At 65.7% G+C, this 106,371-nt stretch carries 97 protein-coding genes, 2 tRNA genes and 1 other RNA gene (1 of these 100 cut by a window edge); 31 read left to right on the forward strand and 69 right to left on the reverse strand.

The window, feature by feature from the left end; translation table 11 throughout:
- The 15 genes from nuoH to rlmE form a co-directional block, all read right to left on the reverse strand.
- Positions 1 to 828, reverse strand: partial view of an NADH-quinone oxidoreductase subunit NuoH gene (nuoH, locus tag C935_RS0110320; RefSeq protein ID WP_018862420.1) — the 5' portion only. The gene continues 237 nt to the left of window position 1, outside the view; the window shows 828 of its 1,065 coding nt (coding positions 1–828); its start codon is at positions 826 to 828; the stop codon falls past the left edge of the window.
- 13 nt (positions 829 to 841) lie between these two features.
- Positions 842 to 3,238, reverse strand: a complete 2,397-nt coding sequence (gene nuoG / locus C935_RS0110325) for an NADH-quinone oxidoreductase subunit NuoG (RefSeq protein WP_018862421.1) — start codon at positions 3,236 to 3,238, stop codon at positions 842 to 844.
- Positions 3,239 to 3,270: 32 nt separating this feature from the next.
- Complete coding sequence (gene nuoF / locus C935_RS0110330; protein ID WP_018862422.1) at positions 3,271 to 4,551, reverse strand: NADH-quinone oxidoreductase subunit NuoF; 1,281 nt, start codon at positions 4,549 to 4,551, stop codon at positions 3,271 to 3,273.
- 1 nt (position 4,552) lies between these two features.
- Entirely contained in the window at positions 4,553 to 5,083 is a 531-nt protein-coding gene (nuoE, locus tag C935_RS0110335; protein WP_018862423.1) for an NAD(P)H-dependent oxidoreductase subunit E, read from the reverse strand.
- Positions 5,083 to 6,336: an NADH-quinone oxidoreductase subunit D gene (locus tag C935_RS0110340; RefSeq protein WP_018862424.1), complete on the reverse strand. Its 1,254-nt coding sequence runs from the start codon at positions 6,334 to 6,336 to the stop codon at positions 5,083 to 5,085. The genes nuoE and C935_RS0110340 overlap by 1 nt, the downstream gene beginning before the upstream one ends.
- On the reverse strand, positions 6,329 to 7,048 hold the full coding sequence (locus C935_RS0110345) for an NADH-quinone oxidoreductase subunit C (RefSeq protein WP_018862425.1): 720 nt from the start codon (positions 7,046 to 7,048) through the stop codon (positions 6,329 to 6,331). Before C935_RS0110345 ends, C935_RS0110340 begins: the two co-directional genes overlap by 8 nt.
- 17 nt (positions 7,049 to 7,065) lie before the next feature.
- The gene (locus C935_RS0110350; RefSeq protein ID WP_012982122.1) at positions 7,066 to 7,542 is read right to left on the reverse strand and encodes an NADH-quinone oxidoreductase subunit B family protein; all 477 of its coding nucleotides are present in this window, start codon (positions 7,540 to 7,542) and stop codon (positions 7,066 to 7,068) included.
- The gene (locus C935_RS0110355) at positions 7,533 to 7,889 is read right to left on the reverse strand and encodes an NADH-quinone oxidoreductase subunit A (protein ID WP_018862426.1); all 357 of its coding nucleotides are present in this window, start codon (positions 7,887 to 7,889) and stop codon (positions 7,533 to 7,535) included. The genes C935_RS0110350 and C935_RS0110355 overlap by 10 nt, the downstream gene beginning before the upstream one ends.
- A gap of 263 nt (positions 7,890 to 8,152) precedes the next feature.
- A tRNA-Leu gene (locus C935_RS0110360) sits at positions 8,153 to 8,237 on the reverse strand.
- 47 nt (positions 8,238 to 8,284) lie between these two features.
- A complete protein-coding gene (gene secG, locus C935_RS0110365) occupies positions 8,285 to 8,665 on the reverse strand; it encodes a preprotein translocase subunit SecG (RefSeq protein WP_018862427.1) in 381 nt (126 codons plus the stop codon).
- Complete coding sequence (gene tpiA / locus C935_RS0110370) at positions 8,662 to 9,429, reverse strand: triose-phosphate isomerase (RefSeq protein WP_018862428.1); 768 nt, start codon at positions 9,427 to 9,429, stop codon at positions 8,662 to 8,664. Before tpiA ends, secG begins: the two co-directional genes overlap by 4 nt.
- A gap of 183 nt (positions 9,430 to 9,612) precedes the next feature.
- Positions 9,613 to 10,953 carry a phosphoglucosamine mutase gene (glmM, locus tag C935_RS0110375; RefSeq protein WP_018862429.1) on the reverse strand — a complete coding sequence of 447 codons (1,341 nt, stop codon included), beginning with the start codon at positions 10,951 to 10,953 and terminating at the stop codon, positions 9,613 to 9,615.
- Positions 10,954 to 10,988: 35 nt separating this feature from the next.
- A complete protein-coding gene (folP, locus tag C935_RS0110380; protein WP_026278763.1) occupies positions 10,989 to 11,897 on the reverse strand; it encodes a dihydropteroate synthase in 909 nt (302 codons plus the stop codon).
- An 89-nt stretch (positions 11,898 to 11,986) separates the two neighbouring features.
- Entirely contained in the window at positions 11,987 to 13,936 is a 1,950-nt protein-coding gene (gene ftsH, locus C935_RS0110385; protein WP_018862431.1) for an ATP-dependent zinc metalloprotease FtsH, read from the reverse strand.
- Positions 13,937 to 13,980: 44 nt separating this feature from the next.
- Positions 13,981 to 14,607, reverse strand: coding sequence for a 23S rRNA (uridine(2552)-2'-O)-methyltransferase RlmE (rlmE, locus tag C935_RS0110390; RefSeq protein ID WP_018862432.1), 627 nt, complete (start codon positions 14,605 to 14,607; stop codon positions 13,981 to 13,983).
- A gap of 73 nt (positions 14,608 to 14,680) precedes the next feature.
- Between rlmE and yhbY the strand changes: the two genes are divergently transcribed.
- Positions 14,681 to 14,980: a ribosome assembly RNA-binding protein YhbY gene (yhbY, locus tag C935_RS0110395; protein WP_018862433.1), complete on the forward strand. Its 300-nt coding sequence runs from the start codon at positions 14,681 to 14,683 to the stop codon at positions 14,978 to 14,980.
- 21 nt (positions 14,981 to 15,001) lie between these two features.
- Here yhbY and greA read toward each other — a convergent pair whose 3' ends face one another.
- The 6 genes from greA to C935_RS0110420 form a co-directional block, all read right to left on the reverse strand.
- Entirely contained in the window at positions 15,002 to 15,481 is a 480-nt protein-coding gene (greA, locus tag C935_RS0110400) for a transcription elongation factor GreA (protein ID WP_018862434.1), read from the reverse strand.
- Positions 15,478 to 18,711, reverse strand: a complete 3,234-nt coding sequence (carB, locus tag C935_RS0110405; protein WP_018862435.1) for a carbamoyl-phosphate synthase large subunit — start codon at positions 18,709 to 18,711, stop codon at positions 15,478 to 15,480. The genes greA and carB overlap by 4 nt, the downstream gene beginning before the upstream one ends.
- A gap of 48 nt (positions 18,712 to 18,759) precedes the next feature.
- Complete coding sequence (gene carA / locus C935_RS0110410; protein WP_018862436.1) at positions 18,760 to 19,893, reverse strand: glutamine-hydrolyzing carbamoyl-phosphate synthase small subunit; 1,134 nt, start codon at positions 19,891 to 19,893, stop codon at positions 18,760 to 18,762.
- A 325-nt stretch (positions 19,894 to 20,218) separates the two neighbouring features.
- A non-coding RNA gene (locus C935_RS13135) (RtT sRNA) lies at positions 20,219 to 20,362 on the reverse strand.
- Between the two features lie 226 nt (positions 20,363 to 20,588).
- Positions 20,589 to 20,679, reverse strand: a tRNA-Ser gene (locus C935_RS0110415).
- A 93-nt stretch (positions 20,680 to 20,772) separates the two neighbouring features.
- The gene (locus C935_RS0110420) at positions 20,773 to 21,114 is read right to left on the reverse strand and encodes a DUF1820 family protein (RefSeq protein ID WP_018862437.1); all 342 of its coding nucleotides are present in this window, start codon (positions 21,112 to 21,114) and stop codon (positions 20,773 to 20,775) included.
- Between the two features lie 119 nt (positions 21,115 to 21,233).
- On the opposite strand from C935_RS0110420, the gene C935_RS0110425 reads away from it, so the two are divergent.
- The 3 genes from C935_RS0110425 (at position 21,234) to C935_RS0110435 (ending at position 25,387) form a co-directional block, all read left to right on the forward strand.
- Complete coding sequence (locus C935_RS0110425) at positions 21,234 to 22,094, forward strand: diiron oxygenase (RefSeq protein ID WP_018862438.1); 861 nt, start codon at positions 21,234 to 21,236, stop codon at positions 22,092 to 22,094.
- Positions 22,095 to 22,406: 312 nt separating this feature from the next.
- Positions 22,407 to 23,984 carry a membrane-bound lytic murein transglycosylase MltF gene (mltF, locus tag C935_RS0110430; protein ID WP_018862439.1) on the forward strand — a complete coding sequence of 526 codons (1,578 nt, stop codon included), beginning with the start codon at positions 22,407 to 22,409 and terminating at the stop codon, positions 23,982 to 23,984.
- 101 nt (positions 23,985 to 24,085) lie between these two features.
- On the forward strand, positions 24,086 to 25,387 hold the full coding sequence (locus tag C935_RS0110435; protein ID WP_018862440.1) for an NRAMP family divalent metal transporter: 1,302 nt from the start codon (positions 24,086 to 24,088) through the stop codon (positions 25,385 to 25,387).
- 9 nt (positions 25,388 to 25,396) lie between these two features.
- Here C935_RS0110435 and C935_RS0110440 read toward each other — a convergent pair whose 3' ends face one another.
- On the reverse strand, positions 25,397 to 26,314 hold the full coding sequence (locus C935_RS0110440; protein ID WP_018862441.1) for an NAD(P)-dependent oxidoreductase: 918 nt from the start codon (positions 26,312 to 26,314) through the stop codon (positions 25,397 to 25,399).
- Positions 26,315 to 26,425: 111 nt separating this feature from the next.
- On the opposite strand from C935_RS0110440, the gene C935_RS0110445 reads away from it, so the two are divergent.
- From C935_RS0110445 to rlmKL, 6 genes are all read left to right on the forward strand, one after another.
- Positions 26,426 to 27,286, forward strand: coding sequence for a DMT family transporter (locus C935_RS0110445; protein ID WP_018862442.1), 861 nt, complete (start codon positions 26,426 to 26,428; stop codon positions 27,284 to 27,286).
- A 234-nt stretch (positions 27,287 to 27,520) separates the two neighbouring features.
- Positions 27,521 to 27,970: a DsrE family protein gene (locus tag C935_RS0110450; RefSeq protein ID WP_018862443.1), complete on the forward strand. Its 450-nt coding sequence runs from the start codon at positions 27,521 to 27,523 to the stop codon at positions 27,968 to 27,970.
- Between the two features lie 304 nt (positions 27,971 to 28,274).
- Positions 28,275 to 28,718, forward strand: coding sequence for a DsrE family protein (locus C935_RS0110455; protein WP_026278764.1), 444 nt, complete (start codon positions 28,275 to 28,277; stop codon positions 28,716 to 28,718).
- A gap of 129 nt (positions 28,719 to 28,847) precedes the next feature.
- Positions 28,848 to 29,753, forward strand: a complete 906-nt coding sequence (locus tag C935_RS0110460) for an ABC transporter ATP-binding protein (protein WP_026278765.1) — start codon at positions 28,848 to 28,850, stop codon at positions 29,751 to 29,753.
- The gene (locus C935_RS0110465; protein WP_018862446.1) at positions 29,753 to 30,541 is read left to right on the forward strand and encodes an ABC transporter permease; all 789 of its coding nucleotides are present in this window, start codon (positions 29,753 to 29,755) and stop codon (positions 30,539 to 30,541) included. The genes C935_RS0110460 and C935_RS0110465 overlap by 1 nt, the downstream gene beginning before the upstream one ends.
- A gap of 50 nt (positions 30,542 to 30,591) precedes the next feature.
- Positions 30,592 to 32,796 carry a bifunctional 23S rRNA (guanine(2069)-N(7))-methyltransferase RlmK/23S rRNA (guanine(2445)-N(2))-methyltransferase RlmL gene (gene rlmKL / locus C935_RS0110470; RefSeq protein ID WP_018862447.1) on the forward strand — a complete coding sequence of 735 codons (2,205 nt, stop codon included), beginning with the start codon at positions 30,592 to 30,594 and terminating at the stop codon, positions 32,794 to 32,796.
- A 159-nt stretch (positions 32,797 to 32,955) separates the two neighbouring features.
- Here the strand turns inward: rlmKL and C935_RS0110475 are convergent, their stop codons facing one another.
- Positions 32,956 to 33,279: a c-type cytochrome gene (locus tag C935_RS0110475; RefSeq protein WP_018862448.1), complete on the reverse strand. Its 324-nt coding sequence runs from the start codon at positions 33,277 to 33,279 to the stop codon at positions 32,956 to 32,958.
- Between the two features lie 62 nt (positions 33,280 to 33,341).
- The gene (locus C935_RS0110480; protein ID WP_018862449.1) at positions 33,342 to 34,703 is read right to left on the reverse strand and encodes a sulfite oxidase; all 1,362 of its coding nucleotides are present in this window, start codon (positions 34,701 to 34,703) and stop codon (positions 33,342 to 33,344) included.
- 192 nt (positions 34,704 to 34,895) lie between these two features.
- On the opposite strand from C935_RS0110480, the gene C935_RS0110485 reads away from it, so the two are divergent.
- The 3 genes from C935_RS0110485 to C935_RS0110495 are packed head-to-tail and all read left to right on the forward strand — an operon-like array spanning position 34,896 to position 38,296.
- Positions 34,896 to 35,651 carry an FKBP-type peptidyl-prolyl cis-trans isomerase gene (locus C935_RS0110485; RefSeq protein ID WP_018862450.1) on the forward strand — a complete coding sequence of 252 codons (756 nt, stop codon included), beginning with the start codon at positions 34,896 to 34,898 and terminating at the stop codon, positions 35,649 to 35,651.
- Positions 35,645 to 37,186 (forward strand): S10 family peptidase, encoded by a 1,542-nt coding sequence (locus tag C935_RS0110490; protein WP_018862451.1) that lies wholly within the window; start codon positions 35,645 to 35,647, stop codon positions 37,184 to 37,186. Before C935_RS0110485 ends, C935_RS0110490 begins: the two co-directional genes overlap by 7 nt.
- A 57-nt stretch (positions 37,187 to 37,243) precedes the next feature.
- Positions 37,244 to 38,296, forward strand: a complete 1,053-nt coding sequence (locus C935_RS0110495) for a GTP-binding protein (protein ID WP_018862452.1) — start codon at positions 37,244 to 37,246, stop codon at positions 38,294 to 38,296.
- A gap of 122 nt (positions 38,297 to 38,418) precedes the next feature.
- Here the strand turns inward: C935_RS0110495 and C935_RS0110500 are convergent, their stop codons facing one another.
- From C935_RS0110500 to C935_RS0110510, 3 genes are all read right to left on the reverse strand, one after another.
- On the reverse strand, positions 38,419 to 39,198 hold the full coding sequence (locus C935_RS0110500) for a sulfite exporter TauE/SafE family protein (protein ID WP_018862453.1): 780 nt from the start codon (positions 39,196 to 39,198) through the stop codon (positions 38,419 to 38,421).
- A 6-nt stretch (positions 39,199 to 39,204) separates the two neighbouring features.
- Positions 39,205 to 40,185 carry a M14 family metallopeptidase gene (locus C935_RS0110505; RefSeq protein ID WP_018862454.1) on the reverse strand — a complete coding sequence of 327 codons (981 nt, stop codon included), beginning with the start codon at positions 40,183 to 40,185 and terminating at the stop codon, positions 39,205 to 39,207.
- Between the two features lie 169 nt (positions 40,186 to 40,354).
- Complete coding sequence (locus C935_RS0110510; RefSeq protein ID WP_018862455.1) at positions 40,355 to 41,722, reverse strand: PAS domain S-box protein; 1,368 nt, start codon at positions 41,720 to 41,722, stop codon at positions 40,355 to 40,357.
- 290 nt (positions 41,723 to 42,012) lie between these two features.
- Here C935_RS0110510 and hisI point away from each other — a divergent pair, with 290 nt between their 5' ends.
- The 5 genes from hisI (at position 42,013) to C935_RS0110535 (ending at position 47,616) form a co-directional block, all read left to right on the forward strand.
- On the forward strand, positions 42,013 to 42,456 hold the full coding sequence (hisI, locus tag C935_RS0110515) for a phosphoribosyl-AMP cyclohydrolase (protein ID WP_038044547.1): 444 nt from the start codon (positions 42,013 to 42,015) through the stop codon (positions 42,454 to 42,456).
- The gene (gene cysS, locus C935_RS0110520; protein WP_018862457.1) at positions 42,453 to 43,877 is read left to right on the forward strand and encodes a cysteine--tRNA ligase; all 1,425 of its coding nucleotides are present in this window, start codon (positions 42,453 to 42,455) and stop codon (positions 43,875 to 43,877) included. Before hisI ends, cysS begins: the two co-directional genes overlap by 4 nt.
- Positions 43,878 to 43,879: 2 nt before the next feature.
- On the forward strand, positions 43,880 to 44,536 hold the full coding sequence (locus C935_RS0110525) for a DUF1007 family protein (protein ID WP_018862458.1): 657 nt from the start codon (positions 43,880 to 43,882) through the stop codon (positions 44,534 to 44,536).
- A gap of 70 nt (positions 44,537 to 44,606) precedes the next feature.
- Positions 44,607 to 45,719, forward strand: coding sequence for a nickel/cobalt transporter (locus C935_RS0110530; RefSeq protein ID WP_018862459.1), 1,113 nt, complete (start codon positions 44,607 to 44,609; stop codon positions 45,717 to 45,719).
- Between the two features lie 88 nt (positions 45,720 to 45,807).
- Positions 45,808 to 47,616, forward strand: coding sequence for a long-chain fatty acid--CoA ligase (locus C935_RS0110535; protein ID WP_018862460.1), 1,809 nt, complete (start codon positions 45,808 to 45,810; stop codon positions 47,614 to 47,616).
- A gap of 21 nt (positions 47,617 to 47,637) precedes the next feature.
- Here the strand turns inward: C935_RS0110535 and C935_RS0110540 are convergent, their stop codons facing one another.
- From C935_RS0110540 to C935_RS0110615, 15 genes are all read right to left on the reverse strand, one after another.
- A complete protein-coding gene (locus C935_RS0110540; protein WP_018862461.1) occupies positions 47,638 to 48,507 on the reverse strand; it encodes a uroporphyrinogen-III synthase in 870 nt (289 codons plus the stop codon).
- Positions 48,504 to 49,970: a siroheme synthase CysG gene (gene cysG, locus C935_RS0110545; RefSeq protein WP_018862462.1), complete on the reverse strand. Its 1,467-nt coding sequence runs from the start codon at positions 49,968 to 49,970 to the stop codon at positions 48,504 to 48,506. The genes C935_RS0110540 and cysG overlap by 4 nt, the downstream gene beginning before the upstream one ends.
- A gap of 2 nt (positions 49,971 to 49,972) precedes the next feature.
- A complete protein-coding gene (locus C935_RS0110550) occupies positions 49,973 to 52,663 on the reverse strand; it encodes a nitrate reductase (protein ID WP_018862463.1) in 2,691 nt (896 codons plus the stop codon).
- A 1-nt stretch (position 52,664) separates the two neighbouring features.
- Positions 52,665 to 53,036 (reverse strand): nitrite reductase small subunit NirD, encoded by a 372-nt coding sequence (gene nirD, locus C935_RS0110555; protein WP_018862464.1) that lies wholly within the window; start codon positions 53,034 to 53,036, stop codon positions 52,665 to 52,667.
- On the reverse strand, positions 53,033 to 55,513 hold the full coding sequence (gene nirB / locus C935_RS0110560; protein ID WP_018862465.1) for a nitrite reductase large subunit NirB: 2,481 nt from the start codon (positions 55,511 to 55,513) through the stop codon (positions 53,033 to 53,035). The genes nirD and nirB overlap by 4 nt, the downstream gene beginning before the upstream one ends.
- The gene (locus C935_RS0110565) at positions 55,513 to 56,313 is read right to left on the reverse strand and encodes an ABC transporter ATP-binding protein (RefSeq protein ID WP_018862466.1); all 801 of its coding nucleotides are present in this window, start codon (positions 56,311 to 56,313) and stop codon (positions 55,513 to 55,515) included. Before C935_RS0110565 ends, nirB begins: the two co-directional genes overlap by 1 nt.
- 26 nt (positions 56,314 to 56,339) lie before the next feature.
- Positions 56,340 to 57,272 (reverse strand): nitrate ABC transporter permease, encoded by a 933-nt coding sequence (gene ntrB, locus C935_RS0110570; RefSeq protein WP_018862467.1) that lies wholly within the window; start codon positions 57,270 to 57,272, stop codon positions 56,340 to 56,342.
- A gap of 48 nt (positions 57,273 to 57,320) precedes the next feature.
- Positions 57,321 to 58,625, reverse strand: a complete 1,305-nt coding sequence (locus C935_RS0110575; RefSeq protein ID WP_018862468.1) for a CmpA/NrtA family ABC transporter substrate-binding protein — start codon at positions 58,623 to 58,625, stop codon at positions 57,321 to 57,323.
- 380 nt (positions 58,626 to 59,005) lie between these two features.
- Positions 59,006 to 60,313 (reverse strand): nitrate regulatory protein, encoded by a 1,308-nt coding sequence (locus tag C935_RS0110580; protein ID WP_018862469.1) that lies wholly within the window; start codon positions 60,311 to 60,313, stop codon positions 59,006 to 59,008.
- A gap of 127 nt (positions 60,314 to 60,440) precedes the next feature.
- Entirely contained in the window at positions 60,441 to 60,797 is a 357-nt protein-coding gene (locus C935_RS0110585) for a DsrE family protein (protein WP_018862470.1), read from the reverse strand.
- Between the two features lie 91 nt (positions 60,798 to 60,888).
- A complete protein-coding gene (locus C935_RS0110590) occupies positions 60,889 to 61,131 on the reverse strand; it encodes a hypothetical protein (protein WP_018862471.1) in 243 nt (80 codons plus the stop codon).
- Positions 61,132 to 61,204: 73 nt separating this feature from the next.
- A complete protein-coding gene (locus C935_RS0110600) occupies positions 61,205 to 61,843 on the reverse strand; it encodes a TIGR04282 family arsenosugar biosynthesis glycosyltransferase (protein WP_018868580.1) in 639 nt (212 codons plus the stop codon).
- Positions 61,836 to 62,540 (reverse strand): TIGR04283 family arsenosugar biosynthesis glycosyltransferase, encoded by a 705-nt coding sequence (locus C935_RS0110605; RefSeq protein ID WP_018862473.1) that lies wholly within the window; start codon positions 62,538 to 62,540, stop codon positions 61,836 to 61,838. Before C935_RS0110605 ends, C935_RS0110600 begins: the two co-directional genes overlap by 8 nt.
- Before the next feature lie 14 nt (positions 62,541 to 62,554).
- The gene (locus C935_RS0110610) at positions 62,555 to 63,247 is read right to left on the reverse strand and encodes a TVP38/TMEM64 family protein (RefSeq protein WP_018862474.1); all 693 of its coding nucleotides are present in this window, start codon (positions 63,245 to 63,247) and stop codon (positions 62,555 to 62,557) included.
- Positions 63,248 to 63,253: 6 nt separating this feature from the next.
- The gene (locus C935_RS0110615) at positions 63,254 to 64,618 is read right to left on the reverse strand and encodes a replication-associated recombination protein A (RefSeq protein ID WP_018868578.1); all 1,365 of its coding nucleotides are present in this window, start codon (positions 64,616 to 64,618) and stop codon (positions 63,254 to 63,256) included.
- 133 nt (positions 64,619 to 64,751) lie between these two features.
- Between C935_RS0110615 and C935_RS0110620 the strand changes: the two genes are divergently transcribed.
- The 4 genes from C935_RS0110620 to C935_RS0110635 all read left to right on the forward strand — a co-directional run bounded on the left by C935_RS0110620 (position 64,752) and on the right by C935_RS0110635 (position 69,430).
- On the forward strand, positions 64,752 to 65,987 hold the full coding sequence (locus C935_RS0110620) for a GTPase family protein (RefSeq protein ID WP_018862476.1): 1,236 nt from the start codon (positions 64,752 to 64,754) through the stop codon (positions 65,985 to 65,987).
- Entirely contained in the window at positions 65,984 to 67,519 is a 1,536-nt protein-coding gene (locus C935_RS0110625) for a GTPase family protein (protein ID WP_018862477.1), read from the forward strand. The genes C935_RS0110620 and C935_RS0110625 overlap by 4 nt, the downstream gene beginning before the upstream one ends.
- Entirely contained in the window at positions 67,516 to 68,742 is a 1,227-nt protein-coding gene (locus tag C935_RS0110630) for an MFS transporter (protein ID WP_018862478.1), read from the forward strand. Before C935_RS0110625 ends, C935_RS0110630 begins: the two co-directional genes overlap by 4 nt.
- Positions 68,743 to 68,869: 127 nt before the next feature.
- Positions 68,870 to 69,430 (forward strand): SRPBCC family protein, encoded by a 561-nt coding sequence (locus C935_RS0110635; RefSeq protein ID WP_018862479.1) that lies wholly within the window; start codon positions 68,870 to 68,872, stop codon positions 69,428 to 69,430.
- Between the two features lie 36 nt (positions 69,431 to 69,466).
- Here the strand turns inward: C935_RS0110635 and C935_RS0110640 are convergent, their stop codons facing one another.
- The 3 genes from C935_RS0110640 to C935_RS0110650 are packed head-to-tail and all read right to left on the reverse strand — an operon-like array spanning position 69,467 to position 74,090.
- Positions 69,467 to 70,678 (reverse strand): acetoin utilization protein AcuC, encoded by a 1,212-nt coding sequence (locus C935_RS0110640; protein ID WP_018862480.1) that lies wholly within the window; start codon positions 70,676 to 70,678, stop codon positions 69,467 to 69,469.
- A complete protein-coding gene (locus tag C935_RS0110645) occupies positions 70,675 to 73,233 on the reverse strand; it encodes a nitric oxide reductase activation protein NorD (RefSeq protein ID WP_018862481.1) in 2,559 nt (852 codons plus the stop codon). Before C935_RS0110645 ends, C935_RS0110640 begins: the two co-directional genes overlap by 4 nt.
- A complete protein-coding gene (locus C935_RS0110650) occupies positions 73,230 to 74,090 on the reverse strand; it encodes a CbbQ/NirQ/NorQ/GpvN family protein (protein ID WP_018862482.1) in 861 nt (286 codons plus the stop codon). The genes C935_RS0110645 and C935_RS0110650 overlap by 4 nt, the downstream gene beginning before the upstream one ends.
- Before the next feature lie 245 nt (positions 74,091 to 74,335).
- Between C935_RS0110650 and C935_RS0110655 the strand changes: the two genes are divergently transcribed.
- Positions 74,336 to 74,653, forward strand: coding sequence for a hypothetical protein (locus C935_RS0110655; RefSeq protein ID WP_018862483.1), 318 nt, complete (start codon positions 74,336 to 74,338; stop codon positions 74,651 to 74,653).
- Positions 74,654 to 74,742: 89 nt separating this feature from the next.
- Here the strand turns inward: C935_RS0110655 and C935_RS0110660 are convergent, their stop codons facing one another.
- From C935_RS0110660 to C935_RS0110755, 20 genes are all read right to left on the reverse strand, one after another.
- Positions 74,743 to 75,129 carry a hypothetical protein gene (locus tag C935_RS0110660; RefSeq protein WP_018862484.1) on the reverse strand — a complete coding sequence of 129 codons (387 nt, stop codon included), beginning with the start codon at positions 75,127 to 75,129 and terminating at the stop codon, positions 74,743 to 74,745.
- Between the two features lie 55 nt (positions 75,130 to 75,184).
- Entirely contained in the window at positions 75,185 to 76,228 is a 1,044-nt protein-coding gene (locus tag C935_RS0110665; protein ID WP_018862485.1) for a lipoate--protein ligase family protein, read from the reverse strand.
- A gap of 3 nt (positions 76,229 to 76,231) precedes the next feature.
- Complete coding sequence (locus C935_RS0110670) at positions 76,232 to 76,651, reverse strand: hypothetical protein (protein WP_018862486.1); 420 nt, start codon at positions 76,649 to 76,651, stop codon at positions 76,232 to 76,234.
- A 142-nt stretch (positions 76,652 to 76,793) separates the two neighbouring features.
- Positions 76,794 to 77,765, reverse strand: coding sequence for a hypothetical protein (locus C935_RS0110675; RefSeq protein ID WP_018862487.1), 972 nt, complete (start codon positions 77,763 to 77,765; stop codon positions 76,794 to 76,796).
- A 210-nt stretch (positions 77,766 to 77,975) separates the two neighbouring features.
- Complete coding sequence (locus tag C935_RS0110680; RefSeq protein ID WP_018862488.1) at positions 77,976 to 79,280, reverse strand: OmpP1/FadL family transporter; 1,305 nt, start codon at positions 79,278 to 79,280, stop codon at positions 77,976 to 77,978.
- 252 nt (positions 79,281 to 79,532) lie between these two features.
- Entirely contained in the window at positions 79,533 to 80,705 is a 1,173-nt protein-coding gene (locus tag C935_RS0110685) for a radical SAM protein (RefSeq protein WP_018862489.1), read from the reverse strand.
- Between the two features lie 50 nt (positions 80,706 to 80,755).
- The gene (locus C935_RS0110690; protein ID WP_018862490.1) at positions 80,756 to 81,838 is read right to left on the reverse strand and encodes an NAD(P)/FAD-dependent oxidoreductase; all 1,083 of its coding nucleotides are present in this window, start codon (positions 81,836 to 81,838) and stop codon (positions 80,756 to 80,758) included.
- 37 nt (positions 81,839 to 81,875) lie between these two features.
- Positions 81,876 to 82,967 (reverse strand): biotin/lipoate A/B protein ligase family protein, encoded by a 1,092-nt coding sequence (locus tag C935_RS0110695; RefSeq protein ID WP_026278767.1) that lies wholly within the window; start codon positions 82,965 to 82,967, stop codon positions 81,876 to 81,878.
- Positions 82,960 to 84,138: a radical SAM protein gene (locus tag C935_RS0110700; protein WP_018862492.1), complete on the reverse strand. Its 1,179-nt coding sequence runs from the start codon at positions 84,136 to 84,138 to the stop codon at positions 82,960 to 82,962. Before C935_RS0110700 ends, C935_RS0110695 begins: the two co-directional genes overlap by 8 nt.
- 77 nt (positions 84,139 to 84,215) lie before the next feature.
- On the reverse strand, positions 84,216 to 84,653 hold the full coding sequence (locus C935_RS0110705; RefSeq protein WP_081616601.1) for a glycine cleavage system protein H: 438 nt from the start codon (positions 84,651 to 84,653) through the stop codon (positions 84,216 to 84,218).
- A 38-nt stretch (positions 84,654 to 84,691) separates the two neighbouring features.
- A complete protein-coding gene (locus C935_RS0110710) occupies positions 84,692 to 85,099 on the reverse strand; it encodes a DsrE family protein (protein ID WP_026278768.1) in 408 nt (135 codons plus the stop codon).
- An 8-nt stretch (positions 85,100 to 85,107) separates the two neighbouring features.
- Positions 85,108 to 85,554, reverse strand: a complete 447-nt coding sequence (locus tag C935_RS0110715; RefSeq protein ID WP_018862495.1) for a glycine cleavage system protein H — start codon at positions 85,552 to 85,554, stop codon at positions 85,108 to 85,110.
- 95 nt (positions 85,555 to 85,649) lie between these two features.
- Positions 85,650 to 86,561 carry a CoB--CoM heterodisulfide reductase iron-sulfur subunit B family protein gene (locus tag C935_RS0110720; protein WP_018862496.1) on the reverse strand — a complete coding sequence of 304 codons (912 nt, stop codon included), beginning with the start codon at positions 86,559 to 86,561 and terminating at the stop codon, positions 85,650 to 85,652.
- The gene (locus tag C935_RS0110725; protein WP_018862497.1) at positions 86,554 to 87,270 is read right to left on the reverse strand and encodes a 4Fe-4S dicluster domain-containing protein; all 717 of its coding nucleotides are present in this window, start codon (positions 87,268 to 87,270) and stop codon (positions 86,554 to 86,556) included. Before C935_RS0110725 ends, C935_RS0110720 begins: the two co-directional genes overlap by 8 nt.
- A 49-nt stretch (positions 87,271 to 87,319) precedes the next feature.
- Positions 87,320 to 88,192, reverse strand: coding sequence for a hypothetical protein (locus C935_RS0110730; protein WP_018862498.1), 873 nt, complete (start codon positions 88,190 to 88,192; stop codon positions 87,320 to 87,322).
- On the reverse strand, positions 88,131 to 89,159 hold the full coding sequence (locus C935_RS0110735) for an FAD-dependent oxidoreductase (protein ID WP_018862499.1): 1,029 nt from the start codon (positions 89,157 to 89,159) through the stop codon (positions 88,131 to 88,133). Before C935_RS0110735 ends, C935_RS0110730 begins: the two co-directional genes overlap by 62 nt.
- 23 nt (positions 89,160 to 89,182) lie before the next feature.
- The gene (locus C935_RS0110740) at positions 89,183 to 90,589 is read right to left on the reverse strand and encodes a heterodisulfide reductase-related iron-sulfur binding cluster (protein WP_018862500.1); all 1,407 of its coding nucleotides are present in this window, start codon (positions 90,587 to 90,589) and stop codon (positions 89,183 to 89,185) included.
- Between the two features lie 45 nt (positions 90,590 to 90,634).
- Complete coding sequence (locus tag C935_RS0110745) at positions 90,635 to 91,309, reverse strand: 4Fe-4S dicluster domain-containing protein (RefSeq protein ID WP_017941141.1); 675 nt, start codon at positions 91,307 to 91,309, stop codon at positions 90,635 to 90,637.
- A 186-nt stretch (positions 91,310 to 91,495) separates the two neighbouring features.
- The gene (locus C935_RS0110750; protein ID WP_018862501.1) at positions 91,496 to 91,726 is read right to left on the reverse strand and encodes a sulfurtransferase TusA family protein; all 231 of its coding nucleotides are present in this window, start codon (positions 91,724 to 91,726) and stop codon (positions 91,496 to 91,498) included.
- A gap of 140 nt (positions 91,727 to 91,866) precedes the next feature.
- Complete coding sequence (locus C935_RS0110755; protein ID WP_026278769.1) at positions 91,867 to 92,196, reverse strand: rhodanese-like domain-containing protein; 330 nt, start codon at positions 92,194 to 92,196, stop codon at positions 91,867 to 91,869.
- 268 nt (positions 92,197 to 92,464) lie between these two features.
- Between C935_RS0110755 and C935_RS0110760 the strand changes: the two genes are divergently transcribed.
- The 3 genes from C935_RS0110760 (at position 92,465) to soxB (ending at position 96,327) form a co-directional block, all read left to right on the forward strand.
- Positions 92,465 to 92,776, forward strand: coding sequence for a hypothetical protein (locus C935_RS0110760; RefSeq protein ID WP_018862503.1), 312 nt, complete (start codon positions 92,465 to 92,467; stop codon positions 92,774 to 92,776).
- A gap of 58 nt (positions 92,777 to 92,834) precedes the next feature.
- Positions 92,835 to 94,277, forward strand: coding sequence for a M48 family metalloprotease (locus C935_RS0110765; RefSeq protein WP_018862504.1), 1,443 nt, complete (start codon positions 92,835 to 92,837; stop codon positions 94,275 to 94,277).
- Between the two features lie 238 nt (positions 94,278 to 94,515).
- Positions 94,516 to 96,327, forward strand: a complete 1,812-nt coding sequence (gene soxB, locus C935_RS0110770; RefSeq protein ID WP_018862505.1) for a thiosulfohydrolase SoxB — start codon at positions 94,516 to 94,518, stop codon at positions 96,325 to 96,327.
- 67 nt (positions 96,328 to 96,394) lie between these two features.
- Here the strand turns inward: soxB and C935_RS0110775 are convergent, their stop codons facing one another.
- Positions 96,395 to 96,850 (reverse strand): RT0821/Lpp0805 family surface protein, encoded by a 456-nt coding sequence (locus C935_RS0110775; RefSeq protein WP_018862506.1) that lies wholly within the window; start codon positions 96,848 to 96,850, stop codon positions 96,395 to 96,397.
- A 277-nt stretch (positions 96,851 to 97,127) separates the two neighbouring features.
- Here C935_RS0110775 and C935_RS13145 point away from each other — a divergent pair, with 277 nt between their 5' ends.
- The 4 genes from C935_RS13145 to C935_RS0110795 all read left to right on the forward strand — a co-directional run bounded on the left by C935_RS13145 (position 97,128) and on the right by C935_RS0110795 (position 101,016).
- A complete protein-coding gene (locus C935_RS13145; protein ID WP_081616602.1) occupies positions 97,128 to 97,436 on the forward strand; it encodes a hypothetical protein in 309 nt (102 codons plus the stop codon).
- Positions 97,437 to 97,583: 147 nt separating this feature from the next.
- On the forward strand, positions 97,584 to 98,123 hold the full coding sequence (locus C935_RS0110785; RefSeq protein WP_018862508.1) for a YjbF family lipoprotein: 540 nt from the start codon (positions 97,584 to 97,586) through the stop codon (positions 98,121 to 98,123).
- Positions 98,124 to 98,140: 17 nt separating this feature from the next.
- Complete coding sequence (locus C935_RS0110790) at positions 98,141 to 98,905, forward strand: capsule biosynthesis GfcC family protein (RefSeq protein WP_018862509.1); 765 nt, start codon at positions 98,141 to 98,143, stop codon at positions 98,903 to 98,905.
- Positions 98,906 to 98,922: 17 nt separating this feature from the next.
- Positions 98,923 to 101,016, forward strand: a complete 2,094-nt coding sequence (locus C935_RS0110795) for a YjbH domain-containing protein (RefSeq protein WP_018862510.1) — start codon at positions 98,923 to 98,925, stop codon at positions 101,014 to 101,016.
- Between the two features lie 475 nt (positions 101,017 to 101,491).
- On the opposite strand, the gene C935_RS0110800 is transcribed toward C935_RS0110795, so the two are convergent.
- Genes C935_RS0110800 through C935_RS0110810 form a run of 3 tightly spaced genes read right to left on the reverse strand, consistent with a single transcriptional unit; the run spans position 101,492 to position 105,271 of the window.
- Entirely contained in the window at positions 101,492 to 103,672 is a 2,181-nt protein-coding gene (locus C935_RS0110800) for a polysaccharide biosynthesis tyrosine autokinase (protein ID WP_018862511.1), read from the reverse strand.
- A gap of 22 nt (positions 103,673 to 103,694) precedes the next feature.
- Entirely contained in the window at positions 103,695 to 104,138 is a 444-nt protein-coding gene (locus C935_RS0110805) for a low molecular weight protein-tyrosine-phosphatase (RefSeq protein ID WP_018862512.1), read from the reverse strand.
- A gap of 2 nt (positions 104,139 to 104,140) precedes the next feature.
- Positions 104,141 to 105,271 (reverse strand): polysaccharide export protein, encoded by a 1,131-nt coding sequence (locus tag C935_RS0110810; protein ID WP_018862513.1) that lies wholly within the window; start codon positions 105,269 to 105,271, stop codon positions 104,141 to 104,143.
- A 390-nt stretch (positions 105,272 to 105,661) separates the two neighbouring features.
- Between C935_RS0110810 and C935_RS0110815 the strand changes: the two genes are divergently transcribed.
- The coding region (locus C935_RS0110815) for an NAD-dependent epimerase/dehydratase family protein (protein WP_018862514.1) at positions 105,662 to 106,371 on the forward strand (710 nt) is incomplete at its 3' end.

Here is a 106,371-nt window from a genome sequence, read left to right on the forward strand (position 1 = left end):
CGGCAGGATCCCCTGGAACGGCGACAGCCAGCCACCGAGGAACAGGATCGCGACCAGTGCCGAGATCAGGATCATGTTCGCGTACTCGGCCAGGAAGAACACGGCAAAGGCCATGCCCGAGTACTCGACGTGGAAACCGGCGACGATCTCGGACTCGCCCTCGGCCACGTCGAACGGGGCACGGTTGGTCTCGGCGATCCCGGAGATGAAATACACAAAGAACAGCGGCAGCAGCGGCAGCAGGAACCAGTGGTATATGCTGCCGGACTGCGCCTCGACGATACCGCCGACATTCAGTGTGCCGGCAGCCATCAGCACGCCCACCAGGGCGAAGCCCATCGCAATTTCGTAGGACACCAGCTGTGCGGCCGAACGCAGCGAGCCCAGCAGCGCGTACTTCGAGTTCGAGGCCCAGCCGGCGATGATGATGCCGTACACGCCCAGCGAAGTCAGGGCCAGCAGGTACAACAGACCGGCATTCACATCGGCCAGGGCTCCGCCCTCGAAAAACGGGATCACCGCCCAGGCCGCCAGTGCCGGGGCAATGGTCAGCACCGGGGCACTGAGGAACAGGAAGCGGTTGGCATTGGTCGGGAGGATGACCTCCTTGGTCAACAGCTTCAGCGCATCCGCGATCGGCTGCAGCCAGCCGCGCGGGCCCACCCGGTTCGGCCCCACGCGCACGTGGGCATAGCCGATGACCTTGCGCTCGGCGAAGGTCGTGTAGGCGACGGCCAGCATCAGCGGGATCACGATCAGCTGAATGCCGATCAGGATCTGCATCACCGTCGGCAGGCTGCTGTAGAGGTTCATCATCCAGTCGAACATGTCTTACGTTCCCTCAGGCACGCGCGAGCGTGACCGTGGCGTTCGGGGCGCCCAGCCGGCCCATGGCCGTCGAGCCCGCAAAGGTCACCGCCAGGCCCACCGGCACGGCGTCGTCCAGAATCAGGGTCAGCTCCGTCTCGGCGCCGTCCTGGCGCAGTTTCACGCGCGACCCCGTATCAAGCCCGCCAGCCGACTCCGGATGCACCATCACGCACTCGGCCAGCCGACCCTCGGGGCTGGTTTGCAGCGGCTCGGCGCGGCGCACCAGGGCATCGGTGCTGTAGAGCCCAGCGGCCTGCACGCGATACAGGTCTCCTTGTATCGGCTCCGGCATGGCCAACTGGGCCTTGTTCATGTTGACCGCGGTATCGAAGCTGGCCGCCGCGAGCAGGCCCTTCAGCTCGTCCCGCACGGCACGCGAGTCCAGATAGTCCATGCCGCGTTGATCCAGCAGATTGCCCAGCACACGCCAGACCTTCCAGCCGGGGCGAACGTCTTCCGGCGCACGGGCTGCGGCACGATAGCTTTGCCAGCGACCCTCGACATTCACGAAGGTGCCGGAATTCTCGAAGCTGGTCGCGACCGGCAGCAGGACATCGGCCACGGCTTCCATGTCGGCGCTGGCAAACGCGGACAACGCCACGACGAATCCCGCCTTTTCCAGCGTGGCCCGCAATGCGACCGGGTCCGCCCCGTCGTGCCCGGGCTCGATCCCGGCAATCACGAATGCCTCGCGACCCTCGGCGATCATTTCGGCAGCGTTGTTGCCGGTGGACTCGACCTCGCCCCCGGCAGGACCGCGGTGCGGCAGCACCCCGGCCAGCCAGGCCCCCGCGGCATTGGCACCTGCCGGCAGGTAGCCCAAACGGGCACCGGTATGCTTGGCGATCCAGCCCGCCAGGGCGCGCAAGGTGCCAAAGGCGGGTCCGTGGATCGCGACCTGACCGAGCAGGACATGTCCCTGTTTCCCTTCCAGCAGCGATTTCGCAATGTGCTCGAAGGCGGCACGCGTGTCGGCATCCCGGCTCTCGGCGTCCTTGACGATTTTTTCCAGCTTTTTCGGCAGCGACTTGCCGGCAGCGGCGATTTGCCCGGCGACGCCCGCCAGGGCCATTACCTGGTCGCGCTCGTGGCCAACCAGCTGGGCCTGGACGGGATAGGTCAGGTCGAGCAGCATGTCGTTAATCAGACTGACCCGCGCCCCGCGCGAGGCCGCCTTGCGCAGACGATGGGCCAGCAGCGGCTGCTCGCGGCGCGGATTGCAGCCGACCAGCAGCACCGCGTCAGCATCCTCGAGATCACCGATCGCCACGCCCAGATAGGGGAACAGCGGTGCGGCCGACTCGTCGGAGAAGTCGACCTGGTCCAGCCGGTGATCGATGTCGACGACCCCCATCCCGCGCAGAACCTTCTGCGCCAGGTAGTGCTCTTCCACCGACAGCGACGGCGACAGCAGCGCGCCGATACGCTCGGGGGCGATCTCCTTCAGCCCCTCGACCGCATAGCTCAGCGCCGTCTCCCAGGAGACATCCTGCCACTGGCCGTCCACCTTCATGCGCGGACAGGTCAGGCGGTCCTCGGCATACAGGCCGGTGTAGCTGAAGCGATCCCGGTCGGAGATCCAGGTCTCGTTGACCGCCTCGTTGTCACGCGGCACCACGCGCATCGCACGTCCGTCGTAAGTATGCAGGTAGAGATTGGAGCCGACCGCGTCGTGCGGGGCGATCGTGGCGGCCTGCGACAGCTCCCAGGCACGCGCGGTGTAGCGCGACGGCTTGGCGGTCAGCGCACCGACCGGGCACAGGTCGATCACGTTGCCGGACAGCTCGTGGGCCACGGTCTTCTCGACATAGGTGCCGATGCGCATGTGCTCGCCACGCCCGGTCGCGCCCAGCTCGCGCACCCCGGCGATCTCTTCGCCAAAGCGCACGCAGCGGGTGCAGTGGATGCAGCGGGTCATCTCGGTCTCGATCAGCGGCCCGATGTCCTTGTCCTTGACCACGCGCTTGGCTTCGGTGTACTTGGATACACTGTCGCCGTAGCCCATGGCCACGTCCTGGAGCTCGCACTCGCCGCCCTGGTCGCAGATCGGGCAGTCCAGCGGATGGTTGATCAGCAGGAATTCCATGGTCCCCTTCTGCGCGCGCAGCGCCAGCGGAGACTGGGTGTAGACCTTCATCCCGTCCATGACCGGGGTCGCGCAGGCGGGCAGCGGCTTGGGCGCCTTCTCCACCTCGACCAGACACATACGGCAGTTCGCCGCCACCGACAGCTTCTTGTGGTAGCAAAACCGCGGAATGCGGATATCGGCATCGTCCGCCACGTCGATCAGCATGGCGCCCTTGGGCGCCTCGATCGTACGGCCGTCAATCTCGATGCTGACCAGATCCTGCTTCTGATCCTGACTCATGCTCGATTCCTGCTGCGGATGCGCGGAGGGCGTCAGGCGGCGTCTGCCACCGGACTCCGACCGTGCTGGATGTAGTATTCGAATTCGTGGCGGAAATGCTTGACGAAGCTGCGCACCGGCATCGCGGCGGCATCGCCCAGGGCGCAGATGGTGTGCCCCTCGATCTTGCTGGCCACGTCGTCCAGGCGTTCCAGGTCCTCGGGACGGCCCTGCCCCTCCACGATGCGGGTCAGCATGCGATAGAGCCAGCCGGTCCCCTCGCGGCAGGGCGTGCACTGACCGCAGGACTCGGAGAAGTAGAACCGCGAGATGCGCTGCAGGGCCTTGACCATGTCGGCGGTCTCGTCCATCACGATCACCGCGCCGGAGCCCAGCATGGACCCGGCCTGGGCGATGGAGTCGAAGTCCATGTTGGCCTTCAGCATCACGTCACCCGGCACCACCGGCACCGACGACCCGCCGGGAATCACGGCCTTCAGCTTGCGCCCGTTCAGCACGCCGCCGGCCATTTCCAGCAGATCCTTGAACGGCGTGCCCAGCGCGATCTCGAAGTTGCCCGGATTGTTCACGTGCCCGGAGACGGAGAACAGCTTCTCGCCACCGGACTTCGGCACCCCCAGATCGGCGAACCACTGCCCGCCGTTGCGGATGATGGCCGGTATCGAGGCCAGGGACTCGGTGTTGTTGATGGTGGTCGGCTTGCCGTAGAGGCCAAAGTTGGCCGGGAACGGCGGCTTGAAACGCGGCTGGCCCTTCTTGCCTTCCAGGGACTCGAGCAGTGCTGTCTCCTCGCCGCAGATGTAGGCCCCGGCTCCCAGCGACGGGTAGAGATCGAAATCGACCCCGGAGCCGAAGATGTCCTTGCCCAGGTAACCGTTCGCGTAGGCTTCGTCCAGCGCGGCCATGAAGCGGGTGTTGACCTCGTCCATGAACTCGCCGCGCATGTAGTTGTAGCCCACCGTCGCGCCAATCGCGTAGCCGGCGATCGCCATGCCCTCGATCAGGGCATGCGGGTTGTACATCAGGATTTCGCGGTCCTTGCAGGTGCCCGGCTCGGACTCGTCCGAGTTGCAGACGATGTACTTCTGCCCCGGGGTGTTGCGCGGCATGAAGGACCACTTGAGCCCGGTCGGGAAGCCCGCCCCGCCGCGGCCGCGCAGGTTGGAGGTCTTGACCTCCTCGATCACGTCCTCGGGGGCCATCTTGCCCTTGTAAACCTTCTCCAGCGCCTGGTAGCCGCCGACGCTCTTGTAGGTCTCGAGCGAGGCCGGATCGTCCAGGTAGCGGGTCGCAAAGCAGATCTGGTTGGCCATGCTACTTCTCCAGACCGTCGAGAATCTCGTCCACCTTCTCGGGGGTGAGATTCTCGTAGTAGACGTGATCTACCTGCATCATCGGGGCGCCACAGCAGGCCGCCAGGCACTCCTCTTCCATCTTCAGGTAGAACTTGCCGTCCGGCGTGCTCTCACCAAGCTTGATGCCGAGACGTTTCTCCAGGTGCTCGATGATCTGTTCCGAGCCGCGCAGCATGCAGGAGATGTTGTTGCACACCATGATGGTGTGCTTCCCAACCGGTTCCAGCGAATACATGGAGTAGAACGAGCCGACCTCGTAGACCGCGATTGCCGGCAAATCGAGATACTCGGCCACAGCGTCCATCTTCGCGGTGGAGAGGTAGCCATCCTCGTGCTGAACCGCACGCAGGGCAGCCAGTACCGCGGAGCGCTTCTGGTCGTCCGGGTAGCGCGCCAGCCAGGTATCGATCTCCTCGCGCTCGTGTTCGCTGAGCTCCACCTGCTTGCCGGCGGGCTTGTGGAAGGCGACGGTTTTCTGTTCGGCAGCCATCAGCGGTCGATCTCCCCGAATACGATGTCCTGTGTCCCGATGATCGCGACCACATCGGCCAGCATGTGGCCGCGCGCCATCTCGTCCAGCGCGGACAGGTGCACAAAGCCCGGCGGACGGACCTTCAGGCGATAGGGCTTGTTGGAACCATCCGAGACGAGGTACACGCCGAACTCGCCCTTCGGATGCTCCACTGCGGCATAGGCCTCGCCTTCCGGCAGGCACATCCCCTCGGTGAACAGCTTGAAGTGGTGGATCAGGGCCTCCATGTCGGCCTTCATCTCCTCGCGCTTGGGCGGGGTGATCTTGTGATCCTCCAGCAGCACCGGACCCGGGTTCTGGCGCAGCCAGTCCACACACTGGCGGATGATGCGGTTGGACTGGCGCATCTCCTCGATGCGCACCAGGTAGCGGTCATAGCAGTCGCCGTTGGCGCCGACCGGAATATCGAAATCGAGCCGGTCATAGACCTCGTAGGGCTGCTTCTTGCGCAGATCCCACTCGATGCCGGAGCCGCGCAGCATCGGGCCGGTAAAGCCCAGTTGCATGGCACGTTCGGGGTCGACCACCCCGATACCCACGGTGCGCTGCTTCCAGATACGGTTGTCGGTCAACAGAGTCTCGTACTCGTCCACGCACCCCGGGAAACGCTCGGTAAACGCCTCAATGAAGTCCAGCAGCGAGCCCTGACGAATCCTGTTCAGGTCATCCACGACGTCCTGGGACTTCCACGAAGACGGCTGGTACTGCGGCATCGTACTCGGCAGGTCGCGCGCAACGCCGCCTGGGCGATAGTAGGTCGCGTGCATCCGCGCACCCGAGACCGCCTCGTAGCAGTCCATCAGGTCTTCGCGCTCGCGGAAGGCATACAGGAACACCGCCATCGCGCCGATATCCAGCGCGTGCGCGCCCAGCCACATCAGGTGATTGAGGATGCGGGTGATCTCGTCGAACATCACCCGGATGTACTGCGCTCGCAGCGGGGCCTCGATCTGGAGCAGCTTTTCCATCGCGAGCACATACCCGTGCTCATTGGCCATCATCGACACGTAGTCGAGGCGGTCCATGTAGCCGATGGACTGATTGTACGGTTTGCTCTCGGCGAGCTTTTCGGTGCCGCGGTGGAGCAGACCGATATGCGGATCGGCACGCTGGACGACCTCGCCATCCATCTCCAGCACCAGGCGCAGCACGCCGTGGGCAGACGGATGCTGCGGCCCGAAGTTCAGGGTGAAGTTGCGAATCTCAGGCATTCTCGGCTCCTTCGCCCGGCTTCTCGCCCTCGCTGTAGCGATGGTCGTCGCGGATCACCTTGGGCACCAGCACGCGCGGCTCGATCGTCACGGGCTGGTAGAGCACGCGTGCCTGCTCGGCGTCGTAGCGCATCTCGACATGTCCGATCAGCGGGAAATCCTTGCGGAACGGATGCCCGACGAAGCCGTAGTCGGTAAGGATGCGGCGCAGGTCCGGATGTCCGGAAAACAGGATGCCGAACAGGTCAAAGGCCTCGCGCTCGAACCAGTTGGCCGAGGCCCAGACCTCCACCAGCGACTCGACCTCGGGGAATTCGTCATCCGCCAGCCAGGCGCGCATGCGCAGACGGCGATTGTGCTGGATCGACAGCAACTGCACGGCCACGGTAAAGCGCGGCCCGTCCCAAAGGCTGTCTTCCGGCGCATCGTCGAAGGTGAAGCGCCCGGAGGTGGCCGGCTCGACCCCGCGGGAGAAACCCGTGTTGGTCGCGGACTCGGTGCCCCACTCGTCCTGGCCATACTCGAGGTAGTCGACCCCACACAGGTCAATCATGATCTCGAAACCGAACGTGTCGCGCAGCTTCTCGGCGGCCTCGCGCCACGACTCCGGCCGGATGTCGACGGTGACCTCGTCATAGGCCTCCGTGATCGTCTCCAGGGCGTCGCCCAGTTCCGCCCGCAGGGCGTCGATCCAGTTGTCTTGTTCAGCCATCTGAAACCCCGGGTGCGTCAGCGCGCGATGGTGTTCGTGCGCCGGATCTTGTTCTGCAGCTGGATGATGCCGTAGAGCAGTGCCTCGGCCGTTGGCGGACAGCCCGGCACGTAGACATCCACCGGCACGATGCGGTCGCACCCGCGCACCACGGCATAGGAGTAGTGGTAGTAGCCGCCGCCATTCGCGCAGGAACCCATCGAGATCACCCAGCGCGGCTCGGGCATCTGGTCGTATACCTTGCGCAGCGCCGGGGCCATCTTGTTGACCAGCGTGCCGGCCACGATCATCACGTCGGACTGGCGCGGGCTGGGCCGGAAGATGATCCCGAAGCGGTCGAGGTCATAGCGCGCGGCACCGGCGTGCATCATCTCCACCGCGCAGCAGGCCAGGCCGAAGGTCATCGGCCACAGAGAACCGGTACGGGCCCAGTTGATGAGCTTGTCAGCCGAGGTGGTGACAAAGCCCTTTTCAAGAACGCCTTCTATTCCCATTCCAGCGCCCCCTTCTTCCACTCGTAAATGAACCCAACGACCAGAATGAGCAAAAACACGGCCATCGCAAGAAGCCCGAACAGGCCAATGGCATCCAGCGATACCGCCCACGGGAAGAGAAAGGCGATCTCGAGATCAAAAATAATGAACAGGATCGCGACCAGGTAGAAGCGCACGTCGAACTTCAGCCGCGAGTCCTCGAAGGCCTCGAAGCCACATTCGTATGGCGAGTTCTTCGCGGCATCGGGCTTGCGCGGCCCGACGGCCATCCCGACCACCAGCGGCACGATGCCGATCACGACGCCCACTGCGATGAACAGCAGGATGGGTAGATAACCTTCCAGCATGTCTCTCTCCCGTACACCGCCCTCGGGCGGGTCGGTTCGCAGGGTGCCGCGTGGATCCGGCGCGTCCGCGAGCCGTTCTAGCGTTGCTGGTTGAATGCGCCGGCAGGTGGCCACCTCGATGGACGAGGCCGGGGCGCATACCGGGCACGGAGTCTAGGTGAACCGTAAAAACGGTGTCAAGTGTTTGTTATTTTATAAGTTACTGATTTTGCTCTATTTTGGCTCAAGACGCCATTCTCGAACGACGCCGCAAGCCTTTGAAATGGTGCAGATGGTGGGACTCGAACCCACACGGCTTTCGCCACTACCCCCTCAAGATAGCGTGTCTACCAATTCCACCACATCTGCGCGAGACCTGGGGAAACGCTGTTCAGTGTTTCCCTAGAACCGGCCTATTATTCCGGCACGTCGGCCGGGCGATCCGGCGCCGGGGCATCCTGATCATCTTCCTGCGGCACCGTTCCCGGCACGCCTTCCGGGATATCACCCTCTTCCTGCATCTCCTGGGCCTCGAGTTGATCCATCAGGCTTTCGGCCTGCGGGGTCGAAGAGGCGAGGTAGGCCAGCGTCAAGCTGTTCGCGAAGAAGACCACGGCCAGAAAGGCCGTCGAGCGACTCAGGAAGTTGGCCGAGCCGCGGGCACCGAACACGGTTGCGGACGCGCCGCTGCCGAAGGCGGCACCGGCGTCGGCGCCCTTGCCATGCTGCATCAGCACGAGGGCGATCAGGGCGATCGAGACCGCGACCTGAACGACCAGAAGCAACCCATAGATCATGCCGCGACCCGCTCGCCCGCTGCACGGGCGATCGCGGTGAACCCATCGGCGTCCAGCGAGGCACCGCCGATCAGCCCACCGTCGATGTCTTCCAGCGCCAGCAGACCCGCAGCATTGTCAGCCTTCATGCTGCCGCCATAGAGAATGCGCAGATCCGCGGCCACACGCGGGTCACGGCCCGCCACCCGATTGCGGATGAAGGCGTGAACTTCCTGCGCCTGCTCGGGCGTCGCGGTCAGACCGGTACCGATCGCCCAGACGGGCTCGTAGGCAATCACGGCCCGATCAAAGGCTTCAATGCCCGCCGCGTCGAGCACCGCGTCCAGCTGTTCGGACACGACCGACTCGGTGCGCCCGCCTTCACGGTCACTCTTCTGTTCGCCGACACACAGGATCGGGGTCAGTCCGGCGGCCTGGGCGGCAATAAACTTCGCCGCCACCCCTTCGCTGGTCTCGTTCTGACGTTCGCGACGCTCGGAATGCCCGACGATCACGTAGCGGCAGCCCACCTCGGCCAGCATGGACCCGGCGAGCTCGCCGGTATAGGCGCCCTTCTCCTGATCCGAGCAGTCCTGCGCACCGACCTCGATCACGCTGCCCGACAGGGTCTCGGCGATCTCGGCCAGGTAGACGGCGGGCGGACACACCGCAACATCGACACCCTGCAGGTCACCCAGACTGCCCTTCAGGGCCGACAGGAGGGCGCCGTTCGCTTCACGCGAACCGTTCATCTTCCAGTTACCGGCGACCAGCGGCTTGCGCATGCGGATCTTCCTCCTGCGAGAACGGTCGGATCCGCGCGGATACACGGAGTCCGATCATGATGATTAGAGCGGCGGGATGTTACCGGCGCACCCGGTGCAAATCAACCAAGCCCGGCACTGGGCGAACCGGCGATGGAGCCCCGGATGCACGGCCAACGGCTGGCCGGCACCCAAAGACCGGGATCAAACGGCGGCGCGGATACTGTCGGCAATTCGCTCGGCGGCCAGACGGGTAACGCCTTCGTCCTCGGCTTCGACCATCACGCGCACCAGCGGCTCGGTGCCGGAGGGCCGCAGGAGCACTCGCCCGTGCGTACCCAGCTCCGCCTCCACCGCGGCGACCTCGGAACGCACGGCAGGCGCCTCGAGACAGCCATTGGCCTTACCCGCGACCGGGACGTTCACGAGGCACTGCGGCAGCTTCGGGATGCTGGCCGCGAGTTCCGCGAGCGAGCAGCCGGTGCGATGCATCAGGTGGGCCACCTGCAACGCCGCAACGGTCCCGTCACCTGTGGTCGTGTGTTCGAGGCAGACGATATGCCCGGATCCTTCCCCGCCCAGCATCCAGGCCCGCTGACGCAGTTCCTCGAGCACATAGCGGTCGCCCACCTTCGCGCGGACAAACGGGATCCCGTGTTCACCCAGGGCATTCTCGAGCCCCAGGTTGGTCATCAGAGTACCGACCACGCCACCCTGGAGCAGGCCCGACTGCTGGCGATCGAGGGCGAGAATCCCCAGGATCTGGTCGCCATCGACCACGCTGCCGTTCGCATCCGCGAGGATCACGCGGTCACCGTCGCCGTCAAGGGCAATCCCGAGGTCGGCCCCGGAGGCCTTCACCTGCTCGGCCATGACCTCCGGGTACAGGGCGCCCACGCCGGCATTGATGTTGTAGCCATCCGGACGGGCACCCAGCACCTCGACTTCGGCCCCCAGTTCCTCGAATACCGGCGGGGCGACGTTGTAGGTTGCACCATGGGCACAATCGACCACGACGCGCAGGCCGCGCAGCTCGGAGCGCGCCGGGATCGCGCTCTTACAGAACTCGATGTAGCGCCCGGCCGCATCCGCGATACGGACGGCTTTGCCAAGATGCGCCCCGTCCACCGAGCGTTGCGGCTCTTCCAGCCGCGCCTCGATGGCCTCTTCCACCGCATCGGCGAGCTTGTCGCCCTCCGGGGTGAAGAACTTGAAGCCGTTATCGTGAAACGGGTTGTGGGACGCGCTGATCACGACGCCGGCGGTCGCACGGAAGGTGCGGGTGAGATAGGCCACCGCGGGTGTCGGCATCGGCCCCAGCAGGGCCACATCCAGTCCCGCGGCCGACAACCCTGCCTGCAACGCCGACTCGAACATATACCCCGAGACCCGGGTGTCCTTGCCCACCAGCACCGGACCCTGACGCTGGGCCCGCGCGCCCAGCACCTCGCCCACCGCATAGCCCAGACGCAGCGCGAACTCGGGCGTCATCGGCCAGTCGCCTGTACGCCCTCGAATCCCGTCGGTACCGAAATAACGCCCCATGCCGGTCACTTCTCCTTGAAATCAAACCTTTCGCATCACGAACCGCCGGGATCGCTTCCCGTTCGCGGTGTTAAGGAAACACTGAACAATGCGGAGTATAGCGCCAGCGCATCGTGTGTCCCTGCGACGTCGTGCACACGCAGCACACGCGCACCGGCCTGCGCGGCCAATAGCGCGGCAATCGCGGAACCGGCATCACGTTCCTGCACCGGACGATCGCCCATCAGGGCCCCGATCATCGACTTGCGCGACACCCCCACCAGCAGTGGCGACCCGAGCTCGGCCAGCACGGGCAACGCGTGGAACAGCGCCAGGTTGTGCTCCAGCGTCTTGCCGAACCCGAAGCCCGGATCCAGCAGCAACTGCTCGCCTGGAACGCCCGCCCGCACCAACGTCTCGCGCCGATCGCGCAGAAACTCGCCGACCTCTTGTGCGACGTCGTCGTAGTGCGGGGCCTGCTGCATGGACTGCGGTTGCCCCTGCATGTGCATCGCGCACAGGGCCACGCCCTGCTCGCGAGCGGCTGCGACCGCGGCCTCCCAGGCCCCCTCGGCGCGAAACCCGTTGACGTCGTTCAGCAGCGTGGCCCCGGCCGCCACGGCCTCGCGCATCAGTTCCGGTTTCATCGTGTCCACCGACAGGGGCACGTCGAGTTCCGCGGACAACGCCTCGACGACGGGCAATACTCGGCGCCGTTCCTCGTCCAGCGCCACCGGCTGCGCCCCCGGACGCGTCGACTCGCCCCCGATATCGATCAGGTGGGCGCCCTGCTCCACCATTGCACGGGCGTGCGCCAGCGCCTGCTCCACGTGCTGATGGGACCCGCCATCGGAGAACGAGTCGGGCGTGACATTCAGGATGCCCATGATTCGCGGACGATCCAGCGCCAGCCGGTGCCTTCCGCAGCGCAGGACCGCAGTCGTGCCTTGCGTATCCGTGCCCATGTGTCTTGCCTCCCCGCCAAATGAAAAGGCCGCCAGAGAAACCCTGGCGGCCCATGGTGGCCCGATACCACCCCGTTGATACGCCCCAGTCAGGACTGCGGGGCAGGCCCGCCGACGACGCCCTTGCTGTCGTCGTCCTCGCGTCCATCATCGGAATCGGCGACGGACTCGTCGTTCGCCTGCGGCGACCCACCGGAACCGCTGTCGCTGTCCCAGTCCGCCGGCTCACGGGGATCGCGTCCGGCCATGATGTCCTCGATCTGCTTGTCATCGATGGTCTCGTACTTCATCAGGGCCTTGGCCATCGCGTGCAGCTTGTCGAGATTGTCCAGCAGGATCTGCTTCGCATTCTGGTAGTTGGTGTCGATGATCCGGCGCACCTCGGCATCGATCTGACGCGCGGTCTCGTCGGACATGGGCTTGGATTTGCCCATCTGTCCCCCCAGGAACGGGTGCCCTTCCTCTTCGCCGTAATCCAGCGGGCCCAGCTTCTCGGACAACCCCCACTTGGTCACCATGTTGCGGGCGATCTGGGTGGCGCGCTCGATGTCGTTGGAGGCACCGGTGGTCACCTTGTCGTCACCAAAGATGATCTCTTCCGCCAGGCGCCCGCCGAACAGACTTGCCAACTGGCTCTCCAGCCGGGTCTTGGAATGGCTGTAGCGGTCTTCTTCGGGCAGGAACATGGTCACGCCCAGGGCGCGTCCACGCGGGATGATACTGACCTTGTAGACCGGGTCGTGCTCGGGGACGGTGAGTCCGACGATCGCGTGCCCCGCCTCGTGGTACGCGGTCAGCTTCTTCTCGTCCTCGGACATCACCATGGACTTGCGCTCGGCGCCCATCATGATCTTGTCCTTGGCGCGCTCGAAGTCGCTCATATCCACCAGGCGCTTGCCGGCCCGGGCCGCAAACAGGGCCGCCTCGTTGACCAGGTTGGCCAGGTCCGCGCCCGAGAAGCCGGGCGTACCACGCGCGATCAGGTCCGGACGCACGTCGTCGGCGATCGGCGTCTTCTTCATGTGGACCTTGAGGATCTGTTCGCGGCCCCTGACATCCGGCGGCGGCACCACAACCTGGCGATCGAAACGTCCCGGACGCAGGAGTGCGGGGTCGAGCACGTCCGGACGGTTGGTCGCGGCGATGACGATCACGCCCTCCGTACCTTCGAAGCCGTCCATCTCGACCAGCAACTGGTTCAGGGTCTGCTCGCGTTCGTCGTGACCGCCGCCCATGCCGGCGCCACGCTGGCGCCCCACCGCATCGATCTCGTCGATGAAGATGATGCAGGGGGCGTGCTTCTTGGCCTCCGAGAACATGTCACGCACGCGCGAAGCGCCCACCCCCACGAACATCTCCACGAAATCGGAACCGGAGATGCTGAAGAACGGCACCTTGGCCTCGCCGGCGATGGCCTTGGCCAGCAAGGTCTTGCCGGTACCGGGCGAACCCACCATCAGTACGCCACGCGGGATCTGGCCACCCAGCTTCTGGAACTTGGACGGGTCGCGCAGAAAATCGACCAGTTCGGAGACCTCGTCCTTCGCCTCGTCGCAGCCGGCCACGTCACCGAAAGTGACCTTTACCTGGTCCTCGGACATCAGCTTGGCCTTGGACTTGCCGAAGGACATCGCCCCGCGACCGGCGCCACCGCCACCCTGCATCTGGCGCATGAAGTAGATCCACACGGCGATCAGCAGCAGCATCGGGAACCAGGAGATCAGGATGCTCATCAGTAGCGAGCGCTCGCCATCCTCCTGCGCATTGATCTCCACATTGTTCTGCAGGAGATCACCGATCAGGCCGGTGTCGTTGGGATTGACCGTGGTGAAGCGCTGACCCTCGATGGTCTGGCCGCGGATCTTGTCGCCCTCAATGGTGACGCTGTCGATACGGCCGCCCTGCACATCCCGGATGAACTCGGAATAGGTAATACTCCGCACATCCTGCTGCTGTTGCGGGCTGAAGTTGTTGAACACCGACATCAGGACGATCGCGATGACCGCCCAGATGATCAAATTCTTGGCCAGACCGTTCAAAACGACACCTCGAAAAACTTTACCAACGTGGATTCCTGCGAGCTTTACACATCCCGAGGGCCGCGCGCCAATACGTACACTTCGCGTGACCGTGGGCGCGAGGCTTGCGGTTTGCGCACCTGCACCTTCTCGAACCGACGCCGCACCTCGGCCAGATAGGCGTCCGATCCCTCGCCCTGAAACAACTTGACCAGCATCGCACCCCGAGGGTTCAGCACATCGCAAGCCAGCTCCAGCGCCAGCTCGCACAGATGGATCGAGCGCGGCTGATCGATGGCGTCCGTACCGGTAAGGTTGGGGGCCATATCGGAAAGCACAAGGTCCGCGCGCTGTCCGTCCAGCGCGTCCAGGATCGCTTCCAGGACCGCATCTTCACGAAAATCACCGGTGATGATCGTGGCACCGGGCACCGGGTCCATCGGCAGGATGTCGGAGGCCACCAATACGCCCTTACGGCCAATCTTCTGCGCGGCATATTGCGTCCAGCCACCCGGCGCCGCACCCAGATCCACTACGCGCATGCCGGGTTTGAGCAACCGATCACGTTCGTCGAGCTCCTGCAGCTTGTAGACGGCGCGACCGCGATAGCCCTCCTGCTGCGCCTGCTGTACGTACGGGTCGTCGAAGTGTTCCTTCAGCCAGCGCTGGCTGGAACGGCTACGCTTGGGCACCGGGGTTCTCCTGGGTCAAACACGCGATCCACGTGCTACACTTTCCGCGTTTCAACACCGAATCGACTCCCACGTGAATCTGACCGACGCGCAACGCCGCCACCTGCGCAGCCTCGCCCATCCGCGCAAGCCCATCGTGACCATCGGCCGCAACGGCCTGACGGACTCGGTGATCAAGGAGCTGGAACAGGCACTGGCGCATCACGAACTGGTCAAGATCAAGGTCAATATCGGCGACCGCGAGGCCCGCAATGGCACCGTCGAGGCCGTGTGCGAACGCACGAATGCGGCACTGGTCCAGCGAATCGGCTTTGTGGCGACCCTGTTCCGGCGCAATCCGGACGAGCACAAGGTCACCCTCGACCCGGCCTGACCGCGCACGCAGGCCGCTGCGTCAATTGACGTAGCGCACTTCCAGGATCTCGTACTCCGTCTCTCCGCCCGGCGCCTGTACGGTCACGACGTCACCCTCTTCCTTTCCGATCAGCGCGCGCGCGATCGGCGAGGACACCGAAATCATGTTGTTCTTGATGTCGGCCTCGTCCTCGCCCACGATCTTGTAGGTCACCTGGCGACCGTCCTCGGTCGCCTCAAGCACCACGGTGGTGCCGAATACCACCTTGCCGGTCTGCGGCAGGGCCGTGACGTCGATGATCTGGGCGTTGGAGAGCTTGCCTTCCAGTTCGCGAATGCGCCCCTCGATAAAGCTCTGCTGCTCACGCGCGGCATGGTATTCGGCGTTCTCCTTCAGGTCGCCGTGTTCGCGCGCCTCGGCGATTGCATTGACCACCCGCGGGCGATCCTCGCCCTTCAGCTTTTTCAGCTCCGCCTTCATCTTCTCGGCGCCGGTTACGGTCAGCGGGGTCTTGTTCATGCGCTTTTCCCTCCGAGATTCTCCTGGTGGAGGTCCTGCAGCCGGAACACGTCGTTCGCCCCCAGATGATCCAGGGCCTGCACCGTGGCCTTGGCCCCGGCGATGGTGGTGGTATAACCCACCTTGTGCATCAACGCCTCACGGCGAATGGTGTAGGAGTCGGAGGTCGACTGCTTGCCCTCCACGGTATTGATGATGAAGCTGATCTCATCGTTCTTGATCATGTCGACGATGTGCGGGCGGCCCTCGGTCACCTTGTTCACGCGCGTGACCGCGATGTCGGCATCCTCCAGGATCTTGGCCGTGCCACGGGTCGCCAGGACCTCGAAGCCCAGCTCCACCAGGCGCCGGCCCACCTCGGCCACATGGGGCTTGTCGATCTCGCGCACGGAGACGAAGGCCTTGCCGGTGGAAGGCAGCAGCACGCCCGCACCCAGCTGGCTCTTGGCAAAGGCCTCGGCGAAACTGCGGCCGACCCCCATCACCTCGCCGGTGGACTTCATCTCCGGGCCCAGGATCGGGTCCACGCCCTGGAACTTGGCGAACGGGAACACCGATTCCTTCACCGAATAGTAGTCGGGGTAGACGGCGTCACCCACGCCCTGCTCGGGCAGGGTCTGCCCGGCCATGCAGCGCGCGGCGATCTTGGCCAGCGGCCGTCCGACGGCCTTGGACACATACGGCACCGTGCGCGAGGCGCGCGGATTCACCTCCAGCACGTAGATGTCATCGCCCTTGATCGCGAACTGGGTGTTCATCAGGCCGACGACCTTCAGCCCCAGCGCCATCTTGCGTACCTGCTCGACCATCTCGTCCTGCAGTTCCATTGACAGCGAGAACGGCGGCAGCGAACAGGCGGAGTCGCCCGAATGCACACCGGCCTGCTCGATGTGCTCCATGATCCCGCCGATGATCACGTTCTCGCCATCCGAGATCGCGTCGACATCGACCTCGATCGCGTCGTCCAGAAAGCGGTCCAGCAGCACCGGCGCATCATTGGAGACGGACACCGCGTTCTGCATATAGCTACGCAGATCCTCGCGGTCCCGCACGATCTCCATCGCGCGGCCACCGAGTACGTAGGACGGGCGCACCACGAGGGGATAGCCGATCTCGTCAGCCAGCTTCTCCGCCTCTTCCTCGCTGCGTGCGGTGCGGTTGGGCGGCTGCTTGAGGCCAAGCTTGTGCAACAGGGCCTGGAAACGTTCACGGTCCTCGGCCAGATCGATCGAGTCCGGGCTGGTGCCGATGATCGGTACGCCGGCCGCCTCGAGATCCCGCGCGAGCTTCAACGGGGTCTGTCCGCCGTACTGCACGATCACGCCCATCGGCTTCTCGGTCTCGACGACCTCCAGCACGTCCTCCAGGGTCAGCGGCTCGAAATAAAGCCGGTCGGAGGTGTCGTAGTCGGTGGAGACGGTCTCCGGGTTGCAGTTGACCATGATGGTCTCGTAGCCGTCCTCGCGCATGGCGAGTGCGGCATGCACGCAGCAGTAGTCGAACTCGATACCCTGGCCGATTCGGTTCGGCCCGCCGCCCAGGACCATGATCTTCTGCTTGTCGGTCGGCTCCGCCTCGTTCTCCTCCTCGTAGGAGGAGTACATGTAGGCGGTGGTGGTCGCGAACTCGGCCGCACAGGTATCCACCCGCTTGTACACGGGGCGAACACCCAGCTTGTGACGCTGCTTGCGCACGGCCTTCTCGGTCTCGTTGAGAAGCTTCGCCAGGCGCAGGTCGGAGAAGCCGCGCTGCTTCACGCGATACATCTCCTCGGCCGAGATATCACCCAGGATGCGGTCCTTGAGGCCCTTCTCGACGTCCACCAGCTCCTGGATCTGCGCCAGGAACCAGGGGTCGATCGCGGTCAGGTCGAAGATGTCCTGGATCGAGAAGCCGGCGCGGAAGGCATCGGCCACGTACAGCACCTGGTCGGGGCTGGGGTTGGCGAGCTTCGTGCGCAGCTGATCGACGACATCGTCGGCCGCCAGGTCGATACGCTCGTCGAGACCGTCCATGCCCGTTTCCATCGAACGCAGCGCCTTCTGGAACGACTCCTGAAAGGTGCGGCCGATGGCCATCGCCTCGCCGACCGCCTTCATCTGCGTGGTCAGCCGCGCCTCGGCCTGCGGGAATTTCTCGAAGGTGAAGCGCGGGATCTTGGTGACCACATAGTCAATGGACGGCTCGAACGAGGCCGGGGTCAGCCCGCCGGTGATTTCGTTCTTCAGCTCGTCGAGGGTGTAGCCCACCGCCAGCTTGGCCGCGACCTTGGCGATCGGGAAACCGGTCGCCTTGGAGGCCAGCGCCGAGGAGCGTGACACCCGCGGGTTCATCTCGATCACGATCATGCGCCCGTTCTCCGGGTTGATCGCGAACTGCACGTTGGAGCCGCCGGTCTCCACACCGATCTTGCGCAGCACCGCCAGCGAGGCGTCGCGCATGATCTGGTATTCCTTGTCGGTCAGGGTCTGCGCCGGGGCCACGGTGATCGAGTCCCCGGTGTGGATGCCCATCGGGTCCAGGTTCTCGATGGAGCAGATGATGATGCAGTTGTCCGCCTTGTCGCGGACCACCTCCATCTCGAACTCCTTCCAGCCAAGCGCCGATTCCTCCAGCAGCACCTGGTTCACCGGCGAAAGGTCGAGCCCGTTCTTGACGATGTACTCGAACTCCTCGCGGTTGTATGCGATACCGCCGCCCGAGCCGCCGAGGGTGAACGACGGCCGGATAATCACCGGGAAGCCGATCTTCGGCTGGATCTCCTGTGCCTCTTCCCAGGAATGCGCGAGCATCGCGGTCGGGGTATCGAGGCCGATATCGGCCATCGCCGCCTTGAAGTGATCGCGGTCCTCGGCCATGTCGATCGCCGCCTCGTTGGCGCCGATCATCTCCACCCCGAACTTCTTGAGCACGCCTTCGTTCGACAGATCCAGCGCACAGTTCAGCGCGGTCTGCCCGCCCATGGTCGGCAGGATCGCATCCGGCCGCTCCTTCTCGATGATCTGGGCGACGGTTTGCCATTCCACCGGCTCGATGTAGGTGGCATCCGCCATCTCCGGGTCGGTCATGATCGTCGCCGGGTTGGAGTTCACCAGGATCACCCGGTAGCCCTCCTCGCGCAGGGCCTTGCAGGCCTGGGCGCCGGAGTAGTCGAACTCGCAGGCCTGGCCGATCACGATCGGGCCGGCCCCGAGGATCAGGATGCTCTGGATGTCAGTACGCTTGGGCATGTGACGGCTCTCGCAGGCTGTCGAAATCGGAAATTCGGAGGGGGAGCTTTAGCGACGCGCGGCGCGCATCATCTCGACGAAGTCGTCGAACGCCGGGGACACATCGTGCGGGCCCGGGCTGGCCTCGGGATGTCCCTGCAGGCTGAAGGCCGGGCAGTCGGTGCGGGCGATCCCCTGCAGCGTGCCGTCGAACAGCGACCGGTAGGTCGGCGTCAGCGTATCGGGCAGGTTGTCCTCGTCGATCGCAAAGCCGTGATTCTGCGACGAGATCATCACCCGCCCGCTTTCCTCGTGGCGGATCGGGTGGTTCGCCCCGTGATGGCCGAACTTCATCTTCACGCTCTTGCCGCCGCTGGCAATGCCCAGCAGTTGGTGCCCGAGGCAGATGCCGAACAGCGGCAGCTTGCGCTCGCAGAACCCGCGGATCGCCTCGATGGCATAGGTGCAGGGCTCGGGGTCGCCCGGGCCGTTGGACAGGAATACCCCATCGGGCTTCAGCTCCATGACCTCGTCCACCGGCGTCTCGGCCGGCACCACGGTCACGCGGCATCCGCGCTCCGCCAGTTTGCGCAGGATGTTCCGCTTCATGCCGAAGTCGTAGGCCACCACATGGTATTCGGCCTTATCCGGATTGACCCGCGCCGGCGCCTCTCCCAGCTTCCAGGTCCCTTCGAGCCATTCGTAGCGAGTCCGCGTGGTGACCTCGCGCGCCAAGTCCATCCCCTTGATGCCGGGGAACTCGCGCGCGGCTGCCAGGGCCGCGGTCTCGTCGACATCCCCGGCCTGGATGCAGCCGTTGAGTGCACCCTTCTCGCGCAGGATGCGCGTCAGCTTGCGGGTGTCGATCCCGCTGATTGCCACAATCCCATGGCGCAGCAGGTAGTCCGGCAGCGACTCGCGCGAACGAAAGTTCGATACCAGCGGCGGCAGGTCGCGGATGATCAGCCCCGCAGCATGGGCGCGCGCGGACTCGTCGTCTTCCGGGTTGGTGCCGGTATTGCCGATATGCGGATAGGTCAGCGTGACCAGCTGCCGGTGATAGGAAGGATCCGTCAGGATCTCCTGATAGCCGGTCATCGCGGTGTTGAACACCACCTCGCCGACTGTCTGGCCCTGGGCGCCAATCGCCTGACCATGAAAAACAGTGCCATCTTCCAGGACAAGCAGAGCAGGCGCGGACACGTGGACCTCCGGATGGTCTGGGTCGAGGCCGCCAGGCCATTTGCCGGCGGCGGTACTGCGATTCGTTCGGGATCTTCGACCCGGCCTTGCCCGCACCGTTTCGCTGGGGCTGGACCCCGCGTTCGGACAACGGTTCGGCGGCTAAAGGACGGGTGCGGTTTCGGCTGCAAGTGTACGCGAGCGCCGCGCGCGACGTCCAACGAGAATGGCCACTGGACCCTCGTGAAACGCCTTCGCCCAGGCCTCGTCGCGAGGACATCGAGCCCCGGTATTGCGGGGGCCGGACATACAAATAAGGGGCCAGTTGGGCCCCTTTGCTTGAATCTGACGGAGAGGGAGGGATTACTCGGCGCTACGCGCCTCGCCCTCCGGGTCGTCGCCTGCGGCGACGTTCGGGTGCCGCTACGCGTCACCCGTCGAACCCGTCTTTCTCATGTATCGAGGGTTCGAATCCCGATATGTCAGGGGCCAGACATGCGAAAGGGGCCACTTGGACCCCTTTGCTTGAATCTGGCGGAGAGGGAGGGATTACTCGGCACTGCGTGCCTCGCCCTCCGGGTCGTCCCCTGCGGCGACGTTCGGGTGCCGCTGCGCGTCACCCGTCGAACCATCATTTTCTATTTCTCGGGTTCGAATCCCCGTACCTCCGGGGCTATACATGCGAAAGGGGCCACTCGGACCCCTTTGCTCGAATCTGGCGGAGAGGGAGGGATTCGAACCCTCGATACGGGGTTACCGTATACACACTTTCCAGGCGTGCGCCTTCGACCGCTCGGCCACCTCTCCGTTTTGTTCCGCGAAGGCGCTGGCCCACGCGAAGCGCGAAAGGGTAAACCAGCGGCGGGCGGTTAGCAATGCAGACACCCGCCACGGACAGTATCAGCCGCCTGTGGGCTTGCCCGGGCCGCGGCTCGGCAACGACGGGAAGGCGTGGACATTGCCGCTGTCCTGGCTGGCATCACGGATACGCGGGATGCCCACATCGGCCACTTCATCAATCCGGATCAGGGCATGCATCGGCACATGGAAGCGCTCGACCCCCTCGAATTCGGTGCGAAGACGTTCCTCTGACGGGTCGACAACCACCTGCGAGCGCTCGCCAAACAGCAACCCCTCGACGGTGACAAAGCCGTACAGCTCGTCCTGATAGACCTCGCGGGCAAAGATCTCGTAGACCTTGCCCTGGTTGAGGAAGCTGACGCGATAACGGGTGGCGGACATATTCATTTGACTCATATTGGGGTAGCAACCGCAGATTGCAACGGGTTGGCGTTGGTCCGGACCGACAATGCCGGTATGATTCGAGCGTTTAACCGCCCAGCGCCTTCGGTACGCCTTCGATGAATTCCTCGCAGGAGCTGCTCGATCTATTGAGCCGCAACAGCCAGCCGTACGAGGACCCGCTCACACACGTGCGCTGGGACGCACTGTCGCTGGACGATTTCTGGATCCCGGAAGAGGCCGTCTCGCTCTTCGGCACCCCGGAGTACTCGGCGCTGGACGATGCCCGCAAACGGCGCCTGTCGCAATACGAGTTTCTGTATTTCATCAGCGGGGCGCTGTGGCTGGAAGGGCTGTTCATGGAGCGCATCTCGCGGATCTCCATGCACTCGACCGGCCGCCTGGACCGGCTGAATTATCGCCTGCACGAGCTGCGCGAGGAAGCCGGCCACAGCCTGATGTTCATCGAGTTCATGCGCCGCAGCGGGCTGCCCCTGCCGGAACGTCGTTTCCCGAAACCAAAGCTGGCCACCCTGGTCGGTCGTTTCTCGCCGTTCGAGTCTTCGATCTTCTGGATCGCGGTGATGATCGGCGAGGAAGTCCCGGACCGCATGAACCGGCTGATCCGCCAGCACAAGGACGCGATCAGCCCGACGGTGGACGACATCGTAACCCGGCACATGATCGACGAGGCGCGCCACATGGCGCATGCCCGCGACACGCTGGAGTCCTATCTGGATACGCTCCCGTCCTGGCAGAAATGGGCCTACCGCCCGCTGATGCGGCGCGTGTTCCGCCAGTTCGTACACGCGTTCTACTACCCAACCCGTGATATCTACGAACTGGCTGGCCTGCCCGAGGGCCCGGACTATCGCCGCATCGCCCGCGAGAACCCGCGCCGCGCCTCCTTCATCGACACCTGCGTCGACCCCGCGCTCAAGATCCTGCGCGACCAGGGTCTGGTGCTCGACTGGCGCTAGGGAAACACGGATGAATGTACACGCTCGCGCTCGAGTCGCTTTTGCGTACGAACAAGGCGCGGTGACTGCCGTGCAGTCATTCTGCACAAAGGAGGCGCAACGCCGTTCCCGCGCAAAAGCGGCCGAACCCCTTGGGGTTGGCACCCCAGGTTCCCCGAGTCCGCGTTGCGGCCCTTGCCGGTAGAACCACTTCCGGCTGCGCACCGCGCCTTGTCTCGGAAAACCTGGGGTGCCAACGCGAGTGTGTACATTCATCCGTGTTTCCCAACCGTCCCCGGTGGCCACCGGGGCAATTGGGTATGATCCAGTGCCATGGGCACGCATCTGAAACTCCGCCCCCCAAGCAGCACCTGGCGCCAGATCGAACTGGGGCTCTTCATCGTGCTGCTAACCGCCATCGTACTGCGGGTGTACTACAACCCGCCGGCGGCGCTGGAGCAGCTCACCTTCCGAGACGAGCTGCGGGTAGCGCTGGTCGAACGTCCGCTGGGGCGCTCCGAACTCGCCTCCACCGCGGGGCGCGACCAGCTCGATCTGGAACTGCTGCACGGCTTCGCCGAGGAACTGGGCACCCGTCTGCGCGTGACCCGCGTGGACGACGCCGCCACCGCCCACCGCTTGCTGCGACAGCGCCGCGTCGACATAGCCGCCGGATTGCTGGTCCCGCCACACGACCCCCTGATCAAACCGGGTCCCGAAATCCTGAACGTGCAGCATATCGTGGCCTACTGGGCCGGAAGCGAGTTGGCCACCCCCCTGCTGTCGCTCGCCGACATGCCCGCCGGGGCGCGCATCGGCATTACTGCCCAGGCACCTGTCCCCGAAAGCCTGAGCCAACCCCTGCTGGCCGAGGTCAGGCTGGACCCCGAAACCCTGGAGCCACCGGCAGATCCTGCCGATGACGAGGCATCACTGGAGGAGTACACGCCCGAATACGCGGATGAGACACCCGACCGCGAACGGCCAGCCAATGATGCGAATGGCGAACTCGTCCCCTACGCCAATGCCGAAGCGCTGCGGGAGGCCCTGGAACACGGCGAGATCGACTATGCAGTGATGAACTCCCTGGAATACCGACGCCTTCGGCGTCTGCATCCGGACCTGCGCCTGGCGCACGAACTGGAGCGCAGTACCGAGGTGCGCTGGTTGTTTCCGTCGGGTCTTGATCGCAGCCTGATCGAGGCGGCCGAGCAGTACGTCGCCGAGTTGCGCGACAGCCGCGAACTGGAATTGTTGCTCGACCGTTATCTCGGCCACCTGGAAACGCATGACCTCGTGGACGCGCTGACCTTCGCGCGTCGAGTCGAACACCGTCTGGAGCAATTCCGCCCGCTGTTCGAGGAGGCCGGGGAGGCCCACGGTCTCGACTGGCGCTTCATCGCGGCAGTGGCTTACCAGGAGTCCCACTGGAACCCCGACGCGGTGTCCCCTACCGGCGTGCGCGGGCTGATGATGCTGACCCAGGTGACCGCCGAGGGACTGGGTGTCGAGGACCGTACCGACCCGGCCGCCAGCGTGGACGGAGGCACACGCTATCTGATCAATCTGCGCGAACGCCTGCCGGAATCGATCCCCGAGCCCGATCGTACCTGGATGACGCTGGCTGCCTACAACGTAGGACTGGGGCATCTACACGACGCCCGGCGTCTGGCCGCTGCCAATGGTGACGACCCGGATCGCTGGCTGGATGTCATGCAATGGCTGCCGCGTCTGGCGCAGTCGGAGTGGTATGAACAAACGCGCTACGGCTACGCCCGCGGCTGGGAGCCGGTGCATTACGTGCAGAACATCCGCAGCTACTACGACAAGCTGGTGCAACGCTTCCCGGAGTCCGACGAACTCAAGCCCCCCGCCCCCGAACTCTACCGCCGCACACCGCTGGCGCTGTAGCCACGTAACAGCAGGATCACGGCCCTCCGCGCCGCCGGCTGGCGGTAGCGGGCTATTCCCCTATAATCGCGGGCCGTATTTTCTGATCACTAGGAGCCTGGATGAGCCCGTCGACTCGCGCCTCTCTGCGGGCCGCCATCGGCCCGGGCCTGCTGATGGCCGGTGCGGCCGTCGGGGTGTCGCACCTGGTCCAGGCCACGCGGGGCGGGGCGGAGTACGGCCTGCTGCTGATCCCGATCGTGCTGCTGGCCTGCCTGTTCAAATATCCATTCCTGGAGTTCGGCCCGCGCTATGCCGCCGCTACCGGCCACCACCTGCTGACGGGCTACCATCGTCTGGGCAACTGGGCGCTAGGGCTGTACATCGCGGTAACCCTGGGCACCCTGTTCACCATCCAGGCAGTGGTCACACTGACCACCGCAGGGCTGGTCACGCTGGTGTTCGGTCTCGAGCTCTCGGTCACGCTGGTATCGGCACTGGTCCTCGCCGCCTGCATTGCATTCCTGATGATCGGGGCCTACCGCGGCCTGGACCTGGGCATGAAGATCATCATGGCCGCTCTGAGCGTATCGACCGTGGCCGCGGTGGCACTGGCCTTCCGCGAGGCCCCGGACCTGGCCACCCTGTCCGGTGCCCAGGAGTGGTCGAACCTCTGGACCCTGGCCGGCTTCGCCTTCATTCTCGCGCTGCTGGGCTGGATGCCCATCCCGCTGGATGTCGCCGCCTGGCACTCGATCTGGACTCAGGAGCGCGCCCGCCAGACGGGGCACGCCCCGACCGTGCGCGAGGCGATCTTCGACTTCCGCCTGGGCTATCTGGGCGCAGTAGTGATCGCCGTGGCGTTCATGCTGCTGGGCGCGGTGCTGATGTACGGCAGCGGCATCGGCTTTGCCGCCGGGGCGGCCGCATTCTCGGCTCAACTGGTGGACCTGTATGCCCAGAGCCTGGGCGAATGGAGCCGCACCCTGATCGCCGTCGCGGCCCTGACCACGATGTTCTCGACCACCCTGGCGGTCACCGATGCCTATCCCCGCGTGATCGTGGCCATCATCCGCACCCTGCGCGAGGATGGCCACGCACCGCAGACCATGGACCCGTCCCGCAAGGGCGAGCGTGGGCTCCACTGGTGGGGCTATCGCATTGCGCTGCTGGCCGTCGCCAGCGGCGCCCTGCTGCTGATCTCGCAGGCCGGGGAGCATTTCACACGGCTGGTGGATATCGCCACGCTGCTGTCCTTCCTCTCCGCTCCGGTACTCGCGTGGATCACCTTCAAGGTGGTCATGTCGCCGGACATGCCGGAGGCGGCCCGCCCGGGGCGCGGTCTGCGCGCTCTGGCCTGGGCCGGTATCACGTTCAGCCTGATCTTCTCGCTGCTGTATATCCTCTGGCGACTGCTCGGCTGAGCTCCCGCTTCAATCCCTCGTGCCCTCGCCACGGGCATGCAGGCAGAAACGCGCCAGGATCGCGACATCGTGATCGGCCTGACCGGCCTCCAGCGCCTTGTCCACCGCGCGGCGCACCGGCTCCAGCCCGTCCAGGCTGAGCCCCACCTGCTCGCCCAGGCCAGCCACAATGCCCAGATCCTTGTGGTAGAGCCCGGCCTGAAAACCGGGCTCGAAGTCGCCGTCCAGCAGGCGCTGACCGTGCACCTCGAGGATACGCGAAGCGGCAAAGCCACCCATCAGCGCCTCGCGCAGCCGCGCCGGATCGACTCCGGTCTGTTCCGCCAGCGCGAAGGCCTCCCCGATGGCGACCAGCGTCTCGCCCACCACCAGCTGGTTGCAGGCCTTGGTGATCTGTCCGGCTCCGCTGGCCCCGACATGGGTCAGCGTCGAGCCAACGACATCGAAGATCGGCCGCAGACGGTTGACCGCATCCTCCGGGCCGCCGACCATCAGGCTCAGCGTGCCATTGCGCGCGCCCGGCTCGCCGCCCGAGACCGGCGCATCCACGAACGTAACCTCCTGCTCCGCCGCCGCCTGCGCAATCGCGCGGGTGCGGATCGGGTCGATCGTACTGTGATCGATCACCAGCAGCCCCGGACGGGCATGTTCGAGCACGCCGTCCGGGCCCAGCATCAGCTGCTCCACGTCCGGAGTGTCGGAAACATTCAGCACCAACACGCGTACGCTGGAGGCCAGTTCCGCCAGGCTAGAGGCCGCCCCGGCTCCCTCCGCCACCAGGGCCTCGGCCGCCTCCGGACGGCGTGCCCAGACCCGGATATCCGCTCCGCTGCGGAGCAGGTTCCGGGTCATGGGACCACCCATGATGCCCAGTCCCACACAACCGATCGGCTGCAGGGCTTCGGGGAGGCTGGATACTGTGTTCATGGCGAAGGCTCCTGACGGGGACGGCCGTCGAACTAGCCGTCCGGTTGAGTGAAGGGCCCACACTCTAGGGAAACACGCATCGATATACACCCTGGGAGACTGGAAACCACGATGGATCGCATGCCCCCCCGCCTCGTTGGCTCGCTCCTGGCATTTGCCGGCGTCATGGCACTTAGCTTCGACGGCCTGGTCCGCCTTGCCGACACCTCCGGCATGAACATCGTGTTCTGGCGCGGGCTGTTCATGGGTGTCGCCCTGATCCTGGTGCTGCGTGTCCTCGACGGCGAATGGATCGGCCGGCACCTTCGCCGTGGCGGACGGGATGCCGGCTGGGTGAGCCTGGGATTCGCCGCCACCACACTTCTGTTCGTGTTCGCAATCCTGAACACGACCGTCGCCAATGTCGTCGTGATCCTCGCGGCCTCCCCTCTGTTCGCAGCGCTCTTCTCGGGCCTGTTGCTGCGCGAGTGGGTACCACTGCGGACCTGGGTGGCAATCCTGATCTGCCTCGGCGGCATCCTCGGCGTCTTCGCGGGGTCCCTTGAGGCCGGCGGCTGGATTGGCGACACCATGGCCCTGGCCGCCGCACTGGTAATTGGCCTCAACCTGACCATCCTTCGGCGCGCACCTCAAGTGGACCGCCTCGCCGTGATCGCGGCCGGCGGGCTGCTCGCAGCCCTGATCGCGTGGCCGCTGGCCACGCCGCTCGACGTCGGGCCGGAGTCGTTAGCGGTCCTGGCCCTGATGGGGCTGATCCAGATGCCCCTGGCACTGAGTCTGATCGCGCTGGCCACCCGCCATCTCCCCGCGGGCGAGGTCGCCCTGTTCCTGGTCCTCGAGGCGGTGTTCGGTACGCTCTGGGTCTGGCTGTTTCTCGCCGAGGCCCCCGGCATGATCACGCTCGCCGCTGGTGGCCTGGTCCTCCTGACGCTGGCGATCCACGGGACCGTCGGAATCCTGAAACGGCCTTAGAAGACGTCTCCTCCACCAGCCCCGCGCCTCTTAAATCAGTATTGAATAATTTTCGGTATTTCGTAATGCACTTATCTATTATTTGATCGGAATAATTACGATGGGTTCCCGTCCTACCCCCAACAGGATTCGAAAAGCCACGGAGGCAAAACAGTCCGGTGGGCTTCCTGAAAGCCAGACATACGCCTTAACGCATATCCCTAAAGTAACGGGAAACCCGCGAGGAGTTCTGACATGAACAAAACCTTTATCCTCCCGATTGCCCTGGCCGCCGCCGCTTTTGTCCTTCCGGGGACGGCCGCCGCGTCCGATTTCGACTACGGCGAGCACAAGGTGGTGTACCACGTAAACTATGACGACACCGCCCGCTACATGGCCGCGATGGGCAACATCCAGAACCACATCAATGCCGTGGGCGCCGAGAACATGGAGATCAAGGTCGTTATGCACGGCGATGGCCTGGGGCTCCTCAGCACCGCCAAGGATCATGACGACCTGCGGGCCCGGGTGGACAACCTGAAGATGCAAGACGTTGATTTCCAGGTCTGTGCGAACACACTCGCGGGGCGTGACATCGATCTGCACGAAGACCTCTACGATGCCTCCGAGGATGACGTGATTCCGAGCGGCGTCGCGCACATCTCCTATCTGCAGAACAACGGGTTCAGCTACAGCAAGCCGTAAACACCAGGCAGTAAAGCCTTTGGATCGCCGCGTTCTCCCGGCGATCTTTCAGGGTCCGGATTTTCCGGACCCTTTTTCTTTTCTCGGCCATGGTCACGGAACCATATTCCAACGATCCTTTGTCGTTTTCTTTGTCACATAAAAATATCTTCCGAATCGGGAATAACCAAAATTTCCGCCCGTCTTATTAAGTAGCTGGTCGATCCGCCTGCGTAGTGATTCGACCAGTGCGCTTTCGCTGGCGCGACACACCGAACGGCACACAGCCGCACGGAATTTTACGGAACGAAGAGGAACTCGAAACATGAAAGCAATGAAGCTTGTCGCCCTGAGTCTGATTGCGCTCGCCCTGAGCGTACCGGGCATGGCATCTGCTTTTGACTACGGCACCCACAAGGTCGTCTACCACGTGAACTATGACGACGAGCGCCGCTACATGGCCGCCACGGGCAACATCCAGAACCACATCAATGCCGTGGGCGCCGAGAACATGGAGATCAAGGTCGTGATGCACGGCGATGGCCTGGGTCTGTTGCAGCGCGCGAAGGACAATGAAGACCTGCGGGCCCGCATCGACAACCTGAAGATGCAGAACGTCGAATTCATGGTCTGCGCGAATACGCTGGCCGGGCGGAACATCGACCTGCACAACGACCTCTATGACGCCTCCGAGGATGACGTGATCCCCAGCGGCGTCGCGCACATCTCCTACCTGCAGCACAAAGGCTTCACCTACAGCAAGCCGTAAGCCACACCCCGGCATCACACGGGCATGCCCGGGCCAGCAGGCCCGGGCTTTTTTGTGACCAGGATTCGGCCATTGGGGAAGGCCCGGGGAAAGGGTATGGTAGGCATCTCGCAAACCCCGGGACCGCCATTGTCCGCCATCCGCATTCAGCAACTGTGCAAAACCTACGACGGGGTAGCGGTGGTCGACGGCGTGGACCTCGAGATTGCCTCCGGCGAGTTCTTCGGGCTGCTCGGGCCCAACGGTGCTGGCAAGACGACGACCTTGCGCATGCTGCTGGGAATGACCCCGATCGACGGCGGTCATGTCGAAGTACTGGGTCTGCCAATGCCCGAAGGCGAACGCGAGGTGCGCAAGCGCCTGGGCATCGTCCCGCAGTTCGACACGCTGGACCCGGACTTCACCGTGATCGAGAACATGCGCACCTATGCCGCGTACTTCGGTCTTGCCGGCGCAACGGTTCAGGCTCGCATCGATCACCTGCTCGGACAGGTCAACCTGAACGACAAGCGCGGTGCGCGCATCAATGCCCTGTCCGGCGGCATGAAACGCCGGCTGACCCTCGCACGCGCCCTGATCAACGAACCCGAGGTCGTCGTCCTCGACGAACCCACAACCGGGCTGGACCCGCAGGCGCGCCACCACCTCTGGCGCCAGCTCCGACAACTACGCGCGTCCGGCGTCACGCTGGTACTGACCACGCACTACATGGAGGAGGCCCAGGAGCTGTGCGATCGCATCGCGATCATCGACCATGGCCGCATCATCGCCTGTGACCGACCCGGCCGCCTGATCGCCGAGCACATCGAACCCTGGGTACTCACGGTCGGCGGCCCCGAGGCCGGCACCGCGATCGAGCAGGAGATCGGCCACCGCGATCGCGCCCACCAGGTAGCGGATACCTGGCTCGTGTATACGGCCGAACCGGACCGGCTGCGCGAACGCCTGCGCGCACGCGGCCTCGAGCCGACCCTGCGCGAGGCGGACCTGGAAGACGTGTTCCTGAAACTCACCGGCCACGAGCTGCGCGACTGATGTCCGACCCGACCTCGACCTGGCTCCCCCGCCCCAGCCTGCGCTTCGTCGCGGTCTGGCGGCGCAACCTGCTGGTCTGGCGCAAGCTGCTGGTGCCGTCCATGCTCGGCAACTTCGGCGAGCCGATCCTCTACCTGCTGGCCTTCGGCTACGGCTTCGGCCGTCTGGTGGGCGATCTCGACGGCATGAGCTACATGGTGTTCATCGCCTCCGGGATCATCTGCTCCTCGGCGATGTTCACTGCCAGCTTCGAGGGCATGTATTCCGCCTACACGCGCATGGCGGAGCAGAACACCTGGCTCGGAATGCTGGCCACACCACTGACACTGGACGACATCGTGTTCGCCGAGGCGATCTGGGCCGCGAGCAAGGGCCTGATCAGCGCCATCACCATCCTGGTCGTCGCCTCCGTCCTGGGGCTGGTGAGCGACGCCCGCGCCCTGCTCGCGCTGCCGGTGATCTTCCTCGCCGCGTTCACCTTCGGCGCGCTGGCCCTGGTCATCACCGCGCTGGCGCGCAGCTACGACTTCTTCCTGTACTACTTCACCCTGGCGGTGACCCCCATGCTCCTGCTCTCCGGGGTGTTCTTCCCGCTGCAGGAGCTGCCCGACTGGGTGCAGACCCTGGCGCTGGCCCTGCCGCTGGCGCACGTGGTCGAGATCGTGCGTCCGCTGATGACCGGCAGCTGGCCGACCAGCATCTGGCCGCACCTGGTGGTGATCGTGGGCTACGGCGCGGCGGCCATCATCCTGGCGACCGCGCTGATTCGACGCCGCCTGCTGCGCTGACCACAACGGCGGCTGTGGCAAGATAGCCCCCCGTCCCAGGAAGACACCGCATGGCCACACCCGAGAACGACCCCAGCACCCCGCAGGAATACCGCGCCACCGTCGCCCGCGGGCTCGGCCCCCTGCTGGCCGAGGAACTGGGCACCCTCGGTGCCACCGACGTGCGCGAGGAAGGCGGCGCGGTGCACTTCTCGGCCGATCTCGAGACGCTGTACCGGGTACTGCTGGGCAGCCGCATTGCCAGCCGTATCCTGCTGCCACTGGCACGCTTCGAGCAGCCGGACGGCGACGGCTGCTACAGCGCCGCCCGCGCGATCGACTGGCCCGCGCTGCTGGAGCCCGGCGCGACCTTCGCGGTCGAGGTCAGCGGCAAGAGCCGCCACATCCGCCATACCCACTTCGCCGGGGTACGCATCAAGGACGCGGTGGCCGACGCCTTCCGCGAGGCGACCGGCGCGCGCCCGGACGTGGACCCGAAACACCCCGACGTGCGCATCCTGCTGCAGCTGCAGGGCGATCACGCCCGGCTGTCCGTGGATATCGGCAACGGCGGCCTGCACCGGCGCGGCTATCGCGGCGCCGGCGGGGCCGCCCCGCTGCGCGAGAACCTCGCCGCGGCCCTGCTCGCCCGCGCCGGCTGGCCCGCACGCGTCGAGGACCACCCGGAACAGGCGCAGCTGCTGGACCCGTTCTGCGGCAGCGGCACCCTGGTGATTGAAGCCGCCCTGATCGCCACGCGGACCGCGCCCGGACTGCTGCGCCACGACTTCCGGCCGCAGGGTTGGGCCGGGCACGACACCGCCCTGTGGCAGCGCTGTGTGGACACGGCCCGGGCGGCGGTCCGCCCCTGGCAGGGCCCGGCGCTGCTGGGGTCGGATCGCGACCCGCGCGCGGTGCAGGCCGCACGCCAGGCGGCCCGGACGGCTGGGGTCGCCGCCTGCACCCGATTCGAGGTCGCCGACGTGCTGACCCTGGCGCCCCCCGCACCGAGCGGGCTGCTGATCAGCAACCCGCCCTACGGCGAACGCATCGGTGACCAGCCCGAGCTGATCAAGCTCTACAGCCTGCTGGGCGAGCATCTGAAACAGGCCTTTGGCGGCTGGCAGGTGGCCCTGCTGGTCGCGGACACCACCGACTCCCGCCGCCTCGGGCTGCGCGCCACGCGCAAGTACCGCGTACACAACGGCCCGATCGACTGCCAGCTGCTGGAGTTCGACATCCATGCCCGCGAGGGACAGGCCGAGGCGGCGCCCCCGGCACCCGAGTTCGCCAACCGCCTGCGCAAGAACCTGAAACACCTGGATCGCTGGGCGCGGCGCCAGGGGGTCACCTGCTACCGCATTTACAGCGCGGACCTGGACGAGTATCCGCTGCTGATCGACCGTTACCAGGCCACCGACGGCTCCGTGCACCTGCACCTGCAGGAGTTCGCCGCCCCGGCGTCGGTCGAACCCGCGCGCGCCGAGGCGCGCCTGCGCGGGGCGCTGGCCGCGACCCTGGAAGTCACCGGCGTCTTGCCCGCCCACCTGCACTACAAGCAGCGGCGTGCCCAGAAAGGCCGCTCGCAGTACCAGCGCGCCGAGACCGCCCAACCCGCCCCCTTCTGGGTCAAGGAACATGGCTGCCGACTCAAGGTGGAGCTGGATGCCTACCTGGACAGCGGCCTGTTCCTGGACCACCGCCCAATGCGGCGCCGCCTGCAGGAAGAATGCCGCGGACTGCGGTTGCTGAACCTGTTCTGCTACACCGCCGCGGTCAGTGCCCATGCCGCCGTCGGGGGTGCCCGCCAGACCGTCTCGGTGGACCTGTCCAATACCTACCTCGACTGGGCCGCCGACAACCTCGCAGCCAATGGTTTCGAGGCCACCGTGCGTGACGGGCGCAGTCGGCGCCGACCGGATACCCACGCCCTGCTACGTGCCGACTGCATCACCTGGGTGCGGGAGGCCGCCGACGACCCGGCCCTGCGCTTCGAGCGGATCTTCCTCGATCCCCCGACCTTCTCGAACTCGAAACGCACCGAGGCGGACTTCGAGGTGCAACGCGACCATGTCGAACTGATCCTGGATGCCGCGCGCCTGCTGACCGAGGACGGCATCCTGTACTTCTCGACCAACCGCCGCCGTTTCGAGCTGGATACCGAGTCACTTGCGGGGCTCGAGGTCCGCCACATCACGCGTGAGACACTGGATGAAGACTTCCGCCGACCACCGCCACCCCATCGCTGCTGGGCCATCTCGCACTCAACGGACTGACACGCCACAAGACCCGGTATCGCCACCGGCCATTCACGGGCGGCGGACAGGCTCGCGGAGCGGAAACCCGGTGCCGCGCTTCACAGAGGCCACCACAAAAAAGGCGCCCCTTGGGGCGCCTGAAGATACTGCCTCTGACTGCGGAGTATCCGGTACGGACTAGTCGCCGTAACCGTAGTTCTCCACCAGGAAGTCCACGATGTCATCACGCTGCTCGTCGGTGAGCCAGGTCATGCCGTAGTCTTCCATGTCGTCCATGACCCAGTTCCAGTCAGCACGATTCAGGTTCTGATTGGTGGCCTGACGGATGCCGTGGCAGGCGGAACAGGTCTGCTCAAACAGTTCCTTTGTCGCCGAGACCTCTTCGGCCTTCTCTTCCTGGGCTTGTTGTTCTTCCTCTGATATCGCCTCGTCGGCAACAACGGGCAAAGCCAGGGCCGCGAACGCAAACCCCAGCAGCGAAAGCATTACAAAACGCTTCATGCGTACTCCGTTCTGATCAAAAAGAAACCCGGGGCAAATGATGCCCCGGGTATAGAGGTTTGTCACGCAGCGACTGTGACCGGGATCTTGTGGACGATGTTGCCGTCGTAGCCACGCGGGTTCCACGGCTGGACAATGGGCTGAGTATTGCCCTTGTCGTCCACCGCACGCGCCCAGATCTCGTAGTAGCCGCGATTCTCGAAGGACAGTTCCTTCTCGAAGTGCACCCAGGCGTACTTGTTGACCGGGTCGCCCTTGAGATCGGCCTTTTCCCAGTTGAGGCCAAAGTCGGTGGAGATCCAGACTTCCGCGACCTCGTCCTCGCCTGCCCAGGCATGACCGGTGACCTTGACGGTCTCGCCACGCTCCAGACCGGTGTCCTTCTTCGGACCGGTGATCACGGACTTGATCAGCCACGGGCCGCCAACCTTCATGTCCTCTTCCGGCGGGCGCTCGCCCGGGGCCACCGGGTACTTGGGCATGCGGTAGGAGTAGCCAGTCATGCCGCGGCCGTCGTGTTCTTGATCGCGCAGCGTGATCTTGTTCAGCCACTTGTGCGAGCAGGAGCCATACCAGCCCGGCACCACCAGACGCACGGGGAAACCGTGGGTCGCAGGTATGTCCTCTCCGTTCATCGCATAGGCCACGATGGTGTGCTCTTCCATCGCCTTGTCGATCGGCACGCCACGGGAGAACGGACCTCGGTCACCGAGGATCGGCTCGTAGCCCTCGTGCGCGGTGTAGACGGCGCTGTCCTTCACGCCGGCCCGCTCGAGGATGTCCTTCAGCGGCACGCCGGTCCACTTGGCGTTACCCACTGCACCGCGGTCCCAGGGGTTGCCTCGCGGCTGCGGATCGAAGTTGGCGCGGCCGTTGCCGCCACACTCGATGTGCAGGACCAGGTCCTTGCTGTCCATGCTCTTCAGGTCGTCGAGACCGATCTCGAGCTCGTCGTGCACCTCGCCGTCGATCTTCAGCGACCAGCCGTTCGGGTCACGATCCAGTGCTTGCTGCGGGATCAGGTCGTTGTTGCGAATAAAATGCCGGCTGGCCGGGGTGACCTCGTCCTCCAGCAGGTGCGGCGGGGTCTCGACGTTCAGCGGGCGATCGTTGTGCACGATCAGGCCGTCTTCCTTGCCGGCGTCGGACATCGCGGCCTTCGCCTGCTCGTCCTCGAGGCCATTCGCCTCGTCCGCCCAGGCAGCCGGGATCAGACCGCGCCCGAACAGGCCGCGCATCGCGGCGTCGGTACCGGCACCAAAGCCGAACAGCGTCAGGGCGGCGCCCCCCACGCCCATGCGGCCCATGAAACGACGCCGCGAGACGGCTTCGTCAAAGATCTCGAGGGTCTGGGGGTCCGCCCCGGCGTCTTCCGTTACGCCTCGCAGTCGGTCCCAGAACTGGTTTTCTTGTTTCTTGGTCATTGGCTCCTCCGTCGCGTGGATCCTTGCGGTTAGAATCCCCAACAACACCTTTTCGGCTTGGGGATCCTTGAGTCATTTAGACCAGGTTCAAATATATTTCAAAGGTTTTTTCGGGGAATTTTGGGAGCAATTTTGTGGTCCTTTATAAGCCTCCTCAAAAAACAAAAACTTGCACTTTATAAGGATAAAATGATGAAAGCGTGGTTTCTGTTCGCCCTATTCCTGACCCCGGCCTTTGCGCTGGCCGACAGCATCGAGATTCGCGACATCGAGGAGGGCGAGGGCGCCGAACTCGTGCGGCACGACAGCGCCCTGGTCCACTATGTCGGCAAGCTTGAGGAGGACGGTTCCGAGTTCGACTCCAGCCGGGGTGGCCAACCCCTGTCCGTGACCATCGGCTCCGGCCAGACCATCCCCGGCTTCGAGCAGGCGGTAAAGGGCATGCGCCTGGGCGGCAAGCGCGAGGCCATCATCCCGCCAGAGCTGGCCTACGGCGAACGGGGTGCCGGCAACATCATTCCGCCGAACGCCACCCTGCGGTTCGAGATCGAGGTCGTCGAAGTGGATCGGGCCCCGTTCACCGGCCTGGACAACAAAGGCCTGGCCGAGAAGCTGGACGAAGGGGTAACCATCGTCGACATCCGTCGCCCGGATGAATGGGCCGAAACCGGCGTCGTGGAAGGCAGCCACCGCATCACCGCGTTCGAGGAAGACGGCAGCCTCAATCCCGACTTCGGCAGCCAGTTCACCGCGCTGGTCGACTCCGACGACGAGGTGATCCTGATCTGCCGCGTGGGCAACCGCACCAGCGCACTCGCCCAGGCCCTTTCGGAGGGGCTCGGCTACGACAAGATCTACAACGTGACCGACGGGATCATGGAATGGCTGGACGACGATCGTGTCGTACGCCATGACTGCCCCGATCACGAGGAGACCGCTCAATGCTGATAACGGCGCCGGAACGACGCCCGCTCAAACTCACATCTGCACCACGCACCGTCGCCGGCCCGCTCTACGGGCTGGCGCTCGGCCTGCTGATCGGTCCCGGGATGTCCGCCCCCCTGCTGGCGGACGAGACCGAACCGACGCCCCCCCTGCCCGATCCCGTGACCACCGAGCACTCGCTGGAGTTGCTTGACGGCAGCGCGCTCGAGTACCAGGCCACGGTCGGCTATGTCCCGCTGGGCGAGTCGCTGGACGAACCCGATGCCCGGGTCTTCACCGTCAGCTACACGGTGGACAGCGACCACGACCGCCCGGTCACCTTCATGGTCAACGGCGGCCCCGGCGCGGCCTCGGCCTACCTGAACGTGGGCGGCCTGGGCCCGCGGGTGCTGGAGACCGACGACAAGGGCCTGGCTTCCTCCACCCCGCCCCGGCTGGTCGACAATCCCAAGACCTGGCTGGCCTTCACCGATCTGGTCTTCATCGACCCGGTCGGGACCGGCTTCTCGCGCGTGATGGGAGGCGAAGCGGATCAGTACTACTCCCGTGATGGCGACCTGGCCGCGATGGAAGAGACGCTGGAGCGCTGGCTCGATGAACACGGCCGGCGCGGCGACGCGGTGTACCTGGCGGGCGAGAGCTACGGGGGCTACCGTGCCGCGGCGCTGCCGGCACGCATCGCCAAGGGCTCCGGCATCAGCCTGAGCGGCACGGTGCTGATCTCGCCCGCGCTGGATTACGGCATGCTGGAACACGGCACCGCCCGCCCGATCGGCTGGGCCCTGAGCCTGCCGGCGATCACCGCCGCCGCGAAGGCGCAGGGTCGGCTGGGCGACGACCCGCCCAGCCTGGAAGAGGCCGAGGCCTTTGCCCTGGGCGATTACCTGCAGGGCCTGATCCACCCCGGGCAGATCGACGACGACTGGATTGACGAGGTCGCCCGCTTCACCGGCCTATCACGCGACCGTCTGAAGGCCACACGGGGACGCATCACGCTGGATATGACCCAGCGCGGCCTGCTGATGGATGAAGGCCGGCTGGTCAGCCTGTACGACGGCGGCATCGACAACCTCGACCCGGTGCCCACGCACCTGCAACCGCAGGCGGACGCCATCCTGGACGGCCTGACCGCACCGCTGTCCACCGCGATGCTGGACCACCTGCGCAACACCCTGGACTGGGAGCACGGGCACCAGTACCGCCTGCTCAGCCGCGACGTGTTCCGCGCCTGGGACTGGGAGGCCAGTGGCCGCGAGGGACACTTCACCGCGATGGACGAGCTGGCCACCGCCCTGTCACTCAACCGCGACTTCCGTATCTTCAGCGTGCACGGCGAGGCGGACCTGATCACGCCCTACTTCACGACCGAGTGGCTGCTGGGCCAGATCGCGTTCGCCGCCGGCGACGAGGCCGACTCGCGCATCATCCCCCGCGCCTACCCCGGCGGGCACATGCTGTACATGCGGGCGGACACCAACGAGGCCCTGTTCAACGACGCCGAGGCGTTCTATCAGGGCGAACTGCGCGCCAACGACTGAATCCATCCTCGGGAGGACCCGCTATCCGGGTCCTCTCGCCAACCTGGCGAACGCCACATGACCACCCACCATGACATCCCCACCCACCTGATTACCGGCTTTCTGGGGGTGGGCAAGACGACCACTATCCGCCAGCTGCTCGCACTGCGCCCCGAGGGCGAGCACTGGGCCGTGCTGGTCAACGAGTTTGGCGAGATCGGGGTGGACGGCGGCCTGCTCGCGGATACCGGCGTCGCGCTGGAGGAGATCCCAGGCGGCTGTCTTTGCTGCGTCTCCGCGCAGATGTTCACCGTCGGCCTGAACCGGCTGATCCGCTCACAGCACCCCGACCGCATCCTGATCGAGCCCACCGGGCTCGGGCACCCGGCCGAGATCATCCGCACCCTCACCCAGCCCCCCTACGACGGCGTGCTGGACCTGCGTGCGACGATCACAGTCATGGACGCCCGCCACCTGTCCTCGCCGCGCCACCGCGAACACCCGAACTGGAACGACCAGATTGCGCTGGCCGATGTGCTGCTAGCCAACAAGGCCGACCTCTACAGCGAGGCGGACCGCGAGGCCCTGCAGGCGTTTGTCGCCGACATGTCGCCGCCACGCCCACTGGTGGTCGAAACGACCCAGGGGCGTGTGGAATCGGCATGGCTGGAGCGCCCCCGGCTGGAACGAGGCGGGGCCCTGTTCCCGGAGGCCCGGGCCTTTCTGTCCGCCGGTGACCAGCACGATCATGCCCACGATCACGACCATGGGCATGACCATGCACCGCACGAGCACGGGGACGAGCCCGTGACCATCGACACCCGCGGCGATGGCTACCTGGGCCGCAGCTGGCTGCTGCCCGAGGGGCAGGCGCTCGACCACGCGGCGCTGGAGGCGCTGGTGAGCGGTTTCACCGGAGAACGCCTCAAGGGCCTCGTGCGGACCGATCAGGGCTGGCAGCGCATCAACCGCGTGGGCGGCGACGGCGGTCTTGAGGCCATGGAAGCGCCAGCCGCCGGCACCCGCCCCCGCATCGAGGCCATCCTGCCAGAGACCGACGCCCGGGCACTGGACACCTTCGACCACGCGCTGCAACAGGCTCACACCGATGCTCAGTACACCACGCTATAAGCCTCGGGTGTGGTCGGGGCAGCCGATGCGATTCGCTACGCTCATCGCATCCTACGCGCGCCTCCAGGACAACCGTAGGATGCAATGAGCCCCGCGAATTGCATCAAACCCACGCCGAACAACTACCCCAGCCAGCCCGGATCGACGAAGAAGAGCACGGTGGTGCCGGCACCCACCAGCGTGACCAGATACCGGTACCACGGTTCGGGCAGAACCCCCAGTAGCCCAATCCCGACCCGGGCGCCGAGAATGGCCCCGGCCCCGACGGCCAGCAACCCGGTCGCGACCACCTGCCCGCCCATGACAAAAACCACCACCGCAATCAACGTCAGCACAGTGGAGAGCACGTTCTTCAGGGCATTGGCCTGTGTCAGGTCGGCCATCCCCTGTCCCCGCAGGATCGCCAGCAGCAGGATGCCGACCCCGCCGTTGAAATAGCCACCGTAGACGCAGCCAAGCCCCGCGCCCGCCACCCGGGCGAGTGCCGGGTGGGCCGTATGGGCCGCGCGACGCTGCAGCCACGGACCCAGTGCAAACAGCAGTGTCGCCAGCAACAGCAGCCAGGGGATGAAGGCCCGAAAACGCGCGTCCCCTGTCAGCAGGAGCAGGGCCGCACCCAGCGCCCCGCCCAGCGCACCCACAATCAGGAACAGCGCCAGCAGGCGCATGCCCAGATCCCGCCAGAGGGTACGCAGGCGTCGATGGTCCACCAGCAGGCTGGCCGCATACCCGGGCAGCAATGCCGCCGTCCCGGTGGCATTAGCCGCCACCGGCGGGACCCCCACGGCCATTAGGGCCGGCAGCGTAAGAAAGCTGCCGCCCCCGGCCAGGGCATTCAAGGCACCGGCGAAGAATCCGGCCGCAAACAGCAGCGCGGCGACGCCGGAGAAGGCGAACTCCACGGGGCGTCAGATCACGCGGCGGTCACTGAACTCGGCGCGATAAAACCACTCGTTGCCCGGCAGCGAGTTGGGGTTGGGGAACACGATGAAGCCGTCGGCCGGCGCCTTCACCTCGGTCCCGTCCGCGCGAACGCCGATCACATCACCCTCGTGCAGCGCATCGAAGCTCTTCCACTCACGCACGAACCGGTCATCGGGGTGGTCGCGGTCGATCACTTCGACCAGGCGCAGGACCTCCGGGTCGTCCTGCCCGGGCGTGGCCGGGGCCTCGATCATGCCGAGATGGGCCAGAGTATTGAGGATCGCGTTGTAGGCCACCACCGGCGCCTGCGGATCGTCGTGCTGGCCGCACTCCAGCGTCACGCCGTAGCCGCCCTGCGAGCGCATGTACTCGGTGGTACCGATGCCGTAGCTGGGGTCGGTAGACAGCATCTGCGCGCGGTGACTGGCGTTCGGGTTCTTCATGCGCCGGGCAACTCCGCGCGCGTAGGTATCCAGCCAGCCCTCGACCATGCGCCGCGGGCCGAGGCAGGCGGCCAGGGCCTCCTCCTCGCGGGCACGGGTAAAGCCCTCCAGCCCGCCTTCGTTGTTCCGCGGACCGAGCATGATGAACGGCTGGCCGCCGGTATGAAACGAGTGCAGATCCAGCAGGACGTCATGGGCCGCCAGCAGGGGGCACAGTACGTTGGCAATGCGGTCCTCGAAGTCCTGCGGGTCTTCGGTCACGCGCAGGTTGCGGTTCAGGTTGCGCTCACCCATGCGCTGCCCCAGCTGGTAGGCCAGTGGGTTCGTGCGCGGGACCAGCGTCAGCGTCCCGCACTGCAGGCGGCGCTCGCCGCTCTCCAGCTCGCCGTGCAACCGCTCGGCCGCCTGCGTGCCGCAGGTCTCGTTGCCATGCACCGCACCCAGCACGATCAACCGCGGCCCCGGGGTCAGGCCGTGGAAGGTCAGGGAACGCATGGCGGTGGGATGCAGCTGGGACGACATAACAAGAGCTCCGGCGAACGGGGGATCAGCCCGCCATTGTACGCGCGCGCCTTGTGGGCGCGAGCCGGCGGCTACTTCAAGCGGAAGAGGTCAAACCGCTTTTTCGGTCGCAGCGGGGCCGTATATGGGCCCTTCCGCTTTCAACACCCCGAGATGACGGCTCTTCCCACTACAGATCCGTGATATCCAGCATCGTCCCCTGGACCGCGTGCAGACCGTCGTCGCCCTCGACCACCGAGTCCACCACCAGGCTGAACCAGCGCTCTTCGCCGCGCGAGGGATGCCGCCGCAGCCGGAAGCGCCGACCAACACCCTCCTGGCCGGGGGCCAGCTCGCGCAAAACCTCCCGCATTTGTTCCGCATCTCCGGCATCCGGGTCGAATTGCACATCCCAGACGTCACTCAGACTGGGCGTATAGTGGCGCGGATCCAGCCCCATCAGGTTGTACAGGTGATCGGACCACCACAGTCGCCCGGTCTCGACCACGTACTCCCACGAGCCGAGGCCCGCATGACGCTCGGCGCGTTCCAGGCGATCCAACTGGCAATTCAACGCCTGCTCGGCCTTTTTGCGCGGCTCGATATTGCGCAGGGTCACCAGAAGCAGCTGCTCGTTGGCGATCTCGGTTGCCTGCAGGTTCGCTTCCACCCAGAAGACATGACCATCGCGGTGGCGAGCGCGCCACTCGAACGAAAGTTGCTCGCCACGCCGCGCGCGGTTGATCAAGGCCTGCTGGCGTTCGAACTCGTAGCCGGGCTCCTGGGCGCTAAGGTCACTGACCGTGCAACGCAGAATCTCCTCGCGCTCGTAGCCATACATGGCCAGCGCCGAGGCATTCGCCCCGACAAAGACGCCTGTCTCGAAGTCCTGCAACAGAACACCCTCCTGCACGTTGTCGAAGATGGCACGAAAGCGCTTCTCGCTGTCACGCAGGCCGCGCTCGGCTTCGACCCGTTCGGTAACATCCGTCAGCAGGCCATGAAAGCCGTGGACCTCGCCACCGGAGTCCCGCTCCAGCCAGGTCCGATCCTCGACCCAGATCCAGCGCCTCCCCCCCACATCCAGGCGGTAGTACTGCACATATTCGTCCGGCCCACGCTCCATATGCCGGTGCACGTCCTTGATGATGGCCTCCCGATCCTCGGGGTGAATCCGTTGCGCATAGTCCGCCGCACCGGAGGTCAGATCCTCCGGCTCGAGGCCCCAGCGCCGCACATTCGGGGACACATACACCACCGGCCAGCCGGGACGCGCGGCCCACTCGATGGCGACTACCGGCGAACGATTGACCACTTCGGTCAGGTAGCGGGCTTCGGCCGACGCCCGATCACGGGCCGCGAGCACCCAGTACAACAGCAGAAAGAGAACCAGAGCGGTCACAGTGACATAGAAAAAGCCCTTGACCGTCTGCAACCAGCCAAGCAGCTGGATATCGTCCACCAGCCAAAGCAACGCCTTGTCGGACAGCGCAATCCACAGCAGCCCGAGCGCCAGATAGACCAGCGCCACCCAGCTGGCGGTACGCCAGGCACTCATCCCCCTTTCGGGAATACCGGCCTTATCCCTTGTCTCGTGCCTCAATCCCGTTCCCCAGCCCGCGCAGAAATCCCTCTGCGTATTGCTACTTTAGTTTGAGGATCGACCAGCCGGCCCGGGGATGCAAGAGCCTCCAAAACGCCGGCTGCCAACCGTCCTTGCTCGCTGTTTGTATTCGATATCGGGTTACAACGGTTTTCCCGGAAGTCGCATCGGAATGCGTGTCCCGTTCTGCTCATCGGGGGCGCGGGATGGTACCCTTGGCGCTGGTTTCCGCGATACCGGCGTACATGTTCAAGACACTGGAAAAAGCCTCGCGCAACACCCGCCAGCCAGCCGCCGAGGTACTGGAAAAACTCAAGCTGAATTCGGACGGCCTGATTCCCGCGATCGCCCAGCAGTTCGACAGCGGCGAGGTCCTGATGATGGCCTGGATGAACCGCGAGGCGCTGGACGAGACGCTGCGCACCGGGCGCGTGTGCTACTACTCGCGCTCGCGCCAGGCGCTGTGGCGCAAGGGCGAGCAGTCGGGTCAGGTGCAGCAGCTGCAGTCCCTGCACCTGGACTGCGACGGCGACACCATCCTGCTGAAGGTCGACCAGACGGGGCCCGCCTGCCACACCGGCCGGCGCAGCTGCTTCTACGTGCAGATCGACAACGACGAGGCCGTGATCACCAGCGACCCGGAGATCGCCCCCGAGACCCTGTACGGCCACAAGGACGACCCGCAATGAGCGCCAACCCCGGCCGCGAGCTGATCCTGCACAACACGCTCGGCGGGCACGACGAGCCCTTTCATCCGCAAGACCCCAAGCGCGTCACGCTCTACGTCTGCGGCCCCACGGTGTACAACCGGGTGCACGTGGGCAATGGCCGCCCGGTGGTGGTGTTCGACGTGCTGTTTCGCGTACTGCGCGAGCTGTACGGCCCGGAGCACGTGATCTACGCGCGCAACATCACCGACGTCGACGACAAGATCAACAAGGCCGCGGCCGAGAACAGCGAGCCGATCGCCGCGCTGACCGAGCGCTTCACCCGTGCCTTCCACGAGGACATCGCCGAGCTGGGCACGCTGCCGCCGACCCTCGAGCCGCGCGCCACCGATCACATCCAGCCGATGATCGAGCTGATCGAACGGTTGATCGAGCGCGGCCACGCCTACCCGGCCGAGGGGCACGTGCTGTTCGACGTCACCTCCTACCCGGACTATGGCGCGCTGTCCGGGCGCACGCTGGAAGACATGCAGGCCGGCGCCCGGGTCGAGGTCGCCAGCTACAAGCGCCACCCCGGCGACTTCGTGCTGTGGAAGCCGGCCGCCGAGGGCGAACCGGGCTGGGACAGCCCCTGGGGCTATGGCCGTCCCGGCTGGCACCTCGAATGCACCGCGATGATCCGCAGCCACCTGGGCGCGATGATCGACATCCACGGCGGCGGGCACGATCTCGTCTTCCCTCACCACGAAAACGAGATCGCCCAGGGCTGCGCGGCGGAGGGTTGCGCCGAGCACGGCACGCACTACGCCCGCTACTGGGTGCACAACGGGCACGTGACCATCGACGGCGAGAAGATGTCCAAGTCGCTGGGCAACTTCCAGCTGCTGCACGACCTGCTGCAGGCCTATCCGGGCGAGGTCCTGCGCATGGCGCTGCTGTCGCGCCACTACCGCGCGCCGCTGAACTTCTCCGAGGACACGCTGAACCAGTCGCGCAATGCCCTGAACGGGCTCTACCGCGTGCTGCGTGACCACTCCGATATCGAACCGGCCCCCGTGGACGCCGCCGAGACGCCGGTGTTCACGGCGCTGCTGGACGACCTGAACACCCCCGGCGGCATCACCGCCCTGCACCGCCTGGCGGATGCCCTGGCCGCGGCTGGCGACGCGGCCGAACGGGCCCGCCTGAAGGGCGAACTGATGGCCGGCGCCGGGCTGCTTGGACTGCTGCAGCAGGACCCGACGGCCTGGTTCCAGGGGGATGGCGAGGACCACGAACTCGCCGCCTGGGTGGAGGAACGCATCGCCGCCCGCCAGGCCGCGCGCAAGAACCGTGACTTTGCCACCGCCGACGCCATCCGCGACGAGCTCACCGCCCGCGGGATCGAGCTCGAGGACACCCCGGAAGGGACACGCTGGCAGCGCAGCGGGAGCGTCGCCTGAACATGGCCCGACGCCTCATCCGGCGGCTCCTGCTGGGCCTGGCGCTGCTGATCCCGGGCCTCGCGCTGGCACACCCCCACGCCTGGATCGACCTGCGCGTGGGGCTCGTGTTCGACGACAACGGCCAGCTGGAGCGCATGCAGCAGGCCTGGCTGATCGATCCGACCTACAGCCATATGCTGCTGGAAGAGATGACCCGGGACCTGGAAGGCGATATCGGCATCGACGAGGCGCTGGATCGGGTCGCCGAGCGCATGCTGGAAAACCTGGCCGCCTACGACTACTTCACCGAGCTGCGCCACGACGACGCGGAGCTTTCGGTACCCCGGGCGGAAAACGCCCGGCTCTCGCTGGAGGACCGGCGGCTTTATCTGCGTTTCGACCTGCCGCTGGCCGAACACGAACTCGACGATGCCAACGGCTTCACCTATCGCGTGTTCGACCCGACCTACTGGATCGAGGTTCTGCACGACGCAGACGACGTGGTACATATCGAGAATCGCCAGGGCTGCGAGGTGCGGATCGAAGAGGCCCGACCGGACCCGCAACTGATGCGCTATGCCGCCACCCTGGAACGTCAGGACCGCAGTCCTGTCGACAATCTCGGACGCTACTTTGCCGAGACCGCCACCCTGCAGTGCCGGAACCGTTCGGACTGAGTCCGAACGCACACGATTCAAGGCCAGAATCGGTCGATGAACCCGCAGGAAAGCGTTATAGTGTAACGATATGATCGTCGCCCCCGCCCATCGACTTCGCGGCCTCACGGCCTCCCTGGTCCTCCTGACCCTGGGACTCTTCTTGTTGCTGGGCGCTTTCAGCGCCCACGCCGGCGAATCAGCCCATCCTCTGGGTGGCGGCGCACCTGCTGGCGAGACCGAGGAACGCCCGTCCCCGCCCGATGCCGCCACCGGGCCCGTGCCCGAAACGCTGGCCGACCCCCCCGGCGCGCTCGAGCGCGTCACTGCCTGGATGCTGCAGACCCAGCGCCAGTTGCATCGCGACCTGACTCAGGGACTGCACGCCCTGCGCGACGCCCCTACCGCCCAGACGGCCGGCGCCCTGATCCTGGTCAGCCTGCTGTACGGCATCTTCCACGCGGCCGGCCCAGGCCATGGCAAGGCGGTCATCAGCGCCTATCTGCTGACCCAGCCCCAGAACCTGAAACGCGGCATCCTGCTCTCCACGGTCTCGGCACTGGCCCAGGGGGTCACGGCCATCGTGCTGGTCGGGGTGCTGATCGGCCTGCTCGGCTGGCTGGCGCGCGATACGCTGGGCCAGGTACGCACGCTGGAGATCGCCAGCTTCGCGCTGGTCGCCCTGCTGGGCATCTGGCTGATGCTGCGCGCCCTGCGCCACGCCTGGCGCCTGCACAAGGCCCATGCCCGGGCACGCACAGAGACCCGGCACGAGCACGCAGACCATCATCACCATGAACACCATACCCATGACGACCACTGCGGCTGCGGCACGCCGCATCATGTCGACCCGAACCACAGCGGGACCTGGTGGGGCACGGTCGCGGCCGTGGGCATCCGCCCCTGTTCCGGCGCGGTGCTGATCATGGCGGTCTCGGCGGCCCTGGGCCTGGCCTGGGCTGGCGTGCTGGCCGTGCTGGCGATGTCGCTGGGAACCGCGGCCACGGTATCCGTTCTGGCCACGCTGGCCGTCTCCGCACGCGACTGGACCCGCCGCTGGCTGGGCCCGACACGCGTCGGCCGCCTGACCTACGTGGGGCCGGCTTTCGGGCTCGCCGGCGGCGGCATCATCGCGCTCATCGGTGTCAGCCTGGTGATCGGGGCCGTCGCCTACCGGCCCGCCGCACACCCGCTGGGACTGTAGAACACCGCAAGACGCTAGGGGTCAGGGTTGCCGCACAGGACCGGGTCCTCTAACGTCCCGAACATACTCCAAGTTGCGAGACGCGCCGATGTCCGATTCCGCGATCCGTCCCGACCAGGCCCCAACCCTCCCCTCGCTGTTCCGCGTCCGCGTCGAGCAGACACCGGATACCCCGGCCTACCGCCACTACAACGCCGAGCGCGAGGAGTGGCAGCAGACCTCCTGGCACGAGATGGGGGCGATGGTGGATCGCTGGCAGGCCGCCCTGGCCGCGGAGGGCCTCAAGCCCGGCGAGCGCGTCGCGCTGATGCTCGGCAATTCGCGCGAGTGGGTCGCGTTCGACCAGGCGGCGATGGGGCTGGGGCTGGTCCCGGTCCCGCTGTACACCGACGATCGTCCGGACAACGTCGCCTACATCATCGGCCAGACACAGGCGCGCATCCTGCTGCTGGGCGAGAGCGCCCACAGCCGGCGGTTGTCCGAGCACTTCGAGAACATGCCGTCGCTGCGGCGCATCGTGAACATCGGCGGCGAGGATACGGAGCCGGACGACGAACGCGTAATCGAGCTGGAAGACTGGCTCGCACAGCATGAGGGTACGGACGTCCACTATCCGGACCTCGATCCAGAGGCCATGGCCACGATCGTCTATACCTCCGGCACCACCGGGCGCCCCAAGGGCGTGATCCTCTCGCACCGCAACATCCTGGAGAACGCCTGGGCCTCCTCGCAGACCGGTCCCCTGTCCCCTGCCGACCGGTTCCTGTCGTTCCTGCCGCTGTCGCACATGCTGGAGCGCACCGCCGGGCTCTACATGCCCATGCTGATCGGTGCCGAGGTCGCCTTCGCGCGCTCCATCCAGGGCCTGGGGGAGGACCTGGTCACCGTACGCCCGACCGTACTGATCTCGGTACCGCGCATCTACGAGCGCGTGCACGGACGCATCCAGGCCGGCCTGAAGCAGAAATCAGGCCTCGGCCGAGCCCTGTTCAAGGCGACCGTCAGCATCGGCTGGAAGCGCTTCGAGCATCAGCAGGGCCGAGGCGGCTGGTCTCCCGGCTTCCTGCTCTGGCCCCTGCTGGAGCGCATTGTCGCGCGCAAGGTGCTGGATCGCCTGGGGGGCGAGCTTCGCTTCGCGGTCTGCGGCGGCGCCCCCCTGCCCCCACCGATCGCCCAGTTCTTCATCGGCCTGGGCCTGCCGGTTCTGCACGGCTACGGGATGACCGAGGCCAGTCCGGTGGTCACGGTGAACACCCCGGACAACAACCTGCCCGCCTCGATCGGCAAGCCGCTGCCCGGGGTGGAGGTGAAGATCGGCGAGATGGACGAACTGCTCACCCGCAGCCCCTGCGTGATGCTCGGCTACTGGAAGAACGAGGAGGCCACCGGCGAGACCATCGACGCGGACGGCTGGCTGCACAGTGGCGACCAGGCCCGCATCGACGACAGCGGGCATGTCTTCATCACCGGGCGCATCAAGGACATCCTGGTGCTGACCAACGGCGAAAAGGTCCCGCCGGCCGACATGGAGATGGCGATCGCACTGGATGCGCTGTTCGACCAGGTGATGATCGTCGGCGACAACCGCTCCTTCCTGACCGCGCTGGTCGTACCGGAGCCGGAGGCCTGGGCCTCGTTCGCCAGTGACCACAACCTCGAAGCCGAGGCCGAGGGCCGGCTGCCGCGCAAGGCCGAACGCGCCCTGCTGCAGCGCATCCAGTACCAGCTACGCGACTTCCCCGGCTACGCCAAAATCCGCCATGTCCATGTGACCCACGAGGCCTGGTCCGTGGAAAACGGCATGCTGACCCCGACCATGAAACTCAAGCGCCCGGTGATCAGCGAGCACTACAGCGAGGCCATCGAGGCCATGTACGCCGGCCACGACGGTCACTGAGACCCGCGCCGGGCCCGCCATTCAGCCGCGATGCCCACCCAGGTGGCGCGCGAGCGTCGAGACCAGGGGCTTCATGAAGTACTGACCGTCGGGGACCACTGTCGGGTGCACCCCGTGGGCGCGCAGCTCGTCGGCCACCACCGGGCCGATCGCGGCGACGACGGTTCGGCCGAGCGCTGACAGCAGCGCATCCTCGTGCCCCGCGTCACGGGCGACGCGCAGCAGTCGCCGCACCTGGGCCTGGCTGGTGAAGGCGATCGCATCCACCTCCCCCGTGATCAGGGCTGCGATCAGCCCGGTCACGCGCTCGGTCTCGGCGGCGTCCGCATAGCGGTAGGGCCAGACGGGAAAGACCTCGGCGCCCGCCTGCTCCAGGAACTCGAGCAGGCGGCGGTTGGGTTCCGCGCCGTAGAGCTGCACCCCGATGCGCTGCCCGGCCAGATGCTGCCCGGCCCGATCCTGTCCGGAAAGGGTCTCGATGATGCCCTCGGTCGTCGGCGCGGCCGCGACCGCATCCGGCCGCACGCCGAAGGGCTTCATCGCCCGCCCCGGCTTGGGGCCCCGCACCAGGGTCTGCGTCCGCGCCACGGCCGCCAGCCAGGTGTCCTCGCGCCCGGCACGCCGGGCAAAACCGGTCAGGCGGGTGAAGCCCTCGCCGGTCAGAAAAATCAGGCGGTCGAACGGCGCCTCGATCGCCCTGTGCAGCCAGGCCTCGATCGCCGTGCGGTCGGGGCTGTCGTGGATCGCGATCAGCGGGCAGCGCCAGACCTCGGCCCCACGCCGCTCCAGCAGGCCGGCGAAGACCTCCAGCGCCCGGCTCTCCGGCAGGGCCACGCGGCGACCCGCGAGGCCACTGGCCGCCGCCTCCGGCACGACGGATGCGTCCGTCACGCCGCGCTCGCCGCCGCGGCCCGCGACCCTGCCCCCGACAGCGGCATCGGCTGCGGGAACACCGTCGTGGCCCCGGCATCCGGCCGGAACCAGGCCAGACGTGTGTGGCAGGCCGCCACCTCGCCGATCACGATCAGGCTGGGCGAACCCACCTGCTCGCGCTCGGCACGTGCGGCCAGCGTATCCAGCGTGCCGGTCACGACGCGCTGGCGGGCGGTGGTGCCGTTCTCGATGATCGCCGCCGGTGTCTGCCCGGCGCGGCCGGCACCCTTCAGCCCCCGGCAGATCTCGCCCACCCCCTTGCGGCCCATGTAGAACACCAGGGTCTCGCGGGTACTGGTCAGCTGCGACCAGTCCACATCCAGCCGCCCTTCGCGGGTATGGCCGGTGATGAACCGCACCGACTGGGCATGGTCGCGGTGGGTCAGCGGTATGCCCGCATAGGCGGCACAGCCGCTGGCCGCGGTAATGCCGGGGACGACCTGGTAGGCCACGCCGTCGCGCGCCAGCACGTCCAGCTCCTCGCCGCCCCGGCCGAACACGAACGGGTCGCCGCCCTTCAGCCGGGCCACCCGCTTGCCCTTGCGCGCCAGGCGGGAGAGCAGCGCGCTGATCTCCTCCTGCGGCACGCAGTGGTGGTCGCGCTCCTTGCCGACATAGAAGCGCTCGGCCTCGCGCCGCGCCAGGTTCACCACCTCGGAGGACACCAGCCGGTCGTAGACGACCACATCCGCCTGCTGCAGCAGGCGCAGCGCGCGAAAGGTCAGCAGGTCGGGATCGCCCGGCCCGGCGCCGATCAGGTAGACCTCGCCGGGCGTGCTGGTTGCGGCGTCCGCCAGTTCCTGCTCCAGGCGCGCCTCGGCCGCGTCCATGCGCCCGGCCAGGGCGAGCTCGGTGGCCGGCCCGGCAAAGGCCCGCTCCCAGAAGGCGCGGCGGGCGTTCACATGGTCGAAACGGGCGCGCACCCGGTCGCGCAGCCGCCCGGCGAGATCGGCCAGCCGACCATAGCCGGTCGGGATCAGGCTCTCGATCTTCGCGCGCAGCAGGCGCACCAGCACCGGGGCGCGGCCACCCGAGCCGATCGCGATGGTCAGCGGCCCGCGCTCCACGATCGCCGGCAGGATGAAGCTGCACAGCTCGGGCTGGTCGGCGACGTTCACCGGGATCGAACGCGCGATGCAGTCCTCCGAGACCTGGCGGTTCACGGCCGCGTCATCGGTCGCGGCAATCACGATCGCCACACGATCCAGGCATTCGGTGTCATAGACCCCCGGATCGCGGCTGATCGACCCCGGTTGTTCGCGCAGCAGGCGCTCGGCGGCCTCGCTGTACTCGGGGGCTCGCAGGCGCACCCGCGCCCCGGCCTCCAGCAGCAGCGCAGCCTTGCGCGTGGCGACCGGCCCAGCCCCGACCACCAGGGCCTCGCGGCCGTGCAACTGCATATAGATCGGCAGGTGTTCCATGCTTATCCCTCCCGCGCCACGGGGTCCGTGGGCGCCTCGGCTTCCTCGTTCAACAGGGTCTGGATCTCGGGGCGACAGGAGCCACAGTTGGTCCCGGCCTCGAGGGCCGCACCCACGGCCTCGCAGGTGGCCAGCCCCTGCTCGCGGATCGCGGTGCGGATACGCGTCTCGTCCACGCCGAAGCAGGCGCAGACCATGCGTCCGCGCGCGGCCTGGCCGTTCGGTGGTCGCCCGGTCAGCAGAGCCATCCGTTCGGCATCGCTGATCGTCTCGGCCGCGAACAGGCCACCCAGCCACTCGCGCTCGGGCAAGCCCCGATCGGGGCCCGCGAACAACACGCAGGCGAGCCGCCCCTCGTGGATCCGCGCGGCGCGGTAGCGCCCCCCGGCGGAGTCGGCGAACTCCAGCCATTCCCCCGGCCCGTCCAGGCGCTCGCGCCACGCATCCATCGTGGGCGGTGTGCCCCGCCCGGCCAGTTCGGTGCGCAGGTGCCGGGGACCGCAGGCGGTGACCGCGTAGTCCGCCTCCGGCGCGGTGATCGGCTCGCGGCTCAAGACGAAGCCGTGCCAGTCCAGCGCGGCCGGGCGCACAGCCACGGCCGTGTGCTTGAACGCCGGCTGCCCGGAGACCGGGTCGACATGCGCGGGCACCAGCGCATCCACACGGGCGAGCCGCGCGATCGGCCGGCTCCAGTGCATGGGCACGAACACGCTGCCCGGGCGCTGTTCGCGGCGGGTCTGCACCCGCGCCAGCAGGCGGCCGTGGCGACTGGTCACCTCGGCGAGATCGCCGGCCTGGAGCCGGAACAGACCGGCATCCACCGGATGGATCTCGACGAACGGTTCCGGCTGATGCGCACTCAGGCGCGGGGTGCGTGCGGTGCGGGTCATGCTGTGCCACTGGTCTCGGATGCGGCCGGTGTTCAGGCGCAGCGGATAATCGGCAGCGACCGGGTCGGTCGGGGCCTGCGGGGTCACGGCCTTGAGCTGCGCCCGGCCACTGGCGGTAAAGAAACGGCCATCGCCATAGAGGTGCTCGGCACCCGTCCGGCTCCCCGCCGGCAGCGGCCACTGCACCGGCTCCAGGACGTCGTACTCGGCGTCGGAAAGCCCGGCCAGCGCGCCGATGTCGAAGTCGCGCGTGCCGTGGTTCTCGAAGGCGGACAGCGCCGCATGCTCGCGGAAGATCTCGCCCGGATGGGTATAGGGAAAGGCGTCGGCGAAACCCAGGCGCTGCGCGACCCGGGCCAGCGCCCACCAGTCGTGACGGGCCTCGCCCGGGGGCACCCGGAACGGGCGCTGGCGCGAGATGCGGCGCTCGGAGTTGGTTACCGTGCCGTCCTTCTCGCCCCAGGTGGTCGCCGGCAGCAATACGTCGGCCACCCGCGTGGTCTCGGTCTCGCGCACGCAGTCGGAGACCACGACCAGCGGGCATTCGGCCAGGGCGCGCTCGAAGCGCGCGGCCTCGGGCAGGCTGAACAGCGGATTGGTGCCGATGATCCAGATCGCCTTCACCTGCCCCGACTCGACCGCGCGAAACAGGTCCAGCGCCTTCAGGCCCGGCTGGCGAGCAAGGTTCGGTGCGCCCCAGAAGCGCCCAACCCGGTCCAGGGCCGCGTCGTCGAAGCCCATGTGCGCGGCCAGCTGGCTGGCCAGTCCGCCGACTTCGCGCCCGCCCATCGCGTTCGGCTGGCCGGTCAGCGAGAACGGGCCCATGCCCGAGCGCCCGATGCGGCCGGTGGCCAGGTGTACGTTGAGGATCGTCCCGGCCTTGTCCACGCCGCTGTCGGACTGGTTGATGCCCTGGCAGAAGGCGGTCACGGTGCGCTCGGTACGGGCAAACCACTGGAAGAACGTCGCCACCGCCTCCGGCTCCAGCTCGCAGGCCTCGGCGGTCGCGGCGATCGACGGGCTGGAGGCCCGCGCGGCCGCCAGGGCGTCGGCAAAGCCTTCGACATGGCGCTCCAGGAAGCCGGGGTCCAGCGCATCCTCCCGGCGCAGATGGTCCAGCAGGCCGTTGAACAGCCAGGCATCCGTGCCTGGCGCCAGCGGCAGGTGCAGGTCGGCCGCCTGGGCGGTGGCCGTGCACCGCGGGTCGATCACCACCAGCTTCATCTCCGGGCGCGCCGCGCGGGCGGCCTGCAGGCGCTGGAAAAGTACCGGGTGGGCCCAGGCCATGTTGGAGCCCGTGACCACGACCAGATCGGCCTGCTCGAGGTCGGTATAGCTTCCCGGCACGCCGTCCACGCCGAAGGCGCGGGTGTGGGCGGCCACCGCCGTGGACATGCAGAGCCGGGAGTTGGTGTCGATATTGGCCGAGCCGACGAAGCCCTTCATCAGCTTGTTGGCTACGTAGTAGTCCTCGGTCAGGATCTGCCCGGAGACGTACAGGGCGACCGCATCCGGCCCGTGTGCCGCGATGGTCTCGCGAAAGCCGTCCGCGACATGATCCAGCGCGGTCTCCCAGTCGACACGCCGCCCACCGATCTCCGGGTGCAGCAACCGGCCCTCGTCGCCGAGGGTCTCGGCCAGTGCCGCGCCCTTGGAGCACAGGCGCCCGGCATTCGCCGGATGGGCGGGATCACCGCATACCGCGACCGGAAACTCGCCGCCCGGCGTCGCGGTCACCTCCACGCCGCAGCCCACCCCGCAATAGGGACAGGTCGTACGGGTCACCGACTGTTCCGCAGCCATCTCAGCCCGCCTCGCGGCAGGCGACCGGTGCCGCAGCGGTATCGTCCGCGGCGTCGCCCGTGGCGCCGGAGAGGTCCAGCCACACCTGACCGTCGGTCACCCGGATCGGGAAGGCATGGGTGCAGCCACTGTCCGCCCCGGTGGCCTCGCCGGACTGCAGATCGATCACCCAGTTGTGCAGCGGGCAGGTCACGCGCTCGCCGTGAACGATGCCCTGCGACAGCGGCCCACCCTTGTGCGGGCACTGATCGCGCAGGGCAAAGACGCGGTCATCCGCGGTGCGGAACACGGCGATGTCGCCGTTCGGGCCCGCCACCACGCGCGCACCCAGCGACGGGATGTCCTCGAGCGGACAGATCGCGAGCCAGCTCATGCCGACACCCCCTGGCGCGGGGTCGCGTCCACCGGCTTGATCGGGATGAACTCGTGCGCCGCATGCCCGGCGGCCCGCTCGGCCCAGGGGTCCACCTGCGCCACCTCCTGCGACTCCAGGAAGCGGGCGTACAGCGCGGCGCGGTTCTCGGCGTCGTCCACGAGGCGTTCCTTCACCCGGGTCAGTCCGACGCGCTCGATCCACGGGGCGGTGCGTTCCAGATAGCGCGCGTCTTCGCGGTAGAACTGCATGAAGGCCCCGGCGTATTCGAGTACCTCGGCCTCGGTCTCCACCTTGCAGAGGAAGTCGGTGGCGCGGACCTTCACCCCGCCGTTGCCACCCACGTGCAGCTCGTAGCCCGAGTCCACGCAGACCACGCCCAGGTCCTTGATCGTCGCCTCGGCGCAGTTACGCGGACAGCCGGAGACCGCCATCTTGAACTTGTGCGGGGTCCAGGAGCCCCAGGTCATCCGCTCCAGCTGGATGCCGAGTCCGGTCGAGTCCTGGGTGCCGAAGCGGCACCACTCGGAGCCGACACAGGTCTTCACCGTGCGCAGGGCCTTGCCATAGGCATGGCCGGAGACAAACCCGGCGTCGCCAAGATCGCGCCACATCGCCGGCAGATCGGCCTTCTGCACCCCCAGCAGGTCGATGCGCTGGCCGCCGGTGAACTTGACCGTGGGCACCTGGTAGCGCTCGGCCACCTCGGCGATCGCGCGCAGCTCGGCCGGTGTGGTCACCCCGCCCCAGATGCGCGGTACGACGGAATAGGTCCCGTCCTTCTGGATGTTGCCGTGGGCGCGCTCGTTGATGAAGCGTGACTGGGCGTCGTCCTGGTAGTCCTTCGGCCAGGCCGCCAGCAGGTAGTAGTTGAGCGCCGGACGGCAGACATGGCAGCCGTTCGGGGTCTTCCAGTCGAGGGCCTCGAACACCGCCGACATCGACTTCAGGCCGTCGCGGGCAATGGCCGCGCGCACCTCGTCGTGGCTGTGATCGGTGCAGGCGCAGACCGGCTTTTTCGCCGGGGCGTCGGAGTAGTCGCCACCCAGCGTGGTCGCGAGCACGGACTCCACCAGCCCGGTGCAGGAGCCACAGGAGTTCGACGCCTTGGTGTGGGCACGCACGTCCTCCAGCGTGAACAGCTTGTGCTCGCTGATCGCCTGGACGATCTCGCCCTTGCACACGCCGTTGCAGCCGCAGATCTCGGCCTCGTCGGGCATCGCCGCGACCCGCGAGGCCTCGTCGCCGTGGCCGGAGTCGCCGATATGCGCCTGGCCGAACAGCAGGTTCTCGCGGATGTCGGCCACCGGCGTTCCGTCCCGCATCAGCTGGAAATACCAGGAACCGTCCAGGGTATCGCCGTACAGCACGGCCCCCTGGATGCGGTTGTCCTTCAGCACCAGGCGCTTGTAGACGCCGCGCGCGGCATCCTTGAACACCAGGTCCTCGGTGTTCTCGTCGCCGGTGAAGTCGCCGGCGGAGAACAGGTCGATCCCGGTCACCTTCAGCTTGGTGGAGGTCATCGAACCCTCGTAGCGCCCGATGCCGTACTCGGCCAGGTGGTTGGCGCAGACCTTCGCCTGCTCCCACAGGGGCGCAACCAGGCCGTAGGTGGCGCCGCGGTGCTGAACACACTCGCCGACCGCGTAGATCGACGGGTCATAGGTCTGCATCGTGTCGTTCACCACCACGCCGCGCTCGCAGTGCAGCCCGGCGGACTCGGCCAGCGCGGCGTTCGGGCGGATCCCGACCGCCATCACCACCAGATCCGCCTCGACCTCGCTGCCGTCGGTGAAACGCACGCCGGTAACGCGGCCCTCGCCCAGGATCGCCTCGGTCTGATGCGCCATGCGAAAACGCATGCCGCGCTCCTCCAGCGAGCCGCGCAGCATCCCGGCGGCCTCGGCATCCAGCTGGCGCTCCATCAGGTGGTCCATCAGGTGCACCACGGTGACCTCCATGCCCTGGCGCATCAGGCCGTTGGCGGCCTCCAGGCCGAGCAGGCCGCCGCCGATCACCACCGCATGCTGGTGTGCGCGGCTGGCCGCGAGCATCGCGTCCACGTCGTGGATATCGCGGAAGGCGACCACGCCCTCGAGCCCGTGCCCCGGCACCGGGATCATCACCGGATCGGAGCCGGTCGCCAGCAGCAGGCGGTCATAGGGCGCCTCGGTGCCGTCCTCGGCGATCACCCGCCGGTTCACGCGATCGATCTGCTCGATGCGCCTGCCCTTGTGCAGGGTGATGCCGCGTTCGGCATACCAGGCATCGTCGTTCAGCATGATCTCGTCGACGGTCTTCTCCGAGGCCAGCACCGGCGAGAGCATGATGCGGTTGTAGTTGCCCCAGGGCTCGGCACCGAACACGGTGATGTCGTACATGTCGGGCTTGAGCTTCAGCAACTCCTCGACCGTGCGCATTCCGGCCATGCCGTTGCCGATCAGGACCAGCCGCGGCTTCTCGTTCGCGGTATCCATCACGCGGCCTCCGACTCGGGGTTCTTGTGGCGCTCGTGGAGAAAGCGCAACACCTCGGCCCGGTAGTGGTTGTATTCGGCGTTGTCGGCCATCGCCAGGCGCTCGCGCGGCTTCGGCAGGTCGATCTCCAGGATCTCGCCGATGGTCGCGGCCGGGCCGTTGGTCATCATCACGATGCGGTCGGACAGCAACACCGCCTCGTCCACGTCGTGGGTGACCATCAGTACGGTGTTGCCCAGATCCGACTGGATGCGCATCACCTCGTCCTGCAGGTGCGCCCGGGTCAGCGCGTCCAGCGCACCGAAGGGCTCGTCCATCAGCAGCACCTTGGGCTCCATCGCCAGGGCTCGGGCGATGCCCACGCGCTGCTTCATGCCACCGGAGATCTCGTCCGGGCGCTTGTCCAGGGCATGGCCCATACCGACCATGTCGAGGGTGGCATTCACCCACTCGCGACGCTCGGCGGCCGACTTCTTGCCCTTGAAGGTCTTGTCCACCGCCAGCGCCACGTTGTCGCGCACGGTCAGCCAGGGCAGCAGGGAGTGGTTCTGGAACACGACGCTGCGATCCGGGCCCGGCTTGCTGACCTCCTTGCCGTCCAGGATCACCGCGCCGGTACTGGTCTCCAGCAGCCCGGCGACGATGTTGAGCACCGTCGACTTGCCGCAGCCGGAGTGGCCGATGATGGAGAGGAACTCGCCGCGCTCCACGTGCAGGTCGACGTCACGCAGCACTTCGGTCGCCGTCGGGCCTTCGCCAAAGGTCTTGTGGACGTGTTCGATGGAGAGATAGCTGGTCATGATGATTCTCCTGTGAGGGGGCCGGCTCAGCCGGCCTGCGTGCCGCGGGTGACCCAGTTGCCGACGATCGCGACCAGACGGTCGAGGAAGAACCCGACCAGGCCGACGTAGACCAGGGCCAGCACGATGTCGCTGAGCATGGAGGCGTTCCAGGCATCCCAGATGAAGAAGCCGATGCCGACCCCGCCGATCAGCATCTCGGCGGCGACGATCGCCAGCCAGGCGAGACCGATGCCGATGCGCAGACCGGAGAAGACATACGGCGCGGCGGCCGGGAGCATGATCTTGGTGAAGTACTCGTAGCCGTTCAGGCGAAGCACGCGGGCCACGTTCACGTAGTCCTGCGAGATGTTCCGGATGCCGACCGAGGTGTTGATGATGATCGGCCAGATCGCAGTGATGAAGATCACGAAGATCGCCGACGGGTTGCTGGCCTGGAAGGCAGCCAGGGAGATCGGCAGCCAGGCCAGCGGCGGCACGGTGCGCAGCACCTGGAACAGCGGGTCCAGCCCGCGCATCGCCCAGGTGGACTGGCCGACCAACACGCCTAGACCGATCCCGGCGACCACCGCCAGGGCATAGCCGTAGGCCACCCGCTCGAGACTCGCGAGCAGCTGCCAGGCCATGCCCACGTCGTTGCCACCGTGGTCATAGAACGGATTGACGATCAGTTCCCAGGTGTCGGTGACCACCTGACTCGGGGCGGGCAACACGGCTCCCTGGGAAGACGAGAGCATCTCCCATATGAGCAAAAAAAACGCAGTCACGATCACCGGCGGCAGGACTACCGTGGCGGCGTTGCGCAGGCGCCGCGACCAGACGCCGGGATCGGCGGGCACCGCGCCGGACCGGGCCGGAGGCGCTGTCTGTCGGGCCACTGGGGCCGTGGAGGTTTCCCTCACCGCCGGGCGTTCGCGCCCGGCACCGAAGGTCATGGTGCGGTCTATAATGGCACTCATCATCCAATCCTCTTGAATCGTCGGTACAGGTGTCGTCGGGCCGTCGCGTCAGGACGCGATGGCCTTGATCTCCAGGCTGTCGAGGTAGGCCTGCGGGTCTTCCGGGTCGAAGACCTTGCCGTCGAAGAATTCCTCCTTGCCACGCGAAGTCGACTCGGGGATGGCGGCCGAGTCGATGCCGAGCGTGTCGGCCGCCTCGCGCCAGATATCCTCGCGGTTGACCTCGTCTACCAGGGCCTGCATGTCGAGATCCGGCGGCAGGTAGCCCCAGCGGATGTCCTCGGTAAGGAACCACAGGTCGTGGCTCTTGAAGGGATAGGAGGCCTGATCGTTCCAGTAGCGCATGCGGTCGGGGTGGTCCTCGACCACGCGGCCGGTGCCGTAGTCGAAGTGCCCCTGCATACGGTCGATGATGTCGCCGTACGGGGCATGGATGTAGCGCCGGCGCGAGCAGATCTCGGCGACCTCCTCGATATTCGCCGGGTCCTCGCAGTACATCTGCGCCTCCATCACCGCCATGGTCAGGGCACGGGCCGCATTCGGGTTCGCCTCTACCCAGTCCGCGCGCATGCCCAGCGCCTTCTCGGGATGGTTGTGCCAGAGTTCGCCGGTGGTGTTCGCGGTATAGCCGATGCCCTGGTTGATCAGCTGCATGTTCCAGGGCTCGCAGACACAGAAGGTGTCCATGGAGCCGACACGCATGTTGGCGACCATCTGCGCCGGCGGCACGACGATGGTGGAGATGTCGCGGTTTGGGTCGATGCCGCCGGCCGCCATCCAGTAGCGAATCCACAGGTCATGGGTGCCGCCGGGGAAGGTCATCGCCGCGCGCACCTCGTCGCCCCCGGCGCGCTTTTCCGCCAGCGCGGTCTTGAACTCGCCGGTATCCAGGCCGACCTTCAGATCGGCGTACTCATCGCCCACCGAGATGCACTGCCCGGCCAGGTTCAGCCGCGCGAGGATGCTCATCGGCGTACCGCGGCGATGGATCAGGTAGGGCATCGGCGTCAGGATGTGGGATCCGTCGATGCCGCCGCGGCTCGAACCCAGTTCCAGGTTGTCGCGCACCGTGCCCCAGGAAGACTGCTTCAGCACCTGCACGTCTGGCATCCCGTGGTCGGCAAAGAAGCCCTTCTCCAGCGCGATGAACAGCGGTGCGGCATCGGTCAGGGCAATAAAGCCCAGCTTCGCCTCGGTGGTCTCCGGCTTGCCGTTGCCCGCCTTCGCATAGCCCCAGGGCGCGGCCCCGGACACGCCCAGCGCGGTCGCGCCGATCCCGGCGGCCATGCCGCCCAGGAAACGCCGGCGCGACAGGCCGGAGGTCTTTTTCGTGTCATTCGTGTGATCGGTCATTTCGGGTTCACTCCCCTTGTCAGATTTCCGCCCAGAAACGAAAAAAGGCGTCGCATCAGCCCGGCCGCGGTTGCAGCCGGTTGATGGACGCCTTTGTCCAGTCCCATGGGAGGCCCGGTCATCGGGTCTCCCAGTTGTCAGGTGACGAACCGCCATTGGCTCGTCTTGCTCAATGTCCTGCAGGAGGTGTGCCAGTTAGCCGTTACTAATCGACCCCGCGAGGAAGAATCGCACCGTGGCGCGGGAAAATCGGATGGTCTCGGCTACTCAATCGAACCCCGGGAGACCCACGCCGACCGCAATCCCGCAGACAGCGGCACCACCCTGGGGCGCGCTGGCGGTGCAGGTGAACTGCATTGGTGCACCGCGCGAGGAAACTACTACAAGCCCTTGCCCAGCAGATCCGACATCGCGACCGTCGCCTCGGCGACCTCGGCCAGGCGCCGGTTCTGGTTCATCGCCGTCTGGCGCAGGAGCTTGTAGGCCTGGTCCTCGCTGAGGCCACGGTGCTGGATCAGAAGCGCCTTGGCACGCTCGATGGTCTTGCGTTCGGCCAGGGCCTGGCGTGCCGCATGCAGTTCGTCCTCCACCGACTGCAACCGGGCGGCCTGGCGCTGCACCAGGTCCATCACCGAGTGCCCGACAATCGGGACGTTGAGCACCGTCTCGCCATCCTCCTCGTGATCCAGACCCTCCGGCGCCCCGAAGAACACCGCATACGGAACGCTGTCACGCAGCTCGGATTCCGCCAGTTGGGCGATGCGGTCACGCACCGCGCCCAGGTCCGCGCGATCCGCCGTAATGCGTGCCGAGCAACGCTCGTTCAGGTGCATCTCCAGGAGGTCCTCGATCTCCTTCATCGCGTCGATGCGCGCGGTGGTGCAGGCAAACCAGGTCTCGGCACGGGCCGGGTCCGGCAGGGACTCGTCCCGGGTGCAGGCCAGACGGCGCAGCCGCTCGACCTCCGCCGAGAAGCCCGCGCCCTGCAGTTCCTGCCAGGCCGCGCAGGCCGGCTCCGGGGCAAACGCGGAGAAGATCCGAAACGAGCGTTCCTGCGTATCGATCCGATGCAGCAGGGACTGACGCAGTTCGCCATCAAACGCGCCCCGGCCAAAGCCGGCGGCCCCGATCGCGCGTTCCTGGCCCGCCAGCTCCTTGCCCTGCATGAAGTTCAACAGGGCGACCAGAGCTCGCGAGACCTCCGGGTCCGTGGCGGAATCGGCGGCCTCGAACACCACCGCCAGTAGCGACCGGATCAGCTCGCTGAAGCCGCGCATCGCCTCCATCGGCGAGAGCGTGCGTTCGCTGACCTCCGCCCGCAGGCTGGGCAGGCCCGACAGGCCATGCAGCGCCAGCGCCATGCGCCCCAGCAGACGACTGCGCGCGTGGGCACAGGCCCCGGGCTCCAGCCAGCCATCGAGGTGTTCGCGAAACGCTTGGGCGGTAGTGTCGGATTCGGCTCGGTACTGCGCCAGCTCGTCCGCATAGCGCTGCCCACCGGAGCCGATCCAGAGGCTGGAGGCCCCGCGTTCGCGCTGGAGCTGATGCACCAGCGCACGGATGCGCCCGACCAGCTGTACTGCGTCCAGCAGGCGCTCCAGGCTCACCACCTCGCACTTGCGCGAGGCGACCAGGAAATCGCCAATGGCCTCTTCGAAGGAAAAACTCGGGGATGCGTTCTGGGTCATGCTCGTCGTCCGCGGATCATTCCCGGAACAAACAAGCATGCGATGTGCCAGTTCGAGGGACTGGCACAGGAAGTGCGGGTAAATACGGGCGGGGGATCACACCCCGCCCGCGGACCGGCCCGCTCGATCAGAAGCTCATGGAGCGATCGAACTCGGCAACGGCCTGGACGTACTGACCCATGCCGGCCATCTCGGCATTCGGCAGGAAGTTGTGCTCGCCGACGTCGCGGCCGTTGGCGCAGGCCTCGCAGGCCCAGAACGGGACGCCTTCCTCGACCAGCGAGTCCACGATGTCCTTCATCGCCGGCATGTTGTGGCCGACGATCTTGTCGTAGACATTGCGGTTGGCGATGTTCACGGCCTCGCCCTGCAGCCAGACGGTCACGTCATGGCCCTGCTGCTTGGCCACATTGGCGGCGATCATGCCGAGGGTGGCACGGGTGGGGTCGTCGGTACCGGCGGTGACAGAAACGATAAAACGCATGGGACTCTCCTTGGTCACGTCAAAGTGGCAGGCACCGTAGCGACCCAAGCCGGGGCCGTCGAGTTCCCACAAGCCTCAAGGAGACGCCGAGTCAGGAAGCGCCTTTCGACGCAATACTCATGCGATAGAGCTTGAAGGCCATCAGCAACCAGGGGATGGCGTGCATGATCAGGTCGAGGATATCGATCGCGCGAGTCAGTTCGCCCTGGAAGAGCCAGCGGATCTTCTCGACGATGTGCGGCTCGGGGACATAGGGCGACAGCCCCAGGGTGGCCACAAACAGAATGAACAACCACAACGGGGCACGGTCGACCCAGGCAACAAACGCTTTCATGGCGCGCATCCTACCCGAAGCCTGGCCCAGCTTGCGACTGCCCCGGGACCGGGCGCGTCCTGGAGAGCCGTTCTCAAGGCGTCGTTATGCCACGCAGGAGAACCGGCGGACAATGCGCCAGGTCCTCCGGGCGGTCGATGTCGGCCCGCGCTTCCAGCTCCGCCCAGACAAGACCCTGAGCCCGGGCCCGCTCACGGGTCTGTTCCAACACCCAGTCGCTGCCCCACTCGATGGCCTCGAACAGCTCCGGTACGGGCCGCGCGGCGGCCAACAGCACGTAACCGCCATCCAGCGCCGGGATCACTACCACATCCTGGCCTCCGGCCAGTGCACTACGTGCGGCGACCAGATCCCCAACACCCAGCGTCGGGGCGTCGGACCCCATCACCAGTGCCGGAAACGGCCCGGCCTCCAGTGCATGGCACATGCGGGCCCCGAGGTCATCACCCACCTGGCTGTGCAGGGAACAGCCAAAGCGTTCGGCACAACGCTCGAGGAACGGATGATCGGTATCCGGGGTGCACCACAGCTCCACATGGTCCGGTGCCACTTGACGGGCCACGTCCAGCGCGTGCTCCAGCAACCGCTCGTGCAGCCGTGCGGCGCCCTCGGCGCCCAGCGCTGGGATCAGCCGGGTCTTGGTCCGGCCCGGATCGGGCGCGCGGGCAAAGACCAGTACACGCAGTGCTTCCGACGGCCGCCGGTCAGGCATCGCCACGATACAGTCGCGCCAGCCCATCCGGGCTTACACCCAGCCAGTAGGCCAGGCGCAACCGCCACATCAGCCAGATCGTGCGCCATGCGCCCTTCTGTTCCCAACGCCGCGACGACGTGACCAGCCGGGTGCGCAGGCACCTTGGGCGCCCCACCGAGCGCTTCAGTCGCCGCGAGAGCTCGATGTCCTCCATCAGCGGCTGATCCGGCCAGCCGCCCACGGTATCGAACGCCGAACGCGTGACGAAGACACCCTGATCCCCGGTCGCGATCCCGCTCAGACGCGAGCGCAGGTTCATCATCGCACCGATCAGCGCGAATATCGCGCGCCCCCCCGACAGCCGGACATCGAAACGCCCCCAGGCGCGATCGCCCCGGGCCACCGCATCACGCAGGGCGTGCACCGCCACCCCAGCCCTGTCCGGGAACGCCGTGTCCGCATGCAGGAACCAGAGCACCTCGCCGCGGGCGCGCTCGGCACCGGCATTCATCTGCCGTGCGCGGCCGGGGGCACTGGACAGCACGCTCACGCCGCGTTGCTCTGCCTGCTGGACAGTACCGTCCGTGCTCCCCCCGTCGACCACGATCACCTCACAGTCGAGGATTTCGCCCAGCGTATCCAGCAAGGACGGGAGGGATCCGGCCTCGTTCAGCACCGGGATGATCACGGACAGGAAGGGTGACTCCCGTGACATGGTTACCGTGGGACTCAGGCGGGCGACTGGACGGATTTCTGCCCCTGCCAGATCCGGTGCAACAGCCGAGGAAGCAACAGCACAAGGGCCAGTACGGCGAGAATCGCGAGCCCCAGCTGAACCCGGTTGTCCGCATCGCCTGCCACCATCTCTCGCGTGGCGTGGCCCAGCCAGGAATAGGCGAACAGGCTGGGGATCAGTGCGACCAGGGTCGTGACTGTGAACACAGTGAGCGGCATGCGCACCAGGCCCAGGGCGTAGTTGGTCGGGGCGAACGGGAACACCGGCACCAGCCGTGTCAGTGCGACCACGCGCCAGCCCTCGGCCTCCACATCCTCGCGCAGCCGTGCGCTGCGCGGACCCAGACGCGGTTCCAGCCAGGGTTGCAGCAGGGTACGCGCCAGCGTGAACGCGATGATCGCGGCGATGGTCGCCGCCAGCAGGCTCAGAGCCCCGCCGGTGAACGGCCCGAACAACGCCCCTCCCAACAGGATCCAGAAGGTGCTGGGCAACGGAAACAGCGCAAGGACGACAAAGGCCAACACAAACACCATGTAGGCGCCCGCCCCCCAGCTGGCGAGCCACGCCTCGACGTCCTGCAGCGGCAACAGCTCGGGCCATTCGGTGGTAAGCGCCACCCAGCCCAGCGATCCTGCCAGCAGGATCGCGGCCAACAGCCACCAGCGTCCGGGATGATGTATCTGCATGGGTCCCTATTCCTTGTCGTCGCCGCGCAGTCGCTCCAGCCGCTCGGCCAGCGCGCGCTCCGTACCCTCGCGTTTCGCTCGATAGAAGTGCTGATCCTCCAGCCCTTCGGGCAGATAGACCTGCCCGCGCGCGAAACCATCCGGTTCATCATGATCATAGCGATATCCCGCGCCGAACCCCTCCTCGCGCATCAACTCCGTAGGGGCATTGCGAAGATGCAGGGGCACGCCGGGGCTGCCCGTCTCGCGGATGCTTGCGCGGACCTCGTTCAACGCCGCATAGGCGCTGTTGCTCTTGGGGGCGGCGGCCAGCTCGATCGCCACCTGGATCAGCGCGAGGTCGCCTTCCGGCCGCCCCAGGCGCTCCATGGTCTGCCAGGCCGCCAGCACCCGCGCCCCCAGCCCCACGGCCGCCAGCCCGATGTCCTCGTAGGCCATGCGTAGCAGGCGCCGACCGAGATAATCCGGGTCGCAGCCGGCATCCAGCATGCGCGTGAGCCAGTACACAGCCGCACTGGGGTCTGACCCGCGCACCGACTTGTGCAGGGCGGAGATCTGGTCATAGAAGGCATCGCCCTGGCGATCGAAGGCCAGGCTCTGCGCCCCCATCACCGCGCGCAGCGCGTCGGCGGTGATCTCGCCGTCGCGTGCCAGATCCGAGGCGGTCTCCAGCCAGTTCAGTGCGCGCCGGGCATCGCCATCCGCCGCACGCGCCAGCCGCTGGCATTCGGTGGCCTCCAGCCGCAGCCCGCGCCCCCCGAGTCCGCGCTCGGGATCGCTCAGCGCCCGGTCAATCAACGCCTCGATCGCCTCGGCGCCGACGGACTCCATGCGATAGACACGCGCTCGCGACAGCAACGCACTATTGAGCGCGAACGAGGGATTCTCGGTCGTCGCACCCACGAAGGTCAGTGTCCCGTCCTCGATGTGCGGCAGCAGGGCATCCTGCTGGCCCTTGTTGAAGCGATGGATCTCGTCGATGAACAGCAACGTACCGACCCCGTTGCGTCGCCGGGCCTTGGCCGCGTCCACCACCGCGCGCACGTCCTTGACCCCGGCCAGTACCGCGGACAGCGTCACCAGGCGCTGCGCCCCGGCCGCCGCTACCAGGCGGGCCAGCGTGGTCTTGCCGCAGCCCGGAGGGCCCCACAGGATCATCGACGGGGTCTGCCCCTGCTCGATCGCCTGGCGCAAGGCGGCATCCGGGCCGACCAGATGATCCTGGCCCACCATCTCGTCCAGCCGCGCCGGGCGCATGCGCTCGGCCAGCGGTGCGTTCGGGTCCGGACCCTGTACGGCCGGTTCGGGCTCGGGGGGCAGTCCGCCCGCATCCGGACCGAACAGGTCGTCTTCGGAAGTATTGCTCATCATTTCAGTGTACCGCGCCCGCCGCGAACATTGGCCGAGACATGGCACACTGAGCGGCGGGCTGGCTCACAAGCCCTGCACAGTTGCGCCCTCTTCACTGACGAAAGGTTTCCATGCCGCGAAACGGAATCACAGCATGAAGATGCCCTGGCAATCCCTCCGCCTGCCGAAGGGCCTCGGCTGGCGCAAGATCATGCAGGTCGTCCTGCGGCCCGAAGCGGAGGCCCCCGATGCCGACGTCGTGGCCGAGCGGGCGCGCGAGCAGGCCCCCGTGCTGTGGCTGCTGGGCAAGGTGCAGTCCGGCAAGAGCACGCTGGTGCGCGCGATCACGGGCGACTCCAATGTGGCGATCGGGACCGGTTTCAAGAGCTGCACCCGGACTGCACGCGCCTACGACTTCCCGGCCGAGGCGCCGGTGCTGCGCTTCCTGGACACGCGGGGTCTGGGCGAGGTCGCCTATGACCCCGGCGAGGATCTCGCCGAGCTCGCAGGCCACGCGCACATGGTGGTCGCCGTGGCGCGCGCGATGGATCTGCAGCAGGAGCCCGTCCTGAATGCCCTGCGGGACATTCGCCGCCGGCATCCGAACTGGCCGGTCCTGGTGGTGCAGACCTGCCTGCACGAGGGCTATCCCGACGGGCGCGATCATCCGCCCTACGCCGAGCTGGACCGCAGCCCCGGGCTGGAGGAACTGAACCGCGCGCGGCGCACCCAGGCCGAGGCCTTTCGCAACCTGCCCGGGACCGGACCGGTGCAGATCGTGCCCGTCGATATCACGCCCGAGGACGAGGGCTTCACCCCGACCCACTACGGGCTGGACGCCCTGCTCGACGCCCTGGAGAATCTGGCTCCCGAACGCATGGGGGTGATCCTGCAGGGGCTGCGCCAGTCCACAGGCGGCGACGCCCGTCGGCTGCGCGCCCGATCGCACATCATCGGCTACGCCAGCGTGGCCGCGACTACCGATGCCGTACCCCTGCTGGGTCTGTTCTCCGTGCCGGCGGTCCAGGGAAAGCTGCTGCACAGCCTGGCCAGCATCTACGGGGTCACCTGGGATTCCCGCAGCCTGCGCGAGTTCTCCGCGGCGCTCGGTTCCAGCACCCTGCTCGGCCTGGGCCTCAGCCACGGCGCCCGGCAGGTCGGCAAGCTGGTCCCGGTCTACGGCCAGACCGCGGGGGCGGCGGCGGCGGCCGCCACCAGCTTTGCCACCACCTATGCGCTGGGCTATGCCGCACGTCACTACTTGGCCCGTCGACATGACGGGCGCGAGGCCACCGCCGGGGTAGAACAGGCCTACCGCGATGCCCTGCGCGAGGCCCTGAACCTGGCCCGGCACCGCCAGGCCGGGCCCTCGGGGAACGACACGCCATGAAACGCCGCTGGCTCACCCGCCTGCAGGTCACGGGCGTCACCTTCGCCGCGGTCCTGCTGCTGTCGCCCTTTGTGGTGGCCTTCGTCCTGGGTCTGCTCTGGCTCTACGAACACAATATCCTGCTGATCTGGATCGCCGCGGCCGCCATCGCCGCGGGCAGCGTATGGGGCATGACGCTGTGGGCGCGCTACCGGATCAAGGTCCACACCCGCGAGCGGACGACCGAGCCCGTGCGCCCCGCCGATGGCGACTGGGCGCCACTGGAGCACGCCGCCTGGGCCGAGGTCATGCGCCTGAGCGAGCATGCCAGCGGCGAGATCGTCACCGACTACGACCGTCTGCGGGAGGCGGGCGAGGAAACCCTGCGTACGGTGGCCGCGCACTATCACCCGGAACAGGAAGACCCCATCTGGGAATTCACCGTGCCCGAGGCCCTGCTGCTCAGCGAGCGGGTCAGCGCCCGGCTGCGCAAGATCCTGCTGGAGGAAGTCCCGTTGTCGGATCGCCTGCGCATGGGCCAGATCCTGCGCATCTGGGGCTACCGCCCCATGGTGACATCGGGGTTGTCCTACGGGCGCACGGCCTACAAGGCCTATCGTATTGCTCGCCTGGCCAATCCCCTGCACGCCCTGGCCGCCGAGCTGCGCGACCGCTTCTTCAACGAGCTCTCTGGCACCGCACGCGAATACCTGCTGCGACGGGTCGCACGCATCTGGATTGAGGAGGTCGGCCGCGCGGCGATCGAACTCTACTCCGGCCGCCTGCAGCACGATGCCGACGCCCTGGCCAAGATCGCCGACCAGGAGACACAGGCGAGTAATCCTGCAGAGGAGGCGTTCCCGGGCCGGCCGAAGATACTGGTCGTGGGCCAGCCACAGGCCGGGAAATCCACGCTGGTCAACGCGCTACTGGGGGAATACCGCGCGGCTACGGACGTGCTGCCGCTGACCGCCGAGCAGGAGGGCTATCTGCTGACCCTCGCGGACGGCCAGGAACTGCTGCTGGTGGACACCCCGGGGCTCGGCGACCGCATGGATGTCGATACCCTGGTTGAAGCCACCCGGACCGCGGACCTGGTGCTCTGGGTCGCACCGGCGCACCAGGCCGACCGTTCCCCGGACAACAAGGCGCTGCAAGCCATACGGCGCTTCTTTGCGGAGCACCCGGATCGACGCCAGCCCCCCATTCGCATTGTGGCCAGCCATATCGATCGCCTGTCCCCCGCACGCGAATGGGAACCGCCGTATGCGATCGACCCGCCGGAAGCCCGGCCAAAGGCGCAGAACATCGCCGCCGCCCGGCAGGCGATCGCCGCGGACTTCGGCCTGCCCGAACAGGAGGTGATTCCTGCCCGGCTCGATGGCGCAACGCCCTACAACATCGACGGCCTGACCAGTGAACTGGAAACGCTGATCCCGGCCATGCAGCAAACCCGCAAGACCCGGCTGCTGCGCCACCCGTCGTCCCGAAGCTGGCGCCAGATCTGGCGCCAGACCCGCAAGGGGGCCGGTCGCCTGTTGGGTCGCCGATGACCCTCCGTCGACGCCAGCATCAGGGCGATCCCTCCCTGGACTCCCCGACCGCCTGGCTCGCCTGCGGGCTCTCCCTTGTGGCGCTGTTCGTGGCCTTTGGCATCGCGTACAGCTACGGGGCGTTTTTCTCCTCCATGGCACAGGAGTTCGGTACAAGGCATGCCGGATCCGCGCTGTTCTTTTCCGCAACTGCCCTGTTGTTCTTTGGCCTGAGTGGCGTAACCGGTCCTCTGTCCGACCGTATCGGCCCGGGCCCGCTGCTCATTGCGGGTGGCCTGTTCATCGCGGCGGGTCTTGTCGGGACGGCGCGTGCCGGCGAACTCTGGCAGGCCTATCTGGCCTATGGTCTCGGCGTGGGTATCGGGGCGAGCTGCGTGTTCGTACCCGTCGTGGCCGCGGTCGGGCGCTGGTTCTCCCGCAGGCGCTCCATGGCCCTGGGCATCGCGGTGTCCGGCATCGGGCTGGGCGTCCTCGGCTTTGCACCCTTGTCCGCCTGGCTGATCGAGCTCCACGGCTGGCGCTCGACATACCATTTCTACGCGCTCGCGGCGGCCATCATCCTGCCGCTGGCCGGTATCCTGTATCCGCGGCCCGGGCGCGCGCCGGATGGTACCCATGCCGCCACCACCCGCTGGGGTGGGCGCCGCTTCGCCCAGCTCTACCTGGCGACCTTTCTGCTCAATACGATTATGTACGTCCCGTTCGTGCACCTGCCGCCCGCGGCCGAGGCGGGCGGCATCGATCCGCTGCGCGCGGCGGGTCTGGTCGGGATCATCGGGCTGGCGAGCGTGGTCGGGCGGCTGGCGATCGGCATGCTGGGCGATCGCTATTCCCTGATGCATCTCTATCGCGGGTGCTTCGTGCTGATCACGCTGAGCTTTCTGATCTGGGGCACCGCAGACAGCTATGCCACCCTCGTGCTGTTCGCGGTGGTACTTGGTTTCGGGTACGGCGGGTACATCGCCCTGACACCGGCGATCCTGGCCCGCCTGTTCGGCCTGTACAGCCTGGGCCGCCTGCTGGGCATGACCTACACCGCCGTGGCCCTCGGCGCGGCGCTGGGTCCGGTCCTCACCGGGCTTGGGGTCGACCTGACCAGCAACTATCTGATGATCCTGATCGTGCTCCACCTCGTCGGTCTTCTGGCCGTTCTCGCCACCCTGCCAATCCGCAACGAGGCCGTCACGGCGAGCACGCACTCCCGACACGACAGTGATCCCTGAACTCCTTGCCTATCATCACGATCCGCCCCGCTGCCGCAAGGCGGCATGAACCCTGGTCGCATCCGGAGATCGAATTCTTCGACAGGCCGCCGATAAAGCGACAGCCGCAACCCGGGAGGTACATTCGATGCGAACGTGGCCCGCCCTCCTCCTGGCTGCCTCGATCTCATGGATCCCCGGTGCGGCACTCGCGGTGGAGGTACTCGAACGGCATTTTGATACCGATGGCGACCGGTACACGCTGGAGGTAACCTTCCTGGTCGAAGTCCCACCGGAGACCCTGTGGTCGTACCTGACGGATTACGACGCACTGAACCGTTACTCGGAATCCATCCGCGAGAGCCGGCTCGTGTCCCGATCCGATGACCAAGCCGAGGTCGCAAGCGTCGTGCACAGCTGCGTGTTCGTGTTCTGCCGGACCATCCGCCGGCACGAGCGAGTGACCGAATACTACCCCGAACGCATCGATGCCGAAGTCGACCCGGAACACAGCAATCTGCTCTCGGGCGCCACCCGCTGGGATCTTCAGCCCGAGGCCGGCGGCACCCGTCTGACGATACACATGCATGTGGAACCGGACTTCTGGATACCCGGATTCATCGGGGAGACCCGCATTCAGCGCGCCACCCTGCGGGAGACGACCGAGCTGCTGCGCTACATCGAACGCGATTACCGCTCCAGCCGCTGACGCGCAGGCACCAGCACTGCAGGTCCTCTACGAACGTCAGAGCAACGGGTGCCCTGCCAGCAGCCGGTCAAGACGATTACGCAGTTCGTCGCGTACCGGACCAGCGCGATCCGCATCGAGACGGGAGGTAAAGAGGGACTCGTACCATTCCTCTTCTTCGTCCATATCCCAGTCGACCTCGCGCAGCAGGGCCTGGCCGGCCTCCGGGATTGCGGCGGGGAGCTCGCGACCGGTCAGCAGGGCCCAGACCCCGGTCCAGCAGCGCGCCAGCGCCAGCGGGTGATAGCCGCCGCCTCCCAGGACCAGGAGCCTCGGCGTGCCGTCGGCGTGGCGCGGGCTGGTCTCGATCACGTCGTCGATGCAGGCGAGGAAGCACTGGGTGGAGATGCCGAACTTGCCGAGCGGATCCGGCAGCAGCGCATCGGTACCGGCCTGAACCACGACCGCATCCGGCTGCCAGCGAATGCGCACGGCCTCCCAGACGGCCGTGAAGGCGGCGCGAAACTCGCTGTCGTTGGTCTCCTTCGGCAGCGGCAGGTTCACGGCGTTGCCCAGCGGTCCGGTGTCCTCGATGCGGCCGCCCTCGAAGGGGTAGCCGTATTCGGTGTCCATGTGCAGGGAGACGGTGAGCACGTCCGGATCGTCGGTGAATGCCGCCTCGACCCCATCGCCGTGGTGGGCGTCGATGTCCAGATAGAGCACGCGCTGCCCGGCCTGACGCAGGCGCAGGATCGCCAGCGCCGGGTCGTTGAAGTAGCAGAAGCCGCGGGCCTGGTCGGGAGCGGCGTGGTGCATGCCGCCGGCCGGATTGAAGGCCATGCACCCGTCCAGCACCACCTCGGCGCCCTGGATGGAGCCCCAGGTGGCAGTCGCCGGGGTGGAGTAGAAACCGGCGAAAAACGGGTTCTCGAAGTTGCCGATGTTGTGGCGGTCGCGGTAGCGCTGGAACACCTTGCCGAGCGCCTCGGCGCGCTGCATCGCGGCCACGTACTCGCGGGTGTGGAACCACTCGAGTTCGGCCGGCTGTGCCTTGCGCGATACAGCCATTTCCTGCGGCGTGATCGCGTCATAGGCCTCGATCAGGTCGATGGTCAGCGAAACGCGCGGGATCCCGAGCGGGTGGTTGTCGCCGTAGCTGTGGCCGCGGTAGCGCGGGGCATGCAGCAGCGTGGCATGACGGCGGGCCGGCTCCGGGTGCCGGTCCGCGGCCCCGGTGGATGCGTCGATGGCTTCGGGGGTGGCACTCACTGTCGCAGCCTCAGGTAGATCTCGGGCAGACGGCGCGGCAGCTCGTCCACGTGGTCGATAATGGTGTAGTGGCCGGGACCGAAGATCGCCGGCAGGTATTCCGAACCGGACGGGTCCAGGGTGATGCAGAACGGGTGCACGCCGGCGTCCACCGCCTCCTTCATCGCCATGCGCGTGTCCTCGTGCAGGTAGCGCTGGTCGCCGCCGTCGTCGTAGTCCGCCGGGCGGCCGTCGGACAGGATCAGCAGCAGCCGGCGCTGGGCCGAGCTGCGCCGGAACGCATCCAGCGAATGGCGGATGCCCGCACCCATGCGCGAGGCCAGGCGCCCGGAGACCCCGGCGATGCGGGCGCGGACGGTGTCGTTCAGGTCCTCGTTGAAGTCCTTCAGCCAGTAGTAGTTGACCTGGTCGCGCTGCTTGGAGGCGAAGCCGGAGATCGCGTAGGGGTCGCCGACCTTCTCGATCGCCTCGGCGAACAGCATCATCCCCTCGCGCACGCGGTCGACGATCTTGCCCTGCCCGCCCGGGTGGCGTGCCATGATCGAGGTGGACATGTCCGCCAGCATCATGACACCGGTATCACGGTGCTGCACCGCACGGCGGCGGTAGATGAAGGCCTTCGGCGACAGCCCCGCCTTCTTGTCGGCGATGAAATCGATCACCGCCTCGGTGTCCAGCTCGTCGCCGTCCATCTGCTTGCGCTGCGGTGCCAGGCGCATCGGGCGCTGCATCTCCAGGCCGCGGGTCAGGCGTTTCAGGGTATCGGCGTTCTCCGACAGGATGGTGGCGGCCCGTTCCGGGTCCTCGTCGTCCAGCACCCGCTCGTAGAGGTTCACCCAGTCGGAGATATAGCGCTGCTCGCGGTAGTCCCACTCGGGATACGGGATGCCGTCCTTCTTCGGGGTGTAGGGAGCGGCGCGCTTGGCCACCTGCGCCGGCTGCGGGATACCCGTGCCGATGCGCCCGCCGGTGCCGGAGGTCTCCTGCTGCGGGGTCTGGATGTCGGCGTCCGGGTCTTTCTGCGCCTGCTCCGGGGCCTGCTGCGGCTGTTCTTCCTGTTTCTGGTGCTCGAACTTGTGCTCGTCGTGCGCCTCGTGGTCACGGAAGTCGGCCAGACTGCCATCGCGTTTCTTCTGCGGATACACCGGCAGCGACTGGTTCAGCGACAGCCCGGGCAGATAGGCCTCCGCGCGTTCCTCGATGGTGATCTCGGGAAAAGCTTCGTCGGCGAACAGCTCCTCGCCAACCGCCCAGGCGGTGACGACGTCCGCGTCCGACTCCAGTACGCGCGTCAGACGCGGGTCCTGCGGCTCACCCCGTAGCAGGGCCTGGTGGGCCTTCAGCGCGAAGTCGAAATAGACGCCGGCCGCGCCCTCCGGGCGCCCGTGGACTTCGGCCAGCGCCACCAGGCGCGGCAGGAAGTTCGGGATGCGCGGGGCCAGACGCGCGTTCACACGCAGGTCCTCGGCCAGGTCGAACAGCACCTGGAAGCGGAACATGCGCGCCTCGAATGGCGCGAACAGTGGGCGCCAGGTGATGCGCGAGCGGTCATCCAGAGGCGGATGCTCGGCACCGGCGCGCTCGAACAGGCGCTCGACGTCGGCGTGCGCATACGTATCGAAGGCGAGATGCGCGGCCGCGTGCTGGGTGGCGACCATCGCCTCCTCGCGCGAATCCATCACCGCCGGCATAAACAGTCGCCGGCCGTCGGTCTCGAGCATCGGGCGGCCCTCGCCCGGCTTCCAGCTGGAATCGGCCAGCGGGATATCGGCATCCAGCCAGGCCAGCAGCACCAGGCGCAGGAAACGCCCGTGCATGCGCGGGCGAAAGCCCGGCAGCGCCTCCAAAAGCAGCTTCAGGCTCTCGTCGCTCTCCAGGCGAAAGTAGGCCTCGCCGCGCGAGCGCCCCGCCTTCAGCAGGTCCGCGCCGCGGCGGGCCCAGGACAGCAGGCCCTGATCGCCGACCAGATTGCGGGCGATCGGCGCACCCTCAAGATATGCATCCAGGGTCAGACCGCGTTCGTCGAACAGTGTCTCGGCCGGCTCGATCAGCGCACGCAGGCCCTCGATGCCGCGCCCGGCGGAGAGCTTGTCGAAAGGCGTCTCAAAGTAGGCACGGGCATCGGGCAGGCTGCGTTCGCACCAGCGCAGACCGATCTCGGCCCACTCGCGCTCGCCGGCCTCGCCCCAGGCGTCATACACGCGATCGGCCTGGGCCATAAAGCCTTCCAGTGCATCGGCGGAGTTGACCCACTGCTTGAAGCGGGCAGCCTGCTCCAGCCACAGGTCCACTGTCTGCATGTGCTCCGCGAGTCGTGCGGAATTGCGCATGAAGCTCTTGCCGGCCTCGCGATCGTGGAAGAACAGGTCGCGCACGGTCTCGATCCAGCGCCGCGCGGTGGCCGCGCCGAACGCGCGGATGGCCGGGAGGGCCTCCTTGGTGTCACGGTGGGCGACGAAGCTGATGTCCTCCAGGTGCTGGAGGACCTCCTCGATCTCGACGAGGTCTTCGGCCTCCGTGTTCGCCCCGCCGTTGTTACGGGCGTGGTCGTTCACGCGGCTTCAGACTCGGGGAAGTGGGCGTCGAAGATCTCTTCCAGCGCCTGGATCAGCTCGGGGTCATCGGTGATCGGGGCGATCATCGCGGCGCGGCAGGCCACGCGCGGGCTCAGCCCTGCCTGCATCAGCTCGCCGGCATAGGCCAGCGCACGGGTGGAGGTCGCCTCTTCCAGTCCGTGGTCCTTCAGGGCCCGCGCCTTGCGCCCGGCGGCCACGAGTTTTTCTACCCGGCCGGCATCCAGGCCACCGGATTCCTTGGCCACGATCTCGCGCTCGACATCCTCGGCCGGGTAGTCGAAGTGGATCCCGACAAAGCGCTGCTTGGTCGAGGGCTTCAGGTCCTTCAGCACCGTCTGGTAGCCGGGGTTGTAGGAGATCACCAGCATAAAGTCCTCGTGCGCGTCGATGATCTGGGACTTCTTGTCCAGCGGGAGCTGACGGCGGTGGTCGGTCAGCGGGTGGATGACCACGGTGGTGTCGGTGCGCGCCTCGACGATCTCGTCGAGGTAGCAGATCGCGCCCTCCTTGACCGAGCGGGTCAACGGGCCGTCCTGCCAGACGGTCTCCTCGCCCTCCAGCAGGAAGCGGCCGACCAGGTCGGAGCTGGTCAGGTCCTCGTGGCAGGAGACGGTCACCAGCGGCTGGCCGAGGGTGTGCGCGACATGCTCCAGGAAGCGGGTCTTGCCGCAGCCGGTCGGGCCTTTGAGCATCACCGGCAGACGCTTCGAGTACGCGGCCTGAAAGATCTCGATCTCGTCGCCCTGGGCCTTGTAGAACGGGGCATCGCCCGCGTCGCCGGGCTTCTCGATCACGTCACGTTCCACACCGCGGATACGGTTAATCAGGTTCTTCATGGGGTCTCCGATGCCGACCGCTGGGGCCGGGACTGGTGTATGCGCGGGTGCGGCGTTACCCTCCGCCGGGCTGGCGGCATGCCCCTCGGCATCCCGTCGTGTTCCCGCAGGCTTTGTTGTATCATTGGCTGTTTATATTCTATCGAACCTGCGCACTTCCATGAACCAAACGCCCTTCCCGGTGCGGGATCGGGCAGGTGAAGGCGCCCGCAAATCGGATTCAGCGCTTCAACAGAGGACCCGGTATGAAACTTGTCAAACTCGTCAAGCTGAACAACCTGCAGTACAACCCGAATCGCGATCCGGAAGTCTACCGGCGCCCGATCAACGAGGAATTCCGGGTCCAGGCCCTGCTGAACGGCTCCGGCACCGCACAGTGCAAGTTCTCGGTGGAAGGCGAGGCGCTGTGCGAGAGCAGCGTGTCCCTGCCGGGCACCTTTGACTGCAAGTTCAGCTTTGATACCGCCGGCACCCGCATGGGTGACCTGGTGATCGAGGCCAACGGCGAGACCTACCACGAGAAAATCCGCATCGACGTGCTGGAGCACGCCTGGATCGGCTAGGAGCCATATCCCGCGATCCGCGTCACGCCGCGGATTCGCGAATCAAAAAGGCCCCGAGGCAGACGCCCGGGGCCTTTTTGATGGGACGCTCAGCCCCAGTCGTACATGCGGATGAACTCGGGGATCTTGTCGATCATCTCTTCGCGGTCGAAGAAGCGATCCGCCCGCGCCAGACGCATCTCGTCGCGGATGTCCTGGTCCCCGCCAAAACAGAACACGGGCAGGTTGATCTGATACTCCATGCGCAGGATGCGAATCACATCCAGCGGGTCAAACACCTCGATCTCGTCCAGGTCCAGCAGCAGGAAGCGATAGAGCAGCACCTCGTTCCAGGCACCGAGATCCTCCAGATCGGTCACCGGGTGCAAATGCCAGTCATCCGGTAATGCGGCGCGGATCTGCTCGATCATCGCCTGATCCTGGCTCATCAGGATCAGGCGTTTTTCCAGCCGCCGTTCAATGGTCGGTTCGGACATCGGTTCGCCTCGTAAAGCTTGTTTGGGGAAGTATCCAGCGGCGCGCGGACCCGAATCAGGCGGCGATTCCGCGGTAGAGGCCATCGATCCGGGCGCTGACCTCGTCGACAATCACCGCGTCGAGCTGGCCGTTCAGGCGCGAACGCACACGCAGTCGCTCCGGCGACTCACCCACCAGGGTCTCGCGCAGCACGCGATCCACGCTCGGGTCCTCGCACCAGATGCGCGCAATGTGTGTCCCGGCGATATGCAGACGCAGGCGGCCGCAGTGCCCGCGCGTCTCGAATACATGGTTGTCGCGATTCACACGGATACCGTCGCGCACGGCCGGCCCGCCCTGACTGTCGGCCAGGTCGGCGAGCTCCTCGCGCCCGGCCGCCAGCCACCGGTCCCATTCCGCAGGCTTTGGACGGTAAGGCCGCGCGGGGGTACTGAAGCGGCGCTCCAGCACCTCGCTCAGCGCCGCCCCCAGTTGTTCCGGCGTCGGGGCCGCCTCGGCGCACTGTTCCGCACAATCGGTCATGCCCTCCTCCAGCGCCGGGCGCAGCCATTCTCGGTAGCCGTCGCTGGGGGCATGCACGCAGGCGAGAAATTGTTCCACCGGGAAGCGGCGCAGGAAGCTGGCACCAAACACACAGCCCTCGTTCAGCGTGGCCGCGCCCGTGCCCATGATCTTGCGTCCCTGCACCCAGACGTCCTGGCCGCGCGCCTCGACGCCTTCGAGCCCCAGGTCCCGCAGGACATCCATCGCGATGCCCAACCCCAGCGCGAACAGGTGCCGGTGGCCACGGGCAAGGACCTGGCGGGGCTGAATCAGGAAGAAGCAGGCCTGGTCGGCATCCACCCACACGGAGCCACCCCCGAGCGGACGGCGCACCACGGGCACGCCATTGGCCTCGCAGGCGGCAAGGTCCAGATCCACGGCCGGGTCCTGGCTGGCGCCCACGGAGATGTGCGCCTCCTGCGAGTGCACCCACAGCACGCGCAACGGCGACTCCGGCGGCGTGCTGCCCGCCAGGCCGGTATACAGGGCGTGGAGTTCTTCCGCGGAGCGGGCCCCGGCATCAATCCATTCCGGGGTGACCGTGGATGCGACCAAGGATCAGCCCTCGGGTTTGTCCTGCTCGGACGGGGCCTCGTCGTCCTTGCCGGGCTTGTAGAAGTAGCGGAAGTAGAAGTCGCTGCGCGAGAGGTCCTCGTACAGCTTGGCACGCTCCTCGACACCCCCGCGCATGATCTCGACCATGGCCATGGCCTGCTCGCCGTCGATGATGTGGATCCCGCCGGTCAACTCCTGGTCGGTATTCAAAAAATGTGCGGCCAACTCTTCCGGCTCCTGGATATACACCAGGAAGGACTTGCATTCAGGGTCCTCGAGATCCAGCGGCTGCATCACGATCTTGCCCAGCCAGGCCAGACGCGCCACCTGGTTGAACTGGTGGATATCGAGCTTCTTGCCCTTCTTGTACTTGTTGAGCTCGTTACGGATCTCGCCGATGTTGGCGATCTTCATCGATTTCATGGGGCGTGCATCCTGCCGCGAATGAACCGGGAGCATAAACAAGTCCAGCCCCCGGCCGTAAAAAAACCCCGGCGGACCGGGGTTCTTGAGAGGAACCCTGGGCTATTAGCTGGGTTCGTTCGCCATCCCTGGCGTTATGCTTCTACCAGTCGAAACCGTCGTCTGCGGGCTCCTCAAAGCCGGCCACCTCGCGCAGGGCATCTTCCAGCGCGCCCGGGACGCGGCGAAGCTGCATGAAGCTGTGATCGCCGAGCATGCGCAGATCCGGCCAGTGCAGCGCCGCACGAAAACGCATGTGCAGCGCCTCGATATCGCCCCCCTCCACCAGGATCTCGTATGGCACGTAGGCGGTGTGGCGAAGCTCGCGCACGTCGATCGTCTCCAGGGTGTTGAGGTCGGTGGCCTCGGAATCGGCGCCATCATCGGCCCGAATCGCCACGCCGATCAGCGTAGCGTCCGTTCCGGGGATATCCAGCCGGTAGATTTCCGATACCCCCGCACGCCGTTCCTCCAGCCCGCGATCGAGCTCGGACAGGGCGGCATCACGCGAGCCATGGCTACCCAGATCGTACGGGGCGTCGAAACGCTCCATGCCGAAGGTGTAGCGGTAGCGCTGCAGTTCCCTCGGCGTCATGCCGTCTTCCGAGCCAAAGTGCTGCTCGTCGCCCAGCACGTCGGCCAGGCGCGAACTGACGTCGTTCACCGACGCGTCGATGCGATAGGCATGCCGAAAGTACTCGAGGTTGTTGTAACTGACCTGAACCTCGCCGTTGGTCGCGGTCACGGCGACCCGGATGGGTGCGATGTATGCCGCCCGATCCTGGGAGCCCGCCACCGCCAGCAGGTCATCGTGGGTCACCACGATCACATGGCGATCGTCGCTGACGGCATATTCGCCCAGGGTCTGGAAATCGGCCCCTTCCAGGCGTTCGCGGACCGTCTCCGCCTCACTGCCGACATCGGAACCGGACGTGGTATAGGCCAGCACCAGTGGGCGATAGACATCGTCCGCCAATGCCGTGGCGGCCGCGCCCAGGGTCAGCAGACACACGCTGAAAAACGCGAGAACGGCAGGCACGCGAATGCCTCCGCGCAATGCGTGGATTGCTCGCATGGGATCCTCCTTTGGATTTGGTTCGAGCACAGGCTCGATCAGAATGCCTTCCGACGAAAGGGCCCGGGCCCCACCCCCCGATGGGTCCCGGTGCCCGGCGCCGGCCGCCTTCCCTGGCGGCAACCGGCCCCTATTCAAGGGCCGGTCGCTCATCCCGAAGCCCGCGCCGGGCACCGGTGCGGCCGACGACGGCCGCCCGGACACAATCGATCAGAAGCGGTACGCGTACCCGATCTCGAGTTCGTACTGCCGCATCTCGATCTCGATATCCTGCCCCTGGTACATGATGTTATCCCCGGATACTCGGTTACGCGGTGCGTACATCGCCGCGAAATTGACCTCGTGAGGACCAAACTCGCGAGTAAATCCGGCGGTAAAGTGATGCTTCACCACCCCGGGTGCCAGGATGTTCAGCATCACATCACGGGACTGAACGGGGTTTTCACCGCGGTTGTACCCGACTCGCCACGTCCAGCCGTTGCCACCGTCGATCTGCGCACCAAACTTGAAGATATTCACGTCCTCCCAGCCGAACCCAGGTCCGCCGTCGGCTCCGAACGGTGCCTGATTGGTGCTGGGATTCGAGATCGCATCGATCTCCGAGTAGCGAATCTTCTGATAGTCGGCCGATAGCGTCACACGGGGGCTCACGTCCAGCGAGACGCCAAGACCGTATGTCGACGGGATATCGAATTCTCCCCCATTGGCAAACAGCCCCGCGTAGCGATCGAAGTCACCCGCACGGATTTTCGAGCGATAGCTCGCGCCGACCCGGGCACCTTCGGCAAGCTCGGCCTGAAACCCGATCTGGGCGCCGTAGCCCCAACTGGAATCGGTGCGCCCACTACTCAGGTTGTCAGGGTCTTCGCTCATCGGGCCGAACGACCCAATCCCCTCGGCGCTGAACCGCTGGTAGCTAATGATCGGACTGAAACCAACACTCACCCGGCCATCGGCGAACTTCTGGGCATAGGTGGGAATGATGGCCAGCTGTTCGAGATTCACACCCGCAGTGCCATCACAAAAAACACCTCGCCCTGGCACGGGATTGCCCTGCTGATCCTGGCACTCTCTATCAATGGCCGGATAATCAGTGTTCATCCCTCCGTTACCAAGCAACGCGATGCCCCAGGAGCGATCCGCATCGATCTGCTGGACAAAGGCGAGGGAGGGAATGAAGAAGTTGTTGCTGTCGCTGTCGACACTGCCGCCGGCAAGCGGAAATTCACCTTGCTGTGGCTGCCGGTGCGGATCGCTAGCCTCGAACGAGCGTTCCGGGCGGAAGTAGGCGACCGATGCGTCGAAGCGGGTTTCCATGCCGGCGATACCGGCGGGGTTGATGCCAGGGGCGTAGGCGTCCTGGGAGATGGCCATGCCGACCCCGCCCATGCCCTTGGCCTTGGTGCCGAAACCGTGAGCGAAATAGCCGTTGGTGGCATTGGCGACGCTGGCGCTGCCCATTGCAAGGCCGACCGCGAGCGTCACCAGACTGCGGCGAATGATGCGTGCTTCCATGTTGTTCTCCTTTGGTGGTCTTCTTGTTGTATGGTCCCGGCACCTCCGGTTACCTGCGGCCCCCTTGTCTGCCGCGGGTCCGGTTTTGTGGTGCAGCGACCACTCGCGGGTGGACGACCCATCCCCCCGGGAGTTCTTTCGGCGGGGCCCCTGACATATCCCCACTCGAAACCTGAATATTCAAAAAGTCTAATCGACCCCCCTGACGTGCGAAAGCCCCGGAAGACCGGGGCTTTCAGCATACATCGAGTTTTATGCGGACTTCTCGTCCTCGGCCTCGTCGGCATCGAAGTCGAAGGTGCCGACATCCTCCCCGGCCATTTGCCGCTGGACAAACCCGACGTCCGTCGAGTTGAGGGCAAACGGAAAGGACAGGATGTCCGTCGGGCTGGAATCGCCGTAGGGGCGGTTACAGGCCGAGACCTCCTCGTCCGACTTCCCGGGGCAGCCGGAGGTCTGGAACGGCTTGCCGGAAGCAATCAATTCGTCGACCTCGGACTGCGGCAGGCCGAAGTCCACCACCTGGCCGTCGGCGTTGAACTTCATGTCGTCGATACGGCCGCCGGCGTAGTCGATCACGAAGCGGCCCAGCTGTACGCGGCGCCACTGGTCACGCGGGACCGGGTTCCAGTCCTCCATCAGCGAGCCCTCTTCCGGGAAGAAGGCAAACATGTGGTTGTGGCCGCCCAGGTCGCGGATGCGCTGACAGACCTGCAGGATCTCTTCCTCGGTCTCGCCCATGCCGCAGATCAGGTGTGCACCGAACTTTTCCGGGCCGAAGATCTCGGCGGCCCACTCGATCGCCTGCCAGTACTTGTCCCAGGTGTGCGGGCTCTCGACCGACTTGCCGCGGGTGCGCTCGAAGATCTCCGGCGTGACCGCGTCCAGTGCGACGGTGAAGATGTCCGCGCCCTTGTCCCGCAGGAGCTGGAGGTCCTCGTAGCTCATGGTGGTCGGGTTGGACAGGATCGACACCGGGATGTGGTTGACCTCGGCGACCCATTTCTCCAGCAGCTCGACGGTGTCGGCATCGGAGTTCGGGTGCGTGATCATGGAGATGCACATACGCTCGAACTGACCGGCGTCGGAGTTGTTTTTGACGCGTTCGATCACCTCGTCGTACTTGGCGGTCGGCCAGTCGACGCGGATGAAGTTGCGGTCGGCGTAGTCACGCGATTCCTCGCGGTGGCGCGCCAGGCCGCAGTACGAGCAGTTCGCACGGCAGCCTTCCGGGTAGGTCACCAGCAGGTTCAGGCAGTGGGTGCAGGACGTGCGGTGCATGGTGCCCGGCACCAAGCCCAGCGTGATCGCAGCCGCCGTGGACATCTGCACGTATTCCGGCGAACGCATGTCCGGGGTCTTGATGTGATAATCGGGCCGGTAAAAGTTGATCGGCGCGACCATCTCCTCTGCACTTGCACTCATGGAATTCCTCCAGCGTTGTTCACCGGGTGCGGGGCACCCGCCAACCGGGCCTACGCGGCCTGGTCACCATCGTTGAAATATTCGGAAAAAGCAATCCATCCGCGGCGCTGCGTGGCATCGTCCTGGGCCCGCGGCGTCCGCCAGTGTTCATTGAGGAACGCGCGGCGCTTGCAGGCGCGTTCCAGGGCCGGACCGTACTGATCGCGCATCTCTTCATCGTAATCGTCGAAGGCCTCGGCGTCACCCTCGAGATGCGCGATCGCGGCCTCGCCCGCCGCCTCGCCCGACACCACCGCCGCGGCAATCCCCGCCCCGGTAATCGGGTGGGTAAACCCTCCGGCATCACCCACGAACAGGACATCGCCCTGGTACAGCGAATCGCGCAGGCCACCAACCGGGATCGCGCCACCCGTGCGGTGGCGGATCTCCTCGCCCAGCAGCCCCTGCTCGACGAGCTGGGCATGCAGGGATTCCAGCGGCGTCTTCATGTCGTGTTCGATACGCTTGTCCGCGCCCAGCCCGAGGTTCGCCCATTCCCCCTTGGGGAACAGCCAGGCGTATCCACCCGGGTAGTCGTCCGACAGCCAGACATCGGTCGCGGTGTACGGCTTTTTCAGCGGCACCGTGTACTGCCGGGTCTGCACGACCGGAAGCGCGGGCAGGCCCAGAGACTCGGCCACGGGGGAATGCGGGCCATCGGCGGCGATCAGCACACGGTACTCGACCGTGTGCTCCTGCCCCTGGTGCTTCACGGTCGCCACATGCCGTTTGGCCTCCACGCGTTGCAGCGGTGTCGAGGTCACCAGTTGCGCGCCGTTGGCCTTCGCCGCCTGGATGATCGCCCGGTCGAACTCGCCGCGATCCACCATCAGGCCAGGGAAGTCGGAGTGCTCTACGGCCCCGGAGGGCAGGAAGCTCTGCATCGAGTCGATGCGCTGCAGCAGAACGCCGTCCGCCCTGGCATAAGCGCCCATCGGGTTCGGGATGAACTCGGCACACTGCACCGGCTCGCCGAAGGCCTTGTTGCGCTCCACCGCCAGTACCGACAGGCCGGCCGACGCGCACACACGTGCCGCCGAGGCGCCGCCCGGCCCCAGTCCGACGACCACGACATCGACTTTTCCGGGGAGCATTACGACTTCCTCCCGGCCAGGAGAGTACGCAGGGACTTCATCCCGCCGATTCCTCGGTCTCGGCCATCGCCAGGGCGGACTGGATCGCTGCGATGACGTCATCCACCGTCAACTGCAGCATCTCGACATCACGCTCGGCAAAGAAGGCGCGCACGCGCTCTTCCATCTCGGCCTGTGGCGTATCGCGCAGGGCCGCTTCGAGATCGGCAATGGTGCGCGCGGGCTTCACGAAGATATCGCCGGTCAGCCACAGCTGCTTCAGGCGCTTGCGCTCCGGGTCCAGGGCCACACCGACGCGCATCAACCCGCCGTCAGACTTGAAGATGCTCTCGAACATCGGGGCATCGGTGGCCGGACGATTGCGTTGGTAGACCCACTCTTCGGTGTCGATCTCGGACAGGGCCTCTTCGAAGGACTTCTGCTCCTCGGGCAGCAGATCCGACGGCGCCAGTTCGACCGCGAACTCTGCCGCAAAGGCCTTGGCAATCGCGTCCTTCACGTAGTCCAGGTCCGGGCGCTCGCCCAACAGCGTGGCCAGATTGACCACCCGGTCACGCGCCGACTCGATCGCCTTGTTGGAGAGCTTCTCGGCCGGAATCCGCAGAATGCGCAGCATGTCCTCAACGTCGAACTCGATCAGCAACGTGCCCTGATACATGATCGAGTCGCCGTCGAATGCACCCCCCGTGCCGGAGATCTTGCGGCCATCGACCTCGATGTCGTTGCGCGGACGGAACTGTGCATCCACGCCCAGCGTGCGGATCCCGGCGGCCGCGGCATTGCAGATGCGCTGCGCGATCTGCCCCATGTCCGCCGTCCCGAGGAAGCGTTTGTCGAGGTACAGCTCCCAGCCAAGCTGGGTGGAATCGAAGTAGATCGCGCCGCCGCCGGTGATCCGGCGCTGGATCGCAATACCATTTTCCTTGCAGTACTCGGTATTGATCTCCTGATCCACGTTCTGGTGAAAGCCCACCAGCGCGCAGGGCTCGAACTGCAGGAAACGCAGGGTGTGCGGAGACACGCCTTCCTGGTGGCACTCGAGCAGAGACCGGTTAAAGGCCATGTTCTCGGCCGCCGGGCGCAGACCGGTGTCGAGAACGCGCAGGGTGTTTTGATCTCGTTCAGACATGGCAACCGCCTCCGGCCGCGACATTGCCCTCGGTCACGATGCGGATCCCGCCCAGGCCCTGGCGCGCCTTGCGTTCTTGCTCGCGACGCCGGGTTTCCTCGGCGACGATGGTGTCGAGATCGATCTCGACACCGCTGTCGACCGCGGTACCGTCCGCCATCACCTCGTCGCCCACGGCAATCGAACAGCAGGCCGGCGTCACACGGACCTTCTTGCCCAGACGTGCCGCCAGTTCGACCACACCCTCGGCCGGGTGCGCAATACCGGACAGGCCGGCCATCACCGCATAGCTGTCGATCTGGCTCTTGGCCTCGCCCGGCGGACGCGCACAGCCCAGCAGCAACGGGGTATCCCCCAGGCGCTCGCGAGCATCGTGGAAGAAGCGCCCGACCGCATGCACGTCCGGGGTCTCGAACGGGCGACTGGCAGGGGCGTAAAACGGCATCACGACCACCAGCACCACGGCGTCCGGCAGGTGGCGCGCGAGCATCTCCAGCGCGTTCCACTCGCCCAGCAGCTTGCCGTAGTGCAGGCCGATCACGATGTGCGGCACCACCTTCATATTGGTGTTGACCAGGCTCTCGAGCGTCTGCTCGAAGTCATCCACGCTACGGCGCAGATGGTAGACCTGCGTGATGGTGTCCTGAGCACCGATCACGTCCATCATCGCCGCGTCGATGCCGGCCTGCTCCATCGACGTCGCGATGTTGTCGTCGACCAGTGCAGTGTGCAGCGCGATACGGAATTCGGGGAATTCGTCCTTGATGCGGCGAATCGTGGAGTAGTACGGGTCGTACTCGACCTCATTACGATGATTCGAGCCGCCGGTCAGGAGCATGCCCTGCGCTCCGGACTCGATCACATTGTTTACCTGGGCCCAGAGGTCTTCCGGGGTACGCACCGGGATCATCGGCTCCAGAATCTTGGCCTTGCAGTGATCACAGGCGAGCTTGCAGTCACCACCGGTGATCGACATCGCCGGCCATGCGCTCTTGCCGCAATCCGCAAGCTCGCTGGACTGGTACGACTTGAACGTCGGGGTGTAGAAATGCACCGATCCGGGATCAGAGCCCGGCTGAGCGCTATGCTGGAGATCGTTCACCAACGCCGCATCGACAGGGATGTCTTCCAGGGGTTCAACCCGCTGGATCACCTCGTTCCAGGTCGTCATCAGCTTGCTCCGGATACCGCAGAATCAAAAAAGGCCGCCGAACGCTGGGGAACGGCGGCCCGAGGCTCGATCGGCACTTAACAGCCGCCGAAACCGTCCGCTTCCATCTTGGATTCGAACGCGGACAGGGCGTCGGAGCCGGTCTTCAGGTCGCCGGCTTCGCCGTCCCAGTCTTCCGGCTTCAGCTTGATCAGCCAGCCTTCGCCGTAGGGATCTTCGTTGATCAGACCCGGGTTGGAGGCCACTTTGTCGTTGGTCTCGGTCACTTCACCGGTCACCGGGGTCTTGGCCGGACCGACCCACTTGCCGGATTCGACGGTGGTGCAGGACTTGTCCTTCTTCACGTTCTTGCCGACTTTCTTGGGGGTGTAGGACACGATCGTGCCGGCCAGCGAACACGCGTAGGAGGTCAGGCCCACGGTCGCGGTGCCGTCGCTTTCCTTGCGCACCCACACGTTGTTTTCAACGTTGTACATCAGATCTTCCGGAATATCACAACCCCGTACTGCGCCCATGTTTTCCTCCAAGCGTGAAAGTAAAAATGCGGGAAAAATTAAAACGTTATCGTTTTGTCGCTACGCAAAATCAGGTCTGCCAGCTCGCTCGCCCGATTCACTTCATCGACCTCGTCGATGAGATCCGAAGACGCGTCGATTCTATACCCCGGCAAAGCGGGCTGGCAAACGTGCAAGCGCACACCTGCGCGTTTTGCGTCCTGGATAAAATCCTTGATCAGCTTGCCGTCTTCCATAGCCCGCAGATCGTCCGCGACCCCCTTCTCCATCAGGCGCACGCCTTCCATGGTGAAAAAGATATAGACATCCACATCCATCGAGGCCATAACCGCTCCAAGATAGAACGGCGTGGCACATCGATGCGGAGTCGACGGACCGGAGGTCATGATGATCACGACCGTCTGCTCGTCATTGTCCAGATAATATTCGTTGTCCAGATCGGCCATCGTGCTCTCTATCGCAGCTTGCGCTGACACTCGATGTCTTCATCCTTGGCCCGCTTGCAGTAGCCTTCCTCCGCCTTGTCGCCGGTGAGGAACTGCTCCAGGGCGTCGTCGGCGCCGTTAGTGGCCTCGACACGCGCGATCCATGCATTGTAGGGGTCGGAGTTCAACAGTACCGGATTCTCCAGCACCTCTTCATTGCCCTCGACGATCTTGCAGTCGATGAAGTTCGGGATCGGCCCGGCCCACTTGCCGCTCTCGATGGTCGCCACCGGCTTCCCCGGGGGCCGCCGAGTCCCGGGTCGGCGCACTCGCACGTGGATGATCTTGCCCGCGATGGTCTGCGACAGATCCGTCATCCCCACGGTAAGGGTGTCGTCGTCCTCGCGACGAAGCCAGATCTGAAACTCGTCGTCGTAGAACAGTTCGGGATGAAACTCGCAACCGTTGCAATCCATGTTTCGCCTCGTTCCCGGCATCGACACAAAAAACGGGCGCGAGGCGCCCGTTTTTCGAAGATACTACTGGGCCATACGGGCCTTGAATCCGGGGATCAGATGACCCCCTTCTCCTTCAGCAGCCCGATGGAGTCACTCACGTTCTCGTGGATACCCAGCTTGCGCGGGGAGAGCCCCATCGCCAGACCCAGCAACTGCGTGAAGTACAGCACCTTCACGTCGGTCTTGATACCGAACTCGGTCTCGGCCCGGACCTGGTGCATTTCCAGACCGGAGTGGCAGGTCGGACATTCGGTGGCGATCACCTCGGCCCCGGAATCTTCAGCCGACTGCAGCAGGTTCAACACCAGCTGGGTCGACGTATCGGAATCCGAAAGGGTGTGCGCACCACCGCAGCAGGCGGTCTTCAGCGGATAGTCCACGTTGACCGCGCCGGCGGCACCCAGCAGATCGTCCATGAAATGCGGCTGATAGCTGGAATCCGATCCCGGGCCATTGTCCTTCTCGGGGAAGATCTGGCGCGGACGGGTGTACATGCAGCCGTAGTAGTTGGCGATCTTGATCCCGTTCAGGCTCTTGGTCATCTTCTGCTTGATGCCCTCGGGCCCCAGCTCTTCCATCAGCCACTCGAGCAGATGCAGGGTCCGGACATCACCGGTGTAGACCGGGTCGTCGGACTTGCGCGCCAGATCCTGGACGGTGTCCATCGCATCCTGGGAAGTGGCGGTCTCGTACTCGGCCTTCTTCAGGTTGTGGTAGCAGCCGTTGCACGGTGCCATCACGGTGTCCATGCCCATCTGCTCGGAAGCAATCGCCATGTTCCGTGCCGACAGGTAGGTCTGCAGCATTGGGTGAATGTTCTTCACCTCCATCGCGCCACAGCAGTTGTAGTCGCGCAGGTTCTCCATCTCGAGCCCCAGCGCCTTGACCAGCACGCGGGTGGAGCGGTCGTACGGGCCGCCAGAGCCCTCGAGCGCGCAACCCGGATAGTAAGCAACCTTAGCCATGAGCGGCCTCCTTCTGTTCGCGCACGTAATTCTTCAGCACGTCTCCGGTTTTGCCCCAGGACTTGGTGCGCGGCGTATGTACGGTGTTGAAGCCCATCCGCATCAGGTGCTTCACCGGCAGATGCTTCATCATGCGGAACACGAACAGCTTCAGCCATTCCTGCAAGAGCGGCTGGCCGGTTTTCTTGAAGAAGTTCTGCGCAACCTTGCCGTCTTCGATGCGGCCGGTCTTGTAGATCTGATCGGCAAACTCTTCGTCGAAGATGGTGGACGGGGCCTTCTCGGTGATCCCTTCCTCTTCCATCCAGTGCGACAGCGCCTTCATCACGCCCTCCGGCTTCACGTCCTTCGGGCAGATATTGGTGCACTTGTTGCACGAGACGCACTGCCAGATGATGTCCTTGTCCTTGACCAGCTCTTCCTTCATCCCGAGGCGGGTCAGGTAGATCCAGTAGCGCGGATTGAACTGCACGTTCTGCGCGTACATGGTGCAGGAGTTCGTACAGGACCCGCACTGCCAGCAACGGTGTACATACTCGCCACCAGCATAGCCCTGGATCTTCGACTCGAAATCGTCGTCGTAATCGCGGACCGTACGCGGGGCGATCATGGTGTTCCAGTGCCCGGACACATCCACCCCGTCCACCACCAGCTCGTCGTGCTGCTGGAGGCGCTCGTCCTCGATCAGTGCCTTTTCATGTATTGCCATGACGTCTCTCCGAAAACCTGTGTAGCCAGGCTCAAGTTCGTTTCATTATTCAATGCAGCGACGCATCGTGACCTTTCAGGCGGCCTTCCTGGGAATCAATCCCCAGGAGCTTTACGCCCAGTTCCAGTGGATCCTGCTTGGCACCGAACTGGTTATCGATCATGCCCAGACTCATCGACAGCGCCCGTGCGTAGTCCGAGTAAGCCTGCACCCAGACCAGATCCGTTACGAACGGCAGGTCGCGGTAGAAGCCTTCCTCGGCCAGCGCGTCATAGAACCAGCGTCTGGCCCCCTCGATCGCGCCGACGGTCTCGCCAATCGGGATCGAACGCAGGGTGTCGTTCCCGCGAATGAACTCGCGCAATGCCCCGGTCGTCGTCCCCGTGTCCCAGACCCAGCGCGTGGACAGCGGGACCGTCTCGGGATCGGCGAAATGCAGGATCTCGGCACCGAAGTCCCAGAACCCGCGTCGCAGCTTCTTGTCGTCTCCAGCCAGGTCGGCAAACGCCGCCAGCCGCGAATCCAGGTCCGTATCCGGGCGCACCAAAGCGCGCATCCCGTCAACAAGAGCGCCCTGACGTTCGGCCATCACCCCCGCCAGCTTGCGGCGAACGGCGAAGACCAGGCCGCCCAGGGTACGCAAATCCTCGGCATCCATCTCGTCGCCCTTGGCGACGGTCGTGGCGAACACTTCGTGCTTCGCCCGCAAGGCCTCGATAAAGGTTTCCAGCCCATTGACCCCGCCGGCTTCGGCGATGGCCTCATTCAGACTGTTCAGCTTCGTCGCCAGGATCTCCTGATCAAAGGTCACCTGCAGCGGCTCCGGGTGCACACCCGAAGCCGCTTCGTCACTGACGACCTCAGCCGGCTTTCGAAACCAGCGCATGCAGATCCGCCACCGCACGGCCACCGGCAGCGGCACCCTGGGTGATCGAGTCATCGATCGTCTCGGGGCCATAGGCCGCGCCGCAGGAGTAGATCCCCTTGCGGGTGGTGCCACAGGTGTTGGTGTACTGCTCGGCCTTCTCGATGAATCCGTGCTTCTCCAGGCCGACTCCGAAGACCTGCGAGATCTCGGGATTGTCGGCGTTCGGATCCATGCCAATCGCATGCACGACGATATCGAACGGGATCACGATCGGGCGCTTGACGAGGGTGTCCTCACCCTTGACCAGCAGCCGGCCGTCGCCCGAGGCGGTGACTTCCGCGATACGCGCCTTGACGAACTTGGTTTTGAACTCTTCCTGGGACTTCCAGTAGAACTTGTCCTCGTACAGACCGTACGTACGGATGTCCATGTAGTAGATGAACACGTCCGTTTCCGGCGAGAGTTCCTTGATCTCCATGGCCAGATTGGCGGAGACGGTGCAGCAGATCTTGGAGCACCACTCACGGCCGATCTGGCGATCGCGCGAACCCACACACAGCAGGATGCAGACCCGCTCCGGCACACGGCCGTCGGACGGGCAGGCGATCTTGCCAGAGCCCACCATCTGTTCCATCTGGGTCGTGGTCAGCACGTCTTCGTACGTACCAAAGCCCCATTCCGGCTTGTTGATCGAATCGAAATGGGTGAAGCCCGTGGCGAGCACGACGGCACCGGCCTGGACCGATTCGCCGTTGGTCAGCGTGGCGGTGAAGTTACCGGCCTCGCCTTCCAGCTTCTCGACCTTCGCACCCTTGTGCACAGTCGCGCTGGAATCGTCTTCCACGCGTTTGACCATGCGACCAATGGCGTCCTTCGCCCACTCGCCGGAGGGCACCAGCTTGGCGTAACCCGAGAGAATCGGCGCGCCACCGAGGACGTCTTCCTTTTCGACCATCACGGCCTTGAAACCGGCCGAGGTGACATTGGCGGCGGCGGCCAGCCCAGCCGGGCCGCCACCCACTACTAGAACAGTATCTTGCTGCATCAGACTTTGCCCCCGTAAGCGAGCTCAGGATTGTAGAGGTATTCGATATTGCCGGCCTCGACTTCCTTCAGGTATTCCTGGAAGGTCTTCTTGGCCTCATCCCAGGAGATTCCCATCTTCTCGACCAGATCTTCGCAGGGCGATGCATGCCACTGCAGCTGGACGATCTTGAACGGATCCGCACCGCAGGCCAGGGCCGCGAACTGGACTTCCGCCATGATCGGAATCTGGAAGTTCTGGTTGTGGGCCTTGCCGATCCACTGGTTCTTGTCCATGGTCGTGACGCAGCCGGTGTCGTTGGCCAGCAGCACGTCGGCGTTGGCTTCCTCACGCGCCACACGGATCTTGCGATCCATCGTGAAGGAGCGGGTGAACTCGCGCTCGGAGATGATGTGGCGGAATCCGAAACCGCAGCAGTCATACCACGTGGAGTAGTCGATCACCTGCGCACCCAGGGCCTGGGCGGTGGAGGTGATGATCGCGGTACGGTTGCCGCCCAGCACGGACGGGTCGTAGATCGCATCCTCGTGGACCATCTTGTAGTAATGGCAGGCCACGTGGGCGGTGGTACGGATGTTGGAGACATCGATGGTCTGCAGCTCGGAGGCGATGCGGTTGCGCATCACGTGCACCCACTCGGAGTAGTGGATGACCTCTTCCGGGATGACCAGCTTGCCGTCCACCAGGCGACCCAGCTTGCCAAGGATCTTGGTGACCTTCTCGCGCAGCTCGGCGGACTCGACCAGATACTTGCGGATCTCCTTGTAGTTGCCGAAGGAGGTGCCACAGTGGACGAGCGGGTAGAAGTGACCCAGTTCGTGACCGTGCTGCTTGCCGGAGACGTAGGCCTGGTGGAAGTTGCGCAGGAACACCGCCGCCAGCGACTCGACGTTCCCGATACCGGAGCCGTGGTAGTTCCACGCGGTGCAGGAGGTCTGGTCGGTCTCGTCAAGGTAGTCCTTGCCCGGCTCGAAGCCGAACTTGTTCATGAACCACAGCAGCGAGGTCGGGTAGCCCGGGATGTTCCCGCACTGACCGCAGGACTTGTGGTGCCACAGCTGCTTGCTCGGAATCTTCTTGTCCCAGCCGAACAGGGTGTTCACGGTGACCGGCTCGTGCTGGTCCTCGACACGGTGGATGATGATCTGGCCGTCCTTCTCGAGCTCGTACATGTGCTCGCGGACGTCATCCATGCGGTCGCCGAGGTCGATCGTGCGACGGTCGACGTGCTTGCGCACCCAGTCGGTCGCCTTGATCGCATCTTCCTTGGACAGGTCGGTCGCCTGGAAGAAGGAACCGTGGCCGGCAATACCCTGACCATCGGTGTTGTGGAAACCGGGCTTCATGGTGCCAGCACCGGCACCTTCGCCGTTCTGATTGTGATTGCCTGGGGTCTGTTCACTCATAACGCTTCTCCTGATGTCCTGGAGTGGAGTCGGAAACGGGACGACTTACTCGTCGTCTTCCTCTTCCTGCTCCTCGAGCCAGTCTTCGTAGTCCTCGCGCTTCTCGTCGATGAAGTCTTCGATCACGTCGAAGAGGTTCTCGTCCATCAGCTCGAGGGACTTCAGCACCCCGGTCATTTCCCAGATGGTGTACATCTCGACCGAGGTTTTCAGGGACACTTCCCAGGCGGTCTCGACCGTCTGCAGCGTCTTCACCGGAATGGCCTTGCGCAGGATGCGCAGGTCACCTTCCACCTTCTGGATGTTGGGACCCCAGTCGGGGAAGTGGTCGGGCTGGATCATGTCGGGCGACAGCTGGTTACCCGTGGTGATCAGCTTCAGCATCACGCGACCGAACGGGCGCAGCACGTCCTTCGCGGATTGCATTTCGTGCTTGATGGCCACTTCGCGCATGATCGCGACCAGGCCACCAGGCGAATTCTTGAACGGGCAGCGCGCGGCACAGGTCATGCACTGAGCGCAGGCCCAGATCTTCTCCTGCATCGCGTCGTAGATCTGCTCGACGTTCTCGGTCCACAGCAGCTGGACGATCTCGCGCGGGGAGTAGTCGTAGAACTGGGCGGAGGGGCAGGTCGCCGTGCAGATGCCGCAGTTCAGGCAGCCGTTGAGTTCGTGGTCGTAGCGAAAATCTCCGCGGATGTCGTCGAAGATTTGCTGCATCTCAGCGTATGTCGCCATATGTCACCTCTTCGCTGTTGGCGATGCAGGTTTCTGAGAACCTTGATCAGCCAGCCTAGACCTCGTCCAGGCACCTATCCAGTTACCGCATGGCAACCGTCGTTTTTCAGGAATCGGGGCGGTCGACCCTGCCGGATCGCCGCCCCGTTTCAGGCACTTAGAGACGCCTCAGGCTTTCTTCACGAGGAAGTAGAACTTGCCGCCTTCTTCCTTGTGTTCCATCAGCTCGTTGCCGGTCTGCTTGGCAAAGGCCTGGAAGTCCTTCACGGCACCCGGATCGGTGGCGATGATGTGCAGAACCTGACCGGAATCCATGGCCGCCAGGGCCTTCTTGGCGCGCAGGATCGGCAGCGGGCAGTTCAGGCCGGAAGCGTCGAGTTCTTGGTCAAAGTTGGCCATGGTGTGTCTCCTTTAGTGCGTTACCAAAATCAGTTGGGTGCTGAGGCCCGGATCGGGGTGGTCAGGCGACCACGACAATCGAACCCTTGCCAGCCGAATCCACCCTTATAGGGGAAACGGGATCGGAATACAACCGAATTCTAATCCGGGGTGACGACCGACTTGCCGGCCTGAGCCCACCCCACGATACCGCCACGCAGACTATTCGCGGTCTCCAGCCCTTGCTGCGCCAGGAACGCGCAGGCCTGGGCGGAACGAGCGCCGCTCTGGCAATACAGAACCAGCGGCGTATCGCCCTCCAGAAACTCGTCCTTGCGCAACGGGAGGACAGCAAGCGGCATCAACTCGGCACCGGGTATGACCCCCCGCGCGGTTTCGCCGGGGGAGCGCACATCCACGAGCCGGAAGCTCTTGCCTTCCGCACGCCACTGTTCGAGTTCGTCGGCCGTAATCTCCGAGAATCCGTACACGTGCATTGCTCCGAGTTGCCAAAACCAAGTCTGTTCACCCCGCTCGCAGCCACCAACATCCAGGGCGGCCGGTCGCAAAGGATGGGCGCGGAGGATAGCGAAACGGCCCGCAAATGCAAACATGTCCAACCCGCGGCGGGTGGTTTGTTCTCTCGCGGACAGAAGTCGTGCTATCGTTCCGAGTTGAAGCAAACACTGATGGACGCGGCCCTCTTCCGGGCGCGGCCAGACGATCAACCCCTAAGATTCATTCGCGGAGGACTTTGCGGTGGACAAGAGCGAATTCCAGGTCGACGGCCACTATGCCGTGACGATGAAGGACGAAAACGGCAAGCTGCGCCCGGCCAACATCTACGTGCACGACATGCAGGATGGCTACATGATCGTGCGCCGCACCTCCGGCGGCGATGTGGGCCTGCTGTTCAAGCTGAAGTACGACGACGTGGTCAAGATCGTGCGCACCCACAAGGTGCTGGATCGCAAGAAGTTCATGGTTCCGGAAGCCATGCTCAAGCCGAAGCTCTGGGAAACCCGTGACAGCATGCGTACCTATTCCTCGGCTCCGGGCCTCGGCAAGTAACCGACCCCGCGATGCCAAGATCCTTCGGAGGCCGGCCCCACTGGCCGGCCTCCGTCGTATGAAGACACGGCTTCTTACACTACTTTCGACCCTGCTCCTGGCGCTCACGCTGGGAGCGCCAGCAGTTTCGGCCTCCGGGACCGCCCTGCCCGATCTGGGCGAGGCCTCCGGTGGTGTGCTGACCCCCGCGGAGGAGCGCGAACTCGGCCGCTCCCTGCTTCGCGAGATCCGACGGTCGCTGCCGCTGGTAACCGACCCGGAAATCTCTTTCTACGTCGATTCGCTGGGTCGGCAGTTACTCGCCAACGCCCCCGATGCCGACGGCCCGTTCTATTTCCTGACCATCGACAATGGTCAGGTCAACGCCTTCGCCATGCCCGGCGGCATCATCGGCGTGCACTCGGGACTGATGCTCGAGGTCCGCGACGAGGCCGAACTGGCCGCCGTCATGGCCCACGAAATCGCGCACGTCACGCAGCGCCACCTGGCCCGCATGTTCGCACGTGGACGGGAGGTGAACTTCACCACCGGCCTTGCAATCCTCGCTGGCGTCCTGGCATCCATGGCAGACCCGACCCTGGGGTCGGCCATCATCACCGGCGGTGTCGCGGGCGGCATCCAGCAGCAGATCAACTTTACCCGTGCCAACGAGGCCGAGGCCGACCGCGCGGGCATGCGCATCCTGGCCAGCGCCGACTTCGACCCGAACGCCATGGCGGATTTCTTTGAGCGTCTGCAGGAACTCTCGCGCGGCGCGGGCGACGCAGTACCCGAATACTTGCGCACCCACCCGGTCACGCTCGACCGCATCACCGATGCCCGCAACCGCGCGGCGGGCCTGCCCGCGGTGGAGACGCGCAACCGCGGACCCGAGTTTCAATGGATGCAGGCGCGAACGCGCGCCCTGAAGGATCCGCGCCGTGCGATCGAGATCCATCGCGGGGCCTCGGACCCGGCCGCTCACCAGATCTACGGCGCCATGGTCGCGCACCTGGAGCGTGGTGAACTGGAACGGGCCGCCGAACGGTTGGAGGAAATCCCCGTCGAGGAAGCCCCCGGGATGACGCTGGAACTGGCGCGCGCGTCATTGGAACGCGAGCGCGGCGACCACGACGCGGCCCTCGAGATCCTCAACGACCTGGACGCGGTCTACCCGGGCCACCCGGTGATTCAGGAGTTGCTGGCCCGCGTACACCGCGATCTCGGCAACCCCGACCGCGCCATCCGCATCGTGAACGAGATGATCCGCCATGAACGGGCACCCAACCCCGAGCTCCTGCGACTGAAGGCAGACATCGCCGACGGAGCCGGCTATATTGCGATCAGCCGCGAGGCCATGGCCGAATATTTCTTCCACCGGGCACAGTACGAAGAGTCCGTGCGCCAGTTCGAGGCCGCGATCGACGCACGCGATGCCAGCGAGCGCGATATCCAGCGGATCGAGGACAAGCGCGACACGGCCAAGGAAACCGCGCGGCAGGCGCGCGAGCAGCGCCGTTAGGGAGACGCCGCACCCCACGAAGACACGGGGCACGGTCAGGCAGACATCAGCATCCGCCACGGCCAGAAACCGGGAATCCGGCTCTGGAGCACTGCACGCTGAATACGGCCTCATACCAGCCGGGCGCCGCCCGGTCGGCAAGGGAGTTCCATGCTCGGGGAATGTTCCACAAAGACCCAGCGTCTAGATTGCTGCTTTGAGATCACAATAAACCAATTTAGAGAAAGGTAGGGCCCTCATGCATATCTCACGCCGCGAATTCATGCAGCTGCTGGCGGCCGCCAGCGTGGCCGGCTTCCCCCTGGCAGGCTGCGGCAAGGCCACCAGTGGCAAGTACGGTACCTCGGGAGACCCGTACGACATGCTGGATCGCTTCGGCAATGTGCATCTGTTGCACTACACCGACTGCCATGCGCAACTCAAGCCGATCTATTTTCGCGAGCCCAACGTGAACCTGGGCGTGGCCGAGATGCGCAACCGCCCGCCACACATCGTCGGCGAGCACTTCCTCAAACACTATGACGTCGAGCGCGACAGCATCTTCGCGCACGCCTATACCAACCTGAATTTCATGGAAGCGGCCGAACAGTACGGTCGCGTCGGCGGCTTCCCTCAGCTGAAAACGCTGGTCAAGAAGCTGCGTGACTCACGCCCCAACTCCCTGCTGCTGGACGGCGGCGACACCTGGGGTGGCGGATCGGGGACCGCGCTGTGGACCAACGCCCAGGACATGGTCGATGCGCAGAAGCTGCTGGGCATCGACATCATGACGGCCCACTGGGAATTCACCTACGGGGCCGACCGCGTGGAAGAGGTCGTCAATGGTGACTTCGCCGATGCCGGCATCGACTTCGTCGCCCAGAACGTGCGTGACGTGGACTGGGGTGACCTGATCTTCAAACCGTACGTGATTCGGGAAGTGAACGGCGTCAACGTCGCGGTGATTGGCCAGGCGTTCCCCTACACCCCAATCGCCAACCCGCGCTGGATGGTCGAGCAGTGGTCGTTCGGTATTCGCCCGGACGACATGCAGCAGCAGGTCAACGCCGCGCGCGAAGAAGGCGCCGAGATCGTGGTCGCCCTGTCACACAACGGCATGGATGTGGATATCAAGATGGCCGGCATGGTCGAGGGCCTGGATGCCATCATGGGTGGTCACACGCATGATGCCGTCCCGCAGCCGCTGCCAGTGGAACGCCCCGATGGGGGCACTTGCCTGGTCACCAACGCCGGCTCCAATGCGAAGTTCGTCGGTGTGCTGGACTTCGATTTCCGCGACGGCGAGATCAAGGACTGGGAGTACCGCCTGGTCCCGGTATTCGCCAACCTCCTGGACGAAGATCCGGAAATGGCCGAATTCGTCAACAACATGCGCAGCCAGGAAGTCACCTACGACGGCGACACCTTCAATATGGAGGAGAAGCTATCGGAGGAACTGGCCGTGGCCGAGGACCTGCTGTTCCGCCGCGGCAACTTCAACGGCACCTTCGACCAGCTGATCTGTGATGCGCTGATGGAGGTCCACGACGCCGAGATCGCGTTCTCGCCGGGCTTCCGCTGGGGCACGACCGTGCTCCCCGGCATGCCGATCACCTTCGAGCACGTCATGGACCAGACCGGCCTGACCTATCCGGAGACGACCCGCAACGCCATGACCGGCGCGCAGATCAAGGACATCCTGGAAGACGTCGCCGACAACCTGTTCAATGCCGACCCGTTCTACCAGCAGGGTGGCGACATGGTGCGCGTCGGTGGCCTGAGGTACGCGATCGATCCGGAAGCCGAGGTTGGCAACCGTATCTCCGAAATGGAGCTGGGCGGCGAGAAGATCGACCCGGACAAGGAATACATTGTCGCCGGTTGGGCCAGTGTCCAGCAGGAGCCGCCAGGCGGTACCGGCACGATGATCTGGGACAACGTCGCCGAGTACCTGCGCAATCAGACCGATGGCGTACGCATCAGCGAACTGAACGAGCCGAAGGTCAAGGGCATCAACGAGGACAACCTCGGTTATATCCCAACGACCGAGGACATGTATCGTCCCGCCTGATCCCGCAGCAGGCCCTGGGACGAAAAAGCCCCGCAATGCGGGGCTTTTTCGTGGGTGGTTATTGCGCTTACTGATTCACCCACTGTCCTTGCGCATTCCGGCACGCTGTACCGGTGACCGTTTCCGGCTGTCCGTTCATCGTCGTCTGCACCTGGTAGTCCCGGCAGTCCTGCCCATCGGACTCATAGGTCCGCGTGGGGGTTGCCTGATACTGATGCCCGGTATTCGGGTTCTGCCAGGTGGATGCACGATGGTCCGGGTTGTGCTCCAGGGTATGGGACACCTGCTGGCGATCGACCTGATCCATCGTGCGCCCCACCGATCCGCCGACTGCCGCACCCGCGAGGGTACCGGCGATAATCGCCGCGGTACGCCCGCGGCCACCACCAATCTGGGAACCGATCACGCCACCGGCCGCGCCGCCAATCACCGCCCCGGTCTGCTCCTTGGTGGGCGGGGTCTGGCACCCGGCAAGCACAAAGACCATGCTCGCCACCGCCGCTAACACCACTGCCTTCTTCATCTCTGCCTCCGTTGCGCGGCCACATGACCGCGCTACTCAACTACAGTGATCAGGCTAGCGAGCGAGACCTGAACGCTGCGTGAAGACAGCAGGCAAAACGAACCCGGCCGACCGAATGTGACCTCCAGTCCGCAAAACTTCCAATCCGTTCAAAACACGTGCGAGAAACCTCGTACTGACCTCTCAGAATTGGTTGCATCCCCTGTTCCCCCGTGGCCCTCCTTCCTAGACTGTCCAGCGGGTAACAGACACCCCCGGTGAAGCGAGGAATGTGACTATGATCAAGAAGATATTTGCCACGGCAATTGTTGCCAGTCTTTTCGTATCCGGCCCCGTGATGGCGCAGTCGGCCGGCGCGGGCGCCTCCGCTGGTGCCGGCGCGGGCGCGAGTGCCAGTGCCCCGCAGGGGAACGCCAGCTCGCCCGTCGCTGGCGGCTCGCCCTCGGGTGGCATTTCCGCGGCGGCACGCTCGGAACCGGGCGCCGTCTCCCGTATCGCCACCCGTTCCGGCCGCTTGGTGGGCTTGATTGCCTCCACCGGCACGACCCCGGGAACCGGCACTACCCCGGCGACAGGCACCCGGTAGCGAAAGCCCATGCGAACCAATTCGCACTTCCTTCGCGAAGGCCGCCTCCGGGCGGCTTTCGCATGTCTGGGGCTTGGAGTTTTCGTGAGCGTGGTCACGGGCTGTGGCAGCGGGGGGCCCACGCCGCTTGGGGCCTCGCTACAGGGCATGGTGTCGGGCGGCCCGGACGTCAGCTCCCGTGCGGAAGAGATGCCGTATGCCTCGCTTGCGGTCGAGACGGACGATCACCAGGGGCTGCTGATCCTTGGGGCCACATCCAATGAGCACACCTACTGGCCGAGCGCTGAGGGGCTCTCGCTGCAACTGCGGGACGGCGGGCTGTTTGCCACGTCCGGCCTTGAGCAGGACTTGCTGGGGACGCACCACCCCGGTGCCGACTCGCCCCCCTGGCGCCAGGCAACCCCCGAAACCTATCGCGTCGAACGCCATGTGCGCGGGCCCACCGGGGCGGTCGTGCGGCATGTTGGCGAAGGCACGCTGGAATGCAGGACTCGCACATCGCGGGACTTGCCGCTGGTGACCCTGGAGCTTGAGCGCTGCCGCGAACGCATTGACTGGGAAGGTGCCGGAACGACGCGCGCTGAACTGTGGCGCGAACCTGAAACCCTCGACTTGTGGGCCTACGACGGCCAGGCCTGGCCGGACGGCCCCTCGATTGCCTGGCAAGTGGCCCGCCCCTGGTGGTAGTCCTCACAGGAGGCCTGATGCGCAAACATGTCCACACCCTTTGGCTGGCCCTCGGCTTGCTGGCCCTGGCCCCTTCTGCTGGTTCGGCCGACGATGCGCCCGCCGAAGACTCGCTCGCCGAGACCTGGGTGGCCTGGCAGGACGAACTGTCCGAGCCCATCGACTGGGCCTATGGCTTCGCACTGCGCAGCCGCGATGTGCGCCCCATCGAGCACGAGCGCAGGCGGCTTCTGGCCGAGATCGAACTGGTCGGACAGACAATGGATATCGCAGGCCGCCCGGAGGTGGCCCAGGCACTGGGGGCCTGGAGCAATACGGTCGAAGCCATGGAGGCGGCACCCGAGGCACGCAGCGCGGAACGCCTCGACCTGCCATGGCTCCTGGCCAACCTGCGCCATGCACCGGCCGCGGCGAACATCGAGCACATTGGCTACTGCACCCCACCCGACTGGGTCGAGTTGTGGTCGCTGGACGGAGTCGACCGCCACGAATGGACCCCGGGCATGACCCTGCAGGACCTGCTGGCCAAACCCCCACGCGCCGCGCTGCGCGGTACCGATACCGCTGCCGTGGTCTCTCCCCTGGGTGAGGTCCACGAGTTTGGGGTCGCGCCCTGGAACCGCGAGAACACGGCAATTGCTCCCGGGACCCGGGTGATGGCGCATCTCCATATCCGTGACCTGGGAGGGTCGGTGGAGGGCGATCTGCTCAACCAGCGCCTGCCCCGCTTTCTCGCAACCCGCCTGCCGGGTGACAACTGCACAATTCGGAAAATGCCATGAACGCTACTCCTTTGCGCATGCGCCGCCGCAACCTGGTGGTCGCCGTGCTCCTCGGCCTGGGCCTGCCCACCGCACAGGCCGAGGAGTTCGGGCTTGGCCAGGGTCAGCGGGATACCGGCGGTATTGGTCTGATGCAAACCCCAACGGCCCGCACCGGTGATGCCGGCCACTTCGCCGCGGGCTGGAACCGCACCTTTCCCTACCGCCGCTGGAGCGTGTTCGTCCAGCCGCTCGACTGGATGGAACTCGGATTTCGCTACGTACAGATCGAGAACCGCCCCTTCCTGGCCGCGGGTGACGATGACCGCCACAACATCGACAAGGGGGCGGACCTGAAACTCCGCCTGGTCGAGGAAACCCGATTCATTCCGGAGGTCGCGCTTGGCTTTCAGGATCTGGGCGGCACCACCCTGTTTGGCGGTGAATACCTCGTTGCCAACAAACGCTGGAACAACTTCGACTTTTCTCTGGGCATTGGCTGGGGCTACCTCGGCAATCACGGCGACATCGAATCGCCACTTGGCTGGATTGACGACAGTTTCGACGAGCGGCCACGTTCCGCCGGTGGCGGACAGGGGGGCGAGATCGCGACGCATCAGATGTTCCGTGGCCCGGCCGCCCTGTTCGGCGGGGTCGAGTACCAGACGCCCTGGGACCGCCTGCTGCTGCAGGTCGAATACGAGGGCAACACCTATCAAAACGAGCCGCAGGACAACTTCCAGGAGCAGGATTCGCGCTTCAATTTCGGCGCGCGGCTGCGCCTGACCAACAATGTGGAACTGCATACCGGCTGGCAGCGTGGCAATACCGCGATGGTCGGGCTGCATTTCACGACGAATCTCGCGCGACTCTCACAGCCCAAGGCCGACGATCCGGCCCCGGTCGACCCCGCTCATGTGGAACAGCGCGACTGGGACGCGGTGGCCGCCGACCTCAACACCAATGCCGGGATATACGTCACCGAGATTCGTCAGGTCGGCGACACCATCGAGGTAACGGGCGAACCCAGCCGATTCCGCAACCTGAAACAATCCGAGGGGCGGGCCAACCGCCTGCTCGAGGCCCAGGCCGATGCCGGCATCCACACCTTCCAGTACCGCTGGCAGACGCTGGGCCTCGACCTGCGCGAGAGTCTGCATGACCGCGAGGCCTTCGGCCGCGCCCTGGCCTCCGCTGATCACGAAACCGACTACCGCCACAGCGTGCGGGTACGCGACATCGAACCCACCGCGAACGAGGATCGTGGCGAGGTCCTGTACGCAGCCGAGCCGCGCCGCTTTGAATGGGGGGTAGGGCCGTCTCTGGAGCAGAATTTTGGCGGACCGGATGGCTATTTGTATCGCCTGTCCGCCTATCTCGACGCCAGTTACCACCTCGCCCAGGGAACCTGGATCTCGTCGATGCTCTCGACGACCCTGGCCGACAACCTCGAGAACTACGAATACATTGCCGATTCGGATCTGCCCCGCGTGCGTACGCACATCGGTGACTATCTCGCCGAGACGAACGTCGGCATTACCAACCTTCAGGCTACCCATACCAAGCGCCTGGGCGACAACTGGTACGCGATGGGCTATGGCGGCATTCTGGAGACGATGTATGCCGGCGTGGGGGCCGAGGTGCTCTACCGTCCGTTCAACAGTCGCTGGGCCATTGGCGTGGATGCCAACTGGGTACGCAAGCGCGAATTCAACCAGCAGTTTGGCCTTCGGGACTATGAGCAAGTGACCGGTCATGTCACCACTTATGTCGACACCGGGATACAGGACATCCATGCGAGGGTGAGCGTGGGCCGTTATCTGGCCGGCGATTACGGGACCACCCTCGACTTCTCGCGCGAGTTTGCCAACGGCGTGCGGGTCGGGGCCTGGTCGACCTTCACCGACGCCGGCGAAGACTTCGGCGAAGGCAGTTTCGACAAGGGCCTGTACCTGTCAGTCCCCTACGACTCCTTCTTCTCGACCTCCAGCCGCAACCGGGCCAACATCGCCTGGCAGCCGCTGACCCGCGACGGTGGTGCACGCCTGAATCGGCGCCATCAGCTGTTCGACATCACCGAGGAGCGCCAGGTCGGCCGCTACTGGGACGAGCCCGACGCCACCTGGCGCTAGGGCCAGGTGGCGGGGCTCCGAATCCCGGGCACCCGCCTCCCTCCACAGACCCTCCCCGCGTGCATGCACCCTTGTCCACAGCCACGCTCGACGCAACCAGACCACCTCTGAATCGAGAGGTCCGCGACGGTCGCACATCCCTGACCGGAACCGACCAGCAGGCTTCGCCCGCTCCCGAGATGCACCCGGTACGCTGGCTTTCAGCTCTCCACCGCCGGCCAGGGAATCCTCTCCAGCTGCCCGAACGACTGGGTACCCCAACGTCCGGTCGCCAGTTCAGGCTGCCACGATCATCCTCCAGGCATGCAGCTGGAACTTCGCCCCCACGCAGCTGGCACATTCGCCCCACACCGCCCAGGTTGCGGCGCGCCCAATGACGCACTGCACCCGAGCAGCGCCACAAAAAAGCCCCGGCAAGTGCCGGGGCCAGGGGTGAGCCAGTCGGGACCGCCGTTTAGAGACCCCTGGGACCACTCTATTTGTAGGAGTAGTGGTAGTAACCGTAGCCGTAACTGGTCGAGGCCTTGTACTCGATCGAGTTCAGGATACAGCCACGCACATCGACCCCCGCCGAATCGAGACGGCGCCGTGCCGACTCGATCTCGCGCAGCGGATTCATCTGGAAGCGCACCACCATCAAGGTAGTCGAGCACTGGCGCGCGACCACGGCGGCATCGGTGACCGCCAGGATCGGCGGCGTGTCGATCAGCACCAGGTCGTAGTCGCGGCTGAGCTGTTCCAGCATGCGGCTGAAACGGTCACTCATCAGCAACTCCGACGGGTTCGGCGGGGCACTGCCGCGCGCGATGTAGTCCAACCCCTGGGTGTCCGTGCGACGCAGCACCCCCTCCAGGGACTCCTGGCCTCCCAGGAACTCCGAAAGCCCCCCGTCGCTGCGCTGTCCGAAGGCGTGGTGCACATGCCCCTTGCGCAGGTCAGCATCGATGATCAGCACGCGTTGCCCCGCCTGGGCACAAACAGTTGCCAGGTTGACCGAGACAAAGCTCTTGCCCACATTCGGGCTCGGGCCGGTGATCACCAGACGGTTGTTTTCGGCCTCGAGCATCGCGAAGTGCAGGCTGCTGCGCAGGCCACGAAGGGCCTCGACGGCATCGTCGGCCGGATCCTGCGAGGCCAGCACGCCCCCGGGGACGTCATGGCCACGCGACTGGTTGCGCCGCTTCACCCGGCGCAGGAGATTTTCCTGCGCCCTGGAACGCGGCACGCTCGCGTAGACGGGGAGGTCGATACCTTCGATCTCCTCCTGCGATTCCACCCCGCGGTTGAACATCCCGCGCACTAGCACCAGCGCAATGGCCAGGCCACCGCCAAATACCGTGGACAGCATCACGATCATGTTTCGCTGCGGCTCGACCGGCGAGAGCCCCGCCTGGGCATCGTCCAGGATGCGGACATTGCCAACCGTGCTAGCACGGGCGATATCCATCTCCTGCATGCGATTGAGCAGCTGGACGTAGATGTCCTGATTAACCTCGACGTCTCGGTTCAGACGCAGGATCTGCTGCTGGGTTTCCGGCAGGGCGCTGACCTCCTGGTTCAGCCGGTTGCGCTCCTCCTGCAGCTTCTGACGCTTGTCGATCAGAGCCGCATAGGTCGGATGGCTGGGCGTGTACCGCCGGGAGATTTCGGCTTCCTCGAACTCCAGCTCGTTGAGCTGGCGCTCAAGGTTGACCAGCCGGTCGAGCACGGCACGCGTCTCCTGCGAGAGATCCACGCTGTCGCGCTCCGTGCGGTACTCGTTCAGTGCATCCTCGGCCGTTTGCAGTTGCTCCCGCACGTCCGGCACTTTGTCCTCCAGGAACTCGAGACTCTTCTCGGCCTCGGCGGCCTTGCGCTGAACGTTCTGCGTCAGGTAGATCTGGCTGATCGTGTTCAGGACGCGCTGAGCATGCTGCGGATCGGGATCGGTCAGCGTCAGGCTGAAGACACCACTCTCGCGACCCTGCTGGCCCGCTTCGAACTGCGTACGCAGGGTATTGATCGCAGCCAGACGCGAGCGGCGCTGGATATCGAAACGCGCACCCGGACCCGCGTCCAGCTCGGCCAGGCGCAGACGTACATCACCGTCGAAGAACTCCACGTCCTCGCCAACACGCCCCTCACCCAGTTCATTCTCGCCGTTGAGCAGGCGGTAACGATCGTCGTCCAGGACCTCCAGCGTAAAGGTGCGCCCTTCGTAGGCGCGGGCCACCTGGAACTCGCCCACGTTGATCGACTCGCCCGCCCAGACACTGGACTGGGCAAAGGCGGGGCGTTCCATGCCCCGGCGAACCAGGTAGTCGCCCACCACCGGCATGCGGTGCGGGCGCACCACCAGATCCAGCGCCTCCTGGTCGACCGTGCGCCCGAGCACCATGCGTGAACGCAAGATCTGCAGTTCCGCCTCGACCCGGGGCTCCTGGCCCAGCATCTCGCGCATGTTCGACAAGGGACTGCTAAAGCGTCCCATGTCCTCCACCTGCACCAGCGAATCCGCCTGATAGATCGGGGTGGACAGTGTCGAATAGGCCGCGCCCGCGAGGGCGAACAGCGCGGTGATGAATATGATCAGCCACTTGTGATCCAGCAACTGGCCAAGCAGTCGGCCAATATCCAGTTCGCCTTCCGGCACCCCGGGGGAATGGTTCTTTGTCATCGGGATATACCTGTGTCGGAGATCATCGGTTCAGCCGCGAAGCCCAGGCATCGGCGGCCTCCACGAGCAGGGCATGAGCCTGGGCGAAGACCTCGGGGCTCTTGCCGTAGGGATCGGGAATGTCGCGGCCCCGGCCGCCTTCCAGCCAGTGGCCAAAGCGCATGGTCTTGCCGAGCACCTCGGGGTGTTGTCCGCCCACCGCCTGGCGCTGGCCCTCACTCATCACCAGCACCAGATCGGCGTTGTGCAACCAGTCCGGTTCGATCTGCCGCGCCGTGTGGGCGGAGACATCCAGACCGTCGGCCTCGGCCAGGCGTAGCGCCTCGGGGTGGACGCCCTCCCCGACCATGGCCCCAAGGCCCGCCGATTCCACCGAGCGGTCGGGCAAACGGTCACGCAGCAGGGCCTCGCCCACGGGACTGCGGCAGATATTGCCGGTACAAACGACCAGAATCCGGTTAAACATGGCTAGAAGTCATCCGAGAGGCGGCGCACGTCGCGCGTGGTACGGGAGGATTGATAAACGGCGCTGACCGTGGGCAACAGCTGGCTGATCACGCGGTTCCAGCGGCCCAGCGACGTCGTCGTTACGTACACGATGTCCAGCGGCTCCAACTCGAATTCGGCACCCAGCATCAATGCGGAGGCGTTGCGCGCATCCAGCTGATAGACAGTCGCGAGCTTGTCGCTCTCGGGCGACGCACGGCGGATCACGAAGATGCCACTGGCATCCGCCCGGGTTTCGTTGAAGCCACCGGCCTGGCTGAGCGCATCCATCAGCGTCAACTGACCGCGGCCCAAGGGCAAACGCTGCGGGTCACCCACCTCGCCCATCACATAGACCTGCTGACCGGCGGTATCCGGGACATGCAGTACATCGCCATCGCGCAGGAGCCGGTTTTGCGACATGTCGCCGTAACGCAGCATGTCGTACAGCGAGATGACGATTTCCTCGCCCTCCCGGGTCAGGATCACCTCATGCCAGTTGGCGTCTTCGGCAAGCCCACCTGCATGGTGGATCGCATCCAGCACGGTCAGCGGGACATTGGTGACCGGCTGTACGCCCGGCTCGCGCACCGAGCCCGTCACCTGCACCTTTTGCGAGTTGAAGGCCGCCACGCGCACCTCGACCTGAGGCTCGTTCACGAAAGTCGCGAGGTCGCGGGCGATCCGGTCACGCACTTGGGAAACGGTGTACCCCTCGACTTCGACGCGACCGATATAGGGATAGAAGATGGTCCCGTCCGGGTGCACGGTATTGCCCGATTCGACGGCGGAACGCTCGCTCCCGGCCGGAATGGTCAGTTCAGGGTGTTCGTAGACAATGACGGCCAGCACGTCACCACGGCCGATGCGGTAGTCGTATTCGTCGAGATCTTGTGCCATTTCGTCACTGGCCTGGCGCAGATCGGGCGGTACCGATCGCGTCTCCTGGGCTCGAATCAGGCCAAAGGTAATCGGTTCGATATCGACGATGTCCTCGACCGGGGCGCTCGAGGTGCGCTCGGAGATGTGCCCGCCAGGGGCCCAGGCGCAGCCACCCAACACCACCGAGATGACCAGCAACAGGGTCCAGCGTACGGGGGGAATCTCGTTCATGGATCTTCCTCTTTTGCGCGTTTCCGCTACGCCCATGGCACCAGCGGTCGCGTCGTCACCTTGCGATTCATCGTGGCGAACCCGACCGGCTCCGCCTCAAGCGGGCTGACCATGTCACGAATGGCCCGGATCTTCGTCGAACTGGCGCAAAATATCGGCAGCCGACCCCTTGCCGGCAATGCCCCGATCCGAAACTTAAGGGGCTGATCACAGCTTCAGAGGATCGACCTCACGTTTCCCGCAAACGGCGTTGCGAGGCCATTCAGGCCGATGCTTGAATCCAACGCGTTCACCTCATGAACGAGTGCCCGGACCTCCGTCACACCGCACCGCGGATGACCTGAAGCCCGGGCACAACGGTCCCATTACATCCGACGAGGAAGAGGCGACATGAAAGTCCTGATCACCGGCGCGGCAGGTTTTATCGGCTCCCACCTGGCCCTGCGCCTGCTGGAGCGCGGCGACACTGTGATCGGTGTTGACGACATGAATGACTATTACGACCCGAGCCTGAAACGGGCCCGGCTGGATCGCATTCGCGCCCTGCCGGCCGCCCGCCGACGCTTTGTGTTCGAACACAAGGACATTGCGGATCGCGCGGCGATGGACCGGGTGTTTCGCGAGCACCGCCCGGAGCGGGTGGTGAACCTGGCGGCCCAGGCCGGGGTGCGTTACTCGCTGGAGAACCCGGCGGCCTATGTCGACACCAACCTGGTCGGTTTTGGCAACATCCTGGAGGGCTGCCGGCACAACGGCGTGGAGCACCTGGTCTATGCCAGTTCCAGCTCCGTCTACGGCGCCAACACCACGATGCCGTTCTCGGTGCACGACAACGTCGACCACCCGCTGAGCCTCTACGCCGCGAGCAAGAAGGCCAACGAATTGATGGCGCACACCTACAGCCATCTCTACAACCTGCCGGTCACGGGCCTGCGCTTCTTTACCGTCTATGGCCCCTGGGGTCGCCCGGACATGGCGCTGTTCCTGTTCACCCGGAAGATCCTGGCGGGCGAGCCGATCGACGTCTTCAACTACGGCCACCACCGGCGCGACTTCACCTACATCGACGACATCGTCGAGGGCGTGATCCGCACGCTGGA

The sequence above is a fragment of the Thioalkalivibrio sp. ALJ3 genome (assembly GCF_000377205.1).
Taxonomy (GTDB): Bacteria; Pseudomonadota; Gammaproteobacteria; order Ectothiorhodospirales; family Ectothiorhodospiraceae; genus Thioalkalivibrio.

Excerpts from the sequence above, each read along its gene's own strand:
- nuoG (WP_018862421.1), bottom strand. The coding sequence starts at position 3,238 with ATGAGTCAGGATCAGAAGCAGGATCTGGTCAGCATCGAGATTGACGGC.
- nuoF (WP_018862422.1), bottom strand. The coding sequence starts at position 4,551 with ATGGCCAACCAGATCTGCTTTGCGACCCGCTACCTGGACGATCCGGCC.
- nuoE (WP_018862423.1), bottom strand. The coding sequence starts at position 5,083 with ATGGCTGCCGAACAGAAAACCGTCGCCTTCCACAAGCCCGCCGGCAAG.
- C935_RS0110340 (WP_018862424.1), bottom strand. The coding sequence starts at position 6,336 with ATGCCTGAGATTCGCAACTTCACCCTGAACTTCGGGCCGCAGCATCCG.
- C935_RS0110345 (WP_018862425.1), bottom strand. The coding sequence starts at position 7,048 with ATGGCTGAACAAGACAACTGGATCGACGCCCTGCGGGCGGAACTGGGC.
- C935_RS0110350 (WP_012982122.1), bottom strand. The coding sequence starts at position 7,542 with ATGGGAATAGAAGGCGTTCTTGAAAAGGGCTTTGTCACCACCTCGGCT.
- C935_RS0110355 (WP_018862426.1), bottom strand. The coding sequence starts at position 7,889 with ATGCTGGAAGGTTATCTACCCATCCTGCTGTTCATCGCAGTGGGCGTC.
- secG (WP_018862427.1), bottom strand. The coding sequence starts at position 8,665 with ATGATCTATGGGTTGCTTCTGGTCGTTCAGGTCGCGGTCTCGATCGCC.
- tpiA (WP_018862428.1), bottom strand. The coding sequence starts at position 9,429 with ATGCGCAAGCCGCTGGTCGCCGGTAACTGGAAGATGAACGGTTCGCGT.
- glmM (WP_018862429.1), bottom strand. The coding sequence starts at position 10,953 with ATGGGGCGTTATTTCGGTACCGACGGGATTCGAGGGCGTACAGGCGAC.
- folP (WP_026278763.1), bottom strand. The coding sequence starts at position 11,897 with ATGGGCACGGATACGCAAGGCACGACTGCGGTCCTGCGCTGCGGAAGG.
- greA (WP_018862434.1), bottom strand. The coding sequence starts at position 15,481 with ATGAACAAGACCCCGCTGACCGTAACCGGCGCCGAGAAGATGAAGGCG.
- carB (WP_018862435.1), bottom strand. The coding sequence starts at position 18,711 with ATGCCCAAGCGTACTGACATCCAGAGCATCCTGATCCTCGGGGCCGGC.
- C935_RS0110420 (WP_018862437.1), bottom strand. The coding sequence starts at position 21,114 with ATGTCCGCCACCCGTTATCGCGTCAGCTTCCTCAACCAGGGCAAGGTC.
- C935_RS0110425 (WP_018862438.1), top strand. The coding sequence starts at position 21,234 with ATGAATTCCTCGCAGGAGCTGCTCGATCTATTGAGCCGCAACAGCCAG.
- mltF (WP_018862439.1), top strand. The coding sequence starts at position 22,407 with ATGGGCACGCATCTGAAACTCCGCCCCCCAAGCAGCACCTGGCGCCAG.
- C935_RS0110435 (WP_018862440.1), top strand. The coding sequence starts at position 24,086 with ATGAGCCCGTCGACTCGCGCCTCTCTGCGGGCCGCCATCGGCCCGGGC.
- C935_RS0110440 (WP_018862441.1), bottom strand. The coding sequence starts at position 26,314 with ATGAACACAGTATCCAGCCTCCCCGAAGCCCTGCAGCCGATCGGTTGT.
- C935_RS0110445 (WP_018862442.1), top strand. The coding sequence starts at position 26,426 with ATGGATCGCATGCCCCCCCGCCTCGTTGGCTCGCTCCTGGCATTTGCC.
- C935_RS0110450 (WP_018862443.1), top strand. The coding sequence starts at position 27,521 with ATGAACAAAACCTTTATCCTCCCGATTGCCCTGGCCGCCGCCGCTTTT.
- C935_RS0110455 (WP_026278764.1), top strand. The coding sequence starts at position 28,275 with ATGAAAGCAATGAAGCTTGTCGCCCTGAGTCTGATTGCGCTCGCCCTG.
- C935_RS0110465 (WP_018862446.1), top strand. The coding sequence starts at position 29,753 with ATGTCCGACCCGACCTCGACCTGGCTCCCCCGCCCCAGCCTGCGCTTC.
- rlmKL (WP_018862447.1), top strand. The coding sequence starts at position 30,592 with ATGGCCACACCCGAGAACGACCCCAGCACCCCGCAGGAATACCGCGCC.
- C935_RS0110475 (WP_018862448.1), bottom strand. The coding sequence starts at position 33,279 with ATGAAGCGTTTTGTAATGCTTTCGCTGCTGGGGTTTGCGTTCGCGGCC.
- C935_RS0110480 (WP_018862449.1), bottom strand. The coding sequence starts at position 34,703 with ATGACCAAGAAACAAGAAAACCAGTTCTGGGACCGACTGCGAGGCGTA.
- C935_RS0110485 (WP_018862450.1), top strand. The coding sequence starts at position 34,896 with ATGAAAGCGTGGTTTCTGTTCGCCCTATTCCTGACCCCGGCCTTTGCG.
- C935_RS0110490 (WP_018862451.1), top strand. The coding sequence starts at position 35,645 with ATGCTGATAACGGCGCCGGAACGACGCCCGCTCAAACTCACATCTGCA.
- C935_RS0110495 (WP_018862452.1), top strand. The coding sequence starts at position 37,244 with ATGACCACCCACCATGACATCCCCACCCACCTGATTACCGGCTTTCTG.
- C935_RS0110505 (WP_018862454.1), bottom strand. The coding sequence starts at position 40,185 with ATGTCGTCCCAGCTGCATCCCACCGCCATGCGTTCCCTGACCTTCCAC.
- C935_RS0110510 (WP_018862455.1), bottom strand. The coding sequence starts at position 41,722 with ATGAGTGCCTGGCGTACCGCCAGCTGGGTGGCGCTGGTCTATCTGGCG.
- hisI (WP_038044547.1), top strand. The coding sequence starts at position 42,013 with ATGTTCAAGACACTGGAAAAAGCCTCGCGCAACACCCGCCAGCCAGCC.
- cysS (WP_018862457.1), top strand. The coding sequence starts at position 42,453 with ATGAGCGCCAACCCCGGCCGCGAGCTGATCCTGCACAACACGCTCGGC.
- C935_RS0110525 (WP_018862458.1), top strand. The coding sequence starts at position 43,880 with ATGGCCCGACGCCTCATCCGGCGGCTCCTGCTGGGCCTGGCGCTGCTG.
- C935_RS0110530 (WP_018862459.1), top strand. The coding sequence starts at position 44,607 with ATGATCGTCGCCCCCGCCCATCGACTTCGCGGCCTCACGGCCTCCCTG.
- C935_RS0110535 (WP_018862460.1), top strand. The coding sequence starts at position 45,808 with ATGTCCGATTCCGCGATCCGTCCCGACCAGGCCCCAACCCTCCCCTCG.
- cysG (WP_018862462.1), bottom strand. The coding sequence starts at position 49,970 with ATGGAACACCTGCCGATCTATATGCAGTTGCACGGCCGCGAGGCCCTG.
- C935_RS0110550 (WP_018862463.1), bottom strand. The coding sequence starts at position 52,663 with ATGGCTGCGGAACAGTCGGTGACCCGTACGACCTGTCCCTATTGCGGG.
- nirD (WP_018862464.1), bottom strand. The coding sequence starts at position 53,036 with ATGAGCTGGCTCGCGATCTGTCCGCTCGAGGACATCCCGTCGCTGGGT.
- nirB (WP_018862465.1), bottom strand. The coding sequence starts at position 55,513 with ATGGATACCGCGAACGAGAAGCCGCGGCTGGTCCTGATCGGCAACGGC.
- C935_RS0110565 (WP_018862466.1), bottom strand. The coding sequence starts at position 56,313 with ATGACCAGCTATCTCTCCATCGAACACGTCCACAAGACCTTTGGCGAA.
- ntrB (WP_018862467.1), bottom strand. The coding sequence starts at position 57,272 with ATGAGTGCCATTATAGACCGCACCATGACCTTCGGTGCCGGGCGCGAA.
- C935_RS0110575 (WP_018862468.1), bottom strand. The coding sequence starts at position 58,625 with ATGACCGATCACACGAATGACACGAAAAAGACCTCCGGCCTGTCGCGC.
- C935_RS0110580 (WP_018862469.1), bottom strand. The coding sequence starts at position 60,313 with ATGACCCAGAACGCATCCCCGAGTTTTTCCTTCGAAGAGGCCATTGGC.
- C935_RS0110585 (WP_018862470.1), bottom strand. The coding sequence starts at position 60,797 with ATGCGTTTTATCGTTTCTGTCACCGCCGGTACCGACGACCCCACCCGT.
- C935_RS0110590 (WP_018862471.1), bottom strand. The coding sequence starts at position 61,131 with ATGAAAGCGTTTGTTGCCTGGGTCGACCGTGCCCCGTTGTGGTTGTTC.
- C935_RS0110600 (WP_018868580.1), bottom strand. The coding sequence starts at position 61,843 with ATGCCTGACCGGCGGCCGTCGGAAGCACTGCGTGTACTGGTCTTTGCC.
- C935_RS0110605 (WP_018862473.1), bottom strand. The coding sequence starts at position 62,540 with ATGTCACGGGAGTCACCCTTCCTGTCCGTGATCATCCCGGTGCTGAAC.
- C935_RS0110610 (WP_018862474.1), bottom strand. The coding sequence starts at position 63,247 with ATGCAGATACATCATCCCGGACGCTGGTGGCTGTTGGCCGCGATCCTG.
- C935_RS0110615 (WP_018868578.1), bottom strand. The coding sequence starts at position 64,618 with ATGATGAGCAATACTTCCGAAGACGACCTGTTCGGTCCGGATGCGGGC.
- C935_RS0110620 (WP_018862476.1), top strand. The coding sequence starts at position 64,752 with ATGAAGATGCCCTGGCAATCCCTCCGCCTGCCGAAGGGCCTCGGCTGG.
- C935_RS0110625 (WP_018862477.1), top strand. The coding sequence starts at position 65,984 with ATGAAACGCCGCTGGCTCACCCGCCTGCAGGTCACGGGCGTCACCTTC.
- C935_RS0110630 (WP_018862478.1), top strand. The coding sequence starts at position 67,516 with ATGACCCTCCGTCGACGCCAGCATCAGGGCGATCCCTCCCTGGACTCC.
- C935_RS0110635 (WP_018862479.1), top strand. The coding sequence starts at position 68,870 with ATGCGAACGTGGCCCGCCCTCCTCCTGGCTGCCTCGATCTCATGGATC.
- C935_RS0110650 (WP_018862482.1), bottom strand. The coding sequence starts at position 74,090 with ATGAAGAACCTGATTAACCGTATCCGCGGTGTGGAACGTGACGTGATC.
- C935_RS0110655 (WP_018862483.1), top strand. The coding sequence starts at position 74,336 with ATGAAACTTGTCAAACTCGTCAAGCTGAACAACCTGCAGTACAACCCG.
- C935_RS0110660 (WP_018862484.1), bottom strand. The coding sequence starts at position 75,129 with ATGTCCGAACCGACCATTGAACGGCGGCTGGAAAAACGCCTGATCCTG.
- C935_RS0110670 (WP_018862486.1), bottom strand. The coding sequence starts at position 76,651 with ATGAAATCGATGAAGATCGCCAACATCGGCGAGATCCGTAACGAGCTC.
- C935_RS0110675 (WP_018862487.1), bottom strand. The coding sequence starts at position 77,765 with ATGCGAGCAATCCACGCATTGCGCGGAGGCATTCGCGTGCCTGCCGTT.
- C935_RS0110680 (WP_018862488.1), bottom strand. The coding sequence starts at position 79,280 with ATGGAAGCACGCATCATTCGCCGCAGTCTGGTGACGCTCGCGGTCGGC.
- C935_RS0110685 (WP_018862489.1), bottom strand. The coding sequence starts at position 80,705 with ATGAGTGCAAGTGCAGAGGAGATGGTCGCGCCGATCAACTTTTACCGG.
- C935_RS0110690 (WP_018862490.1), bottom strand. The coding sequence starts at position 81,838 with ATGCTCCCCGGAAAAGTCGATGTCGTGGTCGTCGGACTGGGGCCGGGC.
- C935_RS0110695 (WP_026278767.1), bottom strand. The coding sequence starts at position 82,967 with ATGTCTGAACGAGATCAAAACACCCTGCGCGTTCTCGACACCGGTCTG.
- C935_RS0110700 (WP_018862492.1), bottom strand. The coding sequence starts at position 84,138 with ATGACGACCTGGAACGAGGTGATCCAGCGGGTTGAACCCCTGGAAGAC.
- C935_RS0110705 (WP_081616601.1), bottom strand. The coding sequence starts at position 84,653 with ATGGGCGCAGTACGGGGTTGTGATATTCCGGAAGATCTGATGTACAAC.
- C935_RS0110710 (WP_026278768.1), bottom strand. The coding sequence starts at position 85,099 with ATGGCCGATCTGGACAACGAATATTATCTGGACAATGACGAGCAGACG.
- C935_RS0110715 (WP_018862495.1), bottom strand. The coding sequence starts at position 85,554 with ATGGATTGCAACGGTTGCGAGTTTCATCCCGAACTGTTCTACGACGAC.
- C935_RS0110720 (WP_018862496.1), bottom strand. The coding sequence starts at position 86,561 with ATGGCTAAGGTTGCTTACTATCCGGGTTGCGCGCTCGAGGGCTCTGGC.
- C935_RS0110725 (WP_018862497.1), bottom strand. The coding sequence starts at position 87,270 with ATGGCAATACATGAAAAGGCACTGATCGAGGACGAGCGCCTCCAGCAG.
- C935_RS0110740 (WP_018862500.1), bottom strand. The coding sequence starts at position 90,589 with ATGAGTGAACAGACCCCAGGCAATCACAATCAGAACGGCGAAGGTGCC.
- C935_RS0110745 (WP_017941141.1), bottom strand. The coding sequence starts at position 91,309 with ATGCAGCAAATCTTCGACGACATCCGCGGAGATTTTCGCTACGACCAC.
- C935_RS0110750 (WP_018862501.1), bottom strand. The coding sequence starts at position 91,726 with ATGGCCAACTTTGACCAAGAACTCGACGCTTCCGGCCTGAACTGCCCG.
- C935_RS0110765 (WP_018862504.1), top strand. The coding sequence starts at position 92,835 with ATGAAGACACGGCTTCTTACACTACTTTCGACCCTGCTCCTGGCGCTC.
- soxB (WP_018862505.1), top strand. The coding sequence starts at position 94,516 with ATGCATATCTCACGCCGCGAATTCATGCAGCTGCTGGCGGCCGCCAGC.
- C935_RS0110775 (WP_018862506.1), bottom strand. The coding sequence starts at position 96,850 with ATGAAGAAGGCAGTGGTGTTAGCGGCGGTGGCGAGCATGGTCTTTGTG.
- C935_RS13145 (WP_081616602.1), top strand. The coding sequence starts at position 97,128 with ATGATCAAGAAGATATTTGCCACGGCAATTGTTGCCAGTCTTTTCGTA.
- C935_RS0110785 (WP_018862508.1), top strand. The coding sequence starts at position 97,584 with ATGGTGTCGGGCGGCCCGGACGTCAGCTCCCGTGCGGAAGAGATGCCG.
- C935_RS0110790 (WP_018862509.1), top strand. The coding sequence starts at position 98,141 with ATGCGCAAACATGTCCACACCCTTTGGCTGGCCCTCGGCTTGCTGGCC.
- C935_RS0110795 (WP_018862510.1), top strand. The coding sequence starts at position 98,923 with ATGCGCCGCCGCAACCTGGTGGTCGCCGTGCTCCTCGGCCTGGGCCTG.
- C935_RS0110800 (WP_018862511.1), bottom strand. The coding sequence starts at position 103,672 with ATGACAAAGAACCATTCCCCCGGGGTGCCGGAAGGCGAACTGGATATT.
- C935_RS0110805 (WP_018862512.1), bottom strand. The coding sequence starts at position 104,138 with ATGTTTAACCGGATTCTGGTCGTTTGTACCGGCAATATCTGCCGCAGT.
- C935_RS0110810 (WP_018862513.1), bottom strand. The coding sequence starts at position 105,271 with ATGAACGAGATTCCCCCCGTACGCTGGACCCTGTTGCTGGTCATCTCG.